We start from the raw sequence: 115,343 nt of genomic DNA, 5'->3' as shown, positions 1-115,343 counted from the left end.
GGAGGTAATGATATTGGTAACATAGCCTGGCATGCGGGTGGTGTCGCCGGGGCCGATGATATCGGGGTTGAAGTATTGGCCCTGGCTGTTGAGGATGCGCCAGTAGTCGAATCCTTTAGGCAGGTTGCCGAGGTGCCATTTGCCGATCCAGGCGGTTTGGTAGCCGTTTTGCTGCAGGAGCGCCGGGAAGAGTTGCTGTTCCACATCGAACTTTTTTTCATTCAGCGTGTAGCCATTGATGTGACTGTATTTGCCAGTAAGCAAGGTGGCTCTGCTGGGGCCACAGATGGAGTTGGTCACCAGCGCATTTTTGAAAATAGCGCCCTGTTTGGCGATACGGTCAATATTGGGTGTTTGTACCAATTTGCTGCCATAGGCGCTGATGGCCTGGTAGGCGTGGTCGTCTGAAAAGATAAAGATGATATTGGGTCGCTGTTGCTGTGCATAGCTGTTGGCCGTTAATAGCAGCAATAGGCCCCAGGCTGTCTTTAAGTATTTCATGCTCATGTGTTTCTATTGTGATGAGGGATGGGAACAAGATAAAAAATCCTGCGGCGTTTTACCAGTTATTTTCTAAAAAAGATTTGGAGAGATACACTATTTGATAAAGTTGTATTAGCTTGCAACAGTTGACCAGATATTAGCCATCATTTGTGATTAAAATGTAGCCCTGGTAGCTGTATTTGTTATATAGTATCCTATTCCTATGAAGTGTTTTCTTTCCGCCCTGGTGCTGATTTTCTGTGTTATCAGCAGTACTGCTCAAAATGTTTATCTCAAGAGTGTGCAGATACAAAGTAGTGGTATGGTATATTATTAATTAAATTTTGAAGGTTTATTTATACTTTTGCAAAGATTTAAAATGAAATCCCGTGAATGCCTGTATCTATATGTTAACCTGTGCTGGTAATAGTAAATCGTTGTCTTGAGAAGTGTTTCCCTGATGTTAGTGATTGTATCCCTTTTTCTCACCTATGATAGCGATGCGCAGGAACATACCAGCTGTTACTATATACATACAGGTTGTAAAATGAAATTACCAATGGCAAATTAAGAGTAATGGTAACTAATACTAAGCTAAGAGGCCATTTATCCAACTTTACTACTGATCTTGTGATTGGTTATTTTCTTACAATTGCATGGGGTGTTTTTTTAAATAATTACGGGATTGCGATAGCGGCTTATGTTTTATTTGGAATACCCCAAATGTTAATTCTATCGCTTGCAATCTATGCTGCTTATTATTTGGTACTCAAATTACTTTATAAATACATACAGAATGTTGCTGCCAGGTGGTTAGCCGTGGCGCTATCAGTATTGATTTATGGTTTAGTAATATTGTTTATAGAATGGGAATTACAACAGGACCTATATAATAATTTTTTAGATTTTATAAATGAGAGTAATTACTATCTATTGTTTACAGTGACTGCGGTCATTCAAATAATTATAAGTAAGGTGAGAAGAGAACCGGAAAATGCAAATGGATAAAGTAATGATCCGGCCATATTTTATATGGCTTGTAGGTTTTGATTTAATCTGACAACTAGCATTAACTTTAAGAAACTAAACCGCTAAAAATGAATAAGCAGGTGTACTATTTTATAGTAATAACGGTTAGTTTATTGTTGGAATTAATAATAAGCCCTGTGATTCCCATGCTAGTGACATTTATTAGTCAGGGAATAAGTGAGTCAGTTCAAACCTTTGATTATTTTACCATGCTGACAAGACTTAAAATTGTTTATCTGGGCATTCCTATATACCTGTTAACGCTGGCGTTATTGCGTGTAAAAGGGGAGATGCTGTTATGGAAGAAGGTAGCCATTCCAGTAGTTTATGGTTTTATCAATTTAGTGACCGCCATTATTTTTGTTTTTCTTATTCAGGATTTTAAGGATCTTTTTGGCGTCAGGAGTGATGCTCCATATTTGGGATTCTTTTACTTTTCTGTCATAGGTAGTTTTATATCTTCAGCAGTTGTTGCGAAAATTGTAAATATGGTCGCCGGGTTTATAAGTAAAGTGATCTAACCTATGGAATGGTATGCCATTGTATTAAAATTGATGCTGTTAATACTGCCGAATGTTATCATCGTAAAACTTTTGCTAAAGCGGCTTTGGACGGAATACCTGCAGGCGGAGCAACTAAGCCGGCGTGGATGTTATGTGGAGGGGGTAGTTATAGACATATTTGCTCAGGAGGATATAGATCAACAAACGCAATATGCCCCGATAGTGGAGTATTGCACAAGTGAAGGTAACAAAGTGGTGGCTCCCTCTAGTGAGTTCAAATATGTGAAGCCGGAGCTAAACAGTAAAGTGCAGGTGTGTTATAATGAAGCAAATCCATCAGAGATGATGACCAACCCAAGGAGAGAAGTACAGGCACGCGCCTGGTTATTTTTCCTATGGTGCGTGATACCGGCGTTTTTGGATATAATGATGATATGGCAGCTGCTGCGAGAGGGATAAGTGACGGATTGTTTCATAGTATTACAACCTACGGATATATGTATAGAAAACAAGCAATGGGTGCTAACACAGGAAGAAGCTATTCGGGTGCTGAAGGAAACGATGCTAAATTTCCTTGCCTATTCCGATTTAGTAGAGATTAATGTGCTTTTTAATAAGATGGAAATGTTGTCTGATAAGCGTATTGTCAGATGGTTAATACCAAATTGGCGAGCTTACCAGGTAGAGCAATTAGAACTTACACATGCTGATTTCTTTAGTTTTTTCTTCAGCGATTTGGAAGCAACAGAAGAGGTGATGTTAATCACAGAAAAGGGATATGAGTCTCAGATGGTGTTTAGGTTTTTTGTTCGCGATTTTATGGATTTTAGTAGTTGGCATGAAGCATACTTTAATTGGCAGTTTTTCGATTTTAGTGATTATGTGGCTATATTTCCCAGACTGAACATGATTCGATTGAATGATGATGAGGGAGGTATGAATGAGTTAGTGGTACTATGAAGAAGAGTTGCTGCCATATCAATCCACCAAAAGATCCCATTATGCAAGATGACTTGGTAAATAAGGCAGATGATAGCCTACAGACAGTATTGGTTGATGATTGCGATTTTGAATTGTTTTACAAAGTAGTTGCCTATGCAGAAAGGGAGTTAAATATCTCTTTTAAAAATAAGGTAGATGATATTGATTCGTTGTATTTCGATTTTGAGTATGAGCGGGTTGAATTTATGCTCTCCTATCACGTTTATTTTGGAATAAGATTAGAGTTGGTTAGCAAAGAAAGTAGAAGCGGACGCGATAAAGGCATAATGGAAAAAGTAACAGGCGAATTATTGAGAATGTTTGTGTGATATTGTTTGGAGGGTTTAACGTTAGCGTGAAAGGAACTCTTACAAAGAATGCATGGAAAGGGTGTATGTAGCTATGTTGGCGAAGAGAGAAGATGCTACCAATTACTTCAATCTATAAATATGAAATACCTCCTATACCTCGTATTCGCATGTTCCATCATTGATATCCTCCTCATCAATTACCATATCCACATTGGTACAGATGTCTTCATGCCGGGAATATACATGGTAATCCTTCTAATTATAAATAGCTATACCGCATTAACTACTTATATCATTCACAGATATGCCTGGCTGGAAGAAAGACCAGTATTAGCTTATCTGATGCTGACCCCATGTCTTTTGTTCCTGTTTATTCATCTGTTGGCGCTGATATTGAATATTATAGCATAACTAATACCCCACGAATATCTCCCGCATTTTCAGTAACTTTAAGATCTACGTACTAACCCTCCCGTTAAATTCAGATAGCCATGAAGTTAGAGAACCCTGTAACAAAGCACCAGAAATCCGCGGCTGTGATAGTTGCTCACCCTGATGATGAAACATTGTGGGCGGGAGGAACGATATTATATCATCCACAATGGGAATGGACGGTAGTAGGCCTTTGCAGGGCGAGTGACGCCGATAGGGCGCCTAAATTTTTCAAGGCATTACAATTTTTCGGAGCACAGGGCATACTGGGAGATATGAACGATGGCCCGGAACAAACACCGTTGCCGCTGTCTACAGTAGAGGAGCAGGTGCTGGCATTGTTGCCGGTGCAACGTTATGATGTGATTATTACACACCATCCGCAGGGGGAATACACCCGGCATTTAAGACATGAAGAAGTTAGCAGGGCAGTACTCGGACTATGGCGGCAGGGAAAGATTCTGGCCGATGAATTGTGGGTGTTTGCTTATGAAGACGGACTGAAATCTTATCTTCCGGAGGCGGTGCCGGAAGCCACCATTTATCATGTACTGGAGAAAGATATCTGGCAAAAGAAATACGAGCTGGTTACAAATACGTATGGCTTTACGACTGATAGTTGGGAGGCAGCCACAACACCAACGGCGGAGTCGTTCTGGCGTTTTGGTAGCCCGGAAGAAGCGCAGCAATGGCTGGACAGTTTATCATATGACTGATGAGAGTGTTATTATTGTACGATTACCCACCGGCTCCCGGTGGTTTGGCTACACAAGGCAATCTATTGTACCAGGGCCTGCTGGACATTGGCGTAGAAGCATTTGCAGTGCACTACGATTCTCCATTGGAAAAAGAATGGTATTACCGTTGGTTTAAGCCCGATGTGGTATTGGGTGTTGGCTATTGGGGGCACACGCCCCAATTGATTCTTCATCCGCAGAAGTTCGGATTGCAGCCGGTTCCGTGGCTGGTGGCAGATGGATACATCGCCAATTACCAGGATGTGCTGAACCAGCTGCCGCTGATATTGGTAACATCGGAATGGGTGAAGGAAATGTATGTACGCGATGGTATCCGTGGAGATAAAATTGTGGTGTTGCCGGTGGGATGTAATACGGAGCTGTTTACCCCTTTGCCCCAAACGCATCCGCAGGTGCACAGCATACGGGAATCGCTGGGTATTGCAGATGATGAGCTGATGTTGTTGACTATTGGCGGAGATGCTTGTTCTAAAGGGGCCCGGGAAACGATGCAGGCATTGTCGCAGTTAGAAGGGCAGGTACCTCCGAAATGGCGATATGTTTGTAAAGTATGGCCACAGCCGCGCACGTGGCTGCAGAATGAATCAGACCTGGAGCTGGCCATGCAGCTGGGGGTGAAAGATAAAGTACAGTATGTCACCAGTATTGTGTCCAGAAATTATATGCCTTACCTCATCAATGCCTGTGATATTTATGTGGCGCCATCCCGGTTAGAGGGATTTGGTATGCCGCAGGTAGAGGCAGGTGCTTGCGGAAAGCCGGTGATCGGTATTCATGCGATGGGCATGCTGGATACGCTGGTACATGGGAAAACGGCGCTGATGGCGGAAGTAGGAGAGCGGATTGTGGTGAATGAAGTGATTCTGGGATTGGAATCTGGTTTTACGGTCAATCATAAAGTGGTGTTTGGTACCCCGCGCACGGTAGACTATAGGGCAGATGTGAATGATATACGCCGGCATTTGCAGCGGTTGATGAACGATGACGCGTACCGGCAGCAATTGGGACGGGCAGCGCGACAGCACGTAGTAGAGAAATTTGATTATAAGACGGTAGCCCGGCAATTTGTGCGGGTGTTGAATGAAAAACTAAATATTCATTGAACATGGAAGCATCTACCTGGTTAACAATCAATGATGCGAGGGATGCGGCGCTGCAGGTGTTACTGCACAATGTGAACGGCCCTTTTCATGGTCTGCCACGGACGGCAGGATGGGGATATCCCGAACCTTATACCAGAGATTTGTTGCTGTCTTTTTTTGGGGTAGCCGTTACCGGTAATAAAGTACTGATAAAAAGTATCCGGAATGTATTGGAAACATTGGCGAAGAACCAAACGCCGCATGGACATATTGCCTCGCTGGTGCATGATAAAGAAGACCTGGGCTCCAGCGATAGCACACCTTTATTTTTACTGATTGCTGGTATGTACCGCCAGCTGGCGGATGAGCCTTTGTTCCTGGAAGAGGCGGTGAATAAGTCGTTGCGATGGATGGAGTATCAGAGTCCATCGGATCGTTTCCTGGTGGCGCAGCAACCTACCAGCGACTGGCGCGATGAACAGTGGGTGCTGGGATATGGCTTGTTTGTAAATACGCTGATGTATAGCTACCTGCGTGTGCTGGGCCAACACGAACGGGCCGACCGCGTGCGGCAGGATATGGGCCGTTTTACAATTACCGGCGGAGTGCAGCACCGGCATGTACATGAGGGGCTGGTGGTAAAACATAAACCTTATTATGCCATGTGGTCGTACAAGGTGCTGAGTAGTGAGCGGTTTGATTTGCTGGGTAACAGCCTGGCTATTCTCTCAGGCCTGGCAACGCCTACCAGGGCGGCGGAAATGGTAAGCTGGATTGAAGAAGAATGTGCTGCACTGACAGCTAGTGGTCAGTTGTCGGTGAAACTACCGCCTAACTTCTTTCCCTATACGAAGCAGGGGGATTACGACTGGCATGAGCGATATGCTATTTATAATCTGCCGGGAGAATATCATAACGGGGGCATCTGGCCTTTTATCTGTGGCTTTTATGTGGCAGCGCTGGTGGCCGCAAAGAAATATAAACTGGCGGAAGAAAAGCTGGTGGAGTTAACCCGGGTAGTGACAATTTCCAATAGTGGTACGCTAACATATGGCTTTAATGAATGGCTGAAAGCGCAGGATGGTACTGCAAAAGGACAGGAATGGCAAACCTGGAGCGCCGCGCTGTACCTGTACGCCGCAAAGTGTGTAGAGGAAAGACGTACACCCTTTTTTGAAGAAATGAGAATGACGGGTACTAGATAAGTATCTGCTATATTCTGTTTTCGTGTACTCATGAATGGTAGTATCTTTGCAACTGTAATCCCTGGTAATACCAATATTCATGTATTTATGAAAATGATAAGCGCTTTTAAATCCCTGTTCCTGTTAGCTGCCTTTAGTATCGGATTTATTTCCTGTAATCTTGAAATGGCCGGACCGGATGTGAATCCAGTTTATCCGCCTGGAACAGGTAATCCTTCTAATCCTGGTAATGGAAACGGAAATGGAAATGGCGGTACTGCAAGTATAATTGGTACCTGGACTTTTACAGGTCTTACACAAAAAACCAGTACCAGCGCAAGTCAGGGGGGAGGATCGCTCACTTCCACTTCTGAGTGTATCAGTACCAACGGCGCAGGTGTTTTCGTTTTTGGCGATAAGAACGTGACTTTTACAGACATGTCTTATACTATCAGTGGTACCATGAAAATGACCCTGACATATCCGGGTATACCAGCCCAGAATACAGAAATGCCAATCAATGTGGTAATGCCTCCCTATAGCGGCAACTCTACATATAAGTTAACGGGCAATACCATTCACTTTGATGAAGGCTTCATGGAAGATCCTACTGGCGCCCTGGGGAACATTTCAACGGCTGTAGATGCCACAGTCGCTATTGATGGGGATAATATGACGCTAACTATGGATCTCAGCCAGGTAGCGGTACCAGGTACGCAGGTATCCGGTTCACAGGTTGTTAAATTTGTACGGAAGAAATAAATGAAATGATTTCATTATAAAAACGAAAGGTGACCATATGGTCACCTTTCGTTTTTATAGCGCTATTTATTTTTCGTATCTGCTTCCTGCCAGATGGCTTTAATCGTTTCCTCGGTATTCATCCCATCCGGGCAGCCAGCAGAGCGGGTATTGGCCCTGAACTTCAGCCTGGGCTGTTTGTGGCCCAGTGTAACAATGCGTGTTATTGGCATTTGTAAATGGCCGTTGGTATCATGAGCGGCAATCCAGTTGTGGGCGTAGTGTAGCCAGTCGTTACGGTACTGTTCCGGTTGTTGATAAAACCAGCTGATTTCATCATAACCCCAGGGGTAGATGGTAGTAGTATCGGGTACACCAGGATGGTTGCTGATACCAAAATTATCCAACTCCACCAGGTAAGGCATCTGGGCGGCATGCCAGCGACTGGGTGCCACCGCGCTTTTACTTCTCCCGAAAAGAGCATCAGTAAAACCCATCTCCAATACGCCCTGTTGCGGATGCGCAGGAACGGATTTGATACGAAGGGGGAAGGAGTTGAAGTCGAGCAAACTTTTTCCGTTTACCACCATGCCACCGGAGGGGGTGTGGGCATCCAGCAATACCCAGTGGTGGCGGGTATGGTCTTTGGCATAGGCACGTAATTTTTGGAGGAAAGCGGCCCAGGTGTGGAGGTCGGGATCTTCCATGCCAATCAGGGCAATTTGTCCCAGGTGGAGGGCTTCACAGCCTATTTCCAGATAGGTGCCGGCGAGGAACAGGAACCATAGCTGTGTTTCTGGGCGGGTAATATCCGGAACGCTGTTGTCTTTGCTCCAATGGTCTACCAGTTTCCCATGAAGATTCAGCATGTCGCTATAGCGGAAGTGCCGGTTTTCGGGAGGGAGTCCCAATGCAGTAAATACCCAATCGGGAATGGGGATTGTGTTGACCTGCGGTGTGATCTGTTCAAACAGGGCGGCCTGAAAGATGACATCGGGATCATTTTTTTGTACGGTTTGTACCAGGCGTTTGGCGTTGGCGAGATAGTCTTTGTTGGTGAGCACCGCCTCGCTTCCCCAGCGGTAAATGGCCCTGCCAATGAATTTGGCGCCGAGATGATGAATGAGCCGGATATCATCTTCTTTGTTGGGATAGGGCGCATCCAACGCGTAGGGATCTACGGCCAGGAATTCGGTCATGGTGACCGCGTGTTGGAGGTAATTTTCCAGCAGTGGCCTGGAAACGCCTTTTTCGTTGAAGGAGGACTGCTGCCCGTAAGCGGCAGTGGTACCCCCAATAAGTACTGCCAGCAGTATGGCTGCCGGACGCTGAGTGATGCTTCGCATGTCGTGGAATAAATTTAAAACAAGATACTTTTTTTCGCAGGAGATGTACCCTATCCGGGTGATGTGGTGCAATTTTTTTTATCTTACATTTAAGAAAAAACGACCTGCATTATCATGACCCAGTTCCCCATATTGCCAACCCAGCGTTTGCGCCTGATAGAGATTCAGCATATACATCAACCGGATTTATTTTACCTGTTAACCGATAAACGGGTAACGGAATATTATCATGTAGTGCCACTGAAAGAAGTAGCGGATGTGAGAAAAGTAGTGGATTTTTTAAAGCAACGTTTTGCAGACCAGCAGGGTATCCGCTGGGGGATTGCGTTGGAAGGGCGGGACGAGCTGATTGGGATGATTGGTTTCAATAGTTTTGTGCCGGGGCATAAAGGGGTGTTGGTATTTGCGCTGATGCAGGAGTATTGGGGGAAAGGGTATATGTCGGAGGCTATTGCGGCGGTGTTGGCGTATGGATTTACCACGCTGCAGTTAAAGCGGATAGAGGCGGAGGTGTTGCCGGGAAATAAGGCTTCAGAGAAGGTATTGGAGAAGGCCGGGTTTCATCAGGAAGGGTTGCTGCAACAATGGATGTGGTGGGATAATAAAGCCTATGATATCAACATGTACGCGGTGCTGCGGGCTCCGCACCAGTAAATATCTTTACTGCACCTTCCATAGCGGCATAGCGATGCCATGCCCTGATTGGGCGGAACAATAAAGACACTACAGGTTAAGTTTATCCGGCGATAGCTGGCTTAGGCTTTTTTAGCGGCTGCCTTTTTGGGAGCAGACTTTTTAGTGGCAGTTTCGGGCTTGGCAGTTTCGGGCTTGGCGACTTTGGGCTTGGTGGCTTTAGGAGCGGCAGTTTTTTTAGCAACGGCTTTTTTGGCGGCAGCTTTCTTTTTAGGTTTGGCAGGCTCTTTTTTATCTGATAATCCTGCTACCATGGCTTTGCTCGCCTTTTTGATGTTACGATTAAATTTCTTCTCCCCTAACATTTCTTTTAATTCACCTAAAGCGGCGGTTAATATCTCGGCTACTTTTAAACCAGCATCCTTTTTCAGATGCTTGCCGGCCGGTTTCCTGGAATCGGTCATGGATAAATGATTTATTTGCAAAAACAATTAGCTTCAAAATTAACAATTATATAATATTGGCAATGTTAAGTTTTATATTGCCGTGGTAAACAGATGTATGTACTTTTTGTAATTTATATATTTATTGAATGTTGAAGGTATTCTGGGAGATGGGTACCGAAAATTGTTTTCGTATAGTCGGTACTGTTAGTACGATGTGTCGGGCTTATTTTTCGCTGCCATTATCAGCCGTAAATTCATTATATTGAGAAGAGCTACCGTTTTTGTTGTGTCGGAGCTTGTTATTGTTTTAACCGTAGGGGTATGGGATCTAGAGATGTTATTATTATCGGAGGCGGCCTTTCAGGCCTTAGCAGCGCTATTCATTTATCGAAGGCCGGCTTACAGGTAACTATTATTGAAAAAAATACCTATCCTTCGCATAAAGTTTGCGGAGAGTATGTGTCCAATGAAGTATTACCTTATTTACAATCGCTCGGGGCAGATCCTGCCCCATTACAACCTTCCCGGATTAACCGGTTAATTATTTCAGATCATTACGGCAAAACACTGGAAACACAGCTCCCATTGGGAGGTTTTGGGGTGAGTCGCTATACATTTGACCAGTTTCTGATGCAGCAAATGCTGCAAAATGGGGTGGAATTGATTGCCGATACCGTGACTAACGTGATGTTTGAAAACGACCGGTTCTTCATAGATACCAATGATCACGGGGTGTTTTCGGCACCGGTGGTGCTGGGAGCCTACGGCAAAAGAGCGGCGCTGGATACTAAGCTCGGACGGAATTTTATGAACGAGAAATCGCCCTGGCTGGCGGTGAAAGCGCACTACCGCGGCGATTTTCCGGCAGATACCGTGGGGTTGCACAATTTCGATGGTGGTTATTGCGGGGTATCTAAAGTAGAAGATGATGTCCTCAATGTCTGTTACCTCGTGAGTTATGAGAGCTTCAAAAATTATAAAAATATTGGCGCGCACCAGGAAGAAGTATTACATCGTAATCATCACCTGAAAACGATTTTTGAGAACAGTACCATGTTGTTTGATAAGCCGCTAACCATTAGCCAGGTGTCGTTTTCTGAAAAGGAAAAAGTAGTGAATCATATTCTGATGACAGGCGATACTGCCGGATTGATTCATCCGCTTTGTGGTAATGGCATGGCCATGGCTATTCAGAGTGCGCAAATTGCCTCCGAGAAAGTGTTGCAGTATTTTGGCGCTGCCGGGAAAGGCAGGCTGACCATGGAACAGGAGTATACAAAAGAGTGGGGGAAAGCATTCAGCGGTCGTATGCGCACCGGCAGGTTACTATCCCGCTTGTTCCACAACGAAAAGCTATCCGCTACCATGATGAAGGGGTTAATTATATTTCCGGGTTTACTACCGGGTATTATCAAACGTACCCATGGCAAACCGTTAAAAGCTGCCGCCGAATGCGTATAGATACCCGGCAAAGAAGTCAGGCGCCAGAAATAATGGATGATTTTAACATGGAAGGAGCGCTGTTAAAAGAAACCCTGCATAAAATAGCACAAATCAATCAGCTGCTGGGTGGTAACCGCATCACGGTAAAAGGTGTGGCTGCACTACTCAAAGATATTCCTGCCCATCAAACTATCAGCATCGTAGATGTAGGTTGTGGCAGCGGAGACATGCTCCGGCAGTTATCTTCTTACGGAAAAAAAATAAACCGGAAATTTGAACTGATAGGTATAGATGCTAATCTCACTACGGTAACGTATGCACGGGAATTATCCCGCCAATACCCGGATATTCAGTATTATTGCCAGGATATTATGGCGCCTGCTTTCCGGGAACAACGCTATGATATTATTTTATGCACGCTGACGTTACATCATTTTACAGAAGCGGAGATCCGCCATCTGATGACCATATTCCGGGAACAGGCGCGCATTGGTATTGTGGTGAATGATCTGCATCGCAGTGCCATTGCGTATCGCCTGTTTCAATTGATTTGCCTCGTCTTTAATTTAAACAGTATGGTGCGGGCAGACGGACAAGTTTCTATTTTGCGTGGATTTAAGAAAAAAGAATTACATCATTTATCAGCAGAACTCAATATCGGCGCTTATTCCCTGCAATGGAAATGGGCTTTCCGCTATCAATGGATAATTAATAATTTATGAGCGTTAAAATACAGTCTGTCGCGAAAGCTATCCCTCCCTATACAAGAACCACCGCGGAAATACTACCATTCCTCGATATCTGGCTGCAAGGTCAGGACGATCGCTTCATCCGTAAAGTGAAAAAGATTTTTGAAAATGCGGGCGTAGATAATCGCTATTCTATTATGGGCCCGGAAGAAGTGTTTGCCAAAACATCTTTTGAAGAGAAGAATAATATTTATATGCGGGAGTCGATTGTATTGGGACGAACCTGCTTACAAAGCGCGCTGCAGAAGGCCGGATTGAAAAACACGGACATCGACTATATTATTACGGTGAGCTGCACGGGTATCATGATTCCTTCGCTGGATGCATATCTTATCAATGAATTGCAGTTGCGGCAGGATATTGTAAGATTGCCCGTCACCGAAATGGGATGTGCGGCCGGTGTATCGGGCATTATTTACGCCAAGAAAATGCTGGAAGCCAATCCCGGCAAACGCGCGGCGGTAGTGGCGGTAGAATCACCCACCGCTACCTTTCAACTCGGTGATTTTTCGATGGCCAATGTGGTGAGTGCCGCTATCTTTGGAGATGGCGCCGCTTGCGCTATTTTATCGTCGCATGTGGAAGATGCCGGTCCGGAAATCCTCGCAGAAGAGATGTATCATTTCTATGACGCCGATTACCTGATGGGATTCCATCTCTCTAATACCGGTTTAAAAATGGTGTTAGATATAGAAGTACCTGAGAAAATTGAGGCACACTTTGGGGATATTGTGCATCCCTTTCTGGCTAAAAATAACCTGACGATAGCGGATATTGATCACCTCATTTTTCATCCGGGTGGCAAAAAAATTATTCAGCTGGTAGAAGAGCTGTTTCGTAATATGGGCAAGAAACTGGACGACACGAAAGAAATTTTGCGTTTATACGGCAACATGTCCAGCGCCACGGTGTTATATGTACTGGAACGATTTATGGACAAAGCCCTTCCCAAGGGAGACAAGGGATTGATGCTGAGTTTTGGGCCAGGGTTTTCCGCACAGCGAATTTTATTACAATGGTAAAAGAGTTTGATGCCTGCTGGGCATTAATATTGGGGGGGAGTTCCGGATTGGGGCTGGCGTCGGCGCGTAAGCTGGCAGCACATGGCATGAATATCTGTGTGGTGCATCGTAATACCCGCGTAGAATTACCTGCCATTGAGGAAGCTTTGGAAGATATCAAAGCCCTTGGTGTACAGGTGCTTTCCTTTAACGTAGATGTTTTGAATCCGGAAAAACGCACGGAGGTATTAACACAGCTACAGGCAGCTATGGGAGCAACAGGGCGTGTGCGTTGTTTGCTGCACAGCATTGCACGCGGCAATCTCAAGCCCATGCCGGATCTGCAGGGAGATGATGTAAATACTACCATTCAATATATGGCGGTGAGCCTGTATGAGTGGGCGGCAGCAGTATTGCAAAGGCAACTATTTACAGCCGATGCGCGTATCCTGTCTTTTACCAGCGATGGTAGTTACCGGGCGGTGCCCAACTATGCAGCGGTATCTGCCGCCAAAGCGGCGCTGGAAGCTATTACGCGTAGCATGGCGCTGGAGTTTGCGCCTTTTGGTATCCGCGCTAACTGTATTCGTGCGGGGATCACTGATACCGCAGCTTTGCAGCGAATTCCCGGCAGCGACGCACTGTTGGCTTACGGGAAGGAACATAATCCTTTTCAGCGACTGACAACACCAGCAGATGTGGCCAATGTGGTATATCTGTTATGTAAAAACGAGGCGGCCTGGATCAATGGCGCCATCATCCCGGTAGATGGCGGACTGCATATTCATTAAATTATGACGAAGGAAGAGATCTTATTGCATTTGCCTTATGCGCCTCCCTTTTTATTTGTGGATGCGCTGGAGTATATTGATGAAGAGAAGGTAACGGGCACGTATATATTTAAAGCAGACCTGCCCTGTTACCAGGGGCATTTCAAAGGACATCCGGTAACGCCCGGTGTATTGCTCACAGAGGTAATGGCACAGATAGGCGTAGCCTGTTTGGGTATTTATTTATGGAGAGATAAGATACAGCAGCAGATCCCTTCAGTGGCTATGACCTCCACCCAGGTGGATTTTTACCAACCGGTGTACCCCGGAGAAAAAGTAACAGCAACAGCTACAAAAATATATTTCCGGTTTAATAAGCTGAAGTGTCAGGTAGCGCTGCACAATGCAGCAGGCGAATTAGTATGTGATGGTATTATTGCCGGAATGATGATTGCTTCCAACAATGAATAACAGGGTTGTAATAACAGGATTGGGCGTAGTATCGCCGAATGGTGTTGGCATAGCGGATTTCCGCGATGCCATCAAAAACGGTGTATCCGGTATCCGTTATGAAGCGGAGTTGGCTGATCTGCAGTTTTCCTGCTGTATTGCCGGACGGCCGCCGGTATCGGACGATTTGCAAAAACAATATTTTGATGAGCTGGAGTTAAAGCAACTGAAAAGCTCTGGTATTATCTACGGCGTTATTGCCGGTATGCAGGCGTGGGCAGACGCACAACTGCCATTGCCCGCTACTGACGGGCCTGATTGGGATAGCGGCACCATATTTGGCGCCGGTACCTCCGGTATAGATAAATTCCGGGAAGCCATTTACAAAGTCGACGATTTACAGGTGAGGCGTTTGGGCAGTACTGCGGTTACACAAACCATGGCCAGTGGTATCAGCGCTTTCCTGGGAGGCAAACTGGGATTGGGCAATCAGGTAACTACTAACTCTTCCGCCTGTACGACGGGCGCCGAAAGTATATTACTGGCGTATGAACGGATTAAGTATGGTCACGCCAAACGTATGCTGGCAGGCAGTACCAGCGAGAGCGGTCCTTATATATGGGGCGGCTTTGATGCCATGAAAGTAAGCACGTTTAAACATAACGAAACGCCGGCGGCGGGATCAAGACCGCTAAGCGCTTCTGCCAGCGGTATTGTGCCGGGCAGTGGAGCAGGTGCATTGCTGCTGGAATCGCTGGATAGTGCGCTGGCCCGCAATGCCCCGATTTATGCAGAAGTACTGGGCGGACATATCAACTCTGGCGGCCAACGCAATGGTGGCAGCATGACAGCCCCCAACCCGGATGCGGTACAACGTTGCATCAGCGCAGCATTGCAACAGGTGGGCGTTAGCGGCGCCGACATCGATTTGATTAACGGACACCTCACAGCCACCGGCAAAGATGCAGAAGAAGTGCGCAACTGGAGCGTGGCGTTGGGACGCAGCGGTAAAGATTTTCCTTATCTTAATGCCCTGAAATCAATGGTAGGCCATTGTTTGAGCGCATCAGGGAGTATAGAACTGGTGGCTGTGGCGCTGCAGCTGAAAGAGGGATTTGTATGTCCGAATATTAACTGTGAAGACCTGCACCCGGAAGTAGCCGCCATGGTAGATCCGGAACGCATTCCGCAACAGCTGTTACACAAAGACCTGCAACTGGCAGCCAAGGCCAGCTTTGGCTTTGGAGATGTCAACGCATGTGTCATTTTAAAAAAATACGGATAAGCATAAACGAAAACATATGGAACAAGCAACATTCATTGAGCAGTTAAGAGAAATAGTCAGGCCGTATGCAAAAAACCAGGAAGCACTGGCGCAGCTCAGCGTATCTACGGATTTTATCAACGACCTGAAAATTAATTCTGCCAACCTGGTAGATGTGGTACTGGACGTGGAAGAGAAGTATGATATTGTTATTCAGAATGAAGAAATGGAGCGGATGCTCAATGTGCAGGCCGCCATGGATATTGTGGAAGCAAAGCTGAAAGAAAAGTGATCGGCAATGATATGGTAGATCTGCACCTGGCGGAACGGGAAAGCAATATCCACCGCAAGGGTTTCCGGGACAAATTATTTTTGCCCCATGAAAAAGTGTTGATTGAAAAGGCAGCGCATCCGGAGGTGATGCTCTGGTTGCTCTGGAGCTGCAAGGAAGCCGTCTATAAAATCATTCATCGTATTACCCGCGAGAGAAAGTTTGCACCACAGCAGTTCGCCTGCTATTTCTCCCCAAATGCTACAGCAGCAGGTGAAGTAATCTATCAACAACAGCGCTATTATTTCCAAAGCCACCGGATAGGATCAGGTATTCATACATTGGCGGCGGTTACACCAGCGTTACTACAGCAGCTAACGGCGGTGACCCATTACCAGGTAAAACCCGGCTGGCAGCATTTATTACCGGCTACTGAATTATTTCAAAAAGATGAATACGGTATTCCGTATATTCATGACTGTTATAGCGGTGAACGTTGGCCGGTTTCCGTTAGTCATCACGGCAAATATGCAGGGATGGTAAAAATCTCCGGCACTTCTCCCAAAAATATCTTTGTTTCTCCACTGGAAGATATTAACTAACCGCCCATCCAAAAAAGTGCTTGTTTTTGCTCAAAAATGCTACATTGTACGTATGTTTATACATAAAGGTAAAATAACAGCAATCTGCATCAAAATAGTATCGAAATAGTATGCTTTAAAGGCCGATATTTACCTAAAGACAAAAGAAACAACCAACAGCTATAGTGATTGAATACTGGTAGACATCTCTGCCATGCTTTGTAATTACCGCGATTATCAAAAAACGAGTACGCAACGCGTACTTAACAAAACGAGTTATGTTCCAACGTTATGTTACACTTACGGTCGGCTTCCTGGCGGCGTTAGTAGCCTGTAATAGTGGCGGCTCTTCCGATAAGCAGGAGGAGAAGCTACCTGAAATAGTTGATTATAATTTCAATATTCGTCCCATTTTATCTGACAAGTGTTACGCTTGTCACGGTCCCGATGCTAACAAGCGGGAAGCTGGACTACGCCTGGATATTGCCGACAGCGCTTATAAGGCATTGAGAGAAACGCCGGGTGCACATGCACTGGTGCCGGGGAATCCCATGGCGTCTGTGGTATACCAGCGGATCAGTACCAAAGATACCGCACAGCGCATGCCGCCGCCTTCGTCTAACATGTCGCTCACCAGTTATGAAATCAAACTGATTGAGAAGTGGATCAAGCAGGGCGCCCAATATAAACCGCACTGGGCCTTTGTGGCGCCGGTATTGCCGGCTATGCCGAAAGTAAATGATGAGAAATGGCCACGCAATGAAATAGACCGCTTTGTATTGGCGCATATGGAAACCAAAGGGCTGGAACCCAACCCGGTAGCGGATCATGAAAGACTCCTGAAACGTCTTTGCCTGGACCTCACCGGACTGCCGCCTTCTCCCGAACGAATGGATCGTTTTGCCAAAGATACCAGCGCACAAGGTTACGAACGCATGGTAGATGAACTGCTGGCGGACACTGCGTACGGCGAGAAAATGGCGATCCACTGGATGGACGTAGCCCGCTATGCCGACTCACACGGCTATCAGGACGATAACTACCGTTCCATGTGGCCCTGGCGGGATTGGGTGATTCATGCATTCAACGAAAACCTGTCTTACAAAGAATTTATTACCTGGCAACTGGCAGGAGATATGATGCCAAGTGCTACCCGCGAACAACTGCTGGCATCCGGCTATAACCGCAATCATAAAATCACCGAAGAGGGAGGTGTTATTGATGAAGAATACCGCATTGAATACGTATCAGACCGCACCAACGCTTTCGGTAAAAGCCTGCTGGGCATTACCATTGAATGCGCCCACTGCCACGATCATAAATACGATCCGTTTTCACAAAAAGAATACTATGAACTATTCGCCTTCTTTAATAATATAAAAGAAGTCGGACTGCAATCTTCCGTAGGTGGCCCTGAAACCTACGCCAAATCGCCTTATATGGAGATCACCAAAGAAGATCTCAAAGGCGTTTTGCACTTCATCAACAAGCAAGACACCAACCGGTTGATTGTATCCGTGATGGGAGAACGGGATACCACCAGAAAAACGTATATCCTTGGCMGTGGTAACTACGACAACCCTACGTTGGAAGTCACCCCGGAAACACCGCATTCCGTATTACCTTTCGATACCAAACAATATCCTGCTAACCGCCTCGGTTTGGCAGCCTGGCTGTTTGACAAGCGCAACCCGCTCACCGCAAGGGTTTTCGTGAATCAGCAATGGCAGGAAATTTTCGGCAGAGGGATCGTTAAAAGCACGGGCGACTTTGGTATGCAGGGCGATTTGCCCACCAATCCGCAGTTGCTCGACTGGCTCGCCAGCGACTTTATGCAGCATGGCTGGAATATTAAACGGCTCATGAAACAAATGGTGATGTCGGCCACCTATAGGCAGTCGGCGGTAGCTTCCAAAGAAAAACAGAAAGCAGATCCGGAAAATATTTACCTCTCCCGTGGACCCCGTTTCCGCCTGCCCGCAGAGCTGGTGCGCGACCTGGTGTTACAAAGCAGTGGTTTGTTGGTACATACCATCGGAGGCCCCAGTGTAAAGCCTTATCAACCTAAAGGATTATGGGAAATGGCTACTTCCGGCAGGGGCATCCTCGCCACTTACAAACAGGATCATAATGAAAGCCTGTACCGCCGCGGATTGTACACGTTTATTAAACGTACCGTACCACCACCTTCCATGATGATTTTCGATGCCAGTAACAGAGATCAGTGTGAAGTGAAACGCAGCAATACCAATACGCCGCTGCAGGCATTGATCATGCTGAATGACCCTACGGTGCTGGAGGCCTCCAGGGTATTGGCTTCGCGGCTGCTCCAACAAAATAATACACCAGCGAAAAATATAGAACAGGCTTTCCGTTTGATTGTTTGCCGCACGCCGCAACAGCAGGAAGTAGCGCTTTTGCAAAAGTACTACGATCAGCAGCAGCAGTTGTATAAGCAGCAACCTGCCAATGCTGTCAAACTCCTGCATCACGGAGAATATCCGATGGCTACCAACCTGGACAACGCACAGTGGGCAGCTATGATGCAGGTCATTACGACTATTTATAACCTGGAGGAAACCCTTTCGAAAACATAACCGGGGCCATCACCCTTTCAAATATAGGAAGATGAAAAACGAATTTATAGAGCATCACCTGAATATGAATCGCCGCAAATTCTTGTCACGACTGAGTTTGGGCGTAGGTAGTCTGGCGTTGGGATCTTTGCTGATACCGGATATTTTTGGCAAAGGCGGTGCAGAAGAGGCCCCGTTTATTCCAGGTGTGCCACACTTTGCACCGAAGGCAAAAAGAATCATTTACCTGTTCCAGAATGGAGCACCATCGCAGCTGGAGACCTTCGATTATAAACCAAAGCTGCGTGAAATGATGGGGCAGGAGCTGCCGGCATCTATCCGCGGGGGGCAACGTTTAACGGGCATGACAGCCGGACAGACGTCGTTCCCACTGGTGGGATCGCATATCGATTTTAAACAGTACGGCGACTCGAGAGCCTGGGTGAGTGACTTCTTTCCGCATACCGCAAAGATTGTGGACGATATCTGTATTGTGAGATCGATGTATACAGAAGCCATTAACCATGATCCTGCCTTAACATTTTTCCAGACCGGTGCACAGCAGGGGAACCGCGCCAGCTTTGGGTCCTGGATGAGTTATGGACTGGGTAGTGAGAATAAAAACCTGCCGGCATTTTGTGTGTTGTTGTCGAGAGGAAAAGGTAATGGGCAGGGTGTATATTCGAAGCTCTGGTCAAACGGATTTTTAGATAGTATTCACCAGGGAGTGCAGTTCAGCAGTGGCGAAAGTCCGGTGCTTTACCTCAACAACCCCGATGGTATTGACATGGCCAATCGCCGGCAGATGCTGGATCAGTTGTCTGCTTTGAATGATCAGTCGCTGAAAGAATTTGGTGATCCGGAAATTGCCACCAAGATACAACAGTATGAAATGGCGTACCGGATGCAAACGGCGGTGCCGGAGTTAACGGATCTCTCCAAAGAATCCGATGATATTATTAAAATGTATGGACCGGAATGCCTGGTGCCCGGTACTTTTGCGGCCAACTGCCTGTTGGCCAGGAAGCTGTCTGAAAGTGGAGTGCGTTTTATTCAGTTGTACCACCAGGGCTGGGATCAGCATGGTAATCTGCCGAATGAAATGGCGGGCCAGGCGAAGGATGTGGACCGTGCGTCTGCGGCATTGATTACCGATTTGAAACAACGGGGTTTGCTGGATGAAACGCTGGTAATCTGGGGCGGCGAATTTGGCCGTACTAATTATTGTCAGGGTAAAATGACGGCCGACAATTACGGTCGTGATCACCACCCGCGCTGCTTCTCCATCTGGATGGCTGGTGGTGGCGTAAAGCCAGGCGTATATGGAGAAACAGACGAATTTGGTTACAACATCATCAAAGATCCGGTGCATGTACATGATTTTCATGCCACCGTTTTACACCTGATGGGACTGGATCACGAAAAATTAACTTTTAAACACCAGGGTCGCCGTTACCGGCTTACTGACGTTGCCGGTAAAGTAATACCGGGATTGATGGCCTGATAAATAGATAACCATGGAAAGAAGAAAATTCATACAAGCGTCGGCGTTAGTAACAGCCTCTTTTTACATTTCCCGCGATCTTTTTGCGAAGCCGAAAGGACCGGTTTATGGCCACAATGGCATGCGTTATGCCCTGGATACCAAGTGGGGAACACTGGACAGCAGCCGGTACCCCGTGAAAGATTGCCATGAAATGGTGCAGGACAAGAAAGGTCGGATCATCCTGCTGACCAATGAAACGAAAAATAATATTCTCGTCTACAATAAATCTGGTAAACTATTGGAAAACTGGGGTCATGAATTTCCTGGTGCACATGGTTTAACCCTCAGTAATGAGAATGGTACGGAGTATTTATTTATCACCGATACCGAAAAACATCAGGTATATAAAACTACCATGGATGGAAAAATCATTATGACGATTGACTATCCTGCGGAAACCGGTAAGTACACGAAGAAGGAAGAATTTGTGCCTACAGAAACCACGGTAGCAGCTAATGGTGATTTTTATATAGCAGATGGATATKGTGCGCAATATGTGATGCACTATGACCGCACAGGAAAGCTGTTKGCGATTTGGGGAGGAAGAGGTCAGGGAGATGAACACCTGGACAATGCGCACGGTATCACCGTAGATCATCGCCAGGGCACGCCTACGCTCATTGTTACTGATAGAACACGTAATTGTTTTAAACGTTTCAGCATGGACGGGAAATTACAGGAAGTAATTGCCCTGCCAGGCGCTTGCGTGTGCCGTCCGGTGATCAAAGGAGATCATCTCTATGCGGCGGTATTACGTTCTCCCAATATGGACAAGGAAGGCAGCGGTTTTGTGACCGTGCTGGACAAGGATAACAAAGTAGTATCTAATATTGGTGGTACCGCTCCGGTGTATACCAATGGCCAGTTACAGCCGATGCAGCAGGCAGAAAAAATATTTGTACATCCTCATGATGTGTGTGTAGACAATGATGAAAATTTATATGTGGCGCAGTGGGCTTCAGGGAAAGTGTATCCATATAAACTCAGGAGGGTATAATGATATTGAAACAGCGACTCCGTTGGCAGGCAGTAGGTAGTAATGTGTTGTTTGCCGCTAATATTTTTATTCTTTTTTTACTCGTTTTCAATAGCCAGGTAGTATTACCGCCCTGGCTGCAGGTATTGGGACGTATGCATCCCTTGCTGTTACACTTTCCGATAGTGCTGCTGCTGATAGCCGGCGTATTAACGTTTATCCGTTTGCGTGAGCCGGCAACCGAAGCCTGGAAGCAACAGTTCACCGCTATTTTGCTGCTTGCTGGTGCACTGAGTGCAGTCGTTACCGTTATCATGGGCCTCTTTCTTTCCAAAGAAGAAGGCTATAATGGCAGTGGTATCCTGCAATGGCATAAGTGGAGTGGGGTAGGCATCTGCTGGTTGGCTTCGGCGTTGTATTGGCTGGGACAATCTGCTACGCCCCGTTTGCGGCTGCAGCAGGTGGGAGTAGTCATTACTGTAGTATTGTTAGTGTTGACAGGTCATTTTGGCGCCGATATCACCCATGGGGAGAACTTTGTACTGGCGCCGGTAACGCCTGCCGGAAAAAAGGGCGCGGTACCGTTTGATCAGGCKCTGGTATATGAGCACCTGGTGAAGCCAATACTGGAAGAAAAATGTATGAATTGCCATAATGCCGGTAAAGCAAAAGGGGAATTGGCCATGGATCTGCCGCAGCAGTTGTTGAAAGGAGGAAAGAGTGGTAAGCTGTTTGTGGCTGGTAAACCGGAAGTGAGCCTGTTACTGGAAAGATTACACATGCCACTTGATGCAAAGAAGCATATGCCTCCTGCAGGCAAGCCACAGCTAACAGACGAAGAAGTAACATTGTTGTATTACTGGATAAAAGGCGGGGCCGATTTCAAAGCGAAAGTAGCCGCACTTCCGGCGCATGATAGCTTACGTTTGCTGGCGGCCACGATGTTGCAACCAGAAGAGAAAAAGGAACCCGTGTATGATTTTTCTGCTGCAGATGAAAAGCTGGTGGAAAAACTCAACAATAACTATCGCGTTATTTATCCGATCGCCTTACATGCGGCGCCGCTGATCGTGAACTGCTATAACAAAGATCAGTTCAACAGCAAGGCCATCGAAGAGCTGTTGCCATTAAAAAAACAGATCATTGAAATGCACCTGCAGAAAATGCCGGTAGCCGATGCGGATTTGAAAACCATTTCGCAGTTTCAACAACTGAGAGCACTGAATCTGAGCTTTACAAACCTGAAAGGGAAAACGCTTGACGCCCTGGCGTCGTTGCCTCACCTGGAAAGCTTGTCGTTGTCCGGCACGCCGGTAACGATGGCCGAACTGCAGGCGTTGAAGAAAGCGCCGGCCCTGAAGGAGCTATATCTCTGGAATACCTCGCTGACAGCAGCTGATATGCAACAGGTACAAAGTGCATTCAAACAGGTAGCTGTGATCAAAGGATTTATGGACGATGGTAACCTGCTGAAGCTGAATCAGCCGCAGTTGATGAACACCGCCATGATTTTCAGGGATCAGATACAGTTGATATTGAAACATCCGATCAGAGGCGCGGAAATACGCTATACTACGGATGGCACAGTGCCGGATAGTATGCAATCGCCGGTGTTTAAAGACAGCCTGTTAATCGACAAGAATGTCACCATTCGTGCTATTGCCTGTAAGAAAGGCTGGTATGCCAGTGATCCGGTGCAGTATAGCTTTTATAAGTCTTCGTATATCCCTGACAGTATCCTGCTGGTTACACAGCCGCATAGCTCTTATCCGGGCATCGGGCCAAAAACACTCATTGATCTCCAGAAGGGAGGTGTAGAGCATGGCAATGGAAAATGGTTGGGATATAATGGAAAGCCAATGGAAGTAGTCATGCTGTTTAAAAAGCCAGTTTCGTTGCAGCAGGTGGCGGTGKGCAGTTTGAGCAATGTGGGCGCTTATATTTTCCCTCCTTCCAAAGTAGAAGTATGGGGAGGGCCGGATGCGCAGCATCTGAGACTCCTGAAAAAAGTGATGCCTGCTGCCGGCAAAAAGGATGATCCCGTAACTGCGCTGGATATAGATTGCAGTTTCCCGCTGACAAGTTTGTCTTGTATAAAAGTGATCATGTCGCCGCTTCCTAAGATTCCTGAGTGGCATCCGGGCAAAGGAAATCCGGGTTGGGTGTTTGCAGATGAAATACGCTTTAATTAGCTGTGTAATTCGCCTACCTTTGACAGGTAAGGGAGTACCAGATGAAACAGCATAAGTATGAAGAAATAGCCGCCGATATAGCCCGTAACATCGAAGGCGGGCAATACCTGCCGGGGCACAAGTTACCTTCTGTAAGGGCGTTGAAAGAGCGTTATCAAACCAGTTTAAGCACTATACAAAGTGCGTATGATGATTTGTTATTGAACGGATGGGTAGAGAGTGTGCCCCGGTCGGGTTATTTTGTAAGTGCCCGGCCGGCGCCGGTAGCCGATACCGGTGAAACGACGGTGATCCGTGATCCGGTATTCCGTGCTAACCTGGCGGTAATTACCTCTGAGAACCTGCAACGCAGTGTGTTGTCGGAATTCAATGTGGCGGCTCCCGGCGATCTGCTGTTACCCCAACAGTTATTACTTAAAACCATGCAACAGGTGATCCGGGAAAAGGGCGCCGCGTTGTTGAAATATTACCCTCCCAATGGATCGGCTGCGTTGAGAGCCGCCATCACCAAACGTGCCGCGCACTATCATACCCGTTTACAGGCCAATGAATTATTGATTACAGATGGCGCCTTGCAGGCGGTATACATTGCCCTGGCGGCCGTATGCGAGCCGGGTGATGTGATTGCCATTGAAAGTCCCTGTATATTTTCTGTACTGGAAGTGATCCGTGTATTGCGTTTAAATGTGGTGGAAATTCCGGTGCATCCCCGTACCGGCTTTGATATTGCCGCATTGCAGCAGGCGTGTACGCTGCATACTTTTAAAGCGATTGTAGTAACGCCTAATTTTCATAATCCTACCGGTGCATTGATGACAGACGAGCAAAAGCGTTTGTTGTTACAGGTGGCGCAAACCAACGGCATTGCGTTAATTGAAAATGATATTTACGGAGAGCTGTATTTCGATGGGAAGCGGCCTTCTACCATTCGTTCTTTTGATGAGAGTGGCTGGGTAATGACTTGTGCCTCTTTTGCGAAGTCGCTGGCGCCGGGCATCCGGCTGGGGTGGCTGTCGGCCGGGCGCTTTTTCCGGCAGGCAGAGCAGATCCGTTTTGCGATTGGCAGTGCCGTGTCGCCCGTGTACCAGGAAACGATGCTGAAGATCCTCGAAAGTAGTGCTTATGAAAAGCATCTCCGGGTATTCCGCCGGCAGTTGCAGGCGCAATGTAACCAGAGTATTAAGTTAATAAAGGCACATTTTCCGGCGGATACTGTTTTATCCCGTCCGCAGGGTGGTTATCACTTATGGGTACAGATGCCGCCCAGGCAGGATATGAAGGCTTTTTACCGGTATTGTGCGCAAATAGGCGTGAAGTTTACCCCCGGATCAGCATTTTCTTTCCGTCCCATTTTTGAGCATTCTTTCCGGTTGGTATTTGCGGACAAGTATACTGCTGCCAAAGAGGCGGTACTTCGTAAGATAGGTACCTATGCGTCTACCCATCAAAAATAATCTGTACCGCCTGGATTTTTGTTGACTGTATCTTCCCGGCTGGTGGGCATCTGCTACTTTCGTAGCTCAAGTTTAACTGTAGGGATATGGATACAYAAGTGATTACAAAGTTTGCAGTGGCATCAGATAAGATGCTGGATGAATTGTTATACCTGCTGCGTACCTGGATGTCGGAGCATCCGGATGAAGTGCCGGAAGGCACCTATACGAGAAAAATACTGGTCAATACGATGAATAGTTTTTCCAGTCAGTGGCTGATTGTATATGCCGGAGACGAGCCGGCGGGATTTGCTTTTCTGACAGATGCGGGTGAGCGCCCGGCCATCCTTGACAATAAGCGAATCGTGCAGTTGGTAGCTTTCGGGGTGTTGTCCGCATATGCCGGTGGGGTGGTGGAAACATCGCTGCTGGAGAAATGTATGACGATTTACAAGGGACGCGATGCTATGTGGACGATGCCCACTGCGGCCAACAGACCGTTTCTGGAAAGCGGAGGATTTGTGCAACAGGCAGCAACCTCTTATTGGGTGAAGGAGCAACTATAACGGATATACGTGGAATATTTTATTATCTTAATGCCTTATTCGTCCACGTATAATTGAAGCATATGACTTTCCGGTACTTCGCGTTGTTATCCATTTTATTTTATCATTTGTCGGCGGCTGCGGAGCCTATCAAAATTGCCTGTTTGGGTGCAAGCATCTGTGCCGGCGCCCGGTTGGCAGATCCGAAAACGCAGTCGTACCCGGCACAGCTGGAACGTATGCTGGGTAAAGGTTACCGCGTGACTAACTACGGGGTGAGCAGTACTACTTTGTTGAAGAAAGGGGATCACCCTTATTGGAATACGCCGCAATATAAAGCCGCGCTGGCCAGCCAGCCGGATATTGTAGTTATTGATCTCGGTGGGAACGACAGCAAGCTGGTGAACCGTGTATACCTGGATGAGTATGAAAAAGATTATCGTGAGATGATCGCGGCTTTTAAATCGTTGCCTTCAAAGCCGCGTATAGTGCTGCTACTGCCGATTCCATCGTTTGTGCCGGATACCACGCAGATCTGGGACCCGGTGATTGCCAAAAGTATTCTGCCTAAAGTGAGATGGGTGGCGCATGAGGAAAATGTGGAAGTAGTAAATATGAATGCGTTGTTTATTGGGAGGCCGGCATTGTTGCCGGATGGGATTCATCCGGAACTGGAAGGCACTACAAAGATGGCGAAAACGTTGTATGAGGTGATTCATCCGGAGGCGGCGCCGTCGTTACATCTGCTTAATAATTTACCTAATCATGTGTCCACCAGTTATTTCTATGGCTATCATGCCGTGGATTTTGATTTCAAAGGACGGGATTGCAAAGTGGTAGCACCGGTACGGGAAGCGGCCGGTCATCCGTGGATTTGGCGGGCCCGCTTCTGGGGGCATGAGCCACAAACAGATATTGCGTTGCTGGAAAGAGGATTTCATGTGGTGTATTGTGATGCGTCGGAATTATTCGGTAATGAAGAAGCTATTCAATTGTGGAACGACTTCTATGCCATGCTGCATGGAAAAGGATTAGCGGAGAAGGCGGTGATGGAGGGCATGAGCCGGGGTGGTATTTACGTGTATAACTGGGCGGCTGTGAACCCGGATAAGGTGGCAGCCGTGTACGTAGATAATCCTGTTATAGACCTGACGAGCTGGCCGGGTATACAGTATAAGAAGCAATCTGCCAATCGTGGTGAGTGGGAGGTATTTAAGAAAGATTATCAGCTGACATCTGATTCAGCGGCGCTGGCATTTAAAGGGAGTCCTTTGTATAAGGTAAACGACATTGTAAAGGGTAAATACCCTATGTTGCATGTGTTGGCAGATGAAGACCGGGATGTAATCCCAGCTGAAAATACGCTTCCTTTTGAAGCCAAAGTACGTGCAGCCGGCGGCGATATAACGGTGATGCATAAACCGGGTTTTGCGCATCATCCGCATAGCTTCCCAGATCCCACGCCTATTGTGGATTTCATCTTAAAGGCCTTGCATCGGTAGTTGTTGCAGCAACCATTCCAGCTTATACATTTGATGGAAGCTGTCGTAGTTCATGAGCTCCGCATCGCGTTTAAACTGTGCATCTATCTGGTCCGCCAGTGTGGGATGGTCCCGGAAGGCTTGTTTCACATTCCAGGCAGTTAATGTCTGTAATTGACCATTGGCTGCTGAGAAATAGTATTTGAACTGATCGTCGGGTCCTTCTTTTGGAGATGTAGGTATTTTTCTTTTATACAACAATAGCTTTGGATTGCTATTCAGTATCTGGTAACTGTAGTTGCCTATTATCCTATATACTTCCCCGTTAGTGAGCCGGTAGGCGAAAACCTCCTGCTTATTCAGTTGCAGGATACTGTCTTTATAGAGAATAGTGACATAGCTTTTAGGGGCCAGCGTATATAGTTTAATGCTGCTGGTGCCGGTGCTGTCATGATACCGGAGTTGACGAATGAGGTAGTCATTTACATTGGAATAAATACCTGTTATTTTTTTCTGTGCGGTAAGTGGTATGCTAACGCTCATCAACAACAGGCATATGCCTGCAATGCTTTTAAATCTTTTCATAACCAACCGGAGATTGTTTTAGCTATTGCAATTTTACTAAAACATTTGTTTATACACCCTGTTTTCAGAAAAATGGTATTTTGACAAAAAATCCAGGTACTTGAAAATTATAGGCCAGATATTCCTTTCCTTTATTATTTACCTGCTGCTATGTGCCGCTACATTTTTAATGATAAGAACGATCCTGCAGTATACTGCATTACGGGATGATGTGGGCTTTTTACTATTAAAGCAGGCATATGTAGGGAATAAGGTGTGGAAGGTTGCTTTTTATGTGCATGTATTTTCGGCGATATTTTCCCTGATGGCGGGCTTTACACAATTTGCGGGAGAGCTGTTAAAAGAGCGCCCCTTGGTACACCGGGTTGTTGGACGTTTGTATGCCTGGAATATCATTGTTATCAATTTTCCTGCGGGCATGATCATGGCCTATTACGCAAATGGCTTGCTTCCTTCCAGGATTGCTTTCACCATATTGGATTGTTTATGGTGCTGGTTTACCTGGCAGGGCGTTGCCGCTGCCAAAAGAGGCGATATCGCTGCACACCGCCGTTTTATGATCCGGAGTTATGCACTGACGCTTTCCGCAATCACACTCAGAAGCTGGAAAGAAATCTTATCGCATAGTTTTGATATCGACCCGCTTACCTTATACATGATTGATGCCTGGCTGGGATTTGTGCCCAACTTATTATTAGCAGAAGGATGGATTTATTTTAAAATCATCCCCTTGACAGCGCAAGCTGATAAAAGATCAAGTACATAATAGCGCCAATGATAATCGACAAGCAGAGGAGGAAAGTAATGATCCCCGCTGTAAGTGCTATTGTTTCGCCTTTTGATTGAAATACGCGGTAAATTTTCCGGGAAAAGAAATAACATATCCAGCCTATAACAAAGGCTACTGTCATGAAGAAAAGAATAGCCACAATAGAAGATCCCATAGGTATTATTTTAGGTTGATGACCATATTCCAGGTTTTATCTACTTCATACGGTCTTGGGCCGGAGCCGGTAGCCGCAAAGAGATGTGTAGGTTTGCCGTTCTCAAATAAAAGAAAAGGCCGTTCAAAGTTGGCTTGATGCGTGGTAGTGCCATCATTCCATTTCACGATACGGGAATAGGCTTTTACCGGATTGGATAGTTTCCAGTCGACGCCATTTTTAGAAGTAGCATGAATACCGCCACCTTCTTCTCCGCAAATATGTCCGAAGCGATCTTTCATGATCAGTTCATATTGTTTGCCAGACCACCATACAAAGGGATCTTCCACATCGTTGTCCATGTTTTCCTTACTGTGAAAGGAGAATACCGGTTTGTCGGATAATCTTTCGTACACTGCATCATAGCGTTTGGCGCCTGCGGCTCCCAGCAGTAGCGGCGGCGATTGATCTTTGGACGATGATTTATACATCAGGTATACGCTGCCATCAGGTTTGATGACCGGCGACGGATTGGAGGTAATAGAAGCGTCCCATTTACCAGGGCGCGGTGATATTACCGGGTGGTCCATGCGTTTCCAGGGACCGAAAACAGAGTCAGACACGGCCATGCCTACACGCTTGTGCATCCAGGCGCGTTGGGCGCGACCATCCGCCCATACATCCTCGCGGTTATCGGGCACTTTGAAATCGTATGAGGTACCCATGTAATAGAGCAGGTATTTATTTTTATATTTTACAATTCTCGGGTTGTGTGTCACCAGTCCATCGAAGAAGTCTTTTCCGCGGGGAGCCAGCACTACTTCTGCGAAGGTGTACGGCCCTTCCGGCGTAGGTGAGGTGGCTCTCACAATTTGTGAATTGGTGACCCAGTTGCCGAAGCCCAGGTCTTTCGACCAGCGGGACGCAAACATATGATATTGCCCGTCTTCTCCTTTTACCACAGAGGGGTCCCATACCCAATAGTCGTCCATTTTAAAACCGCCACCTACGGGAGCCGTGAGCAGTTTATCTGCAAAAGCGGTGTCGGTAGTGCCAGCCAATAGTCTATTGGCGCCCAGCAGAGATGGAAGAATAATGCCTGCGGTGACTTGTTGAATAAAAGTGCTTCTTTTCATGTGTCCAACGTGTTACAATCGACTATAGGTATATTGAGAATAGTGCAACATACAAAAAAATGAGGGGATAGGAAATACCGGAGTTTTTCAGGAATTTTACGGAAACCCGTGATCCCTTATGAACTTAGACGAATTAAAAGAGGAACTATTAGCAAGATGGTTAACCGCATACGATGAAATAACGACACTGGAAAATTATCAAGCAGAAGCTGTTAACTGGGTATTTTCAGATCGTTTTCAGTTTGAGTTGTCCACTTATACCAAAGAAGGATTCCCTCCTGGCGAAGGGTTATTAAGTGAACCGCCATCAGAAGAGGAGTATTTTACCTGGGGATTAGATGCGGTTGGGAGACCTTGCTACTATAGTGGAAGAAATGTCTGGAAGGGTTTTTTTACTTATTCTGAAGAGTTGGTAGAGTATGTGGATTTTGAGATGGGGACAGCGCTACCTAATCGTATACGACGGATTATATATAAGGATGGTAAGAAAGTAAGCTATCAAGTGCTTGGTATTAACGGAGGAGTATGGAATATCTCGGAGGCAGGCCCCACTAAAGAAGATAAGTTGGCATACATTCGGGAAGATATCATATGCTCAGTGGAGCAATATCATTATGAAGGAGATCGTATTGCATATGCAGACTGCTTATATGCCTATGAGGAAGAAGAAAATTATACTACTAACCTCTATACCTACACGTCAACAGGAGAATTATACGAAATAACTAAAGTTGATGTCGATGGCAAACGCAGGTGTCAATATGCACAGCCGGTAGTGGACATGACACTGGAGGAATTGCAGGAGGAAGTAGCACAGCGAATGGCGGCAGATGTTGTGGATACATTGGTTGCTTATGGCGTGGATGTACCATTGGCAGTGTTAGAAGTCGGTTATCGTGTCATTGCTAATTATATGCCTATGTTAAGAGTGGTATCGCGAGCTGATTGGACAGCGTATGTGGAGGAAAACGGAGAGGAGGAATTATTTGCTTTATTGGTGATAGGAGGAGATGCAGAGTATATTGAACTAATTCCTCAAAATAGCGACCATCTGTTTACTGCGTTTAATGCACACTTGAAAACATTGGATATTTACGAGCCAGCAGAGGCCATGATCAGGAGGACCGCCCAATTATTAACAGCCGGACTAGTGGCTGCTAAGTTATCCGTCACAGAAGACTTCATCGCTTTTTCTGCGGACTGGAGTATGGCAGATGATTTAGACGAAGTGTTAACGGATGGTGGTATGCCTAAAAACCAAATCGCTGACTGGCGGAAAAGAGGGATTATTTAGATCAATTTCCGTCCTAACTACTCCCATTCTTTCCTTCAGATTCATTTATATTTGAACCCATTTAACAGGATCATTAACATGAGCAATAAAATCAAAGTAATGGCGATTTGCGGCAGCACCCGGGAGGTTTCCTCCAATCACCATCTTATCAAGGCTATTACCACGCTAAGCGCAGATATATTCGACGTGCAGTTATGGGATGGACTCACCGGCTTACCGCATTTCAATCCTGATTTGGATATGCTGCCGGAAAGTGCGCCGGAGCCTGTACAGCAATTCCGCGAACAACTGACTAAAGCTGATGCCGTGTTGATTTGTTCACCGGAGTATGCCATTGGCGTGCCGGGAACATTAAAAAACGCGATTGACTGGACCGTTTCCTCCATGCAATTTTCCCGTAAACCGGTGGCATTGATTACGGCGGGGACTTCGGGGTATAAGGCGCATCAGTCGTTGCTGGGAACCTTACTCATTATAGAGTCTAAAATAGGAGAGAAGGCGCAGATAGTAGTATCTGGCGTAAAGCGGAAAGTGAATGAGCAGGGTGTGATTACCGATCCTGAAACGGAAACGCAGGTACGAAAATTGATAGCTACGCTGGCTGCTGTGGTGGCGGGTGAAGAAGAAGACGTTGTATTATTACCAGCGCCGTCGTTATTTTAAATAATTATTTGAGAAGATGTAGTTGCCTTAAAAAGAGGCAGCATTACATAAACTGATTTAAATTAGAAAAAGATGATGGGAGATTGAAGCAGATATACCTGTTTCAATCTCCCATCATCTTTTCAATCTCCCAAAAATCAAAAGTAAAAATCAGTATAATCAGTTTAATCCTGTCCCAGGACAAAAAAATCGCTTATTTACCAATCGCATACTTTGTATTTTCAGTAATCCCTTTCCAGGTATCTGTGCGGAAAGGCGCAGCCGGGAAACCTTCTTTGTTAAAGAGGTTATCTTCCAGGTTATCATCCGCCCAGCCATAACGTACCGCTACAGGATTGCTGACTTCTTCGGAGAATACCACTACTTTATCGCCTGTTACATAGGCTTTGGCATAATGGAATTGCTGATCGGCGCCGGCTACTTCAAAGCCTCTGATATAGCCGTATTTATCGTTTGCCGTAAGACCACCGCCCACGCTGGTAAAGCTGAGGGTTACTTTATTACCGTTGGTTTGCATGGACTGATACACAGGACCACTGTACACGTTGTTTTCACCATAGGTATTATGTAAGGCCACAGCTGCCAGTCTTTTCCCTACGTCCTGTTTATTTCTTGGGTGAATGTCTTTCGGGTCTCCCACGTCTGTAATAACGGCCATGCCTGTATTAGGAACGTTCAATGTAAGCGTTTGGGCTTCTCTTAACTCTGCCCAGGTGCTTCCGTGTTGGCTATTGCCGTTGGCAGAATTGAAGCTGGCCAGTTGTACAAAGTAGAAGGGGAATTCGCCCTGATGCCATAACCTGCGCCAGTCGCTGATGAGCAGCGGAAATGATTTGCGGTATTCATAAGCGCGGCCGGCGTTGGTTTCGCCCTGGTACCAGATAGCGCCTTTGATGGCAAATGGTAATATGGGATGAATCATGGCATTATACAGCAGGGAAGGGTAGCTGTTGGGGCCTACACTCACTTCGGGGATAAAGGCGGATGCCATGCGGTAAGCCCAATCGCCCGCCAGTGATTGTTTGTGGCCTGTTATGTTCACAAATATGTCGGATGCATCGCCGGTAAAACCACCGCCACCGCCGGTATCTTCTATTCTTACTGCAATCGTGTTTTTACCTGCTTTTAACACACCGGCCGGAATCTGATACAGGCGGGTAGCATTGTAAGCATTGGTGCCGCCAACGCGGGCGCCATTGATATACGTCACATCGTTATCATCGATAGTACCCAGGCTTAATTCAGCGGGTTTGCCAGCATCAGCAGCGGCGATGTCGAAGCTGCGGCGGAACCAGATGACGCCGTCGAAGTCGCCGATCTGCTGGGTTTCCCAGGCGCCGGGTACTTTCATTTTGTCCCACGACTGATCCGCCACGGTTTCGGCCGACCAGCCGGCGGCGGTAGCTGCATCGGGCAATTCGCCCTGTTTAGACGCTATGAGTTGCTGCACACGTTTTTTATTGGCTATCGCAAAAGAGTCGATGTTCAATACCGGCGCATTTTTTATGAGGTCGCTGAATACTTCGTTATTGGCCATTCCATCGCGGCTGATCCAGGTTTCCACCATGGAGCCGCCCCAGGACGTGTGTATAAGGCCAATAGGGACATGTAACTGCTCGTTGAGGGCTTTGGCAAAGAAGTAGCCAACGGCAGTAAAATCGCCGGTATTTTCAGGGCTGGCGGCCTTCCAGGCACTAGGCTTGATATCCGCTTTAGGTGTAGCGGAAATATCTTTCGGTAAATAGAAATGCCGGATATCAGGGTTCGCAGATGCCGCTTTGGCTTTATCTGCGTTCAATACTGCATTTACAGGGAATTCCATGTTAGACTGGCCGCTGCACACCCACACATCTCCCATCAGGATATCATGTAGGGTGATATTGTTCTGGCCCTGTACGGACAAATTATAAGGGCCTCCCGCTTTCTCCGCATTCAACAATACTTTCCACTGGCCGTTTTTGTCTGCTTTAACGGTTTTCGTTTGTCCGTTAAACTGAATGGTCACTTTTTCATTTTTATCTGCCCAGCCCCATACCGGAATGGGTTTATCGCGTTGCAGTACCATGTTGTCGCCGAAGATATTGGGAAGACGAACAGTGGCCCATCCAACCGAGGTAATCATCGTGGTGGCCAGTAACAAAACTGTTTTTTTCATATTTGTGGTATTGTCGTTATCAAGAGAAATGCGTGGAATCGCTATGCGCCTATAAATGTAAGCAAGCGTTTTTTTATTTTATAACTTTTATGATAAAGAGGTGACAAGTGGCGACTTAAAATTATATACAAATAACCCTGAATAGTGTAACAGATTCCCTTCGTACCKGAAGTAGCTTTGCATAAAATCGTTAGAAATATGTCAATCGCTATATCCGTGCAGCCTACTGCACATAAGAAACAAGAGATCAAAGAATCATACCCTGTATTGGAAATGACTTGTGCTGCCTGTGCCATCAGCGTGGAATCAATGCTTAAATCTGTTCCCGGTGTATCTGATGCCGGTGTGAACTTCGCCAATCAGCGCGCCTGGGTAGTATATGATCCATCCGTAGTTACGCCGGAAGGCCTGCAGAGCAGTGTTCGCAGCGTTGGTTACGATTTGCTGATCAATAAAGAAAACCAGGAAGAAGAACAGGCGGCCGCACAGCAAAAGCACTACCAGCAAATCAAACAAAGAACCATCTGGTCGGCGGTATTATCGCTCCCTGTGGTGATCATTGGTATGTTTTTCATGGATATGCCTTATGGTAACTATATCATGATGGCGTTTGCCACACCGGTAGTGTTTTTCCTGGGTCGTCACTTCTTCGTGAATGCATGGAAGCAAGCCAAATTTGGTAAGGCCAACATGGATACACTGGTGGCATTAAGTACCGGTATTGCCTGGTTGTTCAGTGCCTTCAATACTTTTTACCCTGAATTCTGGCACCAGCGCGGGTTGCATGCACACGTCTATTTTGAAGCAGCAGCGGTAGTTATTGCGTTTATATCTCTCGGAAAATTACTGGAAGAAAAAGCGAAATCAAATACTTCCTCTGCCATCAAGAAACTGATGGGCTTACAACCTAAAACCGTATTGCTGGTAGGCAGTGATGGTAATACCACCGAAATTCCTATTGCACAGGTACAGGTAAATGACCTGTTGCTGGTGAAACCCGGAGAAAAAATCCCGGTAGACGGTAAAGTCGCCAATGGTACTTCCTATGTAGATGAAAGCATGATTACCGGAGAGCCGGTAGCGGTGGCTAAAAAAGCCGGAGAACCGGTGTTTGCAGGTACTATTAACCAGAAAGGCAGCTTTCAGTTCCATGCAGAAAAAGTAGGCTCCAACACCCTGCTGGCACAAATTATCAAGATGGTGCAGGAAGCCCAGGGCAGTAAAGCGCCGGTACAGAAGCTGGTGGATAAAATAGCCGGCATCTTTGTACCGGTGGTGATTGGTATTGCCATCTTAACCTTTGCTACCTGGATGATATTAGGGACAGATAATGCCTTTAGTCATGCGTTGCTCACCGCCGTTACTGTACTGGTGATTGCTTGTCCTTGTGCGCTGGGACTGGCTACCCCTACCGCTATCATGGTGGGAGTAGGTAAAGGCGCTGAAAACAATATCCTCATCCGTGACGCAGAAAGCCTGGAGCTGGCCCATAAAGTAAATGCCCTGATACTGGATAAAACCGGTACCATCACCGAAGGTAAACCTGTAGTAACAAGCATTATCTGGAATACCGAAGGAGATACCGCTCAAAAAGTGCTGTATGCACTGGAACGCCAGTCAGAACACCCGCTGGCAGAAGCGGTAGTGGCTCATTTGCAGGAACAAAATATTACTCCTGTAGCATTGGATCATTTTGAAAGCATTACCGGACAAGGAGTAGAAGGTCGCTTTGAAGGTAGCACCTGGTACATAGGTAACGCCAAACTGATGGCAGCGCATAAAGTACTGCTGGATGCCACTACCAAAGCCAAAGCCGGCGCATTGCAGGCCGCCGCTAACACCGTAGTATATTTTGCGGTCGATAAACAACTGCTGGCCGTGATTGCCATTGCCGATAAAATCAAAGCTACTTCCAAAGCGGCTATTGAAACCTTGCAGCGCAGCGGTATTGAAGTATATATGCTCACCGGCGATAATGCCCACACCGCAGCGGCTGTAGCCCAACAGGTAGGGATTAAACACTATAAAGCAGAAGTATTGCCCTCTTATAAAGCCGAATTTGTGAAAGAGCTGCAACAGGCCGGTAAAGTGGTTGCCATGGCGGGAGATGGTATCAACGACTCCCAGGCGCTGGCACAGGCTGATGTGAGCATCGCGATGGGTAAAGGTTCTGACATCGCTATGGATGTGGCTAAAATGACCCTGATCACCTCAGATCTGAACAGTATCCCCCGGGCATTTAAATTATCCGGAAAAACTGTCAGCACAATTAAACAAAATCTCTTCTGGGCGTTTATATATAATGTCATCGGTATTCCAATTGCGGCGGGTGTATTATTCCCGATCAATGGATTCCTGCTGGACCCAATGATTGCTGGTGCAGCTATGGCATTGAGTTCTGTGAGTGTGGTGAGTAACAGTTTACGTCTTAAAATGACCAAACTATAATTATGTAAAAGGAATTATGAATTGTGTAACAATCCCCGGTTCCTTCTCTCGTAATTTTACACCATCAAACAGACAATCATCTCACAAAAAAATAAATAAAATGGAAACAGTACAATTCAAAACCAATATAAAATGTTCAGGATGTATAGCAACGGTAACGCCTGTATTAAATGAACTAGCCGGCGCCGATAACTGGGAAGTAGACCTGAATAGCCCGGACAAAGTGCTCACCATCGCCAAAGAAAACCTGGATAAAAGTGAAGTAAGAGTAGCGATAGAAAAAGCAGGTTATAAAGCAGAAGCATTATCATAATATCAGCGCATCAATTCTTACAAACCTTAAAACGACATAACATGAAAAAGATATTACTGGCAGGAATGGTTTTAGTAGCCGGATTTTTCCAACAAGGTAAGGCACAGGACAAAGCTACTTCTTCCCAACTTTCTCCTTTGCTGACACACTACTATCAGCTGAAAGATGCGCTGATTGGCAGCAATGCCACCACCGCTGCGGCACAGGCCGATGAATTTGTAAAAGCTGCCGCCAAAGTAGATATGAAATCAATGCCTGCGGCAGATCACAACGCTTACATGCCTTTGTCCGACAAATTATTAGCCGATGCCAAAGGAATTGCAGGCACTAAAGACATCAGCAAACAACGGGAGTATTTTAAAACATTGTCAGATAATATCTATACACTGGCGAAAGCAGTATCCTTATCTGCCGCACCAGTATATCAGGAATATTGCCCCATGAAAAAAGCCTACTGGCTGAGCAGCAGCAACGCCATTAAAAATCCTTACTTCGGCAATCAGATGCTGACTTGCGGTAAAGTAAGCGATACTATTAAGTAGCAGCATTTTAATTTCGACTATGAAAGCACTATTCCTGTATATGATATTTATGAGCCTGTGTGGTGTGGTTACTGCACAGGCTTCTTTCAACCAGGCTCCTAAAGTAGTTCGCTACGATCTGTATGTAGGAGATACCATGGTGAACTACTCCGGAAAAACCAAACATGCGCTCGCCATCAACGGCGCCATCCCCGGCACTACCATGCACTTCACAGAAGGCGATACCGCAGAAATTTATGTGCATAATACCCTGAAAGAAGAAACTTCCATCCACTGGCACGGACTTATTTTACCTAATCAGTACGACGGGGTATCTTACCTCACCACCAGCCCGGTTAAAGCAGGTGAAACACATCTCTACCGGTTCCCCCTTGTACAACACGGTACCTACTGGTATCACAGTCATACCATGTTCCAGGAACAAAGCGGTATGTACGGCGCCATTGTTATCCATAAAAGAAATGAAACTAACGAGAAAGAATATACGTTATTGCTGAGCGACTGGACCGATATGCATCCGCATACTGTGAACCGCTACCTGCATAATGCGAACGACTGGTTCGCCATCAAAAAAGGATCGGTACAGAGTTATGCGGAAGCGGTAAAGCACAAACATTTTTCTACCAAAGTAACCAATGAATGGAAACGCATGAATGCCATGGATGTGAGCGACGTATATTACGAACGCTTTTTGTCCAACGGCCAGTCTGCCGCCACAGCGCCACAGTTTAAAGCTGGCGACAAAGTACGGTTGCGCATAATTAACGGTAGCTCTTCTACCTATTTCTGGTTACACTATGCCGGCGGTAAAATTAGCGTAGTCGCCAACGACGGCGCCGACGTAGAACCCGTAGAAGTAGATCGCCTGCTGGTAGGGGTTTCAGAAACTTATGATGTGGTAGTGACCATACCTGAAAATATGCAGTATGAATTCATGGCTACCGCAGAAGACCGCACCGGCAGCACTTCCCTCTGGCTAGGTGAAGGCATGAAAATGCCGGCCAAACCGCTGCCACGACTGAAGTACTTCGAAGGCATGAAGATGATGAACGGCATGATGCAAATGAACGGCGACCTGGATACCAGCGGCGGTATGCAGATGACCAATCAGCAGATGGATATGAATACCGTGATGTATCCTGAAATTACCGGCGGCGAAGCAGCGGCGCCTATGCAACACGACATGGGTAGTATGCACATGGATAGCACTTCTGGCGATATTGTAACGCTGAACTATGGCATGTTAAAGGCGCCGGAGAAAACCACCTTGCCTGATGGCCCTATGAAAGTACTCAACTTCGAACTAACGGGTAACATGAACCGCTATGTATGGAGTATCAACAATAAAACGGTTTCCGAAACAGATAAGATCTTAATTAAGAAAGGTGAAAATGTAAGAATCGTGCTGTATAACAACACGATGATGCGCCACCCGATGCACTTACACGGACATTTCTTCCGGGTGCTGAACGGACAAGGAGAATATTCCCCGTTGAAAACCGTGTTGGACATCATGCCGATGGAAACGGATACCATTGAATTTGCGGCCACGGAGAGCGGCGACTGGTTCTTTCACTGTCACATTTTATATCACATGATGAGTGGCATGGGACGTGTGTTCAGCTATGAAAATTCACCGCCTAACCCGGAAGTACCAGATCCTGCGATGGCGTATCGCATGTTGAAGAAAGACGACCGCATGATGCATACCATGGCCAGGGTAGGACTGGAAAGCACTGGTAGTGATGGTGAAATCATGGTAGCCAATACCCGTTATCGCTTATCTACCGAGTGGAGGCTGGGATTGAATGATCATCATGGTTATGAAAGTGAAAGCCATTTCGGACGATACATTGGTAAAATGCAGTGGCTGTTTCCTTACGTCGGTTGGGATGTGCGTTACCGCAAAATGGAAGAATCCGAGAAGAATTTATTCGGACAAAAGAATACCAAAGATTTCAGACAGGTATTTCATGTGGGCCTGGAATATACGTTGCCGATGCTGATTGTGGCGGATGCTTCTGTGGATACCGACGGCCGCCTGCGGTTTCAGCTGATGCGGGATGATGTGCCGGTAACGAAACGGCTACGGTTCAGTTTTATGGTGAACACCGATAAAGAATACATGGCCGGCTTCCGGTACATTGTTACCAAAAACTTTGCTATTTCAACACATTACGATAGTGATATGGGACTTGGCGCGGGGATTACATTAAGCTATTAAAACCTACAAGAAATGGATCATCAACATCAGCATGAGCATCAACACGGGCAGCAACATCAACCAGCGCCCGAACATCAACCAGCATCTGAACACGCACATCATGAACATCATTCGCATGGCGATATGCCAAAGGCGCCCGATCATTCCGGCCAGCAGCATGGTGGTCATGGCGGACACCATGATCATCACGCGATGATGATTGCCGACTTTAGAAAACGTTTTTATGTAGTGTTATTATTCACCGTTCCAGTAATGCTGTTATCAAAAATGATTCAGCAATGGTTAGGTATTTCTATAAATTTTACGGGAGATAAGTACCTGTTATTAGCCTTGTCTTCAACGGTTTTTGTATATGGCGGCTGGCCCTTTTTAAAGGGTTGGTACGACGAAATGAAAGCCTGGGAGCCGGGCATGATGACGCTGATCGGATTTGCCATCACCGTGGCTTATATCTATAGTGTGGCCACGGTAGTGGGTTTATCGGGAATGGATTTCTTCTGGGAGTTAACTACCCTGATTCTCATTATGCTGCTGGGGCACTGGATTGAAATGAAATCAGTGATGGGTGCGTCCAGGGAATTGGAATTACTGGTACAGCTAATGCCGGATAATGCGCACCTGGTACATGGTGATCATATCATGGAGGTGCAAACGTCTTCCCTGAAAGCAGGCGATATCATCTTAATCAAGCCAGGTGAAAAAGTAGCCGCAGACGGGGTGGTTACCGAAGGTGAAACCTATCTGAATGAAAGCATGCTGACGGGCGAGTCCAAACCAGTACAGAAGCAGGCCCGCGATAAAGTCATTGCAGGTGCCGTGAACGGCAACGGGGCGATTAAAGTATCCGTGACACATGGATCGGCAGATTCTTATTTATCGCAGGTAGTGAAGTTGGTGCAGGATGCACAGCAATCTAAATCCAAAACGCAGCTGCTGGCAGATAAAGCGGCGCGTTGGCTGACCCTCATCGCCATCCTGGCGGGAGTAGCTACTTTCTTATACTGGTGGATGAGTGGAAGAGATATTTCCTTTGCCATTGAACGGATGGTAACGGTGATTGTGATTTGCTGTCCGCATGCGCTGGGACTGGCAGTACCACTGGTGATCGCTAAATCCACCGCCTTGTCGGCCAGACACGGACTGCTGATTAAGAACCGCACCGACTTTGAAAATTCCCGTAACATTACCACCATCGTATTCGATAAAACCGGTACGCTGACCGTAGGCCGTTTTGAAGTAGTACGTTTTGATACCTTACAATCTGGTTTGACGAAAGAAGCGATGTTGTCGCTGGCCGCAGCGCTGGAAGGCAGCTCTGAGCATCCGATTGCCACGGGTATTGTGGACAAAGCAAAAGCATTACAATTATCATTGCCGGCGGCAGAAAATATTACCGCTATTACCGGTAAAGGTATTACCGGGAAGGTGGGTGGAAGAGAAGTGAAGGTAGTGAGCCCTGGTTTTATTGAAGAGCAGTTTAAAGGGCAGAACACCAGTGCTAACATTGCTTCCGGGGAAACCGTGGTGTATGTGGTAGTAGATAATGCAGTAGCAGGATTTATTGCGCTGGCGGATCAGATCCGGCCGGAATCTGCCGGAGCCATTGCCACGCTGAAGGAGAATAATATCAAAACGGTATTGCTTACCGGTGATAATCGTAAAGTGGCAGAAAGCGTGAGTAAAGCATTAGGCATGGATAGCTTTTTTGCAGAAGTATTGCCTCATGAGAAGTTGGATAAAATAAAAGAGTTACAGCAGAAAGGTGAGTTTGTGGCGATGACAGGTGATGGTATCAACGATGCGCCGGCGCTGGCCCAGGCGAATGTTGGTATCGCTATTGGCAGTGGTAGTGATGTGGCGGCAGAGACAGCCGGCATTGTGCTGGTGAACAGCAATCCGCAGGACGTGGTGAACCTGATTTTGTTTGGAAAAGCTACCTGGCGTAAGATGATGCAGAACCTGATCTGGGCTACGGGGTATAACGTAGTGGCGTTGCCGCTGGCAGCCGGCGTGCTGTATGAGCAGGGTATTTTACTGAGTCCGGCGGCAGGGGCGGTATTGATGACCGTGAGTACCGTGGTGGTGGCAATTAATGCCAGTCTGTTAAAAGTGAAAGGCAAGTAAAACGTAAATATTGCGTAATATTGTAGTGGATTTAATCATGTGATAGTATTTTAGTTTACAACTGTTATTTTCGCCATGTTATCATCCCATAAATGCCTCTCAAAATAATAACCATATGGATACTCGCCAGCTATTTCACCGTATTGTGAATGCCGGCACTTCCCATCAGGAGGAAGCGCAGGCCAGGGTGACCAGAATGGTCAATACTTTTTCAGTAATTACCACCACGCTTTGCCTGCTTTTTGGTGCGTTGGCTTATTGGGGTACGGGTAAAATGGATTTGTTAGTCCCAGCCCACATAGAAGCAGCGTTATTCATAGGTGTATTGCTGTTGAACGCAGCTAATAAGCCTGTTTTAGCCAGTATATGCTTTGTGGCCATTAATAACGTGGCTATTGTATATTTCAGTGCCGTAATGGGGATGTTAACAGAAGTACACCTGTTGTTCCTGTTTCTGTTAGGTGCGTCGCTGATGATATTCCGGACCCGCGCCCTGGTGATAGCCAGCATAGTGGTAGCGGCCTTGTCGGTGGTAGCATGCGAAATCAACTATTATACTAACCTGGTGCCGCCCATGGCCATGGGACACGAACAGCAATTTATTATCCGCTGGATTACGCTACCGGCTATCCTTTTGCTGGACATCGCTACTATCTTCCTATATGTCAGAAGATTAAAAACGCTCAACAATAAACTGGTGAAGGCTACCGACGAAAAAACCATTTTTGTACGGGAAACCAGCCATGAAATACGGAACCCGCTGAATGCTATCTATGGCATCAGTCAGGATTTGTTGATGAAGGTGCATAAGGAAGAGCGGTATGCCGAGATCCGTCCGGAAATAGAGCACCTGTATTCCGCTACGCATAACGTATTACAGATTATCAATAATGTGCTGGCGATCTCCCGGATTGAGGGAGGCGCTTCGCACGACCTGCATCCGGAGGCATTCAATATCCGGGAACTGATTACAGACAAAGTGATTGTATACCAATACATCGCCGACCTTCGCGGTATCCGGATTAAAGCGGATATCCGCGAAGGTATGCCGGCGGATATTGTGGCGGATAAAAGCAAGTTCACGCAGGTATTGAATAACCTGTTGTTTAATGCTATCAAGTTTACCCGTGCCAATAGTGTGGTGAATATTACTGTTTTGAGAGATGGGGACCTTTGGCAGTTTCAGGTAAAAGATCAGGGCCCGGGGATACCGGAACAGGACCTGCTATCGGTATTTACGCCATTTAAGGCGGGAAAAAGCGATTTTGAGGGCACCGGCCTTGGGTTGCCTATCACGAAGAAGTATGTGGAGTTAATGGGCGGGAAAATCACCATTAACAGCGTACTACAGGAAGGGGCTACTTTTGTGGTGCAATTGCCGCTGGTAGAGCCAGAGAAACCGGTGGCTGCACGCGGGGCATCTTTCATGGAGCTGACCTTGCACAAGGGGCTGAAAGGGCTGGTCATTGATGATAATGAAATGAGTCAGCTGGTACTGGCCAACTTTCTGCGTAAGCTGGGCTTTAATACCCTGGTAGCCGGTAGTGGAGTAGAGGGGATTAACAAGGCAATGGATGAAAAACCGGACGTTATTTTCATAGATAGTTATATGCCGGGACTTAGCGGAAGCGATACGATAAAGCGATTCCGGGAAATACCTGCGTTTAAAGACATTCCGGTGATTGCGGTATCGGGGGATGCTTTCCAGGAATCGATCGATGATATGCTTGGGGCAGGCGCCAGTGAATACATTTCCAAGCCTATTGATCTACGGCTGCTGAATAACACCCTGAATAAACTGTTACCACAATAATTAAGCATACACATACTGGTAGCGGGTAGTATCCTGGCTACTCCAATCAATATTTCCTTTCATCATACGGCCAAGGGCCAGCACATATTCTTCCAGTAAGGGTTTCACCGTATTGGAACAAAGCGCCGTGAGTACATCTGCCGTATTATTAAACAGCGCCACTTCTGAGTTGTGGATGCGGACGGCCTGTTCTACGGCTTGTTCCAGCGTGAGCTGATGATGATGTTTGAGCAGCATCACCAGGTTCAGTTCATCTCCCCCTTCCAGCTCCTTTGAAAAGGAGTAGAGATCATTCGCCCAGCAGATGGTGCGACTGCAATACAGCCCCAGGCTTTTTACCTGTTTGTTGCCCCGTAGGTCTGTCGGCAAATTTATTTCGCCTACCAGTGTGGCGAGGTCCAGGAAGAAGTTGGCGCCACCGATCTGAGGCCGGAAACGGATGTAATCATTCAGCGAAATATTCCTGGCATTGTCTACGTGTTTCATGCGCCACATGTTGGCCATAAATGCATCTTTGAGGCTGCGTGCAAAGCGGGATTGCCAGGCTTTGTTGCCGATTTGCCGCATCCGTTGCCAGATGTCGCTCATAGCGGCGAGAATAGGACCGCCGGTGGCGAGGGTAAACGTTTTGTTTTCTTCCAGCACCTGCATCATCTGATAAACCATGCGCTCAAATCCGGTATTGAATTCGTTGGGTGCCAGGGCATCCAGGTGATCATCCCAGAGGAATAGCAGGGTGTTGAAATCGCTCGCAATGCATAATGAAAACAGGGAAGCATTGGGGAACATGCGGGCTACCATCCAGGTGAATTTCTGTTGGTGATAATGCTCCCAGGTACTGTTGTCTTTTACGAGCTGGAAAGCATGTACCCAATCGGTGGTGTGTTGATCCGCTTCATATACCTGCGGATGGAGCGTTTCAGGKAACGGGCAATAAAGTTCCGGGCCGGAAATTGTTGATAGCATGACAAATTGCATTTAAAAGTGAATAGATAAAAAGTTGAATTTATTTGACGGGAGTAATAACAAATGACATTTAGTGGTTTTCTTTTTTTCCCGGATTACAAATGTATTAATGTAGCGGAGTACGCCCGAAAAAAGAATAGGGGATCACATGAAAAGGGGACTGCCATCTTGCGTGGCAGTCCCCTTGTTATATATAGGTGGAAAGGTAAGTCTATTCGGCTTTGAGGGTTTTCACCGGATTCATCAATGCGGTTTTAATGGCGGTATATCCAACGGTGATGGTGACTACACAAACAGAAATGAATACGGCGAGTACAAACACACCGGCGCTGAGGTTAATCCGATAGGCGAAAGTATGGAGCCATTGATTCATGATGAGCCAGGCCAGCGGCGCGGCGATCACGAAAGCAGTCAGCAGCAGGTACAGGAATTCTTTGCTGAACAGCCATACAATATTTTCTACGCTGGCGCCCAGCGTTTTCCGGATGCCGACTTCCCTGGTGCGTTGTGCGGCCATAAACGATACGAGGCCGTACAGCCCTATACAACCAATGATAATGGAGATGCTGGTGAACAGTTGAATGAGCCGGAGGATTATCATATCCAGTTTATAAAAGCCGGCCATTTGTTCATCGAGGAACTGGTATTTGTAGAAGTGTTGAGGATATACGTCTTTCCAGGCCGAAGCAATGGCTGGTAGCATTTTCTGGAACTGATGCATGTCTACTTTTACGGCGCATTTGGAATAGTTGTCGTGGATAGTAGAGATGAATACAGGATCTATGGCTTCATGGAACGACCGGGTATGGAAGTCTTTTACAACACCTACTATCATACCCTGACCGCCGTTGATCTCCATTGATTTACCGATGACGGCGTCGTTGGAAGCCAGTTGCAGATTTTTCACCGTGGTTTCATTCACCAGGAATTCGCGGGCAGTATCTGAAGGCAGGAGATTGCGGCCAGCCACCAGTTGCAGGCTGAAGGTGCCGAGATAGCCGGTATCCGCAGCCCGGTTGAAAATAGCATATTTTTCGGCGGTAGTGCGGGTGTCGAATTTCACGCTGGTAGCCGCTGATCTGTCGGCCGCCGGAGCATTACCGCAAAAAGTCAGTTGTTCTACACCCGGTATCTGTGATAATAAAGTGTGTAAGGTGCTTAGCTTGGCCACATTATTATCCGGTACGGGCAACATCAGGATGGCGTCTTTACGGAAGCCAGGATCGCTTTCTACCGAGTAACGCATTTGGTTGGATACTACGATAGTGCCGATGATGAGTAATTGAGAGATGGCAAACTGTGTTACCACCAGGCCCTTCCTGAATAAGGTACCACCGGCACTTTGCTGGGCAAATTTATTTTTCAATGCCTGTATCGGTTGAAAGCGGGCAATGATGACGCCGGGGTAGGCGCCGGAAAGTAATACCACGATCATAAAAAGCAGTGGTAAAAAAAGCAGCAGATAGCGGTCGCCCAGGATATTGAGCTGCAGTTGTATTTCGAAGAGTTGATTGAGATAGGGGAGTGCCGCCAGTGCCAGCAGATAGGCCAGCAACATTGCTGTAAGCACCACGAGTGCTGTTTCCGAGAGGAACTGCACAAAAATTTGTCCCCGAAGGCTACCCAGTACTTTGCGAAGACCAATTTCCTTTGAGCGCTTCATCGCCTGGGCAATGCTGAGATTCACAAAGTTGATGCAGGTAGTAATGATCAGCAGCAGCCCTATGAACGCCATTCCCCACAGGTTTTTCTTAGCGATATAACCATTGAGTTTGGGGTTGAAATGTATATCATTCAGTGGCTGTAATTCGAACTGGAATAACTGGGCATTTGTTGCATCGTAATATTTTGAGGAAACCGCCGGTAAGAGTTTATTATTTACATCCGCTGCTTTTACACCTGGTTTTAGCAATACAAAGCATTGCAGTCCTCTGTTTACATTCAGCCACCAGTCCTTTTCAACCAGCCAGGGCGAATGGTTTTGGAGGTTGTCGAAAGGGAAATAAATGTCGGCGCGGAAGTCAGTATTTTCAGGGATATCTTTCAGCACTGCGGTGATGGTGAATTGCAGGGTATCATCCAGGTGAATCAATTGACCGATGGCGTTTACCGCACCGAAATATTTTTTGGCCATTCGTTCTGTAACTACTGCTGTGTAAGGCGCTTTCAACGTAGTAGCGGGAGCGCCACTTTGCAGTGGAAACCGGAAGATATCGAAGAAAGAAGGATCTGCGAAAGCCACTTCTTCCTCAAACTTTTTATCAGGGGTAGTCGTAATCACTTTTTTCCCAAGAGAGGCTATGCGCGCAAGTTTTTCCGTTACACCAAAATCATGTTGAAATGCGTCGCCCATGGGGAAAGGCGCTCCTGTTGAATACCTTACTTTTTCTTCATGGAAAGCAGTAACAATTCTATATACGCGGTCTTTGTTGTGGTGGAAAGTATCAAAGCTTAAGTGATACTTTACCATGGTGAAAATGAGTATTACACAGGCAATGCCGAGTGCAAGGCCTGCTATATTGATGATCGTATGTGTTCTAAACCGTTTTAAATTCCGCCAGGCTGCTTTGAAGTAGTTTATTAGCATGATGTGAGGTTGATACTTCCTACTGTTAAAAAAGATGCCAGTAGTAAAGCGGGCGGATTATCAGTTATTTTAAAATGGTTGTATTTTATAATGTGTTCGGATTTGCACAGTATTCTGTCCGGTTTTGCGGCTGAGGCGCTGGCATGAAAAAGTCTGTCGAGATGCGCGATAGTAGCGAGTCTGGAAGCTAAAAAGCTGACCCGGATTTTTCGGGTCAGCTTTTTGGAAATTACTGTTTGATCTCTCCTGGAATTACTTCTACTCCTATTTTTCTTCCTCCCCGTAGCACATCTACCTTAATCCTTTTCCCGATCTGTTTATCAGACAGCAGCAGGTGAAGATCATCTACGGAGGCAACTGGTTTATCATCGAAGGCGATGATAATATCTCCGATATGTAATTCGGAGTTGTAGAAGTTTCCGTCTGGTACGGTTTCAAAAACGTATACCCCGGTTTGGACGGATAATTTGTTGGCGGCAATCATGCGGCTGCTGAGGTTCACCGGTTGTGCGGCGATGCCCAATTGTGCTCTTCTGATTTTGCCGTGCAGGATGAGTTGACCGGCGATCTGGGCGGCCAGATTGGAGGAGATGGCAAAGCAGAGCCCCTGAGCGGAGGCGATGACCGCAGTGTTTACGCCGATGACCTGTCCCATGGAATTGACCAGCGGACCGCCGCTGTTGCCCGGATTGAGGGCCGCATCGGTTTGTATCACATTGTCGATCAGCCGGCCGTTGCTGGCGCGGAGGGTTCGTCCCAAAGCGCTCACTACTCCGGCGGTGACCGTATATTGTAATCCCATCGGATTGCCAATAGCTATGGCGATTTGTCCGACCTGTAAAGTAGAAGAATCGGCTAATGGCATTGCTTTAAGCCCCGATTCATCAATTTTCAGTACGGCAATATCTGTAGAAGGATCGGCGCCTTTAATTTCTGCGCTGACTCTTCTGCCATCCACAAAAGATACTTTAATGCTATCTGCATTTTCTACCACGTGATTGTTGGTAATGATGAAACCATCAGAAGATATAATGAAGCCGGAGCCGGTACCCGCCTGCGTGCGCTTGTCCCGCGAACGCTGATCGCTTACTTTTTTCTGCACTTCTATATGTACTACTGATTCAGCCACCGTACCCACTACACCGGTAACGGTCTGGGAATAGGCATCTAATAAACTCCTATCGTTCGACGCCTGGTGCGTTAGAAATGAAATTGAGTTATCCATAATGTGAAGGCGCTCAAATTTATTTCCAGAGTGTGACAGATGCCGTTTTGACATTGAAGGCGGAGGTTTTATGTCATCATTGCTGCGGAGAGATGGCAATGATCGCAATTTTGACGGGTTAACTACCGGTAAAAATGATCGCTGCCCGCATATCCGGGCAGCGATCAAGGGTTGTTTTAAGGGTGAGGAGCCGTTGTTTTTACTTCTTCCCGATAATGGCACCAGGGACCATTACCATTATTGTGGGCAAATGCCATTCTCATGATGAGGACATTGCTGATAAAAAAGAGCGCAATGACCAGTATAGCGGCTACTCTGCCAAGTGTACGGAGGGCCGGTTTTTTCGAAAAGCCGCCAAAAATGTTCCCGATGATAAACACCATACACGCAATAAACAAAATGCGTAGTACGATCAAAATCCCAAATCCCATGATCTTTTCATTTAAACATTATTTGAATTTACTCAGCAGTGCTTCGTCTTCTGCTTTACCCCAGTGCGGATCTATGCCGGTAGCCGGAGTAGCCAGCTGCTGCAGGCTTTGTGTAACCAGTTGTTTAGCCAGATCTTTGTCGCCACCCCACATTCTGGGGGTATAGTATTTTACCCAGGCAGTCACGAACATCGCTCTTGGATTTTGTGCATCCAATGTTTTAGCTTGTTTCAGTGCCTGCTCAGACAGGGTACCATATTTGCGGCCATAACTCATTGGGTTAATAAATACTTTGGTACGATATACCATGCTCAATACCGTATATACTTCTGCTGCTTCTTTCGGTTGTTTGGCAGGATCTAATAAGGCCAGTGCTTTTTTTGCCTGTTCTTCGCCGCGGATGCTGTAGGGCTCAATTTTTTCGCCATCTTCCTGTAAAAGGAAGCCAATTTTTGCATTACATAATGCCGCATAGTAAGGCGCCAGCCAAGCCGGTTGTTCAGTGATACCAAGGAATGTTTTCTCCAATGTTTCATAGTCTTTTACCGTTTGGGCCTGATCCAGCTTCGTTACCGCCTGCTGTAAGGCATTGGATTGTGCAAACCCGCTATAGGTAACAAATAAAAGAGACAGGCAAATCAATAATTTTTTCATTTTTCTTTTTTTGTGAGGTTTATAAATTGTTATTTAAGAAGTCGTCTGTACGGTCTATGCCGAAACTCATGAAGATGCCAATAAATACATTTCGTGTAGCCGGTAACGTGATAGGCTGTTTAATCAGCCCATTGTAGCTATAGTTATAACCGAATACCTGCCGGGTACCGGTGAGGTTGTTAACCCCCATGGCCACGCCGGAGAAATCTTTCCATTTCTTATTTTTGAAGAAGGAGCAAAGCCAGGCCACATGCAGATTTACCGCATTATATCCTTTGGTGGTACCCTGGTCGTTGATGCCGTTATTACCGATATTATAATACGGCCGGCCTGCTGCCATTGCCCAGGAAAGATTTACATTGGTATTGATATCCGGGAAATACTTTTTGATAGCTACCGTAGCGGTATGTGGCGCAGCGAAAGACGGCCGCAGCTGATACGGATAGTTGAGGAAATCACGCTTGGTGTCAAGATAAGTATACGTTATCCAATAGTCTAGGTTCTTAATACTTTTCTTATCCCGCCAGAATAATTCCACACCCTGCGCATAGCCTTTCCCGTTATTGCTGAGGACTGGTAATGTTTTCACCAGATCCTGATACTGTTTGTAATATACCTCTACGCGGAAGAAGCGGTTATTCGCTTTCTTCGTATAGTTCAGGATGTAGTGGGAGGCGCTGGAGAAATTAAGCTGGTTTGACGTATAGAGGTAGTCGTTAGCCGGCTCCTGGTAAAAGATGCCATAGGCCAGGTTAAACTGACTGCCATCGTGTAACCGGTAGGCCAGGCTGGCACGCGGCGCTACCACCGTTTTCTGAAGCACCGATGAATATTCCATCCGTGCGCCCGCTTTAGCGGCGAGGTTATCCGCCAGGTAAATATCGCCTTCTGCAAACACCGCGGTGAGGTAATCTGTTACGCGAAGGAGGCTGTCGTTAGACCGGCCATGGTCGTGGGTATAAAACTGTTCCGCACCAAAACGCAGTGCCTGCCCCTGTGGAAAGAAATGAGAGATCACCAGGCGTGCCTGTGCAAAATCTGTTTCCAGGTTACGATCACTGGTTTTGTAACTGTAAGGGGCATACGGAATTGTTACGGTATTCCCTTTTATATCGCTGAGGTGCAGATTGGTTTCCTGGCGGTTATAACTATAGGCCGCACCGGCTTCCAGTTTCCAGTTTTCACGGAGGTAACTGCGGAAGCTGAGGTTGTTATAGCTATTCCATCCCCGTACCTGGTAGCCGGCTTTCAGTGCGGTGCTGTCGATGTCGGGATTGTTCATACCTACATCGCTGTGTCCCCAGCCGCTATAGAGTTTCAGCATCCCTGTTTTTCCTGTTTTAATGCGGAAGTTCACGTTGCCATCTGCGTAAAGCGGGCCACTGAAATAATCCGGCTTTTGCGGAACAATGCTATTGTACACCGATTGATTGCTATAATTCAGGTTGAAGCCATAGCTGCTGCGATTATTTTTAGCGAGGTGTTGCATGCCGGCGCCGAGGGTGGTGGGAAACAGAAAAAATCTGGCGGATGTTTTTTCCGGAAGGTCTTCGCTTTCCAGTATCAGCGCGCTGCTCATGGCGCCGCCATATAAAGCGGAGTAGCCACCGGTGCTGAATAAGATGCCTCTGAACAGAAACGGATTGATGCGGRCGGCCTGTGGTACACCTGGTACGGAGGGATAGTTAGGAGTACGTAGCAAGGTGCCGTCTATAAATTGCCGGGTTTCGTCGCTGGTGCCCCCACGTACAAACAGACCTTCCTGTTCGCCGATTTGCTGGGCGCCGGGAAGGGAGCGTAGTGCCAGGCTGATATCCCCGTTGCTGCCGGCCACGGTGACTGCCTCAATCGGCGTGAGGGAAGCACCTTTGGCACGGTCGCTGGCTTCAAAAGCGCCTGCGCTGATCACCACTTCATGCAATGCTCGTTTGCTTTTGATAGCGGTATCAGGCACTGCATGGCTGGAGTCTGTAACAGACAGCGGTTTGAGCGTGGTATCTGCTGCCGGCTTGTTTTGTGCCGCGGCAGTACTGGCGAGTAATAAGAGTATAATGGTGCTTGTTTTCATTACTGTAGCAAGATGTTACAGCAAAACTAAGCGGAAGAACAAGGGCAAATTTGAAGAGTAGACGGGATGGGAAAGTGTGGCGACAAAACGGGTAAGGTTTAGGTATGCAGTAGCCGGTTGACATTCTCTTTATAAAATTCGCTGACCGGAATTTCAATGTCGCCGATACAAACGAGGTCGCGCTTGATAGTGGTGATTTTTTGTTTGGCCACGAGATACGACTTATGAGTGCGTATAAATGCCGTTGGTGGCAGTTTTTCTTCCATGGCCTTCATGGTCATGCGGGTGAGTACTGGTTTGGTAGTATTAGAAAGATGAATTTTGACATAATCTTTCAGTGCTTCAATATAGTTGATGTTGGCCGTGACTATTTTTACCTGTGTATATTCCACGTTTACAAAAAACGCGTGGTTATCGTCGGGAGTAGCCGTGCCGGCTTGTTTTAGCCGATGCAGTTCGTTGGCGCGGTTGCAGGCTCTGAGGAAGCGTTCAAAGCTAAAAGGTTTCAGGAGGTAGTCTACTACCTGCAGATGGAAGCCTTCCAGTGCGTATTGTTCATAGGCTGTTACCAGTATTACCATAGGTGGTTGTAGCAGTGATTGCAGCAATTGCAATCCATTCAGCCGGGGCATTTGTATATCGAGGAAGAGGAGATCTATTTGTTCGTGTTGCAATACTTCCAGCGCCTCCATGGCGTTTTTGCAGGTTTTTACCAAATGGAGAAAAGGCACCTGCCGGATATTGTCTTCCAGCAGCTCCCGCACCAGTTGTTCATCGTCTATGGCTATGCAACGTATCATGTGAGCTGTAAAGTTAAGGTAATATGGAAAACAGGTGGTTGTTTGCGGATGGTAAGCTGGTGTTTGCCCGGATACAGTAGCTGCAGGCGGGATTGTACATTCACCAGCCCTATGCCGGAGTTTTCATCTTTGCTGGCGTAAGGATCGTTATCGAACTGATTTTTCACTTCAAAGATGAGTTGATCGCCGGTGGCTTGTAATTGAATATCTATTTCCGGTTTTTGCGTATAGCCGGTACCGTGCTTGAAGGCATTTTCCACGAAAGGAATCAGCAGCATGGGTTCTATGGTATGGTGGGTGGCGTTGGGATCGATATGGATATGATGGCGGATATCTACATCATTCCCGAAGCGCAGTTGTTGCAGGGCGATATAGCTGTTGAGATAAGTCACTTCTTTGGTGAGCAGTACTTTTTTGCCGGTGGTATCGTACAGCATGTATCGCATGAGGTCGGAGAGCATGATGAGTGCGGGTTCCAGCTGATCCGATTTTTTGCGGGCGAGTGATACCAGGTTGGTGAGTACGTTGAACAGGAAATGCGGACTTACCTGTGAGCGCAGAAATTTTAGTTCGGTGCTGAGTTGTGCGGCCTGTTGTTCTTTTTGTATCCTGTCTTTTTGTATCCTGTCTACTACTTTACAATATACCAGGCTGATGATATAGGTGCCAACAGAAGGTGCAAACACAAACCGGTAGGAAGAAAAGTCCCGTAGTACAGAAGAAAACCCATGCGCCATGATGCTGTACTTCAGCGGGAAAGAGCCACCAATCAATACAATCACGGAAAGTATATACAACCACCAGTAACGTTTATTCCATAGTCGCGGATAGAGCACCAGGGAATTAGCGTAAAAAATACCCATATGGATAAAGCCACAGATGGTAAAGAACAAGCCGGGGAAAGTACCGATGCGGTAATCGTTGGCGGCATTGGAAACAATGTAAGGGAGCAACAACAATACACTCCATATCAATATATGGAGCGCGATGATAATTTTTTTGAATGGCGCAGAAATACTCATAGCGAAACGTACCTTAAAACTACTGTTTTTTTAATGGGAATAGCGGATGCAAGACAAATTTAGCACCAGAACGGGTGTATAGGAGCAGTGTATAGACAAGAGCGATAGATGTGCAGACAACCCGGTAATAAGTGCAGACGGGGAAGTAATTATTATCATCAGAGAAAATACCATTAACATAGCCAATCGCCAATAACTATTTTTGAGAACCTTAAGTATCTAAAGACTTGTTATGAAAAAATGCGTTGTTGGTGTGCTCTTTTTTTTCCTGTGTGCTACCACAGGCTTTGCACAAAAGTATGAAGCTAACTGGGCTTCGCTAAATAAACGAGGGATTCCCGCCTGGTTTAATAATGCTAAATTCGGCATCTTCATTCACTGGGGTGTGTATGCGGTACCGTCTTTCTCTGCCGTAGGACCTGGTGGTTATTCTGAATGGTACTGGGCTACCAAAGACGTGGGCTCTGGTGATAACCATGAAAAAACAAAAGCTTTTCATGAAAAAAATTACGGAGCCAATACACCGTATCAAAGTCTGKAGAGCCAGTTTACAGCTTCTCTCTTTAATCCGCAGCAGTGGGCAAACGTATTTCGTCGCTCCGGCGCCAAGTATGTGGTGCTGACCTCCAAGCATCACGAAGGCTACTGTTTGTGGGATAGCAAGGAAGCAGATCAATCCTGGGGCCGTTCCTGGAACGCTGTTACGGGTACGCCTAAACGGGACCTGCTGGGCGACCTCACCAATGCAGTACGCGCAGAAGGATTGCGTATGGGATATTATTATTCGCTTTATGAGTGGTTTAACCCGCTGTGGCAAAAGGATAAACCCCGTTATGTCAAAGAAGTGATGACACCACAGTTTAAAGACCTGGTGACCCGTTATAAGCCTTCTGTTATTTTCTCTGATGGTGAATGGGATTTGTCGGATACTGCCTGGAACAGTACTTCGCTGCTGGCCTGGTTGTACAATGAGTCACCTGTAAAAGATGAAGTAGCGGTAGATGACCGCTGGGGTAGTGGTACCCGTGGTAAAAACAATGGCGCCACTTACCTGACCTCTGAATATGGCAGCGGTATGCAGCCTGGTGTGGTTTGGGAAGAAAGCCAGGGTATTGGACAGTCGTATGGTTACAACCGTATGGAAACTGCCGACGACTACAAGAAAAGCAGTGACCTGATTTTGATGCTGGTAGACATCGTATCAAGAGGTGGTAACCTGTTGCTGGATATCGGACCCACGGCAGACGGCCGTATCCCGGTGATCATGCAGCAGAAGCTGCTGGACATCGGTCAATGGCTGGAAGTGAATGGAGAGGGTATATATGAAACCAAACCATGGAAAGAAACCAGGCAGTGGAGCATGGGTAAGCGTCCGGAAGTAAAAGAGGAAGCTTTCATGTCTGGTTATAACATCAGCAACCTGGTAAAGCCTTCAAAAGAGCATGCCAGCGTGGAAATGTTCTTCACCAGCAAACCAGGTGCGCTGTATTGCTTTTTACCGGCGTATCAGTCGCAGGTGACCATCCGGAACTATACGCCAGCTAAAGGTGCTGCCGTAAGCATTCTGGGTACTGGCAAGAAGATTAACTGGGTACAGAAAGGCAAGGACTGTGTGGTAGACTTATCTAGTCTGCGTCCGGGTGATATCCCGAACGGGCTGTTTGTAGTGAAAATAAAAGGTTGATAAATATATCTTAAAGGCTGGCAAGCAAAATAAAGGGGAACGCTTTTAGCGTCCCCTTTTTATTTTTTTACCGCTGAAGTAGTTTTCTTAAAAAATTATTTTAAAAAGTATATTTTTAAAGGAACCAGCATCAACTACTTCAAATGCGTTCCACGAGTCTTCTTTTACTGATGGCGATCTTATTACTATCCTGTACTTCGGGCAACAACACCCACCGTACCTGGGAGGTATATGGCGGCAGCAAAGAAAATATTCATTATAGCGCGTTAACAGCGCTGGATACCAGCAATGTGGCCAGGCTGAAAGTAGCGTGGGCTTATCATACCGGCGACGCGGAAGAAATGACCCAGATACAGGTAAACCCGGTGGTGATAGGCGACCGGTTGTACGGGGTGTCTCCAAAATTGAAACTGTTTGCCATAGATGCCGCTACCGGAAAGGATCTGTGGGTGTTTGATCCGGTGAATATTTCCGGAGATGTGAAAGGCAAAGGTTATTTCCAGTACAACGCTTGCCGGGGCGTGGCCTATTATGAAAACGGCGCCTCCGACCGGCGGATATTTTACACGGCAGGTGCAAAGCTGCATTGTATTGATGCAGATAAAGGCCGGCTCATTACCGCTTTTGGCGGCAGCGGCCGGGTAGATCTGCACCGTGATATGGGCCGTAACATGGACCAGCTGTACATTACCTCCACTACGCCCGGCGTTATTTATAAAGACCTTCTTATTATAGGTACCCGGGTAGATGAAGAAGCCGGTGGCGCACCTGGCTATATCCGTGCTTACGATGTACATACCGGCAAACTCAGATGGATTTTTCATACCATTCCCCAACCGGGAGAAGACGGTTACGATTCCTGGGACGACAAAGAAGCCTGGCAACACACCGGTGGTGTAAATGCCTGGGCAGGGTTTAGTTTAGATGAAAAGAACGGTGTGGTGTTTGCGCCCATGGGCTCTGCCACCTACGATTTTTACGGTGGCCGCCGCAAAGGAAACAATCTTTTCGCCAATTGTGTGTTGGCGCTGGATGCAGCCACTGGTAAGCGAATCTGGCATTATCAAACTGTACATCACGATATATGGGATCGGGACTTGCCTACGGCGCCGATGCTGGTGAACGTGAAGAAAGATGGAAAGGAAGTGGCAGCAGTGGTACAGGTGACCAAAACAGGATTCATCTTTTTGCTGGATCAGCATACCGGGCAGCCGCTGTATCCGGTAACAGAAGCCCCGGTGCCGGCGGATACCGCTTTGCCCGGTGAGTACCTGTCTCCCACACAACCTATCCCCACTTTTTTCCCTCCTTTTGTCAGACAATCCTTGCAGGTAGCAGACCTGAACCGGCTGGTGCCGGATAGCTCTTATCAGGATATCCTGCAACGACTGCGTACCTATAAAACCGGGCATCTCTTTCATCCGCCTTCGCGGCAAGGCACGGTGATTTTCCCCGGCTTTGATGGCGGCGCGGAATGGGGCGGGCCGGCGGTAGATCCCACCACTGGCGTGTTGTATGTGAACTCCAGCGAAATGCCATGGGTGCTCACCATGGTAGATGCGAACGAGAAAATGCCGGAAGCGAAAGAAACGCAGCTACAGGCAGGAATGCGTTTATATAATACGCATTGCATGGCTTGTCATGGTCCGGAACGCAAGGGCAGCAGTAACTTCCCTTCGTTGGTGCGTACCCGTGATAAGTATAATGAAGCCGCCTTTACCCAGCTGGTAGATGGTGGCAGAAGAATGATGCCTGCCTTCAAACAGCTGGACAGCAGCGAGAAAAAGGCATTGGCCGCTTTTATACTGGATATAAAAACACGTCAGCAACTTCCGTTTGCACCACCGCAGAAGAACGTAGACCCCTATACGAATTTGCCTTACCGGGCTACCGGGTATAATAAATTTTTAACGAAAGAAGGATACCCTGCGGTGTCGCCACCATGGGGCACATTGAGCGCCATTGACCTGAATACGGGGCAGCTGTTATGGAAAGATACGCTGGGCGATTATCCGGAACTAAAAGCCAAAGGGATTCATAGTGGTACCGAAAACTATGGCGGGCCGGTAGTCACTGCCGGCGGACTGCTATTCATTGCAGCCACCGCCGATAGTAAGTTCAGGGCATTTAACAAAAGAACGGGCCAGCTGCTATGGGAAACCACCTTGCCGGCCTGTGGTTTTGCCACGCCGGCGGTATATGAAGTCAACGGAAAACAATTTGTGGTGATTGCCTGTGGAGGTGGTAAGCTGGGCAAAAAATCCGGAGATACCTATCTCGCTTTTTCATTGTAGGAACGTATCTGTCAATATATAAATTAGCTTTTCTTATGAGTATTTCAAGAAGAAGTTTTCTGATGAAAGGTACCCTGGCACTGGCCGGTACCGCCATGCTGCCAAAAGGCCTGCTGGCTGCAGCTGCCCCAAAACCAGTGCTGGGCATCCAGCTATATTCTATCCGTACGGACATGAAAAAAGATCCGGCCGGCACGCTGAAACAGCTGGCAGCCATGGGCTACAAAAATGTGGAGCATGCCGGTTATGCAGCGCGTAAGTTCTATGGCTATACCGCCAAAGACTTTAAAAAATTATTAGGTGACCTGGGTCTGGTGATGCCAAGCGGACATACCGTTATGGGCAAGCAACACTGGGATGCCGCCAAAAAAGATTTTACCGATGAGTGGAAATATACGGTAGAAGATGCGGCTATTGTAGGACAGCATTATGTGATCAGCCCATGGCTGGATGAAAGTTTGCGTAAAAACTATGACGACTTCAAAGCCTATATGGACGTATTCAACAAGAGTGGCGCCCTGTGCCAGAAACAGGGGATGAAATTTGGCTATCATAACCATGATTTCGAATTCAGTCAACAGTTGAACGGACAAAAAATATTTGATCTCATCTTACAAAATACAGATCCTTCGCTGGTAGCGCAGCAGCTGGATATCGGCAATATGTATCATGCCGGCGGAGTAGCGCTGGATATTATTAAGCAGTACCCTGGCCGCTTTGAGCTGATGCACGTAAAAGATGAAATTAAAACAGAGAAGGGCGAGATGGGGAGCAAGTATGAAAGCACAGTATTAGGTAAAGGCATTATTCCCGTAAAAGAAGTGATTGACCTCGGCAAAAAATCCGGCGGCACACGTTATTTTATTATTGAGCAGGAATCCTATCAGGAACAGGCGCCACTGGATGCGGTGCGCGACGATTTACAAGTGATGCGGAAGTGGGGGTATTAATCATTTTATCGATCTAAAATCAAATCATCGCATGAATGTATTTGCAAGGCTGTTGGCCGTGGCAACCCTATGCCTGCCGGTGACCCTGTGTGCGCAAATCCGTTTACAGGGCGCAGAAGGGGAGCTGATTGCAGGGCCGGAGCAGCCGTCGCAACGCGCGCAGTGGCTGGACTCCCTGCAACGGTGGCGAACACACGAAAAGGATAAATTACAATATAACGGAGAAGCCTATGCGCATAAAGCATTGAACTGGATATCCGGTACTTTTATGTATGCCCAGATCATGGCACACGACCGTTTCCTCTATGATCCGGCCACGCGGAAGTATACCGTGAACCGCTTCCTCGATGACCTGACTACCCGCTATGGTGGCCTGGATGCCGTATTGATATGGCCCACCTATCCCAACATCGGCATCGATAACCGCAACCAATTTGACCTGGTAGCAGATATGCCGGGCGGGAAAGCGGCCCTGCAACAAATGATCCGCGACTTCCACAAAAGAGGTGTGCGGGTGTTTTTTCCTATCATGATATGGGATCATGGCACCCGTCGCATCAGTATCCCCATGGCTGATGAGCTGACGGCAGAAATGAAAGAACTGGGCGCCGATGGCCTCAATGGCGATACCATGCACGGCGTCACCCTCGACTTTAAAGATGCGTATACCCGTTTGGGTTATCCGCTGGCCTTACAACCGGAAATCCATATTGGTGATTTGAAAATGGTGGAGTGGAATACCATGAGCTGGGGTTACTACTGGGAGAAATGGGGTAGCCCTGCGTTTCGGTATGTACCCGGTGTTAGTTTATATAAATGGCTGGAACCGCGGCACCAGGTGCATGTCACCAGTCGCTGGGCTATTGATAAAACAGACGACCTGCAATATGCATTTTTCAATGGGGTAGGGTATAATGCCTGGGAAAATATCTGGGGTATCTGGAACCAGGTATCGCCACGATATGCCGCCATGATCCGCAGCATACGGGATATATACCGGCAGTTTCCGGAAGTGTGGAGCAGCCCTGACTGGGAGCCACATATTCCTACACTGCAAGCGGGTGTTTTTGCCTCGAAATTTCCCGGCACTAACGCTACCGTATATACGCTAGTGAACCGTGATAGCACCGATAAAACCGGTCCGCAACTCATGCTCGACAGCAAGCCCGGTGACCGCTACTACGATGTGTGGAACGGACAACTACTGAATGGTGTAAAAGCCGGCGATAAAATAACCCTCGAATTTCGCATACCGGGTAGGGGCTTTGGCGCGGTTGCCGTTATTCCAGCTGCGGCCTCCGATAAAGCACTGGCAAGGTTCCTGGCTGACCGGCAGCAGCTGTTGTTGACGCCCCTGGAGCAGTTGCCCGCTACCCGGGCACCGGAGACGCAGCAAATGACGCTGATACCTGCCACCAAAAAGACGAAAAATAAACCGGAAGGAATGGTATTTATTCCTGGTGCGTTGGCCTACCAATTTGTATCTACCGGCGTGATGATAGAAGGAAATGAGTTGCCGGACGCAATAGGCGTACAATATCCCTGGGAAGAGCATCCGCAACGTACGCATGCAAAGGAGATGATGATGGACGCATTTTTTATTGACCGCTATCCTGTCACCAACCGGCAGTTTAAACAATTTATGGATGCTACCCATTATCATCCGGCGGATAATCATAACTTTCTGAAAGATTGGAAGAACGGCACCTATCCCGCGGGCTGGGAGCAGAAGCCCGTTACCTGGGTGAGCATCGAAGATGCCAGAGCTTACGCCGCCTGGGCAGGTAAACGGCTACCACATGAATGGGAATGGCAGTATGCAGCGCAGGGCACCGATGGGCGGCTGTATCCATGGGGTACTACGGCCGATAGTAGCCGGATTCCTCCGGCGGATACCGGTCGCGTGCTGAGAGGGCCTGCTAACGTAAATGCCTATATCAATGGCGCCAGTCCTTTTGGGGTGATCGACCTTACCGGTAATGTATGGCAATGGACAGATGAATATACGGACACGCATACACGATCGGCGGTATTGAAGGGCGGTAGTTATTACCATCCACAAACGTCTTACTGGTACTTCCCGCAAGTGCAGCAGCTGACGCAGCATGGTAAATACCTGTTGCTGTCGCCTGGTATGGACCGTGCCGGCACGCTTGGATTCCGCTGTGTAGTGGATCAATGATACAATAACGATGGGTAGTTGGATGACCGCCCGGAAAAAATGCACGTATGAAAATAACAATGATTGCGGCTACTGCACTGCTTTTTATGCTGACGAATATCAGTGCCGCACAAACGCCCCGTAAATTAAAGAGCTGGGAGCCCGCTACAGATAACAGCGTATACGCACTGGAAGGCCAGGGCTGGCGCCAGGATGCTAATAACTATTATACCCGGCTGCCGCCTGCCGCAAAGAATAAAGTACGCGATCCAGTATGGAATTTATCGCGTAATAGTGCAGGACTGAGTCTGCGTTTCAGAACAGATGCGGATGAAATTGTAGTGAAGTATGGTATTCAGGGAGACGCCAGCATGCCTCATATGCCAGCTACCGGCGTTAGTGGTGTGGATCTGTATGTAAAAAGTATTGATGGAAGATGGCTGTTTTGTGCCGGCAACTATTCCTTCGATAGTACCGTTGTTTATCGGTTTAAGCACCTGAAAAAAACAGATCAGCATGTAAAGAATGTGGAATATACCTTGTTTCTGCCTTTATACAATTCCGTGAAATCGCTGAGTATATCGGTGCCGGAAGAGAGTGATTTTAAACCGATGCCGGTGCGCACAGAAGCGCCTATTGTGGTATACGGAACCTCTATTGCACAGGGTGGCTGCGCTTCCCGGCCCGGTATGGGGTGGACGAATATCCTGGAACGTAAGTTAGACCGGCCGGTTGTCAACCTGGGCTTTTCCGGTAACGGCCGCATGGAAAAGGAAGTGGTGGCATTCATTGCGCAAATACCTGCCAGCCTCTATGTGCTGGATTGTATGCCTAATTTAACACCGGTGGAAAATACAGAAGCCGAAATAAGAAGGCGTACCGCTGAGTGTGTGAAACTGCTGCAGGAAAAGCGTCCGGGTATACCAATACTACTGACAGAACACGATGGATATACCAATGAAACCAACGTGGATCGCATGGATTCCTATCAGCGCGTAAACAAAGCGTTACGCGAAGTGGTGGACTCCATGTTAAAAGCAGGGGTGAAGAATATTAGTCTGCTCACCAAAGAGGACATCAATCAGGATCCGGATGCGATGGTAGATGGCACCCATCCCACTGATCTGGGCATGATGGCTTACGCCAACGCCTACACTAAAAAGATCCGTGAGATTTTTAAGGAAAAAGACGGAAACACCGTTACCACCACACCGGTTACCCAACGCCGGGATGCGAGTAACTACGATTGGGAAACCCGTCATTATGAAGTGTTGGACTATAACAAAGCCAATTCACCGAAAGTGCTTTTCATTGGCAACTCCATTACCCACTTCTGGGGCGGCAACCCGGTGTCCTGGGTGGTGAGGGGCAGCAGTTCCTGGAATAAGTATTTTGCGCCCAAACGCGCCGTTAATATGGGTTTTGGATGGGATCGGGTAGAGAATGTGTTGTGGCGTATGCAGCATGGTGAACTGGATGGCATCCATCCTGAATATATTGTATTGATGATTGGTACCAACAATTTGCAGCTCAATACCGATGCAGAAATCGTGGATGGATTGAAAAATTTGTTACAGGTAATTCAGGAGCAACAGCCCACTACCAAAATTATATTGATGGGCATTTTGCCACGCAGGAATATGGAAGCAAGGGTGGCAGGCATTAATCAGCTGATAGCCCGTATTCCGGATAATAGTAACATTCAGTTTGCAGATGCGGGATCGCTGTTTTTGCAGGGCGATGGAAAGTTGCAGGAGCGCCTGTTTTCAGATGGATTGCATCCTAATGAACAGGGATATGAGAAGCTGGGCGCTTTTATAGATAAGTATCTGAAGTTTTAAAGTCAAGGGGAAACGTTCGTGGAGAGGCTTGCCGGTGGCGGTATTTATCTCCCGATAACCTGCTATAAATGAAAAGCCTCCTATTGTGTAGTAAGCACAATAGGAGGCTTTTTTAGTTTGTTTATTGCTTATCCCACCACACGGGCTGCATCCAGTCATTTTTACCACCGATGCGTTTCAATGCTTCCTGGTAGTTGGCGGTATTGTTATACGCTTCTGTACCGGGATAAAACAGGCGTTTAAATGGCTTCAGCCCTGTTTCTGATTCATGGCCTACATCTTCTATAGTGGCCAGTGCCGGAAACCCGCTTCTGCGTTGATTGGCGAAGGCTTCATAGCCATTGGGAAACAGTGCTACCCATTTCTGCATATTGATTTGTTCCAGTGCTTTGTCGGGCTGGAGAGAGTGTGCCGCTACAAAATTGTCAACGAGTTGCCCATTCAYCGGCGTCATGCCGGGATACATTTCCAGTTGCTTCATAGCAGCGCGTATGCCCAGCTGGTAGTGGGTATTAGCGTCGTCGCCGGTCCAGGTTCTGGCGGCAGCTTCTGCCAGCAGCAGTTCTACTTCTGCATAACCCAGGTGGAGGAAAGAAGCCTGGAACTGGTAGAATGGGTTGTTGATTTTACAGAATTTGTTGCCATGCGGAATGGTGACACCATCAGCAAATGTAGAATCTTTCCAATCATCCCACCAGTATAAGCCAGGCGTTAGGGGAACATAATGGGTGGTGGCCGTAATGTCTTTCCCTGCGGCATCTCTGTTAATAAAGAAAGCGGCTATCCGGGGATCATTTTCCTGCTTCAGGTAGTCTACGAATGTAGTGCAACCGAAGGTGTAGTTGTAGGTTTGATCTTCCTGGAGGGCTTGTGATAAGCCATTGCCGCGCAGATCAGGGAAATTGAAACTCTCGTGAATAATTTTGAAATTGTCGTCGCTGCTCTTCATGACGCCACCTGCAATAGCTGCCTGTACTTCTTTGGCTGCTGTAGCAGGATCTATTTTAGATAAGCGCATTCCTAGTCGCAGGCGAAGTGAGTTGGCCAGTTTCTTCCATTTGTCGATAGATCCCTGGAATACGATATCATTGCCAATAGGTGCTTTGGAGGCATCAAACTGGCCGGAGGCGGCGCTGAGTTCCTGGAAGAAGTCGGTATAAATTTCCTGTTGTGTATTGTATACCGGTGTATATACTTTATCGTAGTATGCCATGCCAGCCTGTTTATAAGGTACATCACCATAGCAATCGGTGAGTATAGAGAAGATGTATACCTTGAGGATGCGGCCTGCTGCTACATAGTTTACCAGGGAGGCATCGTCTTTACAGCGGGCAATCATGTCTGCCAGTTGTTTGATGCTTTTACCATAGAAAATTTCCCAGGTGCGTTCATTGTAGAAGTCGTCGCGGATATATTTACTGCCGGTGCGCATACCCCAGCTGCCGCCAATGTATTGTACCCGGGGCATGAAGAGATAAAGGTTGGGATAGCCGGTTTCGCGGCCTCCATTGAGATAGTAGGCGGCCGCCGCCAGCTGTTGACCGGGATCTATGTTGTTGCCTTTGGTGGGGTCGGTGTTAATGGAATCAAAGTCTTTGGTACAACTTCCCAGCACCAACGAGAAGAAGAAAACCAGGAGCAGAGTATAACTATTGCGTTTCATTAGTAGTGATTTAGAATTTTGCAAAAACATTGATACCATAAGATCTCCGGGTAGGCAGTGATCCATATTCAAATCCCTGGCCATTGCTGTTATTGTAGCTGCTTTCAGGATCTACGTTGGGTATATGTTTGCTAATAGTGAAAAGATTTCTGGCCACCAGCGATACGGACAGTTCCCGAAGAATACCATTGCCCAGTATTGATTTGGGGAAATTATAGTCGATGTTTAGCTGCCTGATTTTCACGAAGGAGGCATCATAAATAAAAGGCTCCGGAATGTTGTCGGTTACCCGTTGCCAGTAAGCCTGTGGATTTACAAATGCATCTACGTCTTTGTATTTGGGGTTGTTGCTACCATCTACGCCATCGGGTTGTACGCCTTTGATGGGCAGGCCACCGGTGGCTTTCCATTGTGCGGGTGTTTGTCCTGCGGCCACCCTGGCGGCTTCTGATAATGTCCAGCCTTCGCGGCCTTCGAGGGTACCTTTCTGCCGTCCGTTCGCATAGGCGAGGAGGTTAGTCATGGAATAAATACTACCCCCTTGTTTAATATCCAGTAAGATGTTTAACGAAATATTTTTCCAGGTAAAGCGGTTGGTAACACCACCGATCCAGTCGTATTGTCCGTTGCCCAGTTTGGCGTCGGTAGGATCATATTGTGGCAGGTTGTTGGCATCCAGTATTAATTGTCCGGCAGGGTTGCGGAGGAATTGGCGGCCTACAATGATGCCGTATTCTTCTCCTTCTTTCGCTACAATAGAGGCATTGGCCCAGCGTGCGGAAGCCAGCGTATAGAAGCCGGATACCAGCGGACTCAGTTCCAGGATTTTATTACGATTGCGGGCGAAGTTCATATTCACATCCCAATTGAAATTTTTGGAAACAATTGGTTTTACCAGCAAGGTGGCTTCAATGCCTCTGTTGCGGATATTACCGGAGTTGATCACCGCGCTGGGATAGCCGCTGGTAGAGGAAATGGGCGCATTCAGAATTTGATTGCGGGTGTTGGACTGGTACCAGGCCACATCCAGGTTCACGCGGTTATTCAACAAAATGAGGTTCATCCCTGCTTCATACGATTTGCTGATACTTGGTTTGAGATCTTTGAAAGGAACTTTGTCTACCGCTACGCCACCAATCGCATAGCCGCCCACCAGCGGGATATCCGGGTTGCTGCCATAGGTAAGCTTCAACTGATAGGGTTCAATGGCATCTGTGCCCGTTTGCGCCACAGAGAAACGCACTTTACCAAAGTTCAGGAAGTTACTTTTAGGCAGCAGCTCAGAAAATACAAAGCTGGTGCTGACAGATGGATAGAAGAAAGAGTTGTTGTTGGCCGCCAGCGTGGACGACCAGTCGTTACGCCCCGTGATATCCAGGTATAAATAATTTTCGTAGGCGAGGTTGATCGCGCCATATACAGAGTTGATCCTTTTGCGGTTAATCAGTTCATTGCTTACTTTGGTCTGGAAGTTATTAATGCTTTGTACGCCTTTCACGCTGATGTCTCTGCCGGAAGTATTCAGTACATTTTCGTGGTAGTCCATGCGGTTGGTACCGAGGTTAGCACCGATCCAGAATTTACGTACCTGCTTGCCGTAGTTGAGGAGCAATTCGGTGTTGGTTTCCTGGAATACGCGGTCTTTTAAATTGAGGGCGCCGGTGGAGTTAAAAGGGGTCGTGAGTTCCATGAATTCACGGAAGCCAAATTTAGAGTAGTCGGTACCGGTGCGGGCCTGTATGGAAAGGGTAGGCAGCAGCTGGTATTTCAGTTGTACAAAGCCATTGAGGCGGTCTTGTTTACTGTTGTTGGGCTGTTCGTTGATTGCCCAATAAGGGTTCACCTGGTAGTTATTATTGTTCCAGTTGATATAGCTGCCGGTGATTGGATCTTTATACGTTTTCAACCAGTTGATATCGATGTTGGGCGCGATGCCACTCAGCACATATCCGATGTTGTTAGGGTTATCGGAGAGGGCGGGGCGGTTGTCTACGTTTTCATTTACATAGGCAAGTTTGGCGTCTATGCTGAATTTGCTGGTGAGCTGGGAAGTACCGCGTAACGCGAAGTTATGACGTTGTAATCCGCTGCTGGGTACAATATCATTGTTCCGGATGTTGGTATAAGTGAAGCGCAGTTGGGTATTTTCTCCACCGGACGAAATAGCGACGGAGTTGGTGAGCGTCAATCCTTCGCGGAAGAAATGTTGAATAGCGTTTTGTGCTTTCACATAAGGTTGTTGGGTGCCGTTCCAGATCCACACCATGCTATCCTTGTTGAATTTAGGCCCCCAGCTGGCCTGGGCGGTGCCTTTGGCGGCATCGAGGTTGCGGGGGAGGAGTCCATCTCTGCCGCTGCCATATTCTTCCTGGAAGTCGTAGCTGCTGTTTAATCTTTCCAGCACGGCATTGGATGTGATTTCCAGCTCCAGTCCTTTGCGACTGCCTTTTTTGGTGGTGATGAGGATCACGCCGTTGGCCGCGCGACTCCCATACAGCGCAGTGGCCGCGCCACCTTTCAACACAGAGATGGTGGCTACTTCGTCGGGGTTGATGATAGAAGAGCCATCTCCCAAATCATATCCGCCAAATTTATCCGCTTGTCCGGGAGAGGAGTTGTTGGCGGGAATACCATCAATTACATACAGGGGTTGATTGTCGCCGCCAATTACTTTTACGCCGCGCAGGGTTACTTTCACGGAGGCGCCAACACCGCTGTTGGTGGTGTTTATATCCAGTCCGGCTACACGGCCGCTGAGGGATTGAATAGCATTGGTTTGACGGGCAGTGGTTAAGTCGCTGCCTTTTACATCGGTGAAGGCGTAGCCTAACGAACGTTGCTGGCGGCCAATACCGAGGGCGGTGACTACCACGGCATTCATTTCAATGATTTTCTGTGGTGCGGCGGTATCGGCTACCGGAGCGCTGGTACCAGCCGTTTGTTTGATAATAATCTGTGTACCGATGGCTTTAATGGTGAACTGCGCTGCTGGAAACAGTTGTTGCAGCAGGCTGCTGATAGAAGCATTTTGCTCATGGATGGTAAACTTATTTTTGGTGATTACCTGGTTAGGATAAGCGAACAATACACCTGCCTGTTTTTCTATCAGCGATAGAATTTCAGGAACGGGTTTGTCTGTGATATTAACAGAAACCCTTTTAGCGAGCGCGCTGTTTTTATCCTGCCCGTTGCTGAGCAGGGCCGTACACATGATTATGAGGATCAGTGAAATACAGGGAATKAGTTTCATTGCTTTCTTTTGAGATTTTAGTGATATAGGGCATTGCTTTGCGGGCATACCTCTCCCTGCCGGACCAGCTGTATCCGAAGGTGGAATATAGGCAATACAATGCCAGGCAGCGTTGGCTGCGTGTTTTATGATGTTAACGTGTTTGTGAATAGCGTTTTAGATCCTGGTTTTAAACTTTCAACGGTTCAAAAAATGTGACTGGTGTTTATTTATGTTGAAATATATAAGTTGAATCATTGGTATGCGTGGTGGTCAGGTCCAGCATTTCCGACAGTACCAGTAATGCTTCGCTTAGTGGTACGCGGTTGAAGCGAACGGTGATCTTGTTTTTTAGTATATCCTTGTCCGTTACCTGCAAATCCGCGTGATAGTAGGCGGCTACTGTTTGCAGCACCAGGGCTACTTCCTGGTCGCTGAAGGAGAGGTCGTGGTTGCCCCATCCGCAGCGCCATGCGTAGTTGCCGTCCGGCTTTTTTACGGTACCATTGTCATTTTCCACTACCGCGAGGTTGCCAGCGGTTAAGGTAACAGGCTGCCCATTACCGGTAACGCTTACTTTGCCATCCCATACGGCTACATCGCTATAGCTGCCGGTTGTTTTTACATTAAAGGAGGTGCCCAATACGCGGATAGTGGCGTTTGGAACTTGTATACTAAAGCGTTGTTGTTCGTCTTTCGTGATTTTAAAGAAGGCCTCTCCTTTGATCATCTGTACTTCACGGCTGCGGTAACGCAGCTCTGTGCCTGCCTTTAAGGCTATCTCAGAGCCATCGGGGAGTACCAGGCTATCGGTATCGTTTCCTTTTGCGAGGTAGGTGCTCCATTCCTCCGCCGGAGTACTGAAGTAGCGATAGCCCGTGAATGCCAGCAGTGGTAATGCCACGGCGGCGGCCCACCACCATTTACGGTGAATGGAAAATGTTTTCGCTTTTGGCGGCGTATCAGGGAGGGCCAGCTGACTGGATAGTGCTTCCCAGCCGGTGTTGCGGTCGAATGGTTGCGGCAGATCCCTGGAAGCGTCCCATGCCTTTTTGATGGCGTGAAACAGTTGCGGGTGATGCGGTGCGGCATCCAGCCATTCTTCCAACGCAAGTGCTTTGGCGGCATTATCCGGGTCCTGCAGATATTCGATGACGATATTGTTTAGCTCATTTTCCATATGCGTATACTATCAAGACATCTCAGCAAGGGTAAACTTTGATGCCTGGTTAAATTTTTTTTCCAGGGAGTAGATGACGGAGTGATTTAAGGGCCGTCGATAGCTGATAATACACCGTATTGAGGGTGATATTMAGTTTGTTGGCTATTTCGGCGGGTTCCAGGTGTTGTATGCGGCTCAGGATAAATATTTCGCGGCAGCGGGGTGGCAGCGTATCCAGGTGTCGTAGTATTTCCTGTTGCAGCAGTATATAATCGGCGGTTTCATAGAACGAAGAAGGATCGGCCTGAAATTGTAATACATCTTCCCCTACCTGTCTTTTTCTTTTCTTTAACTCATTGATTGCCTGGTTGGTAATAGCACGATAAAGATAATGCCGGATATGGCCGGTGATAATAATTTGAGGGCCCTTCTCCCATAGGTGGACGAAAAGGTTGTGTACCATGTCTTTAGCCAGGCTGCTATCTTTTACCCAGCGATATGCTAACAGGTATAATTCTTCGCTGTAGGTATTATATAATTGCCGGAAAATGGGTACATCCTGGTTATGCAGCGCCTCGGTGATTTCTGCACTGGTATATGGGAATGCATCCGTTGTCATCCCTTAATTATACGAAAAAAAATTATTTCAAAGCAAGAAAGCTGAAAGCAAAAGGCAGAAAGCAAAAAGCTATTTCCCCGGAAATCTACGCGAAAATACCTTTTTGCTTTCTGCTTTCAGCTTTCTGCTCCTTCGAGCCAGCTTTTGAATTCCGTAACCCTTTCACGGCTAATAATAACATCAGTATCAACATCGGGTGCTAATTGAAGAATTAATCTACTATTGTAGTAAGTGGTGATTTTCTTGATGGCATCTATATGGATAATAAATTGCCGGTTAATACGAAAGAACTGATTCTTATCCAGTAGCTTTTCTATCTGGTCCAGGGAATAGTCCAGTGGTACGCGCTGATTGCTGTTAGTGGTGGCCCAGGTAGTACCTTTTGCAAATTGCAGCCAGGCAATATCTTTTGCTTTTACATAAATGAGCTGGTTGTTGATGCGGCCAATAAAACGGGTGCTGTCGCGGCGCAGGAACTCTTCTGCCAGTTTACTGATATCTATGGTATAGTTATTAGCAGGTCTGAACTGTTCATATTTTTTTAAAGCATTCCGCAATTCTTCCGGGTCAATAGGCTTCATTAAATAGTCGATGCTATTAACTTTGAATGCCTGCAGGGCAAAGCCATCATAGGCCGTGGTGAAAATAATGGGTGTGCGGACTTTCGTTTTATTGAATAGTTCAAAGCAGTTGCCATCTGACAATTGTATATCCATCAACATGAGGTCGACCGGCTGTTTTTGTTCCAGCCATTTCAGTCCTTCTTCTACTGATTCAATCACCGCTACTACTTCCGTGTTGGGATTACACTTGTGCAATAACTGTGTAAGCCGTTCGGCATTGTGCATCTCATCTTCAAAAATTACTACTTTCATGACGCTGTAATAATGGGTAGTTTTACAATGAATAATTCATTTTCCTGATAAATTTCCAGGTTGCAGTTGCTGATCAGCGCATATCGTTTCTGAATATTTTCCAGGCCTATCCCGGAAGATATTTCGGGGCTGACTTTAGGCCGGATATGATTGGATATGATCAATGCGTTTCCTTCGCTTTTGATGGTGATCAGCAGCGGGTCTTGTGCAGAAAAGCGGTTATGTTTGATCGCGTTTTCTATAAGCATTTGCAGGGTTACCGGTGGTATCATTCCCTTTGTTCTTACTTTTTCTGAAATGTCGCTCACAAACTGAATGCTTTGCTGGTGGCGGATGCGTATAAGGAATAAATAGGAATCGAGGAAGTCCAGTTCCGTTTGTACCGGTACCAGGTTTTCAAATTTCTTGTCTAATATATACCGATAGGTTTTGGCAAGTTGTGTGATATAGTCGGCCGAAAGATCCGGGCTTTTGTACACCAGGTTGGTGAGTACGCTGAGTGAATTGAAAAAGAAATGCGGATCTATCTGGTTCCGCAGTGCATCATAGCGGGCCTGGATATTTTCGCGCATCAGTCGCTCGGTTTGCAGCTGGTATTCTTTCCATTCTGAATAGTAAAAAATAATACCGTTGAACGTTAGTATCAGCAGGTAGAACATGAAGATACCGAAGTTCAGGTCGTAGCTGAAGTGGCGGAAGCTTTCCCAGGCTTCATAGCGGTGAAACAGTACGATGTCGGCCACACCATAGCAGAAGCCGAAAAGGAAGGCCACCAGCATGCCGTAGCCTACCTGGCTGCTGCAGAGGAATACCAGGCGACTGGCAGGTTTCCGTTGCTGTGTTTTTTTCTCTACGGTCCGGGCCAGCCAGGTGGCGCCTTCCCAGGCAATCAGCCCGAATATAACATAGAAAATGCTGAACACCTGTCCTCTTAAATCCATCATCTGTAACCCTGTGGTGAAGGTATGATCAAAGGATTTGAAGATGGTACTGAAAGTGTACAGAATCAGTATCCTGGACAGATACAGAAATACTTTGCTTGAAAATAATTTTTCGTTTCCCTGAAAATTCATTCCGCGTTTGTATGATACTAAATGTAGTTATTTTCCTTAAACCACGCGAATGCGCCGGACACGGCGGTTTCTACCGGGGTATATTCCAATTGTAGCTCCCGCTCTGACTTTTTACCGGAATAGTAATTATCCAGGCATAGCATATAGGCGGTGCTGTAATTTAGTTTTCCGGAGATACCCGGCAATGACCCGATCATACCGGCAAATTTCAGCACGAACCTGGGGATTCGGATTTGTAGTTGCCGTTTGCCCGAGATCTTTCTCAATAGTCTGAAAAACTCGCCATAGGTGAGGTTTTGACCTGCCAGCAGGTAGCAATCGCCTGTTTTGCCTTTTTCGATGGCATTGATAATACCCCGGCATACATCCTTGATATGTACGAAATTTTTTCCACCGGGGGGATAGAACAGCAGCCGGTGTTTCAGGCCGTAGAGGATGAGCTTTCCGGAGCTGGGCTTTACATCGTTGGGGCCTATCATGAAAGTAGGGTTGACTACTACCGCCGGTAATTGTTTGGCGGCTACCTGTTCCAGCACATATTGCTGGGCGAGGTATTTACTGTTGATGTAACCGGAGTTGGCGTTGAACAAGGTAAATCCGTTGAGTTCATTGCCGGGATTTTGTTTGTTACCCGGACCAATGGTATTGGCGGTGCTTACATAAATAAACTGTTTTACCTGGTGAGCCAGGCAGGCCGCCGTGATATGTTGGGTGGAAATGAAATTTACTTTTTCATATTCGTCGAAGGAAATGCCCCATTGCTCTGTGATACAGGCTGCATGGATCACAATATCACAGCCTTTAACGGCATTGAGCACATGCTGGATATTGTCGATCAGACCAAAGAACACTTCGCAGGGGATATCGGCAATACCTGTCAGATCGGCATTAGGCCGCACGATGATCCGGATGTCATATCCCAGTCGATATAATTCCCGGGTGAGGTTGGAGCCAAGGAAGCCGTTGGCGCCGGTAATCAGTACTTTTTTCATATGTCTTAAACAGATAATGCAAATGGTATTTCTTTCTTTACTTCCCGCGACACGATCCTCATTTTCAGGGATAGTGGCAATAGCTGCATGAGCAGGTGATTGATCCGGTTCATCAGTCCGGGGATGATCACCGGTTGTTTGGCCAGTGTGCCTTTGAGGGCAATCCGGGCAATTTCGGGGGTAGGCAGCAGCCCCATTTTCCCCTTACGTCCCTGGCTGATAATGCGGCGGGAGGTGTGGGAATTGGTCATAATAGGACCAGGGTATACTACGCTGACAGATAATCCCGTGCCGGTCAGTTCTTCTTTCAGTCCGAGAAAGAAAGAGGAGATGAATGCTTTGGAGGCCGGATAAACAGTTTTATAGGCAATGGGCGTAAAAGCCGCCATGCTGGMGATGTTCATGATATAGCTCTGGGAGTGCTTCAACAGGTGAGGAATCAGCAGGTGCGTGAGCAATACGGTGCCTCTTACATTGAGCATAATAATATCGTCTATCCGTTTCAGTGAGGTATGGGTGATGGAAGAAGTGCCACCCACGCCGGCGTTGTTAATGAGAAAGTTAATGGCATATTGCTCCGTGATGATATGGAGTTGTTGCTTTAGTATCTCACTATCGGACAGGTCGAATTCAAATACTTTTACGCTCACCTGGTATTCCAGTTCCAGGTTGTGTGCAATGGAGCCGAGGTTGCCTCCAGGCAGGGCGATGAGAATAATATTCATGCCCTTTCTGGCGCATTGGATGGCGAATTCTTTGCCAAGGCCGGAGCTGGCGCCTGTAATCAGTGTATAAGCAGTTGTTGACATCATGATTATTTTTCTAACAGGTCTTTAAACCGGGTCATTGTTTTGAACAGGTTATCGTGAATAATTGGATCGGATACCCAGCGGGGTACTTTTTTGCTTCGGTCGGTGGTCACCATATAGGTGATTTTTATTTGTCCGCCTGTGGCTGGTTCCATGATCCATTTGCCCCGGGTACCCGTAATGCGGGTGGTTTTATCCGGTAGGGGAAAGCGGCTGTCGGCCGTACTTTCGAAGATCACCTCCGCAGCATTGGTAGCACCGGATAGGTTGTGGTACTGGTACAGCAGGCAGCAGTCCTGGTCGTCCATGGGCCAGGGGATATTATACCGGATATAAGTGATCCAATGTTGTTCGTCTGCCTGGGAGGCAATTTTATAATCGCTGGCATTGGTGTTCCATTGCATCCCACGGGATTGGTCCTTAAAGAGACCAATGACCGCAGGTACGCCGGCTTTTACAAGAAATACCGCTTTTATTTCCCTTACATTTTCACCACCGGCTCCCGGAATCCACCGTTCATACAGCGTGATCGCCTTGTTTTGCTTTACCAGCTTAAACTCGCTGGTATCGGCGAACAAGGAATTGAAAAAGAGTGCGCTGCTGAGCAATAAAACAGGTAAGCTTTGCATACAGAATGATTTAAAGCAAAAGTGCGGCTAGATGCGTTGATGGCAAACGATTTTCCGCTGAGTTGTGGGATAAGGGTATTGACCTGTAGAAAAAAGAAGCAAAAAGCGTAAAGCAGAAAGCAAAAAGCTATTTTCGCGAATATCTCCGGGGCAATAGCTTTTTGCTTTCTGCTTTACGCTTTTTGCTCTTAATTTAAATACCTATATATGAAGCGATACCTTTCCCTGTTCCTCCTTTGTGGCATTATTGGTGTGATGCAAGCCAGTGCTCAGACAAATGCAGATAAAGCCAAAGAAAAAGTAGATGCGGCTATAAAGCTGATGGATAACGGTCAGCTGGCGGAATCCATTCCTTTGCTGGATGAAGCGTTGAAGCTGGACCCGGATAACAACAATATCCGTTATGAAAAATGTTATGCATTGTATATGATGAAGGATTACAAGGCCGCCCGTAATTTGTTAAAGAAATTAACAGATGATAAAAATCTCGGGCCTAATGTATACCAGCTGTTAGGGAATACTTATGATGATTCCGGAGATCCAAAGCAGGCGATTAAAACTTATGATGAGGGGATCAAAGCGTTTCCTGAAGCAGGTAACCTGTATCTGGAGCGGGGTGTGATGGAGATGAAAGTAAAGGATTACAATAAAGCATTAAATTTTTTTGAGAAAGGAATAGAAGTGGCACCTATGTTTCCTTCGAACTATTACCGGGCGACCATCCTGTTTTGTTTGGCTACAGACGAGAAGGTATGGGGAATGATGTATGGGGAGATATTCATGAACCTGGAGCCGAATACGGCTCGTACCGTGGAAATAAGCAAGTTATTGTTTGATACTTATAAATCACAGATTACGTTTTCCGGAGATACGGGCATTGCCGTGAGCTTTTCGAAGAACAAGGTAGTTAACGTGGTGGTGAACCCTGATGCGGGTCCCGAAGCATTGTTAAAGGCGTTAACGGGGGCGAAAAAGCCTTTTGGTACTTCCATTTATGAGCCTACGTTGGCCGTTGCGCTGGCAGGAGAGCACAGTGTTGACCTGGCTTCACTGAACCATACCCGTGAGCGTTTTCTTCAGGTATATGAACAGTTGGGTAATCAGCAGAAAACACCGGTTGTTTTATTTGATTTTCAACGGGAGCTGAAGGCTGCCGGACATTTGGAAGCCTATAACTACTGGCTGTTAAAAGAAGGCGATAAAGTGGCGTTCAATCATTGGGAGTTGGCGAATAACGACAAATGGCAACGTTTTGCGGATTGGTTCTCTGAACATCATCTTACCATTACGGCAGAGAATAAATTTAATATGGCGAAGTACTGAGTATAATTTATTATTTTGTTCGCCACGCCACGCTGAATCCTGGCGTGGCGAACTTGTTTATAGCAGAAGGTTTTAAAAAACAGTGCAACATATGAAGCGTTACCCGTTATTGATTATTTTCTCTTTTATGGTATCATCACTGGCTGCCCGGCAGTCTTGTCCGGTTATACCGCTGCCGGTGAAGGCTACGCCAGGTACAGGCACGTTTGTGATGAACGCGCATACCACTATCCAGGTGGCAGATCCTGCGCTGCGCCCAGTGGCCATGTATCTGCAGGAAGAACTGTGGCGGAGGTATCAGCTGCGTGTATCCGTAGGCGGTGATAACAAAAGGGGGTCCATCTTGCTAAAAAATGAAAAAACGGATGATAACGCAGAAGCCTATACGCTTACGATGAACCCCGGCACAGCAGTCATCACAGCGGGGCAGCGGGAGGGAATGTTCAACGGTGTTATCTCTCTGTTGCAACTTACTACGGCAGCGCCGGCAGGTAAAACACTGGCGGTTCCCTGCTGGAATATCAGTGATGCCCCTCAATATGGCTGGCGTGGTGTAATGTTGGATGAGTCGCGTTTCTTTTTTGGTAAAGAGAAAGTAAAATCCATACTCAACTGGATGGCGTTTTATAAGTTAAACCGTTTCCACTGGCATCTCACTGATGTGCCTGGCTGGCGACTGGAAATAAAGAAATATCCCTTATTAACAACGGTGGGCAGCATCGGAAACATCAAAGATCCGAAGGCGCCGGCGGCATACTATACGCAGGACGATATCYGGGAAATAGTGGCGTATGCACAGGCGCGTAGCATTGTGGTGATTCCGGAAATAGATATGCCGGGACATGCAGCTGCGGCAAACCGCGCCTATCCGGCGTTTGACGGCGGAGGTACTGCACACTATCCACAATTTACTTTTAATCCGGGTAAAGAAGGTACGTATCAATATCTGGCAGACATCCTAACGGAAACGGCTCAACTTTTTCCAGCAAAGATGATACATATTGGTGGTGATGAAGTGACTTTCGGCAACGCCGGATGGGATACGGATAGTGGTGTAATACGGTTAAAGGCCGCTCATGGCTTGCAAACGCGTAAGCAGGTAGAGGATTATTTTATTCAGCGTATGGCCGATACCGTATTGGCATTACATAACCGCGTATTAGCCTGGGATGAAATAGCTACCAGTAACCTACCAGCCGACCGCACCATTGTGTGCTGGTGGCGGCAGGATAAACCAGAGAGCCTGGCGATGGCGTTACAGAAAGGATACTCCGTGGTATTATGCCCGCGGTTGCCTTTCTACCTGGACTTTGTACAAGATAGCACGCATAAAATCGGGCGTCGCTGGAAGGATGGAGAGTTGAATAATTTATCGGCTGTATATAATTTTTCGACCGCTCATCTTCCCGCTGTAGCGGGACATGAGTCGTTGATACTCGGTGTACAGGCTTGTGTATGGACGGAGACGGTACATAGTAACCAACGCCTGGATTTCCTCTTATTCCCCCGTATTGCGGCAGTAGCGGAAACCGCGTGGACAGCACCGGGGCAGCGGAACTTCAATGGGTTTAAAGATCGGTTGAAAGCGCAGCAGGTACTCTACGCAAAAGACGGCCTCTATTACTTTGATTTTTTTGCACCGGAAAAGCATACCGAATCCGGGCAGGGGCGTACGGATTATATTGACTAAAAGGTTGTAAATTTAGGTATGCACTACGCAACACTTCCACCGCCGCCGCACCTGGCACATGTGATCCGGTTTTTCTGGGTCATGGAGGGTGAGATGGGGTATACGCATCATAACATGGCGGATGCCTGTGTGGAGATGTTGTTTCACTACCGTGGATGTTTCGATGAGATAGAAAACAACGGTCGCCGGAGCTCTTCTTTCACGGCGGGTTTGCATGGTGTTACGCATGTGTTGCGTAAGTATACCATTGATGCCGGCTTCGGTATTTTCGGGGTATATTTTTATCCGCAGGCGATTCCCTTACTTTTTTCGATGCCTGCTTCTGAGCTGACGAATACGGCTGTGGAGCTGAGTTATTTGTTGAAAAGCGCGGGTATGCAGTTAGAAACAGCGATCGCGGAAGCGAAGAGTCATGCGGAACGTTGCCGTATTATTTGCCGTTTTACCGAGCAACGGATGGCTCGCCGATATGATGTGGAGCCGCCGGTTTTTGCAGCTATCCGGGATATTATTCATCATAAACCAGCGATTAGCATTACGGAGTTATCGAAACAATATTATCTTTCGGAGCGGCAATTTGAGCGGCAGTTTAAACAGTATGCAGGTTTAACGCCCCGGTTGTTTTCGCGTATTATCCGTTTTCAGGCGGCTACTTCTTTTTATAAGCGTGATGACCTGAGTTTGGGTAGTATTGCGCTGGAGTGCGGGTATTATGACCAGTCGCATTTTATCAGCGACTTTAAATCCTTCTCCGGATTGCACCCCAAACAGTTTTTCTCTGGTCGCTCTGCAGCCACTGCGTGGAGAGAATAATGTCGGTTTTTTCCAATTTTAAGATAGTGACCTTTCTCATCTTTGTGTGGCAATATCACCTTAAAATTATGTTATTATGAAACTACCCGAAGGACATCAGCGCGTGATACCTTATCTGATACTGCAAAATGCAGTGGCATTTTTCGACTTCACCAAAGCAGTATTTGATGCGGAAGAGCGTTACCGCGGTTACCAGGAAGATCAGCGTACATTGCGACATGGAGAGATCCGGATTGGCGACGCTACCATTATGTTTGGGCAAAGCAGTGATACCTGGGCCACAGAAAATGCAGGATTGTATATTTATGTAGAAGATGCAGATGTTACTTTTCAAAAAGCATTGGATGCAGGTGCTACGGTAGTGATGCCGGTGACGGATCAGTCGTACGGCCGTTCCAGTGGCGTAAAAGATCCGTTTGGTAATACCTGGTGGATTACTGCCGTATAAAGTATTTGCAAATAAAGTGTTTTACAGACATGCTGGCCTTAAGGCCAGCATTTTTTATTCCCGGAGGTCCAATGTTAAGTTTTTATTATCGCCATATAGCCGCAGTATAGCAAATTAATTTACAAGAATGCGTTGCAACACTGTAGCGCATTTGACCCGGGAAACGCACCTGTGCCAACTGCGTGCTGTTTGTCTAACCCACTAAATTTACTATGAAAATGATTATTGGTGACTATCCTGCGACAATAAAATTTTTATTATCAACCAAGTCTGAAGCAACGACCGAATCCTCACCTTTGTTACCTATGCACTACCAGCATAACGCTTTAAGAGGTGCATTTGTAACCTATACAGAAGGAGGATTTGGTTGTTTTGCTACCCAGGAAGTACGCAGCCTTCATTGGGTAATGGGATGGTTGAATTTCTCCATCCGGCATCCGGTAACGCTGAATTTCTCCGCCAGCAAACCGATGGTAGCATTGGTATGTACGCTGAAAGGAAAGGCGGCATATGAACTGCCAGGCTATGGTAACTTTACGTTACCGAAGGGGAAGTATGGATTTTATTATATCCCGCCCCATCTCTCTGGTAACATGTTCCTGACCGAAGAAGAACATCATACCGTTTACTTTTCGTTTTCGGCCTCATTTCTGGAATCGTTTGCAGGGCAGCATATTAACTTCCAGGAATTGTATGCTGCACAGGAGCAGCAGGTAACTGCCGCCAACGTGCTACCGGTGTTTAAAATCGGCATAGAAGAACGTAAGATCCTGGATGCCATCCAGAACAGTAATCTAACCGGCCCGGCCAAACAGATATTCCTGCAGGCAAGGATAAATGACCTGTTGGTGAGTTACTTCGCATCGCTGGAAACCAGTGATAAGGGCCGTCTGAGGGTAGAAGATCAGCAGGAACGATTTAAAGAGATCGAAAAATTTATACAGGAAAACTATCACCTGCCGCTCAAAATGCAGTTCCTGAGCCGTAAAGCAGGCATGAACCTACGTAGTTTTGAGAAAGGATTTAAGGCCAGTTTCGGTGTTAAGGCCAAAGAATATATAGAGCAGCTGCGCGTAAAACTTGCCGCAGACCTACTGAAAAATAGCGACATGCCGATTACGGCGATTGCCTACCATGTTGGTTTTGCCGGGACGAATTATTTCTCTTTTGTGTTTCGTAAAATTCAGCATTGTTCTCCCAGAGAGTACAGACAAAGGGGAGAAGGGAGAAAAACAGATAAAGGTGAAATATTGTAGGTTTTTATATTCGCGTTTTTGAACATTATTTTAAAATTAAGTTTTGATATTTGTAAGAGAAGAAACGAAAGCACGGAGTTTAATCCCATAGAACCCGATTTTAAATCATCAATTTTTACCTGCTAAATATTTATAGCATCCTCGAAATAACGTGTTTATGCCAATGAAAAGATTAATAGGCCAGCTACTGGTCTGATAGCATTGTATTTCCTGTTCTGATATAAATAAGTTGATTGTTTTGCCATGATGGCAATGATCATACCTGCGTCAATGTCTGTAATGATTGGCGTGAAGGAGTTGCATGTCTAATGAAAAATCAGATTTTAATATGAATAATCAGCATGAAGTAATCACGCAAGAGCGGAATGATAATCATGGTTCCAGCAGAAAGCCTTTGCTTTTGATACCTGACGGTATCATAGACTACTCGGAATTACTGGAAATGAATGGTATTGCTTATGAAAGAGACGAATTTTTCCTCAGAGTAGGTGTGCCGGAGAAGGTGAAGGGCTGGATATTTCATTTATCGGTGATAAAAGTGCAGTTTTTGAAATTGTTTGAAACGGTGTATCCGTTTTTGGTGGAGTATAAGTTATCATATAAGATACCTGCAGATGAAATAACAAAAGACCAATTGATGGATGGAGGTTGGGGGTATGAGCGACTTGGAAAAGTGATAACAATTTATATAGATAATGATAGCGCTGCGCTGCAGTTGGCGCGTCAGCTCATTACACTGACGGCCTCTTTTAAGGGGCCAGCTGTACCTACTGATATCCACTTGGGGGCTGTATTATATGTGCGTTATGGAGGGTTTAGAACAGATATGTTGGCGGATGCCACTGGCCAGGTGGACAATTATATGTATGAGGAAGATGGGCAGGTAGTTAAAGATCCCTATAACATTCCTTTTGTATTGCCTAAACAAATTAACTGGCCTTTTGCGGAATTAGCAAAACCAGTGGTGCCAAAGATCCAGAAAATCTTTAAGAGGAAATACCTGCCATATATTTTTATAAAGCCTGATATAAAAGGACGGGTAATAAAAAGTATCAATATTAGCCAGTGGTTTAATCCACGTTGGTGCATCATAAAGGAAGGTAAAATGGGAATGTGTTCCGACGAGGTGGGCCGGGATATGGTTGATAGAATTAGCTGGCAGTTTGAACTGCATACAGATCTGAGTAGGGATCTGCCATTGCCTGGCATTATAGATTATTTCTCTTACAATAATGACAGCTATTTAGTAATGGAATTTATAGATGGCCTGACATTAGATAAAATTCAGTCAATGTTGTTTGGTGGAAATAGCTGGATAGGTTTGAGTGTTGAAGTGAAGTTGAAAATTATTGATTATTTACTACAGATTATAGAAGTACTTATAGCACTTCATAACAGGGGATATATACATCGGGATATTACTGTGGCTAATTTTCTGGTGGATAAGCAGGGGAAGGTATTTCTGATTGATATGGAGCTTGCTTACAATATCCATAAAGCAATACCAGATCCGGTTTTTAGATTGGGAACCCCTGGGAGTATGTCGCCCGAGCAGTCTATTTCAGCGTTGCCTACTTTTGAACAGGACATATTTAGTCTGGGAACATTATTACAGGCTTTATTCACAGGGTTCAGACCGTCTACCTTTGATTGGGAAGATGCTACTTCCTTGTATAGAAACATGCTCTTTTTTACAAGGAATCAGCGGCTTGCTTCGTGTTTGTACGGTTGTTTGAAGGAGAATCCGTTGGAAAGAATTTCTTTGAAGGAAATAAATGAAGTTTTAACAGGTTTGAAGTCAGAGCCGATGATATCTGACTCATCTGAATATGAAGATAATACGCTTAACTATGACGATGTCATTAATGGCGCTTTAAACGGATTGTCTAGMCCTTTAATGCTTACTATTGATGGGGTCTGGTCATCTACTTACATCGATGAAAGTGCCAATGTGGGAAATGGCCGGGGTCAGCGGGCTTATTATATGGGAATCCGTGAGGGTATCAGTGGTCCCCTTTATTTATTGGCAATAGCGCAGAAGAGCGGATTTGATATTACACCCTGTTTGGAGGTCCTAAGGTGTAACTGGGAGTATTTACAACAGCATTTTTTGAACATTTTGCCTGAACTGCCTCCAGGCTTGTATAGAGGATCTGCAGGTATTGCAATAGCAATAAATGCACTGTTGGATGTAGGGATACTCCCCGCAGATAAAGAGCATCTTGCCTATTTGAAAGGATGTCTGGAAAAGAAACCAGTGGGTTGTGATATAGACTCAGGGGCAGCAGGGCAAGGTCTTGCTTTGTTACAGTGCGCCTCTCATCTGGATTCGGATTTTGTTACAGGACTCTTTGATACCTATATTCAGTTTATTCTAAGAAACCAGTCAGACGATGGAGCTTGGTTCTCCACTTTGCCTGATCCGAAATCCAAAAGAGAAAAGATGACCGGACTATCTGCCGGAACTGCAGGAATTGTTTGGTTTTTACTGGAGTATCATCGGCTTTATGGAAATACTTTGGCGCTTAATGCTGCGCTGAAAGGGTTAAACTGGCTGAAAAAGAAAGCTTGCAATAAAGATGGGAAGACATATTGGTATAAGTCGACGGTAAATAAGGAAGTAAGTTATGTACTGGAAAATGGGCTTTATGGAGTGGCATTTGTTTTTATCAAGGCGTACGAAATTACCAGAGATGTTGTTTATAGAAAAATGGCAGAGGAAGCATTATCTGTATTTCCATCAAATGGTATATTACCTGAATTAATGGTTGGTAATGGAATGGCAGGATTGGGAGAGGTTTACCTGGAGGCGTACCGGGTTTTTGAAGACGAGGTTTGGAAGCAACGGGCAACCTGGATAGCAGAGGTACTGTTACATACAGTTTATCAGCGTAGTGATGGCAATTATTGGCTGATCGATAATCCCAAGTATCCCAATGCTGATTTGTTGCAAGGCTGCAGCGGTTTGATTTATTTTCTAATGCATTATAGGAAATCTGATGACGTCGGTTTTATTCTATTACCTCATTAATACTTACCCAATATGAATAAGCGGAATATCACGCAGCTGATTGCTTCATTGTTAATTTTATTGTTTTCCTATGCAGCAACCAGTAAGCTGGTTGAGTATCATACTTTTGTTTCACAACTGGGAAAGTCACCACTAATAGAACATTACGCAGTTCCCATTTCATGGGGGATTCCTTTGCTGGAATACTTAACGGTAGTACTCCTGTTATTTAATCGTACTCAGCAGGCTGGGCTTTACGTTTCGTTTTTTCTAATGACTTTGTTTACTGTTTACATCTATGCCATGCTCCACTTTAGCTATGATCTTCCTTGCTCATGTGGAGGAGTGTTAGCCCAGTTGACTTGGAAGCAGCATCTTGTTTTCAATATTTTCTTTGTAGCGGCCTCTTTGTTAGGTATTATACTTCAATCCTCACATTATAAAGGGAACCAGTCATTGGGTCTAAATATTTTATTACGTAGTAAACAGGGAAGTCGCTGAACACCTGTAGAAAAAAGTAGGCATTTTATCATTTTATCGTTTTAGTTTTTATTGCTTTTTGATATTATAAAAGCATTATGCTATATGAAAAAAGTATCATTAGGTATTACCGCTCTCGCTTTGCTGGTTGGTTTTGCAAGTGCATTTGCTTCTAAAACAACTCGTGCTGCTGGTACTTTCTGGACAACTGTTGTAAACCATAGTGTTGTAAATACTGCTAAGGTAATTGCAACATGTAAAGGTACTGGTACTATTTGCGCTATTCAGTACACTGCACTTGGAACCCGTACTGGTAAAGTTGCATTTAAAACTAAACCAGTTAATTGAGTTGAAGTATTAGTTTTTAAAAGACTCCTCAATATGCATTGAGGAGTCTTGGATTTAAATGTATACCCAGCATGAAGATTTTCCTGTATAGCTTATCACTACTAGCATTGTCTGTTTTGATTGTTTCTTTTTTGTGGTTTAGTGCAGACCGGCCAAATAAAAATGCCAATCACTTTCAGAGAACATTTATAGATAAGGACCAAGGCACAACGCAGCGGCAGATTTTACCGGAGGGAGTGAGTGATTTCATTGGTGTTACATCAGATACAGCTTTCTTTTCAACAGAGGAGTTGGGAAAGGTGATAATGACGAATAGTAAATTTGAAATAAAAAGTGAGATTCGATTTCCTTTTTCCCACAGTCTGAAAGATAGCATTGGAAGTGACTTTTTTTCCAGGTTTGATGTACCTTGGATATATTTTTGTGCCTATAACATTCCGGCAATTATTMGTTGTAATATATATACCCGTCAGGTAGATGTATATTATAAATCAGGAACAGCTTTTACTAATTTTTGTCCGGTATCGGCCAACAAGTTTTTATTTCGTCAACTTGATTTTAAAACAAAAGATCAGATATTTAGCTTGCGTGATATCAGATACTCATCGCCAGTTACAGAGAAAACGCTGTATACACCATATGGGGATGGAGGGTTAGTTGCTGGTGGAAATCTTCATTACCAAAAAGATGCGGGGATTTTTAATTATACTTTCATTTTTGGGAATAAAATAATCTTGTTTGATACAAGTCTTAATATTGTTAAGACATTACATACAATTGATACATTTGCATTGCCACTCATGAGAGTGGGCCTGATAGGTAAAAATACCTACTCGAATCTTGGGCCATCCAAGCGAATTAATCATTTAACATGTATCAGCAGTAAATTTCTTTTCGTTAATTCATTAGTGAAAGCCGACAATGAAGAGGAGCAATCCTTTAGCAAAAACGCTGTTATTGATGTCTATGATCTAACTACTTTAATATACAAAGGAAGTTTCTATATACACCGGCCGGACCACAAATATATCAGTAATATGCTCGTTGTTGATAGGTTATTTATTGCCATTTACAAGGATGAAGCGATTGTTCGTTCATTGGAATTTCTTAATTAATGAGGGGTCGATAATTTTTAAAAACACTAACTTTTTTATTGTATGAATAAAATACGTATCAGTGTTACAGCCATTTCGCTTCTATTGGGACTCGTTCATGCTTTTACTGTAAAAGCTTCCTATTTTCCAACATTTTGGACAACAGCATACTATCACAATATGGCTACGTATCTCTCAATAAGGCATAAATGCTTGGGAGGCAACACGCTTTGTGCAGTTCAATATATTTTTGCCTTCGACGAACCCCAACCAACGGGAAGGATTGTGCTTAAGTGGCGTGATCTTCTTAATCAATGAGTTGTCTGAGAAATTTTTAGAAACATTAATATTTTCTGTATGAATAAAATATATATCAGCGTTACAGCTATTTCACTTTTATTGGGAGTCGTTCATGCTTTTGCCGTAAAAGCTTCCAATTCCATGACATATTGGACAACAGTAAATATTCACCACGTGCGTTCACTGGGCGAGGTGATGCTATTTTGTCAGGCAGGTAATCGTACGATTTGTGCAGTTCAATATTTTAATACTGGCGAACGCACGGGGCAGGTCAAGTTGACATCCTATCCGTGAACTAACGTTTAATTGATTTTTTTATAGATTAAAAAACTAATACATTAGCCCTAATGCACTTATTGATATATCTTGATGAGTACTTAGAGCTAATATATTAGTACCAGGCAAGGGTAAAGTGATAACTCGATGGGAAAATATTCGGGCGTTGCGCTGTTATTTCTTAATTGTCAACATTAGATAAAACGAGTACTTCCGCGAGACCACTCGGTATTTTAATTATGTCTAATCCATATCGGTTGAGTATGTTACGGACAACCTTATAATCCAGCGGCTTTTTTAACGCACCATCAAGCTCCCACTTCAAGTTGAGGTCCATATCTACCCTTTCGCTACTATATCCGGTGTTATTGATAATTGGAAGGGGAGAGGGAAACCAACGGAGTTTATCTATTACATCCGTAAATGGTGTATTTCTAACATCCACTAGCACTTCATGATTTTTGCTGAAATCGGAACGCATTGTGGTGCCCGTTTTCGTTAATAATAGTTCATCCGTATTTTTTTTTATTCGTATTACTTCATATGCAGGTACTTTCTTTTTTTCGATTCTTCCCTTCCATTTAAGACATTTGTTCAGGTCGTCCAGGTAATACTTTCTAAAAAATAAGCTATCGGAGATGTTTCCTGGTAATGTAGCATTGTAGCAATACATTTGGTTTTTCTGAAGTATCTTATCCGATTCTTCTGTTGTAAGCTGGTGACAACTATCGCCGGATTCGATATAGATGTAGTTAGGGTCGAAGGCATTGGGAGTTCGACCCATGGATAAAACGGGATAGAAAAGTGTAAGTGCATCGCAGTTGGACGACAAGAAATTTGTGATATTATTTTCATTATTAACGTCTGTTTTTCTAAAGCTGGATATACCAGGTATCTCTTTTGTAAAAATGACTCGGTAGATAAAGTTATCGGCAGTGCCTCCATTTCCATTTACTAGAAAAGGTTTCTCACTGTCAAAATCCATATTGTCCACTTTTTCCGCCAATTGGTATGCCGGATCACGAAGCAACTTCTCGATGTTGTCCCTATTAATTTCTTCGCCTCCGGTAATAGCTTTAATAATTCCGTCTGGTGTAATCCAGATATCGTGGGGAATCATTCTATGGGGAAATAAGGCATTCAATTTAACATCTTCGACAATGCAGGGTAATTGAAACCAAGAATTTTGTTGGATGAATTTTTTTACCGTTTCGGCATTTTCCCCCGTAGACAGCTGACTGTTTACAGCTATAATGGCGATTTTGTCGCCATATTCCTTTTGTAGGGAATCCAGTGTCTTCAATGTATTAATGCAGGGAGAGCACCATGTAGCCCAAAAATCAAATATAACCAGCTTACCTCTCAGATCAGCGTAGTTAATTTCCGTATTCCTGTAATTGAGAATTTTACCTAATGACATGTCTGGCATTTTGTTGCCTATTCCTAATGGTACATGTATTTTAGGCTGTGCATATAGAGCGCTTTGAAAAAGTAGAAAAACAATGACAATCTTTTTTTTCATCGGATTTTTTTATTGTGTGTGAATGATTACCTTTTATTAAGAATCCTCAGTTGTATCCTGGGTTTTGTACTAATGTTGGATTAGCACTTATTTCTACGAGCGGAATAGGGTAAACCCCAACATTAGCACGCCAGGTGGCTGGCTTTTGCGGGCTGATGCTATTCAGTTTTCCCGTTCTTTTCAGGTCAAACCAGCGGTGACATTCTTCTGTTGAAAGTTCCACCTTTCGCTCCCTGGCTACTGCCGCCAACGCGCTGCTCAGGCTGAGATTTAACGGTAAGGCAGGTAGGGGGTTAGGAATAGTGGAACTGGGTGCTTGTCTGGCCCTATCTCTCAATGTATTTAAATCCTTTATTCCGTCAGCTATTTTGTTGTTGTTGATTCTTGCTTCGGCTCGTACCAGGTACATTTCTGCCAGTCGTAGTACCACGAAATACTCCGTGCGGGTATTATCGGTCATATTTAATTTGTATTTATAAGGATAGTAGTAGGTAACACCACTGTATAACAGGCTGTCGATCCATTTTTCCTGACGCTTATCGCCTGGCTCCAGAGAGTCGATAAAGGACTGGTTATAGGCAAGTAATGGGCTGGAGGATGGGATAAACTGGGCTCCGATATCTGTGTACCCGCTTTGCATCCATAACTGCAATATGGATTCATTATTGTTGGCTAGAAATACACTATCAAGGTCAGTGCATAAAGTGTATTGAGGATTATTGATAACACTGGCTRCCTGCGTTTCCGCGTCTTCCCAATTTTTATTGTATAAGTATACTCTTGCCAGCAGAGCGGTTGCTGCAGACTTATTTGCGCGGACTCTCTCAGTGGTAACATATGCATCAGATAGTTTACTCTGTGCCTCTATCAAATCATTGATGATTTGTGTATAAATATTGGCTGTTGATGTTCTCGGAGCTGTGGCATTTACCGTTACTTTTGTAGTAGTCAGCAGTGGCGCATCTCCATAGATATTTATCAGCTTAAAATAGCAATAAGCACGGACAAACAGGACTTCTCCTGATATTTGAGTTTTAAAATTCTCACTTAAAGTGGTACTGTTTTTAACTCCTTCGAGGATGGCATTAGCGCTGTAGATAGTATTATAGTAGTCACTCCAGATAATACCATTCCAGGCATCGTCCACTTTTATGTAATTAGTATAAAAATCTGTGTAGGATTCCGTGTAATCTACTAGCTCATCAGAGGAGCAACCAGTGGTTATAACTGGTAGACCGGCGGTGCCGTAATAGGATAAAGTCGCGTAGAGACCAGCTACGGCGGATGTTGTAGTCTTTTCATCGTTAAACACTTTTTCGGGGATAATTTGCCCTATGGGTGGACCAATTTCAATTAATTTCTTGCAAGCTGATACACTGAAAGTCGTGTAGAGAACAAGTATATATTTAAAGAAACTCCCAGTGGAAAGAAATGGAGAAGTGATATTGCTTTTGATTTTCATGTTATTTGTTTTATCTGCTAATACAAGAATCTACTGGCCTATAGTACCACTTGAAGTCCGGCACATATGGTTTTTAATGTTGGAACTATATAGAATCTATTAGGTATTTCCGGGTCAGAGCCTTTATAATTAGTAATAGTCCATAGATTTTGCCCCTGGATGTAGATTTTTATTTGAGAGAATCTAATTTTATTGGTCCATGTCCGCGGTAGATCATATGATAACATCAGATTTTTTAGTCTGATATAGGAGGCATCATTCCAGAACCTGTCCGAGTTTAGATAAGCATTAGAAGATCTTCCTGCATCGTTATCTGTCAAGGTGGTTGATACAATTGGATTTTTTGAAATGTCTCCGGATTTTCCCCAATGATCTAAGGCTTCAACAGGTATAGTACGCGTTGCACCCGGCCACCAGCCCGGTTCATATCCTTTTTGCTTTACAAACTGGAATAGAATGTTTAATTGTATGCCATTATAACTTAGTGTATTACCTAGCCCTCCAAAGAAGTCTGGGATGGTTTTGCCGATTACAATATAGTCCTGGGGAGCAGCGGGGGTACTTTTGTTATTTCCACTGGCCGTAGAGAACAGCGGAATGCCGGTTTTAGGATCTATTTCGGCGAGATGAAACCCTTTTACAATGCTTATAGATTGGCCTTCTACCAGCGATTGGCTATAAGAAGAAGAACTTAAGTTGGGGAAGGATATCAGTTTGTTGTCAATGAAAGAGAGATTGAATGTGCTTCCCCATGTAAATTTCTTAGACTTGACATTAGCGGTATTCAATGAAAATTCTTTCCCTGTGTTTTGAACGACTGCGGGTAAATTGTATTGGTAGCTGCCAAATCCTGTTTGGGAGGGGAGTGGGTAGCCAACCAATTGATTATTGGTTCTATTTTTAAACCAGGCAGCTGTTAATAAAATTCTATCATGTAGAAATCCGAGTTCGATGGCTGTCTCCAGTTTTCGATTCACCTCCCAGCTATAGTCAGGGTTTGCAATTCTGGCAGGAATAAGTCCATTTGTATTTTGATAAACATAACTGGTGGTATAAGTTGATAAATATCCATAATCGGCAATGTTATCATTACCCACTATGCCGTAGCTAGCTCTTAGTTTACCATAACTTAAAAAGGGCATTGCATCTGTAATGAAATGCTCATTGGAGAATATCCATGCGAGTGCACCTGAACCAAAGTTACCGAATTGTTTTGCCGGTCCGAAGCGGGAGGAGCCATCTCTTCGGAATGTAGCAGCTGCAATGTACTTTCCCTTCCAGTTATAGTTTAACCGGGAAAAAAAGGAAATGTATTTGTATTCTTTATAGATAGAACCTGGTTTTAATAGTGTTCCGGCGGAGGAAAGATCTTGTAGCAATGCATCATTGCTGTAGTCTTGTCCCTGGACAGTCCAGCCATTAGTAATGGCATACTGCCAGGTTCCCCCGACCAACATGGTCATTTGTCCTTCCGCAATTTTCCTGGTATAGTTAGCCTGGGGTTCAATGATGTAAGTGGAAGTGCTATTATTGCCATAGTTGGCGCGATTTATTGGGTTTATCCCTTTAGGATCGAGTGCAGATAAAGGAAATGTGAGTACTGAATTATAAGTATTATAGTTATATCCCATATTTACCTGTAGTTTAAGATCGGGAATAACCTCATAACGTATTACTGCATTGGCAAGTAAACTGTTTGTTTGGCTGGTGCTGTTTTGGGTTGCGGCAGCCAAAGGATTCCCCGCTCTGCCACTCCACGTTAGTTTTCCCGTAGAATCATACAGTGGATAGTTGGGTGCGTATTTCGCATTTAATACTTGAGAAATACAATTGTTTCTATCTGATGTGTAATTAACCGTGGTCGAAACATTTAATCGATTATCGAGGGAATTGTGTTCTATATTCAAATGTGTACCACCACGGTGATAGCCAAGTCCCCCGGGATAAACTGTCCCCTCATTCCTATAATTGGTACCTAAAATGAACCTGGTATAATTATTTCCTCCGGACAAGTTTATTTGAGCGTTTGTAACACTAGGAGTACCGCCGTAAATTAACTTTTGAAAATCTGTATAGCGGGTTTGATCAAATACTAATAGTTCTGGCGCATTTCCCGGAGTCGGCGTTATACCGTCATTTGCAAAAGCTTGCTTTCTAAGTGCAAGGTATTGTTGTGTATTTAGTGTTTTTACTAAGTTAGTTGCTTTTTCAGTGCCGGTATAAATATTCACGTCCAGCTTTGTCTTGCCAGCTTTCCCTTTTTTAGTGGTAATGAGGACTACACCATTAGCTCCTCTTGATCCATAAATGGCCGTGGCGTCGGCATCTTTTAACACTTCGAGGCTTTCAATATCACCTGGATTAATACTGTTAAAAGGGCTTAGATAATCATTGGCTCCGGCAAGTGACGCACTGAAGTTCATAGGAACACTGGAGAACGGAACCCCATCAACAATAAATAACGGAGCGCCCGTAGCCAACCTGGGATTAGAAACGATGGAGTTAATACCTCTTATCTGAATCTGAACATTAGTTCCCGGAAGGCCCTGGCCATTGGTAACGAGTACTCCAGGCATCTGGCCTTGTAAGGCAGATAAAGGATTGGCTACTGGTTGTTGTTCGATTTCCTTTGCCGTTACTCTGCTTACGCTTCCTGTGTTAAACCGCTGTGTAGTAGTACCATAGCCAATCACTACCGTTTCATCCAGTTTGCTTACAACCGGTTGGAGCTTAATGGTGATATTAGTCTGGTTTCTTATCGGGACCCTTTCTTCCATATATCCCGTAAAGGAAACCACCATCAATGCATTAGCCGGAACATGATTCAACTGAAACCTCCCGTTAACATCAGTTACGGCGCCCCTGGACGTGTTGAGCACTTTTACGGTAGCGCCGATCAGGGGTAATGATTTTTCGTCCGTAATGGTTCCGGACACCATTACCCCTGACGTCAAAGCGCCACTGTCTTTTAATGGGTTGTTCGTAGGAAAGCTAATTTCTTTTCTCAGGTAAATGCCGTTGTCAATATATTTCCAGGAAATGCCTTTAGCAGTAAATAGTTGGCCCAACACCGTATTAAGTGGTGCTTCATTGTAGCTTACATTTACTTTCTCGCTGGTATTGAGTTCTGTTTCACTGTAGTTAAAACGCCGGTGTGTTTGCTTCTCTATATTTCTCATAATAGCAGATAGCGGTGTATTGGCGGCAAGCAGTGTTATTTTTTCGTTGTTGTAGTCCTGTGCTGATACGCAAATGCAGAATCGCAGGAGCATCATTACTAAGAATGACCGGCTAAGCATGGAGTGAATTTTTAAATTTGTTCTCATAAGTACATGTTGAGAAATTTGATGATGGCCCGTTAAGTTTTTTTGAGGGAAAAGAGAAACATGACATGTACTAAGAAGGAACAGATTCAATCAGCAGGTACTATCCCTTTTTCGGGTTTTCGGTGTTAATATAATATGAACAATAGCGAAACCATTTTTTGTTAACTTTCAGTTTACAGTTAAAGGAGGAATATTTATTTGATTGCATACGAATTCAATCATCATCCGTATGCATGAAATAAGCGATGAAGCATTACTTGATCTGGTGAAAACGGGCTGCAAAGACGCATTTAATTGTATTGTAATCCGTTATCAACAGCTGCTCTTCATGGCGGCCAGGCAACGGTTGGGATCAGAGGAGGAGGCGCATGACGCCGTACAGGAAGTGTTTATATGGCTGTGGCAGAAAAAAAGCAGCGTGCAGCTGCAGTCTTCATTAAGAAACTATCTTTATGGGGCGATTCGAAACTATTGCCTGAATATCCTCCGGTCCCAGAAAAGTATGAGAAAACGCCAACAACAATACGCCTATGTCAGAGAGCTTTTTATCAGTCCGGCAGAGCTGGAGAACAAAGAATTGGGGCTACGGCTCCGCCATGCCATCAACAATATTGCTCCTGCCAGCAGAGCCGTATTTGAAATGCAATACCTGGAAGGCATCAGCCAAAAGGAAATAGCGGCCCGCCGGGGTATAGGGCTACAAACAGTGAAAAATCAGGTGCTCACCGCATTAAAGGAACTTCGTAATAGTTTGAAGTAACTTTGAATTAATAATTTTTTAATTCTGATAGTACCTGTTTATGCTTTTTGTTCCTTATGCATAGCATTAACTATGAAAACTGATAAAGAATATCTAACCCAATTAGTGCTTTTTGAGCTTTCAGGAAAAATCCAGGAAGAAGAAAAAGAAGCATTACATAAGATGATCCGGGAAGATCAGGAGGCTGCAGCGCTCTATGCCCAGCTGCAGGCTACCCTGCAACCCGATGTCGCCAGTACCTGGGGGCCAGAGGAGGTATGGGAAGGCATTCGCCGTAGAAAGCAACAAAACATTCTGCGGGGAGCTATAAAAGCAGCCGCTGCTTTATTAATCGTTGCCGCCGCCGGAATGTTCTTTATGAACAATAGACACCTCGGCAAATCAGCGCCATTGGCCTTTAATAAATCGCATATTCAATTGCAACTTTCCGGCGGAGAACAGGTGGATTTAAGTAATCAGCAGGGACAGGTAAAGGCAGGTAACGTAGCGCTGAATAATCATCAGCAGCAGCTAACATTTACGAACGTCTCCACCCGGCCACAATATGCTACCATTACCGTACCGGCAGGGAAAGATTATACCGTGCACTTGTCTGATGGTTCTTCTATACAACTGAATGCAGAAACGGAGTTGCACTTCCCTTTGTCCTTTAATAGTTCTGCCAGGGAAGTAACCATTCGCGGAGAAGCTTATATGAAGATAGCGCCCGCAGCGGGACAACCTTTCCTCGTACATCTTCCCGGAGCTACTGTACAGGTATTAGGTACCGAGTTCAGCGTAAATACATATGATAGTAATAAAGTTAGCGTAGCTCTTGTACAGGGAGCCGTGAAAATGAATACCGCTCATGATACCGCATTACTGAAACCGGGGTATGCAGCTGTTATTGCAACCGGAAAGGAGCTGAATACGTATAAATTTGATGCTGATGATGTGCTGGCGTGGCGTCAGGGGCTGCACCTTTTTAATAATGCATCCGTAGAAGAAGTAGCCACCCTGATTCATCGCTTTTATGGCATACCGGTAAAGCTGGATCAGGCATCTGAGCATAAAACCGCTTTCACCGGCTCTATCGATCGCAATAAACCCGTTGTCAATTTTTTAGAGGGATTGAAATTCTCCCGATATGCGGAATATCATTTCGATGCTGATAGTACCCTGCATTTAAGCCCCTGGAGAKGATGAAAACAGTTTTAATCTTTCTGCCATTAACAAGGAAAAGGAGAAACATAGAATCATCGGAAAAACCTGGTACCTGAATACAATGGGAGATGCCAGTATGCTAAACCCTGTATTTGCCAGCAAGAGTAGTGTGGTCAATAGCAGCGCCTGACCAAACAGTGGTGCTGCAGGTTTGTTTTTGATCCAGATAATTAGTATCCAGATAAAACAAATGTTTACAACGAAGAATAAACCAGGAAACAATACCAGAAGAGCGCCTTGTATTTTCATTGAAATGGCTGTTACATGCGTATCCTTATAGTGGAACCATTGAGCTGCCAAAGGATAAACTTCCGTCGTCCCAAGATTATACACTTCCAGCTTTTCAAGGGGAGGAAAACAATAATTGAAGCTATTTGGAAGTAGAAAATAGTGGCTAAATGCGATAGGATGGCGTAGTATCAGGAATTTGCCGTAGCTGCCGTAGATAGGAGACACCGATCCCCAGGCGGCAACGCCATGAGTGGCATCTTCGTCCATATCAAAATGATTGGYGAGGTACTGTTTCAAAGGCGCCTTGGGAAATTTAATATAAAAGGCGCCATCTCTTGGTGAAACCTGTTTCGCTTTTTCGTGATATTTTCCGAAAAATTGCTTCACCTCCTGGTCAAATTCCTGGCACTCCGCCGGCGGGGTGCCATCTTCGGTAATATACGGATACATGTACAACGCATTGTTCGCCACTTGCCAGCCGCCAAAAATGGAAAACTGCCGGTGACCGGTAAGACGCTCAGCACTGTTCTTTGTATGATTAATAAACAAGCATATCAATACCAGCGGTAACGCAATACCCGCCAGCTTCCATATCACCGCGCGTTTGGACATCAATAAAGCAATGGCGCTGATGATGGGATAGAACATGGCATTGTATCGGAGCGTGAATAATATGACTATCAGTAATGCATGTACGAAAATTTGCACCGGGCGAGGCCGGTGGATCATCCAGAGCAGTTGTGTAGCCCATAGTAAACTGAGTGCCAGAAACAACGCATCACTGGAAATGTAATTGCTTAAATACAACAGCAATGGATTGAAAAAAAGACACCCAAAAATAATGTTGCTGATCTGTTTCCCGGGCGTATAAAAATACAACAACGTGAAAAAGAAGTACAGCGCTATCAGCTGCCCAAACAAATACTGGAACGCTACCACCGCAGTATCTGAATGTGTTATCTGATGAAATAACCATAAAAATTTCGAATACCCGATCGGCCATATGTTTACATCCAGTCGCGCTGCCGCCGCAAAAATGTAACTATACGAGTCCGAAAAGAAATCCGCGAAAGGATAGCACAGTTTGAAGATGATCAGCTGCACAATAGCGCCAATGGCGGCTATCAGCAAATAAATACGATTATCCTTGGATAATACAAACGAGGGAAAAGTGGTTGACATATACGTAGGGTTGTATATAAATTACGGTACTACCACTGAAGTATTTTTTCCGTTTTCGTAAAAACAAAAATGATAATAATAACTTAACATGAAAGCAATCATTGCGCTGTTGCTATGCAGCAGTACTCTTTTCGCACAATCCCGCTGGCCGGCGGAGAAGGCCAATAAATGGTATCAGCAACAACCCTGGATGACAGGCGCCAACTTCATTCCCTCTACCGCCGTCAATCAACTGGAAATGTGGCAAGGCGCCACCTTTGATCCGGCTACTATCCAACGGGAACTGGGTTATGCAAAAGCCATCGGTTTTAATACCATGCGTGTGTATCTGCACCATGTGGCCTGGCAGGAAGATGCCGTAGGCTTTAAAGCACGAATACAACAATATCTGGAGATCGCTGACAACGATCATATCAAAACGATCTTCGTTTTTTTCGACGACTGCTGGCGGGATCAATATCAGGCCGGTACACAACCTGCGCCTGTTCCTGGAGTGCACAACAGTGGCTGGTTGAAAGATCCGGGCGGTTATATTGATACTAATCCCGCATTGATGGATACACTGCAATGGTACGTAAAAGACATCCTGACTACCTTCCGGAAAGACGATCGCATTGCGATGTGGGATCTTTATAATGAGCCAGGGCATTTTGGTCATGGCGACAAAAGCTGGCCGCTCCTGAAAAATGTAGTGGCCTGGGCCAGGGCGGTGCAACCAGCACAACCCATTACCATCGGGATCTGGAATAAAGGCTTTACCGCTTTTAATCAATTCCAGTTAGAAAATTCCGATGTGATTACTTTTCACAACTATCGGGACACGACTTCATTGTTAGAGGCTATTGATACGCTGAAAACCTATAAACGGCCTGTCATCTGTACCGAGTACATGAAACGGCCCAATAACAGCACTTTTATCACGCATTTGCCAATTTTCAAAGCCAATAACATCGGTGCTATTAACTGGGGATTGGTAGCCGGTAAAACACAAACCAATTATCCGCAGGGAAACAAGGGAGGAGAACCGGAGCCAGCAGTATGGTACCACGATATCTTCCGGCCAGATGGATCACCGTTTGATGAAAATGAAATTGGTTTTATCAGGCAAATCAATGAATAGTTATCTTGCCATCAAATGGCATTCGTATGTTATCTGCTATTATTGCTGATCTGAAGAAAACCGAACACGGTTTTAAGCACATCATGGAAGCCGGTGATAAAATTATTGCGACGGAGAAAGGTGATCATCTGAAAACAGCCACCGCTTTGATAGAAGGAGAGAGTTACCAGGAGCGGATGCTGGGCGTATATCTGCTAAGCTTGTTATCGCCGGAAAATGAAAGGGCTTTACAGCTGCTTAAAACCAGGGTAGTAACCGATGACAACTGGCGTGTACAGGAAATGCTGGCCAAAGCCATTGATCACTATTGCAGTGTGATGGGTTATGAAGCCGCGTTGCCGGAGATTAAATACTGGGCCACGCATAATGATCCTTTCTTGAACAGGGCTGTAGTAGAAGGGCTACGTATCTGGACCAGCCGGCCTTATTTTAAAACACATCCCGAAGCGGCTGTTGCCCTGATCAGTAAGCTAAAATCGAAGGAGAGTGAATATCTCCGGAAGTCGGTGGGGAATGCCTTAAGAGATATCCGGAAAAAGCACAAGGACGTAGTGGACCAGGAAATGAAGGGCTGGGATCTGACGCAACCGGCTATTGCTTTTGTACACAAGCTGGTGACGAAATAAAAACCGGTTCATGGGCGGCGATAACGCTTTCCATGAACCGGCTTCTTTTATAGGATGTCAAGTAAGACTATTCCCAATATTTATCCCCTTTCTTCATTTTCTCCAGGGTAGATTCGTAGTTCTTTTTTTCATCACCTTCCGCCTTATTCAGGGCTTTTTCTTCCCAGGCCAGGGCGTCTGCTTTTTTGCCGGATTTATACAGCAGGTTAGCATAGGTATCCATGAATGCAGGAATTTCCTGGTCTTTGAATGAACGTTTGCTMCATTCCAGGGCTTGTTCTATGCACTGCATGTCGTTACACTTTTCGAAGATGGTCCAGGCATATTCATTCAACGACTGTGCATCTGCTTTGTGGCCATATTTTTTCATATAGGCAACAATGGTAGGTATTGCGTTGCTGGCGTCTTTTGCGTAGTTGTAATATTGGATCTTGGTTTTCAGGATCAGTTCTTCTGCAAAAGCCGGATATTTAGCGGTCAGGTTTTTTTCAACACCAGCCCAATCTGGGGCGCTGCCGTCTTGCTTCATGAGCTGCGGATATACTTCTTCCTGCGCTACAATTTGCATCACTTTATTTTCTGCTTTACCGGCGCCCAATACTTTATCTATTTTAGCGGCATCGCGCAGGAACATGTTGAAACCAACGTCTTTGCTGCTGTTGGTGAATTTCTCGATGAAGTCCAGGTTAACCGGTGTATACAGGTTTTTCTGCTGGCTTAGGTACAGTTTAGAAATATCGGAGGCATTTCCCTGGTCGTATTTTTCTAATGCCAGTAACGCCAGTTGACGTAAGAAGGCAGTATCTTTCTGTCCTTTTTTGAATTTGTCCAGCTGGGTATAGTACTGAGTAGCTGGTTCGAGAGAGGCGGCGCATCTCTTGATAAATCCATCTGCGTCAGCGCCACCTACCTGGCGGTCTACAATATGGCCGTCTGGTGCAAATACCAGGAAAGTCGGATAAGCACGGATGCTGTAATCTTTCTCAATTCCTTTAGCAGATGCATACCAGTTTTTAACGTCGTCATTATCTTTTGCGGTTTGATCCATCTGCACTTTTACGCTGATGAATTTGTCGTTCATGAAGCTGCCGACTTTTTCCTGCGGGAAAATATTGGCGGACATATATTTGCAGGGGCCGCACCAGGTGGTGAAGCAGTCCATGAAAATATACTTGTTTTCCGCTTTGGCTTTGGCCTGTACGTCGGCCCAGGAGGTACCATGCTCGAAGTGGATACCTTGGTCCTGCGCTACTGCCATGAACGGCAACAGGAAGGAGAGGAGAAATAATTTTTTCATAATGCTGGTTTGATTTTAGCCTACTAATTTAAGGTAGTTCGGCAACAAAACCGGCAGCCCCCGGAAATAATTAAACAAGACAAGTTTGCGTGGAGCTGCTGGAACAGCTTGTTTTTGGATCGGTTTCGTCACAAAATATGGGTTGCCCGGGCTGTAACTTTTACGAACCATCCCGCGTTTGACAATATATCTACCAAAATTTTAATCCCCTCGTTTATGAAATGTTTCTATCTGACAATCTGTACGTTTTTGTTTGTAACTGGCTTCATGAGTTGTAAAAAAGACAGCGGTATATCATTATCCCCCTTGCAGGGAACCTGGGACCAGGTAGGAGAAACAGGCTTCCGTGGAAGCTTTATTTATCCCGCCGGCTCAAGTGCGAGCCTAACGCTAAATGCGGACTATACTTATTCTTCACATACCACTGGTATTCCGGATCGAACAGGTTCGTTTAAATTGATAAAGCTTAACCGACCTAATCTACCGTCGGTAAATGCGATCCAATGGAACGATAATAGTACCTGTACGTATGCGTTTATAAAGGATACACTGTTATTGGTGGCCAATCCGGGGCCAGCGGAAGACATGGCCATATGGGAAACTAAATATGTACGGACAGCTAAGTAAGCAGAAAGCAAAAAGCCGAAAGCAAAAAGCTACTGAGGCGATTGATTAAAGCGTAAGATAATATCTGCGCTGATCAATCGCCTCAGTAGCTTTTTGCTTTTTGCTTTCGGCTTTTAGCTTTCTGCTCAATAAAACGCCGGCGGTGGATTGAGCGTAAGATTTTGCCGCTGATGCCAGTATGGATAAATGGTGGGTACTTCGCTGGCGGCATCCAGTTGTTTCACCTGGTCGGAGGTCAGGTTCCAGCCGGTAGCTCCCAGGTTTTGAATCAGCTGTTCTTCGTTACGTGCGCCGATGATGATGCTGGACACGGTAGGGCGTTGCAGTAGCCAGTTAATCGCTATCTGGGCCACAGTTTTGCCGGTTTCGGCGGCAATTGCATCCAGGGCGTCAATGATATTATAGAAGACGTCATCGCGGATAGCGGCTTCCGGCACCGGACTTCCGCCCTGTGCTACCCGGCCCTGCGGAGGAATTGGACTGTTGCGGCGGTATTTGCCTCCCAGTTTGCCTGCGGCCAATGGTGACCACACAATAGCGCCAATGCGCTGATCGATGCCCAGTGGCATCAGTTCCCATTCATATTCACGGTTAGCCAGTGAATAATATACCTGGTGCCCTACGTACCGGTTCCACCCATATTTTTCAGCGATGGCCTGCGATTTCATGAGGTGCCAGCCGGAAAAGTTGGAACTGGCAATGTAGCGTACTTTGCCACTTTGAATTAAATCGTCCAATACCCGCATGGTTTCTTCTACAGGTGTAACCCCGTCGAAGCCATGCATGTGGTAGATATCGATATAATCGGTACCAAGACGTTTCAAGCTGCCCTCAATTTGTTTCAGGATATGAATACGGGAAGAGCCCTGGTTGTTAGGACCTTTGCCAAACGGGAAAGTGGATTTGGTGGAAAGCAGCAACTGATCTCTTTTACCGGCGATGGCCCTGCCGAGGATTTCTTCTGAAAGCCCTTCTGAATATACATCAGCGGTATCGAAAAGATTTACGCCTGCGTCCAGGCATAGATTTACCAGCCTGGTGGCTTCTGCTACCTGGGTGCTGCCCCAGGCTTTAAAAAACTCATTGCCTCCGCCAAAAGTGGCGGTACCAAAGCTAAGCACCGGTACCTGTAGCCCGGATGCACCTAATTGTCTGTATTCCATCTGAGATGATTTTATATGTTAAGCAGCAACAAAGGTGAGGGAAAGATGGGACGTAGCGCTTGTAAATTTAAAGCATATAATTGTACTTTTGTGAGATGAAGAAATTGAAGCAGTTCGATACGCTGGCTATTCATGCGTTTGAAGAGGCGGTATTTCACTTGCCGGTTCATAGTCATACGTACTATGAGATCGTATATATCTTTAAAGGCAGTGGTATTCATCATCTCAATAACAACCAGCTGCCCTACAAAGCGGGTGATCTGTTTCTGATTGCACCGGAAGATGAGCATTATTTTGACATCGCCAAAACCACCCGTTTCGCTTTCATCAAATTTACCGATAGCTACTTCAGCACCAAAAATCACTTGGCGCCAGATGCTTTTCTGATGGGAAAGCCGGAAACTATGATGCGGCATAAGCTGCTGAAAGAAGTAAAGCTCACCCTGGAAGAACCCTGCAAAACCATTCTGCGCAATACCGTGGAAAGCATTGTGGCGTATAATTGTCGCCAGGACGTAGCTACGTCACCGTTAGTATACTACCAGATTCTCTCTGTTTTTGGTTTGGTGAAAGAAGCCATATCCAAACTGGATATCCGCATAGATCATGGTGCGCCGGATAAAGAAGTGCTCATCTCTTATATTCATCAGCATATTTATGAGCCGGAAAAAATTCAGGTGAAAAATATCGCCACGCACTTTAATATCGCTGTTAATTATTTCAGCGCCTGGTTCAAAAGGAATTTTAACATCAGCTACCGGGAATATGTAAACTGCTACCGTACCAAGCTGATAGAAAAAAGAATTACCTGCGGGCAGTTGACGCTGAAACAAATCTCCGCCGAATTTGGCTTCGCCGATGAAAGCCACTTATCACATTTCTTCAGAAGCCGGCATAAAATGACGCCGGTGTCCTTCCGCCGTAAATCAGAAAAGTAACGACACAAAAAAATAGGGGCGTTTTAAAATTATTCTTATATTTACGTAACTAATTACGTAATTGACTACAATATGGAATTCTTTAATAAAACCGGTAAAGCAGCGCTAGGCAGCAGACTGCGTATGTTAACGGAAACCATCACCGAAGGGGCTGCTCAGATCTACGAATTATACGACACGCCTTTACAGCCCAAATGGTTCCCCGTATTTTATGTGCTATCGGCAGGTGAGGAGAAAACCATCACCGCCATCGCCAAAGAAATAGGGCATTCCCATCCCTCTGTCAGCAAAATCATTGGGGAAATGAAAAAGCAAGGACTGGTAGCAGAGAAGAAAGATAAAACAGACGGCAGGAGGAACATGGTGCGTCTCACTAAAAAAGGCATCGATATCAACGCCAAACTCGCCGACCAGCTCATCGATGTAGGCAACGCCATTGAAGCCATCTCGGCCCAAACGGCCCACGATCTCTGGAAAGCCATTGAAGAATGGGAGTACCTGCTGGAGCAGCGATCGCTGTTAGACCGGGTGAAAGAACAGCAAAAGAAGCGCGAAGCTGCTAAAGTACAGATTGTAGACTATAGCCCGGAATATAAAAGCGCCTTCCGCGAGTTAAACGTGGAATGGATTTCCAAATACTTTAAGATGGAAGAAGCGGATTATAAATCGTTGGATAACCCCGACGGCTATATCCTGAAAAAAGGAGGACATATTTTCGTGGCCCTCTACAACAATGAGCCGGTTGGGGTTTGCGCATTAGTGAAAATGGATGATCCGGACTACGATTACGAAATGGCTAAAATGGCGGTATCTCCCAAAGCCCAGGGAAAAAGTATAGGATGGTTACTTGGGCAARCCATTGTGCAGAAAGCTACTGCATTAGGCGCCCGGAACATTTACCTGGAAAGCAATACGATCCTGAAACCAGCGATCAGCCTGTATGAAAAGCTGGGCTTTAAAAAAGTAGGTGGACGCCCCACGCCTTATGAACGGGCCAATATACAAATGGAACTACCACTTAAATAAACGACAAGGAGGCCTCCCTTTCCGGCGGCCTTTTTTGTTTCCCCCAAAGAGATAGTGATTATTAAAACCGCGCCGTATATTAGTACCTGAGAACTATCCACGTTATACATTAATTAAAACTCAGGAACATGATGTCACCAGACTCTCTGGAACAGGAAGCATTTCAAACAGCTAAGCATTCCACCCCGTTATTACCGGCAAAATTCACGGAAAAGAAATACGTTATTACGTTGATCTTCGTCACCTCCCTATTTATGTGCTGGGGCATTGCATTAACCATGGGGGATGTGCTGAATAAGCATTTCCAGAATGTATTGCATGTGTCTAAATCGCAATCGGGTTTGGTGCAGTTCTCTATTTTCGGCGCTTATGCGCTGATGGGTATCCCGGCAGGGTTATTTATTAAGAAGATGGGATACAAAAACGGCGTGTTATTAGGCCTCACATTATACGCCATGGGCGCCTTTTTGTTTGTGCCTGCGGCCAATGCGGGTTCCTTCTCTGTTTTTCGCATCGCATTGTTTGTACTGGCCTGCGGCATGGCTACACTGGAAACGGTGGCACATCCGTTTATGGCAGCGTTGGGGGATCAGCGTACCAGCGACCAGCGTATTAACTTTGCACAATCATTTAACGCCGTAGGCGCCATGATAGGACCTACACTGGGAACGCACTTTTTGCTCAGCACCGCACATGAAGCCGGCGGAGAACTGGTATCTGTAAAAACGTTGTATATCTATATCGGTGCGGTGATTGCCGCCATTGCCGTGGCTTTTGCATTGGTGAAAGTACCGCCGGTAACAGATCCTCATGATGGCACGGCAGATACACCTATGGCAGCCGGTTCCCGCAAAAAATTATTTCAGCAGAAACATTTTGTATGGGCCGTAGTAGCGCAGTTTTTCAATGTGGCTGCACAGGCTGGCACCTGGGCGTTCTTTATCAACTATGGCCATGAGGTGATGGGTTTTTCAGATGAAAAAGCCGGCTATTTTATGTTGCCTTTTATGGGAATGATGCTGGCCGGAAGATTTGTAGGTACTGCCTTAATGCGGGTAATCGCCCCCAATAAATTGCTGGCGGCATTTGCGCTGGGAAATATATTGATGTGCCTCCTCGTGGCGCAGGGATGGGGCTGGACTTCCTACATCGCACTACTGATGATTAACTTCTTCTTCAGTATCATGTATCCCACTATTTTCAGTCTGGGGTTAAAAGACCTGGGGCCGCAAACGCAGCAGGCATCTTCGTTTATTGTGATGGGGATGTTTGGCGGGGCTATCTTCCCTTTCATCATGGGGCGCCTGGCAGATACCAATATCGCTACGGCGTACTATCTGCCCATCGTTTGCTATGCCGTGATATTCATCTTCGGATATAAACTATATAAACTCAGATAGTTACTGCTGGCCGATAGCAGCGCCTAACGGGCAAGGGTATATGATCAGATAAATTATTGTCCGGACGTACGGAAGTGGGAGAAAAGCCGTTCTAATAAGAGCGGCTTTTCTTTTGCACCAAAACCTGAACAAAGCATTGTCCTGCATTGTTGCTATAGCGTACATTCAGAGAAGGGCTGTTAAAACGTTTGCTATGCACCAACATCCCAAAGATATCGTTACCCGTCTTTTAGCTGTCGCGGGAATTACTGTCGACGGTCAGCAGCCATGGGATATACACGTACATGATGACGCCTTCTACGGCGAAGTACTCCACAGTGCCTCGCTTGGACTGGGAGAATCTTACATGCACAACTACTGGGACTGTCAGCAGCTGGACCAGTTTTTTACAAAGATATTGCTGGCTAACCTGGATACCCATGTGAAAAAGAGTTTCCGGTTTAAGGCAGACATTGTACTCGCCAGACTATTGAATCATCAAACGCCGGACAAAGCTTACCACAATGGTAGCGCGCACTATGATACCGGCAATGATCTCTTTGAGGTGATGCTGGATAAACGGATGACGTATACCTGTGGCTTCTGGGAACAGGCTACCAACCTCAATGATGCACAGGAACAAAAGCTGGACCTGAGCTGCAGGAAGTTGCTGCTGAAGCCGGGCATGCATGTACTCGACATCGGCTGTGGCTGGGGAAGCTTCGCCAAATTTGCCGCAGAAAAATATGGAGTCCGCGTAACGGGGGTTACTATTTCCAAAGAACAAGCGGAATTGGCCCGGGAACGATGTAAAGGATTGCCCGTGGAAATCCGGTTGGCCGACTATCGCACACTACAGGAGCCTTTTGATGCCATTGTTTCGTTAGGTATGTTTGAACACGTAGGCTATAAAAACTATGACGACTATATGAAAGTGGCGCATCGCTGCCTGAAAGACGATGGCTTATTTTTACTGCATACTATTGGCGGTAATGTACCGAATACGTTTACAGATCAGTGGCTTAATAAGTACATTTTCCCCAATGCCATGATTCCTACCATCCGGCTTATCGGACAGTATATAGAAGGTTTGTTTGTGATGGAGCACTGGCAGAATTTCAGCGTTAATTATGACCGTACACTGATGGCCTGGTACCAGAACATTGTACAGAACTGGGATCAGCTGAAGGCAAAATATGATGCTACTTTTTTCCGCATGTGGAAGTATTATCTGCTCTCTTGCGCAGGTTCTTTCCGGGCAAGGAAAAGCCAGTTATGGCAAATTGTTCTTTCCAAAAATGGGGTGCCCGGAGGTTATCATTTTTAGGGCTACTCCTGTTTTTTCTCGTTTATATGTTTCTCATAACTTTTCAGGTTCACGAGGAATACCAGTAAAATGATCATCACCACTACCAGCATTACATAGGCAATCATGAAGGGCATGTTGTAAATGGTGAGTGGCATGAGATTCGGTTGTACCTGCCCGGGTCTGGGGAAGGGGGCATCATCTTTCGGCGCTTTGCCGGCTTCTTCTTTTACATAAGCAAGGATATCGCGGATAAGGTCGTCGCTCAGATCGGGATGATCGGGCATGGCTACCTGGTTATTTTGGTTGTATACTTCGAGGGCGGCTTTATCGCCCGCTTTGATCATGGTTTGAGAGGATTTGACGAAGCTGATGATCCATGCTTCTGAATGACGATCTTCCACACCTGAGAGGGCGGGACCAGTGAGTTTTTTATTTACATTATGACAGGAGGCACACCGGGCCTGGAATAATTTTTTACCTTCTGCAGGATCAGCGGCTTTTATGATAACCGGCATGAAAAGCAGGATCACAAAGAGTAAGTATTTACTGTTCATGTTGCAATTTTTTGATGTCATCCAGGAGGGTAGTTACTTCTGCGGCACTGGTACCTTTATAGTAACCCCTGATATGTTGTTGTTTATCCAGTAAGACGATATTATCACTGTGTATGAAGTCATCTTCACCGCCATCCCCATCTGTGGCGGTGATGTAAAGTCCCTTTCTGGCGAAGTAATACAGGGATTTTTTATCACCAGTCAATAGTTTCCAATGCCGACTGGTTACCGGTAATTTGCCGGCGTAAGTATGTAATTTTGAAGGAGTATCCCGTATCGGATCTACCGTAAAAGATAGCAACAGCACGGAGCTATCAGCTGCTTGAATGCGGCGTATTTGCTGCATCATGGCCGGGCATATGACCGGGCATGAAGTGAAGAAGAAATTGGCGACTGTAATATGTCCTGCCAACAGTGTATTCGTGACCGTTATACTGTCCTGATCTGTGAAAGCGAAAGCAGGTAGCTGCGCTGCATCTTTTACAGCATTCACCGGCACATTGTTGGGGCCATACAGTGGTAGTTCACCGTATCGCTTCTCCGTCCAGTGCACAATTCCATAGGCCAGCAGTGGCAGTGTGATCAACGCTGCCATCGCTGGTTTCCAGGAATGGAGTATATGGAATGAAGGGCCTTTCATTTTTTGCTGATAACAGGTGTGGGGTCTGCAGGCAGATAAGGCGGCGCTTTCCTGCCAGTATTATTCAAGGCATCGGAAATAGCCGGAATGTACGTCAGCAGCAGGATCAGTACCATTAGTGCCACCCAGGGGCGGAAGGTATCAAACAAGGGTATCCGCTTGTCTTCGTGATAACTGTCGCTGACCGGAAGATCGATGACACTGGCCATTGTCTTCTTCCGAAAAAAAGTACCAAAAAACACAATAAAATACAGGAATCCGGCAATGAACATGATACCACCGCCTGCCAGTCCCAACATACTGGAAATAACCCAATACGAATGAAACTGTTCACTGGCAGGGTTCAGGTAAGTGAGTCCCATATTGGTTCTGCGGGGTTCTCCCATTAGGCCGCCCCACATCAGCCCCGCCGAAAAAATCAATACACCTACCGTCCATAAATAGGGAATAATGGTATTGATGGTGGGCAGGAATATTTTTCTGCCGGTTAGCTGCGACACCAGGAAAATGGACATGCCCAGTATGGCCAGGAATACCGGCCCTGCTACTGTGAGGTGAAAATGTCCGGGGATAAACGCCGTATTATGCACTACGTTGTTCAATGAGTAAGAAGCATTGACCAGCCCTGTTAATCCGCCGAAAATAAAAAGAATCAATCCATTGATCAGGTATCCGAACAGGAACACATCTTTCCTGAAAAAAGGCAGCTTCCAGATCCAGCTGTACAATCCTTTTCCACCGCGCAACCGGGAGGCATACTCCAGCGAGGCGGCAATGGTAAACGCCGTGATAAAGCTGGGAATGGCCACGCCAAATGTGAGTATAGATTGCGTGAGCTTAATCCCTCTGCCAATAGACGGATCACCAAACTGATGATGTACGCCGATCGGAATAGACAGCAGCAGGAACAGGAAAAACGCAATGCGCCCGGCAGTAGCGGAATAGAGCTTGCCACCGGCCAGTTTGGGTAGCATGGTATAAAACATAATATAGGAAGGCAGCAGCCAGAAATATACCAGCGCATGACCAAAGAACCAGAACAACGTACGCGCCAGCACTACGTTTACACCGGCAGTCCATCCCAGGCTCCACGGTACCAGCAGCACCAGTACTTCGTAGGCCACCGCTAACGTGCACACAAACCAGATCGTAAAGTTTACCAGCGTGCCAATCACCGCCAGTGGCGTATTGATATCCTTGTGTGTGCGCTTCCATCTGACATACACCACGCACCAGTCCCAGTAAGCCACCCAGGAGCCTACAATCAGCATGGCTGTGCCAATATAGAACGCGGGATGCGCTTTGAGCGGTGGATAAAAGGTATACAGTACCGATGCTTTACCCGCCAGCATAGCAGCGGCAGCCATCAGCGTGCCCACTATCATCAGCACCATCGATAGCAGGGTGGCCTTCCGGCCGGGTTCCTGCTTCAGGTAAAAGGCAATGGTAGCATGTCCAAAGGCTACGGCAAAGAAGGTGGTGAGTACTACGGCATTAATGACCCCATGCAGGGTAAGGCCCTGGTAATAGTCCAGCTTGGCCACAGAAGCCTGATGAATTACCCCGGCCCGGTAAATCACCTGCATTAATCCGTGATAGATGCCAATGGTCAGCAACAGCACCGGCACGAATAACTCTATCAGTATAATGTTTTTCAGGAACCTGCTTACATTCATCGGTTACTTATTTTTATTGGGATAGTTGACGATAATTTCGGCTTCCATATTCTGATGCCCGGTACCACAGTATTCATGGCATATTACTTTGTATACCCCTGGCTCATCAAAGTGGATGGTGGTTTTAGACACGCCACCCGGTACCGCCATCAGGTTTACATTMTTATTAAAAATATTAAAGCCATGTACCACATCCAGGGAGGTGACGAACAAGTCGACCTCACTGCCCACGGGGATATAAGAGATAGCGGGTTCAAAGTTCCACATACGGGCCACATAGAAGATCTGGTAGGTGTTTTTATCTACCTGGTTTACCCGGGCAGTTTCATATGCCTTATCGTAAGGCAGGCACTCGGTAACATCCGCCTTTTTAGCGCCCATCGCATAAAACAGCGAGAAGATGAACAGCAGGGATATACAGCAGGCGGTGATGATGACGTTCCTTTCAAATTGGTCGATCATAGTGAACGATTTAGATCCTGGAAAGCATGAGAAAATAGATGCCGAACCAAATGATTAATCCGAGGGCTACCAGCAATACAAAGAATGCCACTGCTCCGCGGGGTACGAATTTGTCGGGGTGTTGGGAATCAGACATATGTATCAGGTTTTCTTACTTTCCTAATACAATTAACCGGTGAGAAGTGTTTACAATAAAATAAATAAACGAGGGGGTGGCCTTACTTTAAAAGAGGTTTTAGTTTGTTGAGTACGGTGACCATATTAACCCCTTTTCCGAGCAAACCTTTTAGCAGGTCGCCTTCCCGGGCAATCCTGCGGGGCATATTGTAGATGTTGAAGTCGCTTACTTTCAGCCCTTTTTTTACTTCCCTCCAATGCAGTGGCGCAGAAGCCGTAGCGCCGGGGCGGGGACGGAGGGAGTACGCCGACGCCATGGTTTGTATTTGTCTGTTTTGGAGGAAATCGAGGTAGATCTTCCCTTTTCGTTTAGCCGGCGTTCTGACTACGCTGGTGGTATCGGGAAGCCGACGGTTTACAATGCCCACCACCAGTTCAGCCAACATGCGGGACTGCTCGAAGGTATATTTAGCGCCTAAGGGAATGAGTATATGCATGCCCGTGGCACCGGAGGTTTTTACGAACGAAGGGGCGCCTATCTGATCGAGGATTTCTTTGATGACCAGCGCGGTGTCAATCACTTCGTTAAACGGGTTGGTATCAGGATCGAGGTCAATGAGGCAATAGTCGGGGTAATCCGGTGTGCTGACACGGCTATGCCAGGGATTTAATTCAATACAGCCCAGGTTGGCCATGTAAAGGAGACTGGCTTTACCGGTACAAACCATGAACTCTTTCGTCTCTCCATCCGTATCACTGGTATATGGGAAACGTTTTATCCAGCTGGCTACTTTGTCTTCCACATTTTTCTGGTAGAAGTTAAACCCTTTGATGCCTTCGGGGAAGCGGTTGAGGGACTGTGGCCTATTGGTCAGGTAGGGGAGTATGGTATCGGCGATGGCCGCATAATAGTTGATCATGTCTCCCTTGGTGATTCCTTCATCCGGCCAGTATAGTTTGTCGAGGTTGGTAAACTTAAGCAGGTGGCCATCCAATTTTACTTCCGCCTGTTTTTCGCCTGGCGGCAGAAAGGTGGTGGCTGATTTCCTTTGTTTGCTGACTGCGCACATAAGCGGTATTTATGTGTTTTTCTTTGGAATAATAAGGCTGTCCGGTGGATTGGTAGCGGCAATTTGTCTGCGGATATCTTCCATCCAGTTCGTCAGCGTTTGCTTTTCTTCTTTGCTGAGTATGGCATTTTTGTGGATGAGGGTATAGGAGGAAAGCGGCATTTCTCCTTTATTGATCAGATCTATACTTTCGTCCAGTTTTTTATATTGTTTGCGGACGCGGTATTGCATGAATTCGGAAAAGTTCAGTTCGTGTTTGCCTTCTGTGATATGATCATTCAACCACCAGGCTACTGGCTGTATGTGTGCGTACCAGGGGTATACGGTATTATTACTGTGGCAGTCGTAGCATGCCTTCTGCAGGATGTCAGTTACCGCGGTGGTAGCGGGATAAACGGTGGTAATGTGGTTCGGCTGTGGTCCTGCGTGGATGTTTTTGGTGGGATGAATGAACTGTATGAACACTAAAATTAACAGGAGTATCCAGCTGATTGCTTTGATTACTTTCATATTTAGCGGTTTGTTGACTAAAGTTAACAATAAACAGGCCGCGAAGTTCAGCCCTTGAATTTGTTGCGTTCGTAATTTATTAACCCAGGTGCATGAAAAGAGGCGCAGCACGCGATAGCTTTGCAGGTATAATAAATCAGGATTTAACTATGTTGTTATTTAATTTACTATTGCTCACCCACTTCGCTGCTTTTTTGACTTATTTATGCCGCCTGGCGTTATTATTTCCCGTAAAAAATCCACCAAAAGATAAATGGGGGTTGCCGTTGGGCATTGCCATTCTGCTTACCGGGCTGGCGTTGGTATGGCTGAAGTATCCGGCAGTGAACTATTATAAAGTAGGACCTAAACTGGGGCTGTTTTTGGTAGTGGCCGTGGTGAATGCGATGTATGATAAGAAGCCGCTCAGCCGGAATGCGTATTATATATTGCTGGGATGTACTGTGCTGGCGGGAATGATAGCGGTAACGCGGGTGTAGTGGTTAAGACGTGTATAGGTGTACGTTATAGAACATTATCACCTGTTTATGCCATTTAGGGTAGAAAATTCTTCGTGTGGGGAAATGGGTATACATTTGCTATTGCTTATATTTTGCACACATCAAAGTATTTTGAATCCCTATACCTGATTGATGAAAACTTATGAATGGAAAAAGCCTGGCATTAATATACTTAAGTTATTAGGAGTCTGTATCCTGATTTTAGGGTTATGTCGTGGTATTATTGAGCTCCTTATTTTTATAAATAATTTTGACAATTGGTGGTCTTCTGCGACTTTATATACCTGTATTGTGCTTGTTTATGCTACTATTTTAGGGTTTCCCATTGGCCTGGTGGTTTTATTGGTAATATTCTTCTGGCGATCAAAGCAGCGGGAACCAAAAACGATGTCGTTTGAATTGGGGGATGGCGTGAAGATGACATTTGCCTGGTGTCCTCCCGGACAGTATAAACAGATAAGCAGGGGTACCTCTTTATTTTACAAAACAAACGAAGTATCGGTAGATGTTGTTTTTACACGGGGTTTCTGGATGGCTACTACAGCGGTTACGAATGGCCAATGGAAAGCGGTGATGGGGGAGAATTATTTTGAAGCAGGTTCCTTTACAGATGAGACACCTGTTTGGGGAGTCGATTTTAGGTTGATCCAATCATTTATTGATAAGATTAATAGCCTGAAATTGGTCAATAGTGTTTTAAAAGACGACGTAGTGTTTTCACTGCCTAACTATTTGCAGGTAAAATATGCGTGCCTGTCACGCATTTCTGAAGGGGAACAATTATTCTGGGAAGAAGGAAATGGAAGTTTGCTGGATTATGCCTGGCTGAGAGAGAACAGCAAAAATAAAGTACACGAGGTGGCTTTAAAGAGGCCATCTCCGTGGGGATTGTATGATATGTATGGAAATGTTCGTGAGATGTGTATAGACGTGGTGGCATCACCCTCACAGCCAAGACTGGTAGATCCAAAAAGTGAATATGACGAGGGAAATATGTTTAAGGAGGTTGGAGGAGGTTATGATGATGATGTAGCCTATTGTGTAAGTCCCGGGATTCATGTAGCTGCCGGTGAGAATAGTTATATGGAGCCGTATGGATTTAGACTGATGTGCGAGAGTACAGGTCCTGCGATAAGCTGATGCAAAATGTTGTATCTCGATTGCCTATGGAGTTGTCAGATGTAAAATTAGAAGAAGTTGGTGGAGGTAACAGGACGGGTGACTTCTTTTTAAAACTAGCTGCTTTTATGGACGATATTACGGACGGTAGATCGGCAATGAAAGACGCTAGTGAGTTGGTGCCGGAGAATACACCAGATACACATAAGAAAGACAAACCTGAAGTACCTGCTGCAAGTAAAACGTAAAGTAGTCATACCAGTAGGAGGTGACTCTTGTACAGTTTGCGGAACAGTGGAGGCAAAGGGAAAAATGAATAATCATAATTCAGCAACAGAAGATTATCATGGAGAAAAAAAACCGACTACTGTTCCTCATGAAGTTATGCAGTAAGCTATCCACAATTGTATTTGTACTGATAGTTGCATGTTTTTTTGAGTTTTGTAATGGAGGACAGACTAAAAATGATCAAAAGAGCAAGGATACTATAGGTATGAACCATATAAATGGTATTGTCAAAGAATATTATCCCAATGGGACACTAAGTAGTCAGAAAATGTATCTAAATGATACACTGAATGGACCTACTTATGAGTACGATGAGAACGGGGCATTGGAGGCATCTTGCTTTTTTTGGAAAGGAAATCCTGTTGGATCAATAACATATTATCACAAGAATAAGGTTATTTTGTATAATGAGAGAGATTTGAAGAGAGAAATATATTATGTTATTAAATATGATACTTTAGGAAATATAATTAAGGAACAAGGCGTGGCAATAAGCCCTTCAGTTGATGGGGATATTTCTGCCGATACTATTTCTCCGGGCAGGCATTTTAAATTATATTTTTCGTATGCAGAGCCGCCAGGTTATGAAAATCACTTTCAGGCTAAAGTAAATGATGAGGTAATTACACTAAAACGATTGGAAGGGCATCTGCTGCTTCTAGATACTTCTTTTACGAAAGAAGGTGGCTATCATATAGTGGTAACTAGCGAACTTTTTAGAAACGGCGATCTCTTTCTAACGGACCATGTAGAGAAAAGTCTGTCTGTCACTAGATAAAGGATAGTATAGTTATAGACTTGTTTCTTCCTTGGATTTTATTGCCCACGTACTTACGGGGCAGTATCCTACCTAAATAGACTAATCATAATAATAGAAAAGAGAGCGGGTCGGCAGGCATCATGGATGCTCACCGACCCGCTCTCTTTTTCATAAGTATCATCTTTTAAAATTAATATCTCCCGACACCTGCATTCCCCGTTTATCCGTTACTGATAGATACCAAACCAGCGTACCAGGTGGCGGCAGTGTAGCTGTTATACGTTCCCCTTTTATATTCACCGGTATAGCTTGCCACACTTTATCTTTCAACAGTGTAGCCGTATCCGTAGTATAGTGAAGATACGCGGCAGCAAGTGGTTCCGCTGATACCACTTTTGCATGAATGCCTGCTTTCGTAATATTGGTTTTTACAATTCGCGGTAGTGCCGTCGTACCATTCAGATAGCTGTTGATGAAAGCAAATATTTCCTCGCTTTGCCAGCCATCATGATGACTGTGATGTAGTCGTGGCTTAATGCAGAGCTGTCTGTTTTTTACCTGTTCATATGTTTTTTTATAGCTATCGAGATAGAAGTGGCTGTCGTTGGTGCCGTTGATGAAGAGCACGGGCATTTTAGCACGGTGGATATATTGAGAAGGATCGTATTGCTGAATCCAGGTTTGTTTGTCCGCAGGAGAGAGATGGTCAATATCTTTGAGCATGGCGGTGTTGTAGAACAGGTAGCCACAGCCGTAAACAGGTACTACTGCTTTATACCGGTTGTCTATGCCAGCTATGAGGCAGGAGAGGATGCCGCCCCAGCTGATACCGGTGAGGGCTATACGATTACTATCTACTTCGGGGAAGCTGCGTAGCAGGTTGTTGGCGAGTATCACGTCGGCAACGGCCTGGTACATCCATTGATCGGAGAGGGCAGGTGTGATGGTAAAATAAGGCGTTTTGTTGTCTGGTTCTACGAAGCCATGTGGCAGGTGCTGCTTGTCCGGGCCATTGCCGCGGAGGTCCATGGCGATGGCGGCGTAGCCTTTCTTTGCCCATAGCATAGCCCATTCTTTAAATGCCATGCCGCCTCCGCCGTGTACGAGTACAACAGCCGGCAGGTGATGATCCAGGCTTTTATTGCCGGTAAGCGTACCGGGTGTGGCGTAATAAGCAAATACCTGTTGCGGGCCATTGTGATAGGGAAGTCCCTGATAAAGAATGCCTGTTGCGGAGTCTTTGCTGATCACCTCGTAAGTGGGTGTCTGGTAGATAGCGGGAACATCCCAGATAGTGTGGCGAAGCTGGCTGTTGGCTTGTAGGGCAACGACAGCCAGTATCAGGAACGTGGAAAGCTTTTTACGCATTGTATTTGAATAAGTAGTTTAAATATACTTTAAACTACCTGGAAAACACCTGTATTTCAATATAGTACTACTAATGGCAAAAATAGGAGAAGTCTGCTGTGCAGCTCCCGGTTTTTCGGTAACTTCCCGGAGGTATTCATCTCCGGAAAAATATATCATATGCTACAGAACAGGGTAGATCCATATGGCCGGCTCATTTTTACCCACGCCCGCGGTGCCTGGATGGGCAACAGAGGCATACTGCATGATGATGAGCAGCAGGTGCTAAGATCGTTTAAACTAAAAGCCTGGATTACCTGTGTACTGCAATTCAAAAACCGGCATAGAACTGTGATGGCTCCTCATCGTTATACGGAGTTGTTTTTTCGGGACGAAGCCACGTCCTTTGCTGCTGGTCACCGGCCCTGTTACGAGTGTCGCAGGGCTGATTATAATCGATTTAAAGCGTATTGGCTGAAAGGGAACCCGGAATATGGTTTTGACGAGCGGGTATCTATCCGGGAAATTGATCAAATACTACACCGGGAACGATTAACGCCCCGTCGCGAAAAGGTAACGTATACGGATACACTTCAACGGCTGCCGGACGGTTGTTTCGTGGTATCTGAGCAGCAAGCTTGCCTGGTGTATGAACAGGCCTTGTATGTGTGGGCGCCGGAAGGATATACGAAAAAAGACTACTTTCCCGGAGATGAGCAGGTGCAGGTATTAACGCCGTTATCGGTGGTGAATGCTTTCCGGGTGGGATATAGGCCACAGGTGTTCATCCCTTGAAAGAAGGTAGTATGCTGCAACAATATATACCCGCCAGGTGTTACCATTACACAATACAACCAGAAAACGACGAATATGCGGAAATTATGCTTCCTTTTATTATTGCTGCCGCTTTTCAGTGCAGCCCAAAGCAATAAACTATTGAATGGCTACCTATACGGTATGGTACATGATGGCACCGGCGGCGGTGGTATTATTGGTAACGTATCCCTGTTACATAATACGCTGGCAGTAGGACCGGGTGTAGAAATGACGTCGTACAATGATCATCTCCTGGTGCCAGTGTTTGCCGATGCCAAGCTAAAACACCGCTTCCTGCATATAGAACCCTATATCACCGGACAGTTTGGCCGTAATGTATATGATGTAAGTCGTACGGCAACGATCAACGCCGCCGCAGGCGGACAACAAACCATTACTTTTAATGAATCCGGTAAATACTTCTATGGTGTTGGTGCAGGTGTTGCGTGGCATTTTCCTAAAATCGGCATATTTGCGTCCTATATTTTCCGCGGTTACAAGTACCGCTATCCTACACAGGTAACCGGCGACAACCAGGTGGATTTTGGCGATAAATCCGTAAATGTAAGCGTTATTGCTGCGGGTATTGTGTTCTGATTTTTGTCATGTTATTTTAATAATCGCATCGCTGTATCATTTATCTGTGGCGCATTTACAACGGAGTTGCAATCTTTTTTTCCGAAAGATCTGTATGAAGGTTTACCTTTATAATATTGAAAGATGAGCACATAACAGCTGTACCTGTAAATACTTGTTTACCCTTTGCTGTATGGCAATTCCTTAGTTAACTTAGTTTAGTCGTTACCGTTATAGTGTTTTGATGCCCTCCCGGTATCGGAACCAATGATTTTATAGCTAAAAAGAATATCATGATGAAGTCCGATGACAACAACAGCACGCAAGCAGTAGCCCAACCGGCGCCACCTGCAGCCGCCTGTAAAAAAGACCACGATCATAATGGTGATCACGATCATAGTCATGAACATGGTGGTATTTTCGGAAAGAATACAGAAGTCGTTTTCAGCCTTATCTGTGGTGCATTATTAGGTATTGGCTATGCCATCACTTTTATGCCTGCCTCCCCAGCCTGGCTGAGTTTGTCGTTATATATAGGTGCCTACTTCTTCGGCGGATTTTATACCACCAAGGAAGCGGTGGAATCTATCGCCAAAGGCAAGTTTGAAATTGATTTTCTGATGCTGGTAGCGGCCATCGGCGCGGCTATTTTAGGCGACTGGGCAGAAGGTGCACTATTACTGTTCCTGTTTAGTCTGGGACATGCGCTGGAACATTACGCAATGAATAAAGCGCGCAAATCTATTGCTGCACTGGCAGAACTGGCGCCTAAAACCGCCATCGTCAGACGCAACGGGGAAGAAAAGGAAGTAGTCATAGAAGAACTGTTGGCCAATGATATTATCATCGTAAAACCCAACAGTAAAATATCTGCCGATGGTATTGTTATCAAAGGTAGCAGCAGTGTGAATCAGGCACCTATCACCGGCGAAAGTATTCCGGTAGATAAAACCCCGATACCAGATCCGCAACAAGCCGATAAGAATGTAAGTGCCGAACATAAAGTATATGCAGGTACCATCAACGGAAGCCAGGTGCTGGAAGTAATGGTCACCAGCGTAGCAGCAGATTCTACACTGGCGCGCTTAATCAAGCTGGTGAATGAAACCGAGGCGCAGAAATCGCCTACACAATTGTTTACCGATAAATTTGAAAAATACTTTGTGCCACTGGTATTAGGATTAGTGGTACTCTTACTCTTCGCCTTCCTGGTGATTGATGAAACATTCAGTCAGAGTTTTTACCGCGCTATTTCTGTGTTGGTGGCTGCCAGCCCTTGCGCCTTAGCCATTTCTACGCCCAGTGCTGTGTTAAGTGGTATTGCCCGCGCCGCCCGTAGTGGGGTATTGATTAAAGGTGGCGGCCCGCTGGAACAACTGGGAGGATTATCCGCCCTGGCATTCGATAAAACAGGCACCTTAACAGAAGGTAAACCACAATTAACCAACGTAGTGGCGTTCAATAACGCAACGGAAGAACAAGTGCTGGAAGTGGCGGTAGCCGTGGAAAAGCTGAGTGATCACCCGTTGGCTGCTGCT

Annotated in this window: 103 protein-coding genes (2 of these 103 running past the window's edge); 66 read left to right on the top strand and 37 right to left on the bottom strand. The window is 45.9% G+C overall.

Annotated features, from left to right (window positions below):
• Positions 1-501 carry the beginning of a sulfatase family protein gene (locus AC1DFM_RS08480; protein WP_477076280.1) on the bottom strand. It extends 1,020 nt beyond the left edge of the window, so the window shows 501 of its 1,521 coding nt (coding positions 1-501); its start codon is at positions 499-501; the stop codon falls past the left edge of the window.
• Between the two features lie 558 nt (positions 502-1,059).
• On the opposite strand from AC1DFM_RS08480, the gene AC1DFM_RS08475 reads away from it, so the two are divergent.
• From AC1DFM_RS08475 to AC1DFM_RS08430, 10 genes are all read left to right on the top strand, one after another.
• A complete protein-coding gene (locus AC1DFM_RS08475) occupies positions 1,060-1,491 on the top strand; it encodes a hypothetical protein (protein ID WP_477076279.1) in 432 nt (143 codons plus the stop codon).
• Positions 1,492-1,580: 89 nt separating this feature from the next.
• Positions 1,581-2,033 (top strand): hypothetical protein, encoded by a 453-nt coding sequence (locus AC1DFM_RS08470; RefSeq protein ID WP_477076278.1) that lies wholly within the window; start codon positions 1,581-1,583, stop codon positions 2,031-2,033.
• Between the two features lie 3 nt (positions 2,034-2,036).
• The gene (locus AC1DFM_RS08465) at positions 2,037-2,474 is read left to right on the top strand and encodes a DUF3592 domain-containing protein (RefSeq protein ID WP_477076277.1); all 438 of its coding nucleotides are present in this window, start codon (positions 2,037-2,039) and stop codon (positions 2,472-2,474) included.
• Positions 2,475-2,534: 60 nt separating this feature from the next.
• Positions 2,535-2,975 carry a hypothetical protein gene (locus AC1DFM_RS08460; protein WP_477076276.1) on the top strand — a complete coding sequence of 147 codons (441 nt, stop codon included), beginning with the start codon at positions 2,535-2,537 and terminating at the stop codon, positions 2,973-2,975.
• A gap of 41 nt (positions 2,976-3,016) precedes the next feature.
• Entirely contained in the window at positions 3,017-3,325 is a 309-nt protein-coding gene (locus AC1DFM_RS08455) for a hypothetical protein (protein ID WP_477076275.1), read from the top strand.
• A 120-nt stretch (positions 3,326-3,445) separates the two neighbouring features.
• Complete coding sequence (locus AC1DFM_RS08450) at positions 3,446-3,718, top strand: hypothetical protein (RefSeq protein WP_477076274.1); 273 nt, start codon at positions 3,446-3,448, stop codon at positions 3,716-3,718.
• Between the two features lie 80 nt (positions 3,719-3,798).
• Entirely contained in the window at positions 3,799-4,455 is a 657-nt protein-coding gene (locus AC1DFM_RS08445; RefSeq protein WP_477076273.1) for a PIG-L family deacetylase, read from the top strand.
• Positions 4,455-5,600, top strand: coding sequence for a glycosyltransferase family 4 protein (locus AC1DFM_RS08440; protein WP_477076272.1), 1,146 nt, complete (start codon positions 4,455-4,457; stop codon positions 5,598-5,600). Before AC1DFM_RS08445 ends, AC1DFM_RS08440 begins: the two co-directional genes overlap by 1 nt.
• Before the next feature lie 2 nt (positions 5,601-5,602).
• Positions 5,603-6,784, top strand: coding sequence for a glycoside hydrolase 100 family protein (locus AC1DFM_RS08435; RefSeq protein ID WP_477076271.1), 1,182 nt, complete (start codon positions 5,603-5,605; stop codon positions 6,782-6,784).
• Between the two features lie 87 nt (positions 6,785-6,871).
• A complete protein-coding gene (locus AC1DFM_RS08430) occupies positions 6,872-7,525 on the top strand; it encodes a hypothetical protein (protein WP_477076270.1) in 654 nt (217 codons plus the stop codon).
• Positions 7,526-7,587: 62 nt separating this feature from the next.
• Here the strand turns inward: AC1DFM_RS08430 and AC1DFM_RS08425 are convergent, their stop codons facing one another.
• Complete coding sequence (locus AC1DFM_RS08425; protein ID WP_477076269.1) at positions 7,588-8,850, bottom strand: hypothetical protein; 1,263 nt, start codon at positions 8,848-8,850, stop codon at positions 7,588-7,590.
• Positions 8,851-8,964: 114 nt separating this feature from the next.
• Between AC1DFM_RS08425 and AC1DFM_RS08420 the strand changes: the two genes are divergently transcribed.
• Complete coding sequence (locus AC1DFM_RS08420; RefSeq protein WP_477076268.1) at positions 8,965-9,504, top strand: GNAT family N-acetyltransferase; 540 nt, start codon at positions 8,965-8,967, stop codon at positions 9,502-9,504.
• Positions 9,505-9,605: 101 nt separating this feature from the next.
• Here the strand turns inward: AC1DFM_RS08420 and AC1DFM_RS08415 are convergent, their stop codons facing one another.
• Positions 9,606-9,947: a histone gene (locus AC1DFM_RS08415; RefSeq protein ID WP_477076267.1), complete on the bottom strand. Its 342-nt coding sequence runs from the start codon at positions 9,945-9,947 to the stop codon at positions 9,606-9,608.
• A gap of 303 nt (positions 9,948-10,250) precedes the next feature.
• Between AC1DFM_RS08415 and AC1DFM_RS08410 the strand changes: the two genes are divergently transcribed.
• From AC1DFM_RS08410 to AC1DFM_RS08340, 15 genes are all read left to right on the top strand, one after another.
• On the top strand, positions 10,251-11,390 hold the full coding sequence (locus tag AC1DFM_RS08410) for an NAD(P)/FAD-dependent oxidoreductase (protein ID WP_477076266.1): 1,140 nt from the start codon (positions 10,251-10,253) through the stop codon (positions 11,388-11,390).
• Positions 11,381-12,094, top strand: a complete 714-nt coding sequence (locus tag AC1DFM_RS08405) for a methyltransferase domain-containing protein (RefSeq protein WP_477076265.1) — start codon at positions 11,381-11,383, stop codon at positions 12,092-12,094. Before AC1DFM_RS08410 ends, AC1DFM_RS08405 begins: the two co-directional genes overlap by 10 nt.
• Positions 12,091-13,143: a type III polyketide synthase gene (locus tag AC1DFM_RS08400; RefSeq protein ID WP_477076264.1), complete on the top strand. Its 1,053-nt coding sequence runs from the start codon at positions 12,091-12,093 to the stop codon at positions 13,141-13,143. The genes AC1DFM_RS08405 and AC1DFM_RS08400 overlap by 4 nt, the downstream gene beginning before the upstream one ends.
• On the top strand, positions 13,137-13,913 hold the full coding sequence (locus AC1DFM_RS08395) for an SDR family oxidoreductase (protein WP_477076263.1): 777 nt from the start codon (positions 13,137-13,139) through the stop codon (positions 13,911-13,913). The genes AC1DFM_RS08400 and AC1DFM_RS08395 overlap by 7 nt, the downstream gene beginning before the upstream one ends.
• A 3-nt stretch (positions 13,914-13,916) precedes the next feature.
• Complete coding sequence (locus tag AC1DFM_RS08390; RefSeq protein WP_477076262.1) at positions 13,917-14,363, top strand: 3-hydroxyacyl-ACP dehydratase FabZ family protein; 447 nt, start codon at positions 13,917-13,919, stop codon at positions 14,361-14,363.
• On the top strand, positions 14,356-15,627 hold the full coding sequence (locus AC1DFM_RS08385; RefSeq protein ID WP_477076261.1) for a beta-ketoacyl-[acyl-carrier-protein] synthase family protein: 1,272 nt from the start codon (positions 14,356-14,358) through the stop codon (positions 15,625-15,627). Before AC1DFM_RS08390 ends, AC1DFM_RS08385 begins: the two co-directional genes overlap by 8 nt.
• A 16-nt stretch (positions 15,628-15,643) precedes the next feature.
• Positions 15,644-15,898, top strand: coding sequence for an acyl carrier protein (locus tag AC1DFM_RS08380; protein WP_477076260.1), 255 nt, complete (start codon positions 15,644-15,646; stop codon positions 15,896-15,898).
• Positions 15,895-16,479 carry a 4'-phosphopantetheinyl transferase family protein gene (locus AC1DFM_RS08375; RefSeq protein ID WP_477076259.1) on the top strand — a complete coding sequence of 195 codons (585 nt, stop codon included), beginning with the start codon at positions 15,895-15,897 and terminating at the stop codon, positions 16,477-16,479. The genes AC1DFM_RS08380 and AC1DFM_RS08375 overlap by 4 nt, the downstream gene beginning before the upstream one ends.
• 257 nt (positions 16,480-16,736) lie before the next feature.
• Entirely contained in the window at positions 16,737-19,055 is a 2,319-nt protein-coding gene (locus AC1DFM_RS08370; RefSeq protein WP_477076258.1) for a PSD1 and planctomycete cytochrome C domain-containing protein, read from the top strand.
• Between the two features lie 31 nt (positions 19,056-19,086).
• Positions 19,087-20,538 (top strand): DUF1501 domain-containing protein, encoded by a 1,452-nt coding sequence (locus AC1DFM_RS08365; RefSeq protein WP_477076257.1) that lies wholly within the window; start codon positions 19,087-19,089, stop codon positions 20,536-20,538.
• A 13-nt stretch (positions 20,539-20,551) separates the two neighbouring features.
• Positions 20,552-21,577, top strand: coding sequence for an NHL repeat-containing protein (locus AC1DFM_RS08360; protein WP_477076256.1), 1,026 nt, complete (start codon positions 20,552-20,554; stop codon positions 21,575-21,577).
• Positions 21,577-23,748 carry a c-type cytochrome domain-containing protein gene (locus tag AC1DFM_RS08355; RefSeq protein WP_477076255.1) on the top strand — a complete coding sequence of 724 codons (2,172 nt, stop codon included), beginning with the start codon at positions 21,577-21,579 and terminating at the stop codon, positions 23,746-23,748. The genes AC1DFM_RS08360 and AC1DFM_RS08355 overlap by 1 nt, the downstream gene beginning before the upstream one ends.
• A 41-nt stretch (positions 23,749-23,789) precedes the next feature.
• Positions 23,790-25,202 (top strand): aminotransferase-like domain-containing protein, encoded by a 1,413-nt coding sequence (locus tag AC1DFM_RS08350; protein WP_477076254.1) that lies wholly within the window; start codon positions 23,790-23,792, stop codon positions 25,200-25,202.
• Between the two features lie 86 nt (positions 25,203-25,288).
• Positions 25,289-25,747 carry a hypothetical protein gene (locus AC1DFM_RS08345; RefSeq protein ID WP_477076253.1) on the top strand — a complete coding sequence of 153 codons (459 nt, stop codon included), beginning with the start codon at positions 25,289-25,291 and terminating at the stop codon, positions 25,745-25,747.
• A 62-nt stretch (positions 25,748-25,809) separates the two neighbouring features.
• Positions 25,810-27,228 carry a GDSL-type esterase/lipase family protein gene (locus tag AC1DFM_RS08340; protein ID WP_477076252.1) on the top strand — a complete coding sequence of 473 codons (1,419 nt, stop codon included), beginning with the start codon at positions 25,810-25,812 and terminating at the stop codon, positions 27,226-27,228.
• On the opposite strand, the gene AC1DFM_RS08335 is transcribed toward AC1DFM_RS08340, so the two are convergent.
• On the bottom strand, positions 27,208-27,792 hold the full coding sequence (locus tag AC1DFM_RS08335; RefSeq protein ID WP_477076251.1) for a hypothetical protein: 585 nt from the start codon (positions 27,790-27,792) through the stop codon (positions 27,208-27,210). The two genes, AC1DFM_RS08340 and AC1DFM_RS08335, sit on opposite strands and share 21 nt — an antisense overlap.
• A 100-nt stretch (positions 27,793-27,892) precedes the next feature.
• Between AC1DFM_RS08335 and AC1DFM_RS08330 the strand changes: the two genes are divergently transcribed.
• A complete protein-coding gene (locus AC1DFM_RS08330; protein WP_477076250.1) occupies positions 27,893-28,558 on the top strand; it encodes a DUF2306 domain-containing protein in 666 nt (221 codons plus the stop codon).
• Positions 28,559-28,741: 183 nt separating this feature from the next.
• Here AC1DFM_RS08330 and AC1DFM_RS08325 read toward each other — a convergent pair whose 3' ends face one another.
• Entirely contained in the window at positions 28,742-29,851 is a 1,110-nt protein-coding gene (locus tag AC1DFM_RS08325) for a glycoside hydrolase family protein (protein ID WP_477076249.1), read from the bottom strand.
• A gap of 118 nt (positions 29,852-29,969) precedes the next feature.
• Here AC1DFM_RS08325 and AC1DFM_RS08320 point away from each other — a divergent pair, with 118 nt between their 5' ends.
• Together AC1DFM_RS08320 and AC1DFM_RS08315 are read left to right on the top strand one after the other, a co-directional pair.
• On the top strand, positions 29,970-31,145 hold the full coding sequence (locus AC1DFM_RS08320) for a hypothetical protein (RefSeq protein ID WP_477076248.1): 1,176 nt from the start codon (positions 29,970-29,972) through the stop codon (positions 31,143-31,145).
• 78 nt (positions 31,146-31,223) lie between these two features.
• Positions 31,224-31,808, top strand: coding sequence for an NADPH-dependent FMN reductase (locus AC1DFM_RS08315; RefSeq protein WP_477076247.1), 585 nt, complete (start codon positions 31,224-31,226; stop codon positions 31,806-31,808).
• 193 nt (positions 31,809-32,001) lie between these two features.
• On the opposite strand, the gene AC1DFM_RS08310 is transcribed toward AC1DFM_RS08315, so the two are convergent.
• On the bottom strand, positions 32,002-33,963 hold the full coding sequence (locus AC1DFM_RS08310) for a sialate O-acetylesterase (protein WP_477076246.1): 1,962 nt from the start codon (positions 33,961-33,963) through the stop codon (positions 32,002-32,004).
• 198 nt (positions 33,964-34,161) lie between these two features.
• Between AC1DFM_RS08310 and AC1DFM_RS08305 the strand changes: the two genes are divergently transcribed.
• The 6 genes from AC1DFM_RS08305 to AC1DFM_RS08280 all read left to right on the top strand — a co-directional run bounded on the left by AC1DFM_RS08305 (position 34,162) and on the right by AC1DFM_RS08280 (position 43,427).
• Complete coding sequence (locus AC1DFM_RS08305) at positions 34,162-36,411, top strand: heavy metal translocating P-type ATPase (protein ID WP_477076245.1); 2,250 nt, start codon at positions 34,162-34,164, stop codon at positions 36,409-36,411.
• 100 nt (positions 36,412-36,511) lie between these two features.
• Positions 36,512-36,724, top strand: coding sequence for a heavy-metal-associated domain-containing protein (locus AC1DFM_RS08300; RefSeq protein WP_477076244.1), 213 nt, complete (start codon positions 36,512-36,514; stop codon positions 36,722-36,724).
• Between the two features lie 41 nt (positions 36,725-36,765).
• Positions 36,766-37,266 (top strand): DUF3347 domain-containing protein, encoded by a 501-nt coding sequence (locus tag AC1DFM_RS08295; RefSeq protein WP_477076243.1) that lies wholly within the window; start codon positions 36,766-36,768, stop codon positions 37,264-37,266.
• Between the two features lie 19 nt (positions 37,267-37,285).
• Positions 37,286-39,490 (top strand): multicopper oxidase domain-containing protein, encoded by a 2,205-nt coding sequence (locus AC1DFM_RS08290; protein ID WP_477076242.1) that lies wholly within the window; start codon positions 37,286-37,288, stop codon positions 39,488-39,490.
• Positions 39,491-39,502: 12 nt separating this feature from the next.
• Complete coding sequence (locus AC1DFM_RS08285) at positions 39,503-41,614, top strand: copper-translocating P-type ATPase (RefSeq protein WP_477076241.1); 2,112 nt, start codon at positions 39,503-39,505, stop codon at positions 41,612-41,614.
• A gap of 115 nt (positions 41,615-41,729) precedes the next feature.
• Positions 41,730-43,427, top strand: a complete 1,698-nt coding sequence (locus AC1DFM_RS08280) for an ATP-binding response regulator (protein ID WP_477076240.1) — start codon at positions 41,730-41,732, stop codon at positions 43,425-43,427.
• Here the strand turns inward: AC1DFM_RS08280 and AC1DFM_RS08275 are convergent, their stop codons facing one another.
• The 8 genes from AC1DFM_RS08275 to AC1DFM_RS08240 all read right to left on the bottom strand — a co-directional run bounded on the left by AC1DFM_RS08275 (position 43,428) and on the right by AC1DFM_RS08240 (position 53,180).
• A complete protein-coding gene (locus tag AC1DFM_RS08275; RefSeq protein WP_477076239.1) occupies positions 43,428-44,393 on the bottom strand; it encodes a terpene synthase family protein in 966 nt (321 codons plus the stop codon).
• Between the two features lie 211 nt (positions 44,394-44,604).
• Positions 44,605-46,980, bottom strand: a complete 2,376-nt coding sequence (locus tag AC1DFM_RS08270) for an ABC transporter permease (protein ID WP_477076238.1) — start codon at positions 46,978-46,980, stop codon at positions 44,605-44,607.
• A gap of 229 nt (positions 46,981-47,209) precedes the next feature.
• The gene (locus AC1DFM_RS08265) at positions 47,210-48,205 is read right to left on the bottom strand and encodes a S1C family serine protease (protein WP_477076237.1); all 996 of its coding nucleotides are present in this window, start codon (positions 48,203-48,205) and stop codon (positions 47,210-47,212) included.
• A gap of 176 nt (positions 48,206-48,381) precedes the next feature.
• Positions 48,382-48,636 carry a hypothetical protein gene (locus AC1DFM_RS08260; protein WP_477076236.1) on the bottom strand — a complete coding sequence of 85 codons (255 nt, stop codon included), beginning with the start codon at positions 48,634-48,636 and terminating at the stop codon, positions 48,382-48,384.
• Between the two features lie 18 nt (positions 48,637-48,654).
• A complete protein-coding gene (locus tag AC1DFM_RS08255) occupies positions 48,655-49,290 on the bottom strand; it encodes a hypothetical protein (protein ID WP_477076235.1) in 636 nt (211 codons plus the stop codon).
• Between the two features lie 19 nt (positions 49,291-49,309).
• The gene (locus AC1DFM_RS08250) at positions 49,310-51,358 is read right to left on the bottom strand and encodes a TonB-dependent receptor plug domain-containing protein (RefSeq protein ID WP_477076234.1); all 2,049 of its coding nucleotides are present in this window, start codon (positions 51,356-51,358) and stop codon (positions 49,310-49,312) included.
• 98 nt (positions 51,359-51,456) lie between these two features.
• Positions 51,457-52,158 carry a LytR/AlgR family response regulator transcription factor gene (locus tag AC1DFM_RS08245; protein ID WP_477076233.1) on the bottom strand — a complete coding sequence of 234 codons (702 nt, stop codon included), beginning with the start codon at positions 52,156-52,158 and terminating at the stop codon, positions 51,457-51,459.
• The gene (locus AC1DFM_RS08240; protein ID WP_477076232.1) at positions 52,155-53,180 is read right to left on the bottom strand and encodes a sensor histidine kinase; all 1,026 of its coding nucleotides are present in this window, start codon (positions 53,178-53,180) and stop codon (positions 52,155-52,157) included. Before AC1DFM_RS08240 ends, AC1DFM_RS08245 begins: the two co-directional genes overlap by 4 nt.
• Positions 53,181-53,412: 232 nt before the next feature.
• Here AC1DFM_RS08240 and AC1DFM_RS08235 point away from each other — a divergent pair, with 232 nt between their 5' ends.
• From AC1DFM_RS08235 to AC1DFM_RS08215, 5 genes are all read left to right on the top strand, one after another.
• The gene (locus tag AC1DFM_RS08235; RefSeq protein WP_477076231.1) at positions 53,413-54,864 is read left to right on the top strand and encodes an alpha-L-fucosidase; all 1,452 of its coding nucleotides are present in this window, start codon (positions 53,413-53,415) and stop codon (positions 54,862-54,864) included.
• Positions 54,865-55,007: 143 nt separating this feature from the next.
• Positions 55,008-57,158, top strand: a complete 2,151-nt coding sequence (locus tag AC1DFM_RS08230; protein WP_477076230.1) for an outer membrane protein assembly factor BamB family protein — start codon at positions 55,008-55,010, stop codon at positions 57,156-57,158.
• Positions 57,159-57,193: 35 nt separating this feature from the next.
• Positions 57,194-58,108: a sugar phosphate isomerase/epimerase family protein gene (locus AC1DFM_RS08225; RefSeq protein ID WP_477076229.1), complete on the top strand. Its 915-nt coding sequence runs from the start codon at positions 57,194-57,196 to the stop codon at positions 58,106-58,108.
• Between the two features lie 31 nt (positions 58,109-58,139).
• The gene (locus AC1DFM_RS08220) at positions 58,140-60,290 is read left to right on the top strand and encodes a formylglycine-generating enzyme family protein (RefSeq protein WP_477076228.1); all 2,151 of its coding nucleotides are present in this window, start codon (positions 58,140-58,142) and stop codon (positions 60,288-60,290) included.
• 47 nt (positions 60,291-60,337) lie between these two features.
• A complete protein-coding gene (locus AC1DFM_RS08215; RefSeq protein WP_477076227.1) occupies positions 60,338-62,110 on the top strand; it encodes an SGNH/GDSL hydrolase family protein in 1,773 nt (590 codons plus the stop codon).
• A 121-nt stretch (positions 62,111-62,231) separates the two neighbouring features.
• On the opposite strand, the gene AC1DFM_RS08210 is transcribed toward AC1DFM_RS08215, so the two are convergent.
• From AC1DFM_RS08210 to AC1DFM_RS08170, 9 genes are all read right to left on the bottom strand, one after another.
• A complete protein-coding gene (locus tag AC1DFM_RS08210; protein WP_477076226.1) occupies positions 62,232-63,773 on the bottom strand; it encodes a SusD/RagB family nutrient-binding outer membrane lipoprotein in 1,542 nt (513 codons plus the stop codon).
• 10 nt (positions 63,774-63,783) lie between these two features.
• The gene (locus tag AC1DFM_RS08205) at positions 63,784-67,023 is read right to left on the bottom strand and encodes a SusC/RagA family TonB-linked outer membrane protein (protein ID WP_477076225.1); all 3,240 of its coding nucleotides are present in this window, start codon (positions 67,021-67,023) and stop codon (positions 63,784-63,786) included.
• 205 nt (positions 67,024-67,228) lie between these two features.
• A complete protein-coding gene (locus AC1DFM_RS08200) occupies positions 67,229-68,182 on the bottom strand; it encodes a FecR family protein (RefSeq protein ID WP_477076224.1) in 954 nt (317 codons plus the stop codon).
• 49 nt (positions 68,183-68,231) lie between these two features.
• Complete coding sequence (locus AC1DFM_RS08195) at positions 68,232-68,783, bottom strand: RNA polymerase sigma factor (RefSeq protein ID WP_477076223.1); 552 nt, start codon at positions 68,781-68,783, stop codon at positions 68,232-68,234.
• A 116-nt stretch (positions 68,784-68,899) separates the two neighbouring features.
• On the bottom strand, positions 68,900-69,658 hold the full coding sequence (locus tag AC1DFM_RS08190; RefSeq protein ID WP_477076222.1) for a LytR/AlgR family response regulator transcription factor: 759 nt from the start codon (positions 69,656-69,658) through the stop codon (positions 68,900-68,902).
• Positions 69,655-70,731 (bottom strand): sensor histidine kinase, encoded by a 1,077-nt coding sequence (locus tag AC1DFM_RS08185; RefSeq protein ID WP_477076221.1) that lies wholly within the window; start codon positions 70,729-70,731, stop codon positions 69,655-69,657. Before AC1DFM_RS08185 ends, AC1DFM_RS08190 begins: the two co-directional genes overlap by 4 nt.
• Positions 70,732-70,748: 17 nt before the next feature.
• On the bottom strand, positions 70,749-71,723 hold the full coding sequence (locus tag AC1DFM_RS08180; RefSeq protein ID WP_477076220.1) for an NAD-dependent epimerase/dehydratase family protein: 975 nt from the start codon (positions 71,721-71,723) through the stop codon (positions 70,749-70,751).
• Positions 71,724-71,728: 5 nt separating this feature from the next.
• The gene (locus tag AC1DFM_RS08175) at positions 71,729-72,535 is read right to left on the bottom strand and encodes an SDR family NAD(P)-dependent oxidoreductase (protein WP_477076219.1); all 807 of its coding nucleotides are present in this window, start codon (positions 72,533-72,535) and stop codon (positions 71,729-71,731) included.
• 2 nt (positions 72,536-72,537) lie between these two features.
• Positions 72,538-73,161 (bottom strand): START domain-containing protein, encoded by a 624-nt coding sequence (locus tag AC1DFM_RS08170; protein ID WP_477076218.1) that lies wholly within the window; start codon positions 73,159-73,161, stop codon positions 72,538-72,540.
• 207 nt (positions 73,162-73,368) lie between these two features.
• On the opposite strand from AC1DFM_RS08170, the gene AC1DFM_RS08165 reads away from it, so the two are divergent.
• The 10 genes from AC1DFM_RS08165 (at position 73,369) to AC1DFM_RS08120 (ending at position 84,217) form a co-directional block, all read left to right on the top strand.
• Positions 73,369-74,484 carry a tetratricopeptide repeat protein gene (locus AC1DFM_RS08165; RefSeq protein WP_477076217.1) on the top strand — a complete coding sequence of 372 codons (1,116 nt, stop codon included), beginning with the start codon at positions 73,369-73,371 and terminating at the stop codon, positions 74,482-74,484.
• Positions 74,485-74,575: 91 nt separating this feature from the next.
• Positions 74,576-76,174, top strand: coding sequence for a beta-N-acetylhexosaminidase (locus AC1DFM_RS08160; protein ID WP_477076216.1), 1,599 nt, complete (start codon positions 74,576-74,578; stop codon positions 76,172-76,174).
• A gap of 18 nt (positions 76,175-76,192) precedes the next feature.
• Positions 76,193-76,987, top strand: coding sequence for a DUF6597 domain-containing transcriptional factor (locus tag AC1DFM_RS08155; protein ID WP_477076215.1), 795 nt, complete (start codon positions 76,193-76,195; stop codon positions 76,985-76,987).
• 76 nt (positions 76,988-77,063) lie between these two features.
• Positions 77,064-77,435: a VOC family protein gene (locus tag AC1DFM_RS08150; RefSeq protein ID WP_477076214.1), complete on the top strand. Its 372-nt coding sequence runs from the start codon at positions 77,064-77,066 to the stop codon at positions 77,433-77,435.
• A gap of 212 nt (positions 77,436-77,647) precedes the next feature.
• The gene (locus AC1DFM_RS08145) at positions 77,648-78,691 is read left to right on the top strand and encodes a helix-turn-helix domain-containing protein (RefSeq protein WP_477076213.1); all 1,044 of its coding nucleotides are present in this window, start codon (positions 77,648-77,650) and stop codon (positions 78,689-78,691) included.
• A gap of 301 nt (positions 78,692-78,992) precedes the next feature.
• A complete protein-coding gene (locus tag AC1DFM_RS08140; RefSeq protein WP_477076212.1) occupies positions 78,993-81,722 on the top strand; it encodes a class III lanthionine synthetase LanKC N-terminal domain-containing protein in 2,730 nt (909 codons plus the stop codon).
• 12 nt (positions 81,723-81,734) lie between these two features.
• Positions 81,735-82,202 carry a MauE/DoxX family redox-associated membrane protein gene (locus AC1DFM_RS08135; RefSeq protein ID WP_477076211.1) on the top strand — a complete coding sequence of 156 codons (468 nt, stop codon included), beginning with the start codon at positions 81,735-81,737 and terminating at the stop codon, positions 82,200-82,202.
• A gap of 84 nt (positions 82,203-82,286) precedes the next feature.
• On the top strand, positions 82,287-82,529 hold the full coding sequence (locus tag AC1DFM_RS08130; RefSeq protein WP_477076210.1) for a hypothetical protein: 243 nt from the start codon (positions 82,287-82,289) through the stop codon (positions 82,527-82,529).
• A 71-nt stretch (positions 82,530-82,600) separates the two neighbouring features.
• Complete coding sequence (locus AC1DFM_RS08125) at positions 82,601-83,644, top strand: hypothetical protein (protein ID WP_477076209.1); 1,044 nt, start codon at positions 82,601-82,603, stop codon at positions 83,642-83,644.
• Positions 83,645-83,980: 336 nt separating this feature from the next.
• On the top strand, positions 83,981-84,217 hold the full coding sequence (locus AC1DFM_RS08120) for a hypothetical protein (protein ID WP_477076208.1): 237 nt from the start codon (positions 83,981-83,983) through the stop codon (positions 84,215-84,217).
• A 163-nt stretch (positions 84,218-84,380) separates the two neighbouring features.
• Here the strand turns inward: AC1DFM_RS08120 and AC1DFM_RS08115 are convergent, their stop codons facing one another.
• From AC1DFM_RS08115 to AC1DFM_RS08105, 3 genes are read right to left on the bottom strand one after another with little or no spacing between them, the layout of a single operon-like run.
• On the bottom strand, positions 84,381-85,721 hold the full coding sequence (locus AC1DFM_RS08115; protein WP_477076207.1) for a TlpA family protein disulfide reductase: 1,341 nt from the start codon (positions 85,719-85,721) through the stop codon (positions 84,381-84,383).
• A gap of 46 nt (positions 85,722-85,767) precedes the next feature.
• Complete coding sequence (locus AC1DFM_RS08110; protein ID WP_477076206.1) at positions 85,768-87,183, bottom strand: RagB/SusD family nutrient uptake outer membrane protein; 1,416 nt, start codon at positions 87,181-87,183, stop codon at positions 85,768-85,770.
• A 38-nt stretch (positions 87,184-87,221) separates the two neighbouring features.
• Complete coding sequence (locus AC1DFM_RS08105) at positions 87,222-90,599, bottom strand: SusC/RagA family TonB-linked outer membrane protein (RefSeq protein WP_477076205.1); 3,378 nt, start codon at positions 90,597-90,599, stop codon at positions 87,222-87,224.
• Between the two features lie 139 nt (positions 90,600-90,738).
• On the opposite strand from AC1DFM_RS08105, the gene AC1DFM_RS08100 reads away from it, so the two are divergent.
• Together AC1DFM_RS08100 and AC1DFM_RS08095 are read left to right on the top strand one after the other, a co-directional pair.
• On the top strand, positions 90,739-91,269 hold the full coding sequence (locus AC1DFM_RS08100) for an RNA polymerase sigma factor (protein WP_477076204.1): 531 nt from the start codon (positions 90,739-90,741) through the stop codon (positions 91,267-91,269).
• Between the two features lie 72 nt (positions 91,270-91,341).
• A complete protein-coding gene (locus AC1DFM_RS08095) occupies positions 91,342-92,454 on the top strand; it encodes a FecR family protein (RefSeq protein ID WP_477076203.1) in 1,113 nt (370 codons plus the stop codon).
• On the opposite strand, the gene AC1DFM_RS08090 is transcribed toward AC1DFM_RS08095, so the two are convergent.
• Positions 92,434-93,885 (bottom strand): hypothetical protein, encoded by a 1,452-nt coding sequence (locus AC1DFM_RS08090; protein WP_477076202.1) that lies wholly within the window; start codon positions 93,883-93,885, stop codon positions 92,434-92,436. The two genes, AC1DFM_RS08095 and AC1DFM_RS08090, sit on opposite strands and share 21 nt — an antisense overlap.
• Before the next feature lie 88 nt (positions 93,886-93,973).
• Here AC1DFM_RS08090 and AC1DFM_RS08085 point away from each other — a divergent pair, with 88 nt between their 5' ends.
• Together AC1DFM_RS08085 and AC1DFM_RS08080 are read left to right on the top strand one after the other, a co-directional pair.
• A complete protein-coding gene (locus AC1DFM_RS08085; RefSeq protein ID WP_477076201.1) occupies positions 93,974-95,005 on the top strand; it encodes a glycoside hydrolase 5 family protein in 1,032 nt (343 codons plus the stop codon).
• A gap of 26 nt (positions 95,006-95,031) precedes the next feature.
• Positions 95,032-95,631 carry a DNA alkylation repair protein gene (locus AC1DFM_RS08080; RefSeq protein WP_477076200.1) on the top strand — a complete coding sequence of 200 codons (600 nt, stop codon included), beginning with the start codon at positions 95,032-95,034 and terminating at the stop codon, positions 95,629-95,631.
• 67 nt (positions 95,632-95,698) lie between these two features.
• Here AC1DFM_RS08080 and AC1DFM_RS08075 read toward each other — a convergent pair whose 3' ends face one another.
• The gene (locus AC1DFM_RS08075) at positions 95,699-96,928 is read right to left on the bottom strand and encodes a thioredoxin family protein (protein ID WP_477076199.1); all 1,230 of its coding nucleotides are present in this window, start codon (positions 96,926-96,928) and stop codon (positions 95,699-95,701) included.
• Positions 96,929-97,144: 216 nt separating this feature from the next.
• Here AC1DFM_RS08075 and AC1DFM_RS08070 point away from each other — a divergent pair, with 216 nt between their 5' ends.
• Entirely contained in the window at positions 97,145-97,555 is a 411-nt protein-coding gene (locus tag AC1DFM_RS08070) for a hypothetical protein (protein ID WP_477076198.1), read from the top strand.
• 125 nt (positions 97,556-97,680) lie between these two features.
• On the opposite strand, the gene AC1DFM_RS08065 is transcribed toward AC1DFM_RS08070, so the two are convergent.
• On the bottom strand, positions 97,681-98,718 hold the full coding sequence (locus AC1DFM_RS08065) for an aldo/keto reductase (RefSeq protein WP_477076197.1): 1,038 nt from the start codon (positions 98,716-98,718) through the stop codon (positions 97,681-97,683).
• Between the two features lie 95 nt (positions 98,719-98,813).
• Here AC1DFM_RS08065 and AC1DFM_RS08060 point away from each other — a divergent pair, with 95 nt between their 5' ends.
• From AC1DFM_RS08060 to cfa, 4 genes are all read left to right on the top strand, one after another.
• Positions 98,814-99,656, top strand: coding sequence for a helix-turn-helix domain-containing protein (locus AC1DFM_RS08060; protein ID WP_477076196.1), 843 nt, complete (start codon positions 98,814-98,816; stop codon positions 99,654-99,656).
• A 72-nt stretch (positions 99,657-99,728) separates the two neighbouring features.
• Positions 99,729-100,682, top strand: a complete 954-nt coding sequence (locus tag AC1DFM_RS08055) for a bifunctional helix-turn-helix transcriptional regulator/GNAT family N-acetyltransferase (RefSeq protein WP_477076195.1) — start codon at positions 99,729-99,731, stop codon at positions 100,680-100,682.
• Between the two features lie 128 nt (positions 100,683-100,810).
• Positions 100,811-102,082: an L-fucose:H+ symporter permease gene (gene fucP / locus AC1DFM_RS08050; RefSeq protein ID WP_477076194.1), complete on the top strand. Its 1,272-nt coding sequence runs from the start codon at positions 100,811-100,813 to the stop codon at positions 102,080-102,082.
• A 193-nt stretch (positions 102,083-102,275) separates the two neighbouring features.
• Positions 102,276-103,388 carry a cyclopropane fatty acyl phospholipid synthase gene (gene cfa / locus AC1DFM_RS08045; protein ID WP_477076193.1) on the top strand — a complete coding sequence of 371 codons (1,113 nt, stop codon included), beginning with the start codon at positions 102,276-102,278 and terminating at the stop codon, positions 103,386-103,388.
• 2 nt (positions 103,389-103,390) lie between these two features.
• On the opposite strand, the gene AC1DFM_RS08040 is transcribed toward cfa, so the two are convergent.
• The 7 genes from AC1DFM_RS08040 to AC1DFM_RS08010 all read right to left on the bottom strand — a co-directional run bounded on the left by AC1DFM_RS08040 (position 103,391) and on the right by AC1DFM_RS08010 (position 108,399).
• Positions 103,391-103,924, bottom strand: coding sequence for a c-type cytochrome (locus AC1DFM_RS08040; RefSeq protein ID WP_477076192.1), 534 nt, complete (start codon positions 103,922-103,924; stop codon positions 103,391-103,393).
• Positions 103,914-104,564: an SCO family protein gene (locus tag AC1DFM_RS08035; RefSeq protein ID WP_477076191.1), complete on the bottom strand. Its 651-nt coding sequence runs from the start codon at positions 104,562-104,564 to the stop codon at positions 103,914-103,916. The genes AC1DFM_RS08040 and AC1DFM_RS08035 overlap by 11 nt, the downstream gene beginning before the upstream one ends.
• Complete coding sequence (locus tag AC1DFM_RS08030; RefSeq protein WP_477076190.1) at positions 104,561-106,240, bottom strand: cbb3-type cytochrome c oxidase subunit I; 1,680 nt, start codon at positions 106,238-106,240, stop codon at positions 104,561-104,563. Before AC1DFM_RS08030 ends, AC1DFM_RS08035 begins: the two co-directional genes overlap by 4 nt.
• Positions 106,241-106,243: 3 nt before the next feature.
• Positions 106,244-106,702 carry a cupredoxin domain-containing protein gene (locus AC1DFM_RS08025; RefSeq protein WP_477076189.1) on the bottom strand — a complete coding sequence of 153 codons (459 nt, stop codon included), beginning with the start codon at positions 106,700-106,702 and terminating at the stop codon, positions 106,244-106,246.
• A gap of 10 nt (positions 106,703-106,712) precedes the next feature.
• Complete coding sequence (locus tag AC1DFM_RS08020) at positions 106,713-106,838, bottom strand: cytochrome c oxidase subunit 2A (RefSeq protein WP_477076188.1); 126 nt, start codon at positions 106,836-106,838, stop codon at positions 106,713-106,715.
• An 82-nt stretch (positions 106,839-106,920) separates the two neighbouring features.
• Positions 106,921-107,889 (bottom strand): non-homologous end-joining DNA ligase, encoded by a 969-nt coding sequence (ligD, locus tag AC1DFM_RS08015; RefSeq protein WP_477076187.1) that lies wholly within the window; start codon positions 107,887-107,889, stop codon positions 106,921-106,923.
• A 9-nt stretch (positions 107,890-107,898) separates the two neighbouring features.
• Positions 107,899-108,399 (bottom strand): heme-binding domain-containing protein, encoded by a 501-nt coding sequence (locus AC1DFM_RS08010; protein ID WP_477076186.1) that lies wholly within the window; start codon positions 108,397-108,399, stop codon positions 107,899-107,901.
• Between the two features lie 149 nt (positions 108,400-108,548).
• On the opposite strand from AC1DFM_RS08010, the gene AC1DFM_RS08005 reads away from it, so the two are divergent.
• The 4 genes from AC1DFM_RS08005 to AC1DFM_RS07990 all read left to right on the top strand — a co-directional run bounded on the left by AC1DFM_RS08005 (position 108,549) and on the right by AC1DFM_RS07990 (position 111,084).
• Positions 108,549-108,878 carry a hypothetical protein gene (locus AC1DFM_RS08005; protein WP_477076185.1) on the top strand — a complete coding sequence of 110 codons (330 nt, stop codon included), beginning with the start codon at positions 108,549-108,551 and terminating at the stop codon, positions 108,876-108,878.
• 408 nt (positions 108,879-109,286) lie between these two features.
• The gene (locus AC1DFM_RS08000; RefSeq protein WP_477076184.1) at positions 109,287-110,039 is read left to right on the top strand and encodes a formylglycine-generating enzyme family protein; all 753 of its coding nucleotides are present in this window, start codon (positions 109,287-109,289) and stop codon (positions 110,037-110,039) included.
• 26 nt (positions 110,040-110,065) lie between these two features.
• The gene (locus AC1DFM_RS07995; RefSeq protein WP_477076183.1) at positions 110,066-110,266 is read left to right on the top strand and encodes a hypothetical protein; all 201 of its coding nucleotides are present in this window, start codon (positions 110,066-110,068) and stop codon (positions 110,264-110,266) included.
• A 98-nt stretch (positions 110,267-110,364) separates the two neighbouring features.
• Entirely contained in the window at positions 110,365-111,084 is a 720-nt protein-coding gene (locus AC1DFM_RS07990) for a toxin-antitoxin system YwqK family antitoxin (RefSeq protein WP_477076182.1), read from the top strand.
• 159 nt (positions 111,085-111,243) lie between these two features.
• Here the strand turns inward: AC1DFM_RS07990 and AC1DFM_RS07985 are convergent, their stop codons facing one another.
• The gene (locus AC1DFM_RS07985) at positions 111,244-112,434 is read right to left on the bottom strand and encodes an alpha/beta hydrolase family protein (RefSeq protein WP_477076181.1); all 1,191 of its coding nucleotides are present in this window, start codon (positions 112,432-112,434) and stop codon (positions 111,244-111,246) included.
• 159 nt (positions 112,435-112,593) lie between these two features.
• Here AC1DFM_RS07985 and AC1DFM_RS07980 point away from each other — a divergent pair, with 159 nt between their 5' ends.
• The 3 genes from AC1DFM_RS07980 to AC1DFM_RS07970 all read left to right on the top strand — a co-directional run.
• Positions 112,594-113,208 carry a hypothetical protein gene (locus tag AC1DFM_RS07980; protein WP_477076180.1) on the top strand — a complete coding sequence of 205 codons (615 nt, stop codon included), beginning with the start codon at positions 112,594-112,596 and terminating at the stop codon, positions 113,206-113,208.
• A gap of 75 nt (positions 113,209-113,283) precedes the next feature.
• Positions 113,284-113,826 (top strand): hypothetical protein, encoded by a 543-nt coding sequence (locus AC1DFM_RS07975; protein ID WP_477076179.1) that lies wholly within the window; start codon positions 113,284-113,286, stop codon positions 113,824-113,826.
• A 272-nt stretch (positions 113,827-114,098) separates the two neighbouring features.
• A protein-coding gene (locus AC1DFM_RS07970; RefSeq protein WP_477076178.1) for a heavy metal translocating P-type ATPase crosses the window boundary here: on the top strand, positions 114,099-115,343 show its 5' portion. It continues 801 nt past the right edge of the window; only the first 1,245 of its 2,046 coding nucleotides appear in the window; it begins with the start codon at positions 114,099-114,101; its stop codon lies beyond the right edge, outside the window.

It is taken from the genome of Chitinophaga sp. 05T412 (assembly GCF_056396465.1).
This window is presented reverse-complemented; position numbering and strand designations above follow the sequence as displayed.

Coding starts and splice junctions, on each gene's coding strand:
- AC1DFM_RS08445 (WP_477076273.1), top strand. CDS start 3,799: ATGAAGTTAGAGAACCCTGTAACAAAGCACCAGAAATCCGCGGCTGTG.
- AC1DFM_RS08325 (WP_477076249.1), bottom strand. CDS start 29,851: ATGAAAAGAAGCACTTTTATTCAACAAGTCACCGCAGGCATTATTCTT.
- AC1DFM_RS08180 (WP_477076220.1), bottom strand. CDS start 71,723: ATGAAAAAAGTACTGATTACCGGCGCCAACGGCTTCCTTGGCTCCAAC.
- ligD (WP_477076187.1), bottom strand. CDS start 107,889: ATGTGCGCAGTCAGCAAACAAAGGAAATCAGCCACCACCTTTCTGCCG.
- AC1DFM_RS08450 (WP_477076274.1), top strand. CDS start 3,446: ATGAAATACCTCCTATACCTCGTATTCGCATGTTCCATCATTGATATC.
- AC1DFM_RS08350 (WP_477076254.1), top strand. CDS start 23,790: ATGAAACAGCATAAGTATGAAGAAATAGCCGCCGATATAGCCCGTAAC.
- AC1DFM_RS08455 (WP_477076275.1), top strand. CDS start 3,017: ATGCAAGATGACTTGGTAAATAAGGCAGATGATAGCCTACAGACAGTA.
- AC1DFM_RS08255 (WP_477076235.1), bottom strand. CDS start 49,290: ATGAAAAAATTATTGATTTGCCTGTCTCTTTTATTTGTTACCTATAGC.
- AC1DFM_RS08440 (WP_477076272.1), top strand. CDS start 4,455: ATGAGAGTGTTATTATTGTACGATTACCCACCGGCTCCCGGTGGTTTG.
- AC1DFM_RS08475 (WP_477076279.1), top strand. CDS start 1,060: ATGGTAACTAATACTAAGCTAAGAGGCCATTTATCCAACTTTACTACT.
- AC1DFM_RS08080 (WP_477076200.1), top strand. CDS start 95,032: ATGTTATCTGCTATTATTGCTGATCTGAAGAAAACCGAACACGGTTTT.
- AC1DFM_RS08270 (WP_477076238.1), bottom strand. CDS start 46,980: ATGCTAATAAACTACTTCAAAGCAGCCTGGCGGAATTTAAAACGGTTT.
- AC1DFM_RS08470 (WP_477076278.1), top strand. CDS start 1,581: ATGAATAAGCAGGTGTACTATTTTATAGTAATAACGGTTAGTTTATTG.
- AC1DFM_RS08000 (WP_477076184.1), top strand. CDS start 109,287: ATGTCGTTTGAATTGGGGGATGGCGTGAAGATGACATTTGCCTGGTGT.
- AC1DFM_RS07985 (WP_477076181.1), bottom strand. CDS start 112,434: ATGCGTAAAAAGCTTTCCACGTTCCTGATACTGGCTGTCGTTGCCCTA.
- AC1DFM_RS08320 (WP_477076248.1), top strand. CDS start 29,970: ATGAACTTAGACGAATTAAAAGAGGAACTATTAGCAAGATGGTTAACC.
- AC1DFM_RS08155 (WP_477076215.1), top strand. CDS start 76,193: ATGCACTACGCAACACTTCCACCGCCGCCGCACCTGGCACATGTGATC.
- AC1DFM_RS08020 (WP_477076188.1), bottom strand. CDS start 106,838: ATGTCTGATTCCCAACACCCCGACAAATTCGTACCCCGCGGAGCAGTG.
- AC1DFM_RS08005 (WP_477076185.1), top strand. CDS start 108,549: ATGTTGTTATTTAATTTACTATTGCTCACCCACTTCGCTGCTTTTTTG.
- AC1DFM_RS08225 (WP_477076229.1), top strand. CDS start 57,194: ATGAGTATTTCAAGAAGAAGTTTTCTGATGAAAGGTACCCTGGCACTG.
- AC1DFM_RS08265 (WP_477076237.1), bottom strand. CDS start 48,205: ATGGATAACTCAATTTCATTTCTAACGCACCAGGCGTCGAACGATAGG.
- AC1DFM_RS08395 (WP_477076263.1), top strand. CDS start 13,137: ATGGTAAAAGAGTTTGATGCCTGCTGGGCATTAATATTGGGGGGGAGT.
- AC1DFM_RS08040 (WP_477076192.1), bottom strand. CDS start 103,924: ATGAACAGTAAATACTTACTCTTTGTGATCCTGCTTTTCATGCCGGTT.
- AC1DFM_RS08230 (WP_477076230.1), top strand. CDS start 55,008: ATGCGTTCCACGAGTCTTCTTTTACTGATGGCGATCTTATTACTATCC.
- AC1DFM_RS08380 (WP_477076260.1), top strand. CDS start 15,644: ATGGAACAAGCAACATTCATTGAGCAGTTAAGAGAAATAGTCAGGCCG.
- AC1DFM_RS08260 (WP_477076236.1), bottom strand. CDS start 48,636: ATGGGATTTGGGATTTTGATCGTACTACGCATTTTGTTTATTGCGTGT.
- AC1DFM_RS08430 (WP_477076270.1), top strand. CDS start 6,872: ATGAAAATGATAAGCGCTTTTAAATCCCTGTTCCTGTTAGCTGCCTTT.
- AC1DFM_RS08215 (WP_477076227.1), top strand. CDS start 60,338: ATGAAAATAACAATGATTGCGGCTACTGCACTGCTTTTTATGCTGACG.
- AC1DFM_RS08120 (WP_477076208.1), top strand. CDS start 83,981: ATGAATAAAATATATATCAGCGTTACAGCTATTTCACTTTTATTGGGA.
- AC1DFM_RS08150 (WP_477076214.1), top strand. CDS start 77,064: ATGAAACTACCCGAAGGACATCAGCGCGTGATACCTTATCTGATACTG.
- AC1DFM_RS08385 (WP_477076261.1), top strand. CDS start 14,356: ATGAATAACAGGGTTGTAATAACAGGATTGGGCGTAGTATCGCCGAAT.
- AC1DFM_RS07975 (WP_477076179.1), top strand. CDS start 113,284: ATGCGGAAATTATGCTTCCTTTTATTATTGCTGCCGCTTTTCAGTGCA.
- AC1DFM_RS08200 (WP_477076224.1), bottom strand. CDS start 68,182: ATGGAAAATGAGCTAAACAATATCGTCATCGAATATCTGCAGGACCCG.
- AC1DFM_RS08390 (WP_477076262.1), top strand. CDS start 13,917: ATGACGAAGGAAGAGATCTTATTGCATTTGCCTTATGCGCCTCCCTTT.
- AC1DFM_RS07990 (WP_477076182.1), top strand. CDS start 110,365: ATGGAGAAAAAAAACCGACTACTGTTCCTCATGAAGTTATGCAGTAAG.
- AC1DFM_RS08135 (WP_477076211.1), top strand. CDS start 81,735: ATGAATAAGCGGAATATCACGCAGCTGATTGCTTCATTGTTAATTTTA.
- AC1DFM_RS08295 (WP_477076243.1), top strand. CDS start 36,766: ATGAAAAAGATATTACTGGCAGGAATGGTTTTAGTAGCCGGATTTTTC.
- AC1DFM_RS08035 (WP_477076191.1), bottom strand. CDS start 104,564: ATGAAAGGCCCTTCATTCCATATACTCCATTCCTGGAAACCAGCGATG.
- AC1DFM_RS08130 (WP_477076210.1), top strand. CDS start 82,287: ATGAAAAAAGTATCATTAGGTATTACCGCTCTCGCTTTGCTGGTTGGT.
- AC1DFM_RS08100 (WP_477076204.1), top strand. CDS start 90,739: ATGCATGAAATAAGCGATGAAGCATTACTTGATCTGGTGAAAACGGGC.
- AC1DFM_RS08220 (WP_477076228.1), top strand. CDS start 58,140: ATGAATGTATTTGCAAGGCTGTTGGCCGTGGCAACCCTATGCCTGCCG.
- AC1DFM_RS08170 (WP_477076218.1), bottom strand. CDS start 73,161: ATGCAAAGCTTACCTGTTTTATTGCTCAGCAGCGCACTCTTTTTCAAT.
- AC1DFM_RS08405 (WP_477076265.1), top strand. CDS start 11,381: ATGCGTATAGATACCCGGCAAAGAAGTCAGGCGCCAGAAATAATGGAT.
- AC1DFM_RS08365 (WP_477076257.1), top strand. CDS start 19,087: ATGAAAAACGAATTTATAGAGCATCACCTGAATATGAATCGCCGCAAA.
- AC1DFM_RS08285 (WP_477076241.1), top strand. CDS start 39,503: ATGGATCATCAACATCAGCATGAGCATCAACACGGGCAGCAACATCAA.
- AC1DFM_RS07980 (WP_477076180.1), top strand. CDS start 112,594: ATGCTACAGAACAGGGTAGATCCATATGGCCGGCTCATTTTTACCCAC.
- AC1DFM_RS08465 (WP_477076277.1), top strand. CDS start 2,037: ATGGAATGGTATGCCATTGTATTAAAATTGATGCTGTTAATACTGCCG.
- AC1DFM_RS08240 (WP_477076232.1), bottom strand. CDS start 53,180: ATGAGTATTTCTGCGCCATTCAAAAAAATTATCATCGCGCTCCATATA.
- AC1DFM_RS08065 (WP_477076197.1), bottom strand. CDS start 98,718: ATGGAATACAGACAATTAGGTGCATCCGGGCTACAGGTACCGGTGCTT.
- AC1DFM_RS08085 (WP_477076201.1), top strand. CDS start 93,974: ATGAAAGCAATCATTGCGCTGTTGCTATGCAGCAGTACTCTTTTCGCA.
- AC1DFM_RS07995 (WP_477076183.1), top strand. CDS start 110,066: ATGGAGTTGTCAGATGTAAAATTAGAAGAAGTTGGTGGAGGTAACAGG.
- AC1DFM_RS08190 (WP_477076222.1), bottom strand. CDS start 69,658: ATGAAAGTAGTAATTTTTGAAGATGAGATGCACAATGCCGAACGGCTT.
- AC1DFM_RS08400 (WP_477076264.1), top strand. CDS start 12,091: ATGAGCGTTAAAATACAGTCTGTCGCGAAAGCTATCCCTCCCTATACA.
- AC1DFM_RS08315 (WP_477076247.1), top strand. CDS start 31,224: ATGAGCAATAAAATCAAAGTAATGGCGATTTGCGGCAGCACCCGGGAG.
- AC1DFM_RS08165 (WP_477076217.1), top strand. CDS start 73,369: ATGAAGCGATACCTTTCCCTGTTCCTCCTTTGTGGCATTATTGGTGTG.
- AC1DFM_RS08010 (WP_477076186.1), bottom strand. CDS start 108,399: ATGAAAGTAATCAAAGCAATCAGCTGGATACTCCTGTTAATTTTAGTG.
- AC1DFM_RS08280 (WP_477076240.1), top strand. CDS start 41,730: ATGGATACTCGCCAGCTATTTCACCGTATTGTGAATGCCGGCACTTCC.
- AC1DFM_RS08115 (WP_477076207.1), bottom strand. CDS start 85,721: ATGAAAAAAAAGATTGTCATTGTTTTTCTACTTTTTCAAAGCGCTCTA.
- AC1DFM_RS08300 (WP_477076244.1), top strand. CDS start 36,512: ATGGAAACAGTACAATTCAAAACCAATATAAAATGTTCAGGATGTATA.
- AC1DFM_RS08415 (WP_477076267.1), bottom strand. CDS start 9,947: ATGACCGATTCCAGGAAACCGGCCGGCAAGCATCTGAAAAAGGATGCT.
- AC1DFM_RS08335 (WP_477076251.1), bottom strand. CDS start 27,792: ATGAAAAGATTTAAAAGCATTGCAGGCATATGCCTGTTGTTGATGAGC.
- AC1DFM_RS08435 (WP_477076271.1), top strand. CDS start 5,603: ATGGAAGCATCTACCTGGTTAACAATCAATGATGCGAGGGATGCGGCG.
- fucP (WP_477076194.1), top strand. CDS start 100,811: ATGATGTCACCAGACTCTCTGGAACAGGAAGCATTTCAAACAGCTAAG.
- cfa (WP_477076193.1), top strand. CDS start 102,276: ATGCACCAACATCCCAAAGATATCGTTACCCGTCTTTTAGCTGTCGCG.
- AC1DFM_RS08290 (WP_477076242.1), top strand. CDS start 37,286: ATGAAAGCACTATTCCTGTATATGATATTTATGAGCCTGTGTGGTGTG.
- AC1DFM_RS08060 (WP_477076196.1), top strand. CDS start 98,814: ATGAAGAAATTGAAGCAGTTCGATACGCTGGCTATTCATGCGTTTGAA.
- AC1DFM_RS08305 (WP_477076245.1), top strand. CDS start 34,162: ATGTCAATCGCTATATCCGTGCAGCCTACTGCACATAAGAAACAAGAG.
- AC1DFM_RS08245 (WP_477076233.1), bottom strand. CDS start 52,158: ATGATACGTTGCATAGCCATAGACGATGAACAACTGGTGCGGGAGCTG.
- AC1DFM_RS08410 (WP_477076266.1), top strand. CDS start 10,251: ATGGGATCTAGAGATGTTATTATTATCGGAGGCGGCCTTTCAGGCCTT.
- AC1DFM_RS08185 (WP_477076221.1), bottom strand. CDS start 70,731: ATGAATTTTCAGGGAAACGAAAAATTATTTTCAAGCAAAGTATTTCTG.
- AC1DFM_RS08145 (WP_477076213.1), top strand. CDS start 77,648: ATGAAAATGATTATTGGTGACTATCCTGCGACAATAAAATTTTTATTA.
- AC1DFM_RS08425 (WP_477076269.1), bottom strand. CDS start 8,850: ATGCGAAGCATCACTCAGCGTCCGGCAGCCATACTGCTGGCAGTACTT.
- AC1DFM_RS08420 (WP_477076268.1), top strand. CDS start 8,965: ATGACCCAGTTCCCCATATTGCCAACCCAGCGTTTGCGCCTGATAGAG.
- AC1DFM_RS08070 (WP_477076198.1), top strand. CDS start 97,145: ATGAAATGTTTCTATCTGACAATCTGTACGTTTTTGTTTGTAACTGGC.
- AC1DFM_RS08310 (WP_477076246.1), bottom strand. CDS start 33,963: ATGAAAAAAACAGTTTTGTTACTGGCCACCACGATGATTACCTCGGTT.
- AC1DFM_RS08340 (WP_477076252.1), top strand. CDS start 25,810: ATGACTTTCCGGTACTTCGCGTTGTTATCCATTTTATTTTATCATTTG.
- AC1DFM_RS08030 (WP_477076190.1), bottom strand. CDS start 106,240: ATGAATGTAAGCAGGTTCCTGAAAAACATTATACTGATAGAGTTATTC.